This is a genomic window from Thalassobellus citreus (genome assembly GCF_044385915.1).
GTDB classification, from domain to species: domain Bacteria; phylum Bacteroidota; class Bacteroidia; order Flavobacteriales; family Flavobacteriaceae; genus Thalassobellus; species Thalassobellus citreus.
On sequence record NZ_JBISCC010000124.1, the window covers coordinates 115,344 to 230,686 of the forward strand.

Below are 115,343 nucleotides of genomic sequence, written 5' to 3' on the forward strand. Positions count from 1 at the left end.
TGTTAGAAATAATGACGCTTTTTGGGCCAGATGGTATGATGGTCTTTTAGATTTTCAAGATGTAATTACTAGGGGGGCTGAATTAGAAGCCTGGGATCATGTTGGAGCAAGTAAAGTTATTTCTGCATTGGCTTTAGGTTCTTTAACTAGTTGGTATGGAGATATACCTTGGTCTGAAGCTCTTAAGGGCTCAGAAATACCTTTGCCTAAATATGATACTCAAGAGGAAATATACCAAGCTATTTTTACTTTGTTGGATGGAGCAATAGGAGATTTTAATAAAACATCACTTGTTACTATGGGATCTGAAGATATTGCTTACAATGGCGATATTGATAAGTGGAAAGCTTTAGCATATGCACTTAAGGCAAGGTACGAAAATCATTTTAGTGTTAAAGATCCTTCTGGTTCAGCCACTAGAGCTTTAGCTGCTGTTCAACAAGCAAAAACCTTAGGATTTACAAGCTTCGAGTATGATTTGAAATTTACTTATGATAATACAGGTGAATACCAAAACGGATGGTATGATATGTATGAGAACAATCAAATGATTGCTTCAGAATCATTTATGAATTTATTACTAAACACAAATGATCCAAGACGTTTAGCTTATTGGAATGATATAGAAGTATCTGGCTCTGTTGTTGGCTTTAATGGTAAGCAAAGTGGTTTTGGAACTTCAAATATTAGTTATTCTCCAATAGGACCTAAAGGGTTTTACGGTAGTGCAACATCGCCTCAGTTAATTATGACTCATTTTGAATTGTTGTTTATTGAAGCAGAAGCAGAATTTAGATTAAACGGTGCTACAACTGTAGCTGCCACAGCTCTTAATAATGCTATCAAAGCTCAATTAGATTTAGTAGAACCAAATGACTCAGATTATTTAGAAGAGTATTTGGTATTAAAGCCTGACTATATAGCAAATTTTGCAAGTGAAACTAGTGCAACTGTAACTTTAGAAAAAATTATGACTGAAAAGTATAAAGCTATGGTTACAATGAATGGTGAAGCATGGGTAGATGCAAGAAGACATGATTATCAATACCCAAGTTATTTAGATATTCCTGTAACACAACAAGAGAATCCTGTTGCTAATCAATTTATACAACGAGTGCTTTATCCGCAAGAAGAAATTAGTACGAATTCAAATACACCTACTACGGTAACTATATTTGATAAACTTTGGATTTTTAAACCATAAAAATAATAACATGAAAAATATTAAAACATATATATTCTTAATAATTACAATAATGCTTTATGCATGTGTTGTTGAAAACGGTGAAAACCCTTACTATACACCTGGTGAATTTGGTATTTATCCAGATTATGTAGCAGGATCGAACTCGGTATATAATTTATTAGATCCATCAAACTCTAAAGTAGATTTTAAAATTAATGCTTCAGAATCTGGAGGAGATGTTGCAGTTAGTGGAGAATTACATGCTGCAATAAATAGTGAGGAGTTTACTAAAATTTCAGATATTAGTAGTTTTCCAGTAAATATTAATCTTTCTTTAAATGAAGTTGTTACGGTACTATCTAAGAATATTTCTAGTTTAACAGGGGGTGACATTGTGAGGTTTAAAACTTTTTTTACTAATTCATTGGGAGATACTATAACATCTAGTAGTGTTTTTAATGCGGCAATTGTTTGTCCTCCAGTATCTGGTACTTATACTATAAACATGCAAGATGCTTATGGTGATGGTTGGCAAGGTGGAGGAATAAATTTTATTCTAGACGGAGATACAACTTTTATAACTTTGGATGATCCAAATGCCTCTAGTGGAACCGCTACGTTTGAGGTCACTTCAGGGTCTACTGCTTTAGTGTTAGAATATGTTGATGATAGTTATAATGAAGAAGTGTCGTTTCAAATATACGACCCTAATAATCAGTTAATCAATAGCTCATCAAATCCAAGTGCAGGTGTGTTATCTGTACCTTCTACATGTCCTTAATTTAGTGTGATATAAATTAAATAAAAAAGACTGTCAAAAGGCAGTCTTTTTTTATGTGATATATTTTTATTAAAGCTAAGTTTTCTTCTTCCTAAAACTAGCGACTACCAAAATTATCATACCAGTTGTTACCGATAAATCAGCCATATTAAAAATGCCAGTTCTTAAAAGATCTGTTATTCTTATATAAAAGAAATCTGTAACCGATCCAAAAACAACTCTATCAAAAACATTCGCAATACCACCGCCAATAATACTAGCAAAAGCAAATACCGACCATTTATCTAAGGTTTTATCTTTTAAAATATATCGTAAAATATAACCTAAAACTACAATAGGTAGAATAAGTAAAAGTATAATTCTTAAAGTAGGATTTAAATCGCTTCCCATACCAAGAAATGCACCTTCATTTTCTACATTATGAAGAGAAAAGTAGTTCCCAATAAGATGTATAACATCTTTTGAATCAATATAAGTTCTAACTAATATTTTAGAAAATTGATCTACAACAATTGTTAAAACAATAACAGTGATGATGTAGATAGTACGCTTCGTTAATTTCATATTACTTTTCAAAAGTTGCAGAAGCTGTTTCAGAGGCTCTGTTAATTTTCTTTACTAAACCTTGCAATACTTTACCAGGTCCAACTTCAGTAAATAGTGTGGCACCATCTTCAATCATTTGCTGTACAGATTGTGTCCAACGTACAGGCGCTGTTAGTTGAGAAATTAAATTTGCTTTAATAGCTGTTTCATCAGTTACAGCATTTGCTGTTACATTCTGATAAATAGGGCAGTTTGGTTTGCTAAACGTAGTGTTTTCAATAGCAGCTGCTAACTCTTCGCGAGCAGGTTCCATTAAAGGCGAATGAAAAGCACCACCAACAGGTAAAACTAAAGCACGACGTGCACCAGCTTCTTTCATACTTTCACAAGCTCTATTAATAGCATCAATTTCACCAGAAATTACTAATTGACCAGGACAGTTATAATTGGCAGCAACTACAATACCTTCGGTTTCTTTACAAATATTTTCAACAACAGCATCTTCTAAAGCTAAAACAGCAGCCATAGTACTTGGTTGTAATTCACAAGCTTTTTGCATAGCTAAAGCACGTTGCGAGACTAATTTTAAGCCGTCTTCAAAAGTTAAAGCGCCATTGGCAACTAAAGCCGAAAATTCGCCTAAAGAATGTCCTGCCACCATATCTGGCTTAAAGCTATCTCCTAAAGTTTTAGCTAGAATAACAGAATGTAAAAATATAGCAGGTTGCGTAACTTTCGTTTCTTTTAAAGCTTCTGCAGTACCTTCAAACATAATGTCTGTAATATGGAAACCAAGAATTTCATTGGCTTTTTCAAATAATTCTTGTGCTAAAGGAGCGTTTTCATAAAGGTCTAAACCCATTCCTGAGAATTGTGCACCTTGACCTGGAAATATATATGCGTTCATAGTTGGTTTATTTTTAGAGCTGCAAAAATAAGAATAAATCTTTTATTAGCACTATGTATTTGGGCGTTACCCATGGGTCGGGCTTTCCACTATATCTTTCTGCGAAGCAGTCCCGAACTTGTTTCGGGATCTCATTAACAAAGGTCTTAGTCTATCAAAGGATGTTTCAGATATAAATTTTCGCAAAAAGGATGCCGTTTCAATCCCTAACGCAAAACTAAGGTAGTAATCATCTTTTTTCCAAAAAGGCAACTTTCCAAATTAAAACATGTCGAAATTACAAACCAATAATCGCCGCTTCGGCACATCGCTCTCCGTCCATAGCTGCCGATACAATACCACCAGCATAACCACCACCTTCGCCACAGGGGAATAAGCCTTCTATTTGTGGGTGTGCTAATTGTTCGTTTCTAGGAATACAAACGGGCGATGAGGTTCTCGATTCTACACCAATAATATTAGCATCTTCGGTATAATAACCCTTCATTTTTTGTCCAAATGCTGCAAACCCTTTTCGTAATCTACTACCTATTAGTTTTGGTAAAAGCGAATGTAATGGCGCCGAATTTAAACCAGGCTGATAAGAGGTCGGGTTTAAATCTACCGATAATCTACCTTCAACAAAATCAGTCAATCGTTGTGCTGGTGCAACCTGACTTCGTCCACCTGCAGTAAATGCCATACGCTCTAAATTTTTCTGATATTCTAAACCTTTTAAAGGTCCAAATTGTTCGTATTTAGGCAAATCTCTATTCACATCTATTTCTACTACAATCCCCGAATTTGCAAATAAATTATTTCGTTTAGAAGGCGACATACCATTTACAACCACTTCGCCATTGGCAGTAGCTGCAGGTACAATAAATCCACCAGGGCACATACAAAAGGAGTACACACCACGTTCGTTTACTTGTTGAACCAAACTGTACGAAGCAGCAGGTAATAATTCATGACGATCGCCACTGCAATGGTATTGAATAGAATCAATAATATGTTGAGGATGCTCTACACGAACACCCATAGCAAACGATTTTGCTTCTAGAGCAATTTCCTTTTTATGAAGTAAATAAAAGATGTCTCTCGCAGAATGTCCGGTTGCTAAAATAACACGGTTGGCAACCATTTCTTCACCGTTCAAAAATTGAATGGCTTGTATTTTACCATTTTTTACGGTGAAGTCTGTAACGCGTGTTTCAAAATGAACCTCGCCACCATATTTTAAAATAGTTTCGCGAATATTTGTAACTACTTTTGGGAGTTTGTTTGTTCCAATATGGGGATGCGCATCCACCAAAATCTGGTCGGTAGCACCATGGTAAACTAAGTTTTCAAATATGCGTCTAACATCACCACGTTTTAAACTTCGGGTGTATAATTTACCATCGCTATAAGTTCCTGCTCCACCTTCGCCAAAGCAATAATTAGAATCTTCGTTTACAAAATGATCTTGATTTATAGCTTTTAAATCGCGACGACGGTCCTGAACATTTTTACCACGTTCTAAAACAATAGGTTTAAAACCAAGTTCTATACAACGCAAAGCGGCATACATTCCTGCAGGCCCAAAACCAATAATATGAATGGGTTTTGCTTTTGATACATCTTTATAATCAAATTTATATTCTGAAGTTTTTGGTAATACTTCTCTAATATAAACGGCGACTTTATAATTAAGAATGATTTTTGGTTTTCGAGCATCAATAGATTTTCGAAGTACTTTTACGCCTGTAATATCTTCTTTATCAATATCTAAAGCACGTGCCGATTTTATTATTAAAATATCACTGCGTTCTTCTTCTTTAAGTGTAATACGAAGTTGAAGTTCTTTTACCATAATGCGAAATTAAACAAATAGTCGCATTTAGATATTTATTTTCTTCAGATTTAGCTTTACAGTTAGATTTTTACTTGTTATTAATTCATTGTAAATAAGTGTTTTATGCTTTTCGCTGAATAAATAAAGTCTTTAATTTATTGATATTTAGTTAGTTAAAATATTATTTTTAATTAGTCTAAATAAGTATTGTGTATGAATATTTAGTTTTTTAGATTTGCCAAATAATTTATAATCAATCTAAATAGTAATGAAAAATACGCTTCGAATTTTATTAATAATCTTGTTTTTTGGAAATCAAATACATGCTCAAGAAACTAAAACTATTAACGGAAAAGTTTTATCTACATCAAAGCAACCTATTGAAGGTGCTACGCTTGTTATTGAACATTTAAATAAATACGCTGTTACTAATGCAAATGGAGAATTTAATTTTTCTGGATTAACAACGGGAACTTATAATTTAGTTGTTTCGCATGTTGCTTTTAATAGTAAAACAATAAGTCTAAACGTAAATGCTTCTTTTAATGAAAATCTGCCAGTAGTATATTTAAAAAGTGCCGATAATAAATTGAGTGAGGTTGTTATATCTGGTAGTATTTTAAACAAAACACCAAATGCAGGTAAAGCAGGAATTAAGGCTTTAGATTTACCTCAAAGTGTTGCTGTTATTTCATCTCAAACCTTAGAAAATCAACAAATTCAATCGTTAACAGATATTTTAAAGAATGCTAATGGTATATATATAAAAGGAACTACAGGTGGCTATCAAGAAGAGGTCGCTTCTAGAGGTTATGCCATGGGAAGTAGTAATACTTTTAAAAATGGTGTACGTTATTTTAATGGGATGATGACGGAAATAAGTGGAATTGAAAGTGTTGAAATATTAAAGGGTAGTGCAGCTATTTTATTCGGAAACGTTGAAGCTGGTGGTGTGTTAAATTTAATAACTAAAAAACCACGTTTCGACTTTGGTGGGAAAGTAGGTGTAACTTTTGGGAGTTTTAATTTAGTAAAACCAACGTTTGATGTTTATGGTGCTTTAAATGAATCAAAAACAGCAGCGTTTAGATTAAACGGATCGTATGCTTCAGCTGATAGTTTTAGAAAATTTGTGTCTTCAGAAACGTATTATTTCAATCCGTCGTTCCTTTTTAAATTAGGTAATAAAACAACCTTGTTGGTTGAAGCCGATTATACAAATGATTCTAGAACGCCAGATTTTGGTGCAGGAATTATTAATTATCAGTTGGTAGATTTGCCTAGAGATCAGTTTGTAGGTGTAAAATGGGGCTATTTTGATGGAGAGCAATTATCGGCAACCTTAACTTTAAATCACCAACTTTCAGATAACTGGGGCTTAACTTATATTAACTCATTTCGTCATTATAATACCGATATGTTTACTAATACAAGACCTAATACATCAGGTGGAACTGTTGGAGCAGATGGACTTTGGAAACGAAACATACAACAACGCGATTATGTAAATAACTATAATTTAAATCAAATAGATTTAAAAGGATTGTTTAATACAGGAAAAATAAAACATCAATTTTTATTTGGTGCCGATGTAGAAAACTATAAAACTAAAGATACAAGGTTTAATAGGTTGACTGCAGCTAATAATAACGGACAAGCTTATTACGATGAAATAAATATTTTTAATCCAGATTACAATAGTTTTAGCGATTTTAAGCCAACACTTACCAAAAATAGATTTACAACGACACCTGTTTCAAGGTTTGGAATATACGTTCAAGATTTAATAGAAATTAATAAATACCTTAAGGTTTTAGCTGGTGTACGTTATACATACCAAGATACAGAAAGTGATGTGTATACATTTTCAAATGATACGAATGCTGTTACTAATTTGTATGATGATGCTTTTACACCAAGATTCGGACTTATAATTCAGCCTACAAAACATCAATCTATTTTTGCTAGTTATTCTAATTCTTTTGATACTAATACGGGGTTAGATGTTGATGGTAATGCCTTAGATCCTTCTTTAATAGATCAGTTTGAATTAGGTGTGAAAAACGAATTATTCAATAATAAGCTCTTTTTAAATGTAACAGGATACATTATTAAAAATAGTAATTTGGCACAAACATCGTTTGCAAACGGAAATACCGATAACAATATTAAAGAATTAGCAGGATCTACAGAAAGTAAAGGTGTTGAAATAGATTTTACCGCATATCCTGCAAAAGGATTACGAATATTGGCAGGTTATAGTTTTAATGAAATGAAATATACAAAGTCTAATATTTATGTTGAAGGTAGTTTGTTAAGATATAACCCAAAGCATACAGCTAATTTAAGTGCAAATTATAATTTTGAAACAGGTGCTTTATCAGGTTTAAATATTGGATTAATAAACACGTATTTTGGAAAACGTTTTGCTGGTCGTTCGTTTAGATTAACCGTTCCAGGTGATAATAGATTACTAATTCCTTTATCAGATTACTTCCAGTTTGATGCTACATTATCTTATACTATTAAAAGCTTCGATATTCGTGCTAAGTTAGCAAACATTGGAAATGCTTTAAATTATAATGTGCATGATGATAATAGTATAAATCCAATTGCTCCAAGAAATTATTCGGTTTCTGTAAGTTATAAATTTTAAAAAACTGAAACATTCATATAGTCATAGAAATATGGTTGTATGAATGTTTTTTATTTAAAAACATATGAAGACAAAACAGCTAAGAGCTATTCATAGAGATTTAGGCTATTTTTATGTCGGACTCATAATTTCATTTGCTTTTTCTGGCATTTTAATGAATCACCGTAGCACATGGCATCCTGATAAATATACAACGGAGATTAAGGAGATTCAAGTGCAATTACCTGAAAATAAAAGTGATATTTCTGATGGATTCGTTAAAAATTTAGCAAAAGATTTACAGATAGAGGATAAACTAAAAAGACACATGCTAAGAAGAGGAACGTTACGTGTCATGTTTAATAATACCGATGTAGAAATTGATGTAAAAACAGGAAAAGGTGAAATAATTTCGTTTATAAAAACACCATTTATTAGTCAAACCATGACGCTGCATAAAACCAATTCTAATTGGTGGATTTATTATTCAGATATTTTTGGAATTTCCTTAATTATTATAGCTGTTACAGGTATATTACTTATAAATAAAGGAAAGTTTTCTTTTAAGAATCGAGGTTGGAAATTGGCTCTAGCAGGTCTTGTGTTTCCAATTGTGTTTTTGCTGTGCTTTTTGTGAAAAAAAATGAATCACTTATTTAATTTTTAAGGAAGGAGGATTTAGATATTCTTTAAAAAAACTATAAAGCGTATTTAAATCTTTTGATGTTTGAGGTACTGAATGTCCTGTTCCGTAATTAATAAGTGTTGAGGTGGGTACTTTTAGCGAATCTAATTTTGCTTTTAAATGTATAAATTGATCTTGATAATAAGGCGCATCATCTTTATTGTGAAAAAAAAGAGTAGGAGCTGTAGCAGATGATTCAACTAAATAAGAAGCTCCCATAGTGTTCCATAGTTCAAAATTATCTTCTAGATTACCCCAAGCCCATTCGCATCGAGTTTCTAAGTTAGAATCGCCATCATCTGAAGCATTGTAAATTTTGGTATAATCAAAAACACCAGGGCCTAAAGCAGCTGCTTGTATGGCATCAGAAATACCTATATTAAAACCTGTATTTTCAAATTCAGAAACAGATTTGTCACCAATAGCTAAAGATCCAGCAGTAGAGCCTCTAGAAAATCCGTAAACACCAATGTTTCCAGATACCCCTAATTCATCACTCATTTTACGTAAAGTACGAATGGCAGACTTTACTTTTTGAGCGGCATCAGGATTTGTTTGATATGATTTATAGGTGTCGTTTTTACCATTTACAGGTTTGCCACTTCCCCAAGGACAATATTTTGGATGATCGGCAATAGCCCAAGCCATTCCATGTGCAGGTAAACCTTCTAAAAAAGAATCGTTAAAACCAGCAAAAGTATAAGGTAAAAACAGTCTTAAATCTTTATGAGCATCAGTAAGTTTTTCTTTGTCACTATCATAGGTGGCGTAACTGTTGCTGTATGAAAAAGATAAAATAGTAGGGGGTTTTACTTTCGGGTTTGCAGGATAGATAATATCCATACGTAATTCATCGCCTTCTACATATTCTTTAGGTGTGTTATAAACTTTAGGATTGTCTATAAAATAAGGTACATCTCGAGAAATTCTATAGCCTTCAAATAATATATAAGATTTGTTAAGCGAACAGTTAGTGAAGTTGCAGAATAATTTATTTGAAATGGCCTTGTTAATTGCAATAATGTCTTTGTTTATGTTTGTTGCTGAAGCTTTTTTATCGTGATTATAATCTAGTTCTATAACCCGATATCCTTGAGATAATAACCAAGCGACATCTTCTCTATTTGTATTCTGACCTATTTTCTCAAATCCTAAATTTTTAAGATATACAATGGTTATATTATTGCCTGTAAAATCTTTTTTTGGTGATTTAGATTCTGTTGCAGTATAATTAATATTATTTTCAGTTGTTATACTCAACCATTTACCTGTACTAGCACATGAATTAAGTGATAAAAATAGAAGTATATAGCCAAGGCAAACTATTTGAAATCTTGAAGTTGTCATTTATAAAATTTAGTAAAAAGATAAAGAAACTATTTTCTTTCGTAAGTTAAAAACGAAAACTCATAGTCATGTTTTTCATCTTTTTTATGAAATTTGTTGGCTGTTTCTTTCCAAATAGTAGTATCTATTTTTGGAAAAAATGTATCAGCTTCAAAGTTTTCATGTACTCTTGTTAATTCTATTTTAGTAGCAATATGCATAGCTTGTTTGTAAATTTCTCCACCACCTATAATAAAAGGTTGCAATTCGTTTTTTGTTACATCAATTGCGGCTTCTAAACTGTTAACAACAATAACGCCTTCTGGCACTTTGTAGTCTGTTTGTCTAGTAATAACTACGTGAGTTCTATTTGGTAGTGGTTTAGGAAAACTTTCAAAAGTTTTACGCCCCATAATAATATGATGACCGTTTGTTAAGGCTTTAAAACGTTTTAAATCATCACTTAAATGCCAAATTAGTTTATTTCCTTTTCCAATGGCATCATTTTCTGCAGCAGCTACAATAATAGTAAGTTCAGAAGTGTTTTTTGGATTAAGCGATTCGTTATAAATTTCACTTTGTGCAATATGTGGTACTTCTTTTTTTAGTTCTGTTTTAAGCTTTTCTATTTTAACTTGTTGTTGCGCAACTAATTTATCTAGTTGTTTTTGTTCCCAGGCTTTTCCCATGAATTTATGAGTAATAAAAACATTAAAAACATGATAGATAAATAAGAATAACCAAATAAGAATAGCATATAAAAACCACTCTTTACCAAGAATTTTAAAATCCTCACCAATACCTAAGACGGTATTAGCTAATATTAAAAAAACTGCACCAATTAAGAATATTACAAAGTGAATGTATAAATTCTTTTTTTGTTTGATGCGTTTTTGAGCATTTTGAATAAGCTCTAATTGCTCTTTATCTATTTGTGGTGTGTCTTTCTTTTTTCCGAACATAATACTAAAATAATGAATGTAAAGTTAAAGCTTTTTAACGACATGATTATGATAAAAATATTGCTTCAAATATATTGAAATAGCGAAAACGTTTTCGTTTAAAAAGCCTTGAAAATCAGTGAAAAAGAAGGTTTTAATGCTAAGAATAATACAAAATACTTCTTGATTTTTTTAAATACATCAAATTAACACAAGACAATATTAATAAATTGATAATTCTTTATGCTTAAGACTTTAAAATGAACTTCCTCGGGAATTGTTTTATAAATTTGTAATATAAACAACACACAAAATATTTGAATTATGGCTATTAAAAAACAATACTTAAAAAGCAAACCAGTTTGTAAAGTTACTTTTTCTATTCTTGCTGAAGATGCAAAAAAAGTTTCTGTAGTTGGAAATTTTAATGAATGGAATGCTAAGTCTGCTCCATTAAAAAAATTAAAAAACGGAACTTTTAAAGGAACAATAGATTTAGAAACAGAGAAATCTTATGAGTTTAAATATTTAATAGATGAAACTGTTTATGCTAATGATGAAGCTGCAGATGCTTACGCGTGGAGTGATTTTGCTTCAGCAGATAATAGTGTAGTAAATGTTTAGTTAAATCCTAATAAATTAAACAAAAAAGGGCTTTCTTATTGAGAGTCCTTTTTAATTCTACTTCTTCTTCTTCTTTCTTTTTAATTTTTTTGAGCTATTATCAACCATAAAATTAATTGGTATAGAGTAAGGTACTGTTACAGGTTTGCCTCTTTGTATTCCAGGTCTTTCCATGTCTGGAATTAATTTTATAACACGAATAGCTTCTTTTTCAAGTTCATAATGTGGTGCACTTGACCTAATTCCTGTAACTTTTCCATATTTGTCAATTTTAAAAATCACATTAATTTTTACTAATCCATCAGGTAAACCAATCTTATTTGCTATTTTGATATTGAAGTTTTTTGAGATAAGGTTTGAAATTTTATAACTCATGCATTTTTTTAATTCTGCATTAGAAAGCGTTTTGTCACAACCTTTATAAACAGGAACATTTTCAATTACCTCATAAACAGTCTCTGGGTTTTCTTTTGTTTCATTTTCTTGTGCTATAATAGAAGTGCTAATGAAAATTAATAGTAATGTGTATATGTTTTTCATTTTATTTTTATACTGCAACAGCACCTTTAATGTGTGGATGCGGATTATAATCTTCTAGTGTAAAATCGTCGAAAGTAAAATCAAAAATATCTTTTACTTCAGGATTTATTTTCATTTTTGGTAAGGGGCGTATATCTCTAGATAATTGTAATTCCAATTGTTCAAAATGATTGCTATATATATGAGCATCGCCAAAGGTGTGGATAAATTCTCCAGCTTCATAACCACAAACTTGAGCCATCATCATGGTGAATAAGGCATATGATGCAATATTAAAAGGTACACCTAAAAAGATGTCGGCACTTCGTTGATAAAGTTGACATGATAATTTCCCGTTGGCAACATAAAATTGAAAAAAGGCATGACAAGGAGGAAGCGCAGCTTTTCCATTCGCTACATTTTCATCAAATGATTTTGAAGTGTCGGGAAGCACTGAAGGATTCCATGCAGATACTAACATTCTACGACTATTCGGGTTGTTTTTTAAAGTATCAATAACCTCTTTTATTTGGTCTACTTCATCACTATTCCAATTACGCCATTGGTGACCGTAAACAGGACCAAGGTCTCCCTTTTTATCGGCCCAATCATTCCAGATGCGTACACCATTTTCAGTAAGGTATTTAATATTAGTATCGCCTTTTAAAAACCAAAGCAGTTCGTAAATAATAGATTTTAAGTGTAATTTTTTTGTAGTTACCATAGGGAAACCTTCACTTAAATCAAATCGCATTTGATAACCAAAAACGCTTTTAGTTCCCGTTCCTGTTCTATCTCCTTTTTCGTTTCCGTTCTCTATAACGTGTTTTACTAAGTCGTGATATTGCTGCATACTATTTCCTGCGGAGGCAGGAATCTTATTAAATTAAACTGAAATTTTATTGAAGTTAAAAATAAAAAAAAAGCATCAAGTTTTCGAGTTTGATATTTCAATATATAATAAAGTTATTAACTATATTATTTATTGAAAATATAATTTTTTCATATAAGCAGATTAGATGTTATCCAATAATCATTCCTGCTATTGTTGCAGAAATAAGTGAAGCAATAGTACCTCCAATTAAAGCTTTCATGCCAAATTTAGATAAGGTTTTTCGTTGCCCAGGAGCTAAGGAACCAATACCTCCAATTTGAATACCAATAGAAGCAAAATTCGCAAAGCCACATAGCATATAAGTTGCCATGATTATTGATTTTTCATAGGTTAAATGGATTGAGTTTCCTGCGTTTTTTAAATCGGCTAATTGAATATACCCAATAAACTCACTGGCTGCTAATTTAATCCCTAAAAGTTGTCCCATAAGCGCCATGTCTTCACTTGCAACTCCAATAAGCCACATTAGAGGCGCAAAGGCATATCCTAAAATAAGTTCTAGAGATAGGCTTTCATAAGATGTATTGCTTGCAACCCAATCATTAATAGAAGTAATATCTCCAACCCAACCTAGAATGCCATTAAACATGGCAATAAAAGCTACAAACACTAAAAGCATAGCGCCAACATTTACAGCAAGTTTAAGTCCTTCGGTAGTACCATTGGCAATAGCATCTAAAAAGTTAGAACCAATTTTATCTTGAGATACAGAAACATCTGTGTTTACATCTTCGGTTTGTGGGAACAATATTTTTGAAATAACAATGGCTCCAGGAGCTGCCATAACAGAAGCTGCTAAAAGGTGTTTTGCATAAAACAATCTAAGTACTGGGTCATCACCTCCTAAAAAACCAATATATGCTGCTAGTACTGCACCAGCAACGGTTGCCATACCACCAATCATGACTAAAAGCATTTCAGACTTATTCATTTTTTCTAAATAAGCCTTAATTAAAAGAGGTGCTTCAGTTTGTCCTAAAAAAATATTTCCAGCAACACTTAAACTTTCTGCTCCTGATATTTTTAAAGCTTTAGAAAGTAACCAAGCCATTGCTTTTACAACCTTTTGAATAATACCTAAGTAGAATAATACAGAGGTTAAGGCTGAAAAGAATATAATAGTTGGTAATACTTGAAAGGCAAAAATGAATCCGAAAGTATCCATATCTACTACTAAGCCTTCAAATAAAAATTTACTTCCAGCTCTAGTAAATTCTAATACTTGTACAAATAATCCTCCTATAAATTCAAAGATGGTTTTTACAAATTCAACTTTTAAAACACCTATGGCAATTAATAATTGAAAAGCCAGACCAATACCAACAATTTTCCAATTAATAGCTTTTCTATTACTAGAAAAAAGAAAGGCTACAAAAATAAGAGATAGCATGCCTAAAATACCACGCCATAAACTGTTAATGCTAAAGCCTTGGCTAGGAATTATAGAAGCGGTATTTGTTTTTATATCAACTGATTCATTGGTGTTTTGAATAGTTAATTCTGTGTTATTATGAATTGAATCTGTTACTGCAGTTTGAATTGTTGAAACATTTTCTACAGAATCTATCTGGACTGTTTTATCTAAATCTTGCGCTATGATTGTTGAAGTTGAAACTAAAAATATAACAGCAAAAAATAAAAACAGTTTTTTCATAATTTAAATAAGGTTATCCTCGTTTGGAGATTTCATCACGAATATTTGCTGCCTTTTCATAATCTTCATTAGCAACGGCTTCGTTTAATAGGTTGTGGAGTTCTTCTAAGGTTTTTCCTTTGAAGTTTTCGCTTGGTTCATTTGGTTCTAATTCGTTTGCAACCAACTCATCCATTAAAATACTATCTTGATTTTCGGTATCTTCATCTTCCTTTTCAGGATTCACTTTTAAGTAAATACCAGCTTTATCAAGTATGTTTTTATAAGTAAAAATAGGTGCTTGAAAGCGAAGTGCTAAAGCAATAGCATCACTGGTTCTTGCATCAATTATTTCTTCAATTTTATCGCGTTCGCAAATTAAACTAGAATAAAAAACACCATCAACCAATTTGTGAATAATAACTTGTTTTACAACAATATCAAATCGATCTGCAAAATTTTTAAATAAGTCGTGAGTTAAAGGTCTTGGTGGACTAATTTCTTTTTCTAAAGCTATAGCTATAGATTGTGCCTCAAAAGCACCAATAACTATTGGTAGTTTACGATCACCATCTTCTTCATTTAAAATCAAGGCGTATGCGCCATTTTGAGTTTGGCTATACGATATGCCTTTTATGTTTAATTTTACTAAGCTCATAATTTATGAAAACGCAAAGAACTGTTTAAATTAGGACTTTACCAAACTGCCTTAGGCAGATTTATGAATAAAAATGCTAATTTAAGCAGTTCAATACTAAACCAACTAATTTATGAAAAATAATTTATTGTTGAGCTTTAAATACTTTTAATTTTTCGATGAGTTGCGGTACAACTTTAAAAGCATCACCAACAACACCGTAGTCTGCAGCTTTAAAGAAAGGCGCTTCGGCATCTGTATTTATAACCACTTTTACTTTTGATGCGTTTATACCAGCTAAATGCTGAATGGCTCCAGAAATTCCAATGGCAATGTATAAATTAGAGGCTACAGGTTTTCCTGTTTGCCCTACGTGTTCGCTATGCGGTCTCCAACCTAAATCTGATACGGGTTTAGAGCATGCTGTTGCAGCACCTAAAGTATCGGCTAATTCTTCAATCATACCCCAGTTTTCAGGACCTTTTAATCCGCGACCTCCAGAAACTACAATATCAGCATCTGCAATAGTTACTTTGTCGGTTGCTCTGTCTACAGATTCAACACTAACTCCTAAATTTGAAATAGAAGGCGAAAAGTCTTCCGCGGAAGCGCTACCAGTATTTTCAACTAACCCGAATGAATTATTTGAAACACCTACTATTTTAACATCGGTATTTATTTGTAAAGTTTCAAAAGCTTTATTAGTGAAAGCTGTACGTTTAACTGTAAAAGGAGAAACGCTTGTTGGTGCTTCAATAACATTTGAGGCATAACCCGCATTTAATCCAACCGCTAAAAGAGGTGCTAAGTATTTGCTGTTTGCACTAGAACTTACAACGACCACTTTTGTGTCTTCTTTTTCGGCAGCTTGTTTAATAGCTTCGGCGTAACCGCTAGCATTAAATGTTTCTAATGCTGTGTTTTTTATGTTTAAAATTTTATCAACTCCGTAGTTTCCTAATGCTGAAGCGTCATCAACATTAATAGCAACTGCCGTAACTGTTGTTCCTAATTGATTAGCAACTGCTTTAGCATAAGATGCTACTTCTAAAGCTGTTTTTTTTAATGCTCCTTGTTCTGATTCTGTATATACTAAAACTGACATGCTTTATTTTTGTTTTTCATCCTGAACTTGCATTCAGGATCTAATTTATCTTTCTGTTAATTTTAAAAAGATTCCGAAACGAGTTCGGAATGATTTAGCAACTTAAATTACTTTAGCTTCATTGTGAAGTAAGTTAATTAACTCGTCTAAATTATCTGGTGATACTAATTTTACAGCGCCTTTTGGTGCTGGTTTTTCAAAAGAAACAGAGTTTGTCTCTGTATTAGTTTCTATAGGTTCTGCAACGGTTAATGGTTTTTTTCGAGCCATCATAATACCTCGCATATTAGGTATGCGTAAATCACTTTCTTCTACAAGTCCTTTTTGACCACCTATTACTAATGGTAAACTTGTAGATACGGTTTCTTTACCGCCATCAATTTCTCTAATAGCTTTTGCCTCTGTACCATCTACTTCAAGGTTAATGCAGTTATTTACAAAATTAGCTTGTAATAATCCAGCTATCATTCCAGGAACCATGCCGCCATTATAATCTATAGATTCACGACCAGCAATAATTAAATCGTAACCACCTTCTTTAGCAACATTGGCTAATTGTTTTGCAACAGAAAAAGCATCGCTTGCTGGTGTGTTTACACGTATAGCAGCATCTGCTCCAATAGCTAAAGCTTTTCTTAGCGTAGGTTCGGTTTCTGCACCTCCAACATTTATAACGGTAACATTTGCACCTTGTTTTTCTTTAAACCACATGGCACGTGTTAAGCCAAATTCATCATTTGGATTAATAACAAACTGCACACCATTGGTGTCAAACTTAGTGTCTCCATCGGTAAAATTAATCTTTGATGTGGTGTCTGGAACGTGACTAATACACACTAATATTTTCATAATATTTATATCTTAAATGACTTAGTTTTTACTAATATGCGAAGTTAATTATTTTATTCTGATTATTTACTATGCATGCATAGTAAATTTGTAAAATTTTGTATTAATGAGATTAAATATTTCTAATTCTTTAGAAATTTGAAGACTTTTTGTTGCTTGTTAGTGTTTGAAAGTTTAATAAGATAAACACCTTTTTGAAAATTAGAAATATCGATACTGTTATTTTTAAAGATTTTATTGCTGATAATTTTTTGACCTGTAATACTATATATATCAATGTGTATATTTTGATTACCAATATTTGATATTTGTAAATAAGGATTTTCTTTAGTTTGAAATGGTTTTATTTGTTTAAATAATTCATCAGTAATTGATAATTTTTCTTCTGAAAGCTCGATATGATGAGAGCCAGCGATAGGGTCGTCTGTTAAATATAGATCTATGTGGTTAGTTTCTGAGTTAATAGATGTCTTAAAATTACCAGAGCTATATCCATTATTATAAATTCCTAATATTGAATATAAAGTATATTCAATATTGTTACAAGGTTGTGAATTATCTGAAATTGTAGTTGAAATAGAATTAGACTCCCAAAGTTGTAATCTATTTGTTCCGTTATCAGGGTTGCCTCCTTTTAAGGTTATATAAAATTCGTTGCCACATGGAGACACTCCATTACTTTTCATATATAAAACATCTTTTTCTATGTTGTAATTAAAAGTTACACTAAGTTTAAAATCGTCAGGAACTTCATGAACTATAGGGCAATCGCCACATAGTTCATCATAATTGCTCATGTATTTCATAACATCAAAATTTAAACCATCAAGCGCGGTTATAATGTCTTGGCTAATAGCAGAAGTTTTGAAAGACCCTAAATTATAAAATACTTCATCGGGTACATTTTGAGCTAATTCATTTATTAGGTCTTTAGAGTTAAAATTAATGGTAAACCTCTTTTGAGAAGAATCAGGATTTGTTAGATGAAAATCATAAATTTCATATTTAGCAAAAATGTCCGTTATATATTGTTCTTGATGAGTTAAAGTTATAGTACCATCATTGTTTTTATTAACGGTAGGAACGTTTATGTTATTTTCTATTGAGAAATAGTAATCAATTCCCGACCTTAAAAGGGGCTTCTGACTAAACCCCAAAGAAGATATAAAAAGAATTATGACTAACTTAAAGTAGGATATCTTCATTATTTGTGTCTCATTTCTGTAAAAATAATAAAAACTTTTCAGTAGGGAATTTTACTGTTTAATTTTATGGTATAATATTATCAATAATTCCTATTTTTGCAATTCGAATTAAAAACAATCTTAATGAAGACAATTCAATTTAGAGAGGCTATTTGTGAAGCCATGAGTGAAGAAATGCGCAGAGATGAAAGCGTTTATTTAATGGGTGAAGAAGTAGCTGAATATAATGGAGCTTATAAAGCATCAAAAGGAATGTTAGATGAGTTTGGAGCAAAGCGTGTAATCGATACACCAATTGCCGAACTTGGTTTTGCAGGAATCGCTGTTGGTTCTACAATGACAGGTAATAGACCTATTGTAGAATACATGACCTTTAACTTCTCTTTGGTTGGAATTGATCAAATTATAAATAATGCAGCAAAAATTAGACAAATGTCTGGTGGACAATTTAAATGTCCAATTGTATTTCGTGGGCCAACAGGTTCTGCAGGTCAATTAGGAGCTACACACTCACAAGCTTTTGAAAGTTGGTTTGCTAACACACCAGGTTTAAAAGTTATTGTGCCATCAAACCCTTATGATGCAAAAGGTTTATTAAAAGCAGCTATTCGCGATGACGATCCGGTTATTTTTATGGAGAGTGAGCAAATGTATGGCGATAAAGGTGAAGTGCCAGAAGGTGAATACATTGTGCCAATAGGAGTTGCTGAAATTAAAAGAGAAGGAACAGATGTAACTATTGTTTCTTTTGGTAAAATTATAAAAGAAGCTTATAAAGCTGCTGACGAATTAGAAAAGGAAGGCATTTCTTGTGAAATTATAGATTTACGTACTGTAAAGCCTATGGATAGAAAAGCTATTTTAGATTCAGTTAAGAAAACAAACCGATTAGTTATTTTAGAAGAAGCTTGGCCTTTTGGAAATGTTGCTACTGAAATTACTTATTTAGTACAAAGTGAAGCATTTGATTATTTAGATGCTCCAATTATAAAAATTAATACAGCAGATACTCCTGCGCCTTATTCACCAGTTCTTTTAGAAGAATGGTTGCCTAACAAGGACGAAGTTATTAAGGCTGTTAAAAAAGTATTGAACAAATAAAGTAGTATATTCTACGTTATATAAACTTCATTAGCATAATTGTTGATGAAGTTTTTTTGTGTTATAAAGATATTTTTTTCAATCTTTATGCAACCAAAGACAGATATATTTGTCTTTTAAATATAAAATCTTTAGATGAAGATAAAATTAGTTTTTACATTTTTTCTATTCAGTACATTGTTTGCAATCGCTCAAACAAAAGTTAGTGGCTATGTGTTTGATGAATATAATGAACCTGTTTCTTTTGCTAATGTAATATTTAAGGGGTCTACGCAAGGAACTATAACCGATGAAAACGGAAAGTTTTATCTAGAATCTGATGAAACTTGGAATACTTTAAGCGTATCATTTTTAGGCTATGAAACTTTGAATATTCCATTAACTAAAAAAGTAAATTACGATTTAAAATTCACACTTAAAGAAGAAGCGGGAGAATTAGATGCTGTTGTAATTGTTTCTGGTAAGCAGTCTAAAAAGAATAATCCAGCTATAGATTTACTTCGAAAAATATGGGAGCATAAACGTAGAAACGGCTTAAATTTATACAAACAATACGAATATGATAAGTATGAAAAAGTAGAGTTTGATATTAATACCATTGATAGTGCATTAATAAAAGGTAAGCTATTTAAAGGTATGGAGTTTGTTTTTGATCAGGTTGATACCTCCAGCGTTACTGGTAAAACATACTTACCCATGTTTATTAATGAAGCAGTATCAAAAGTATATGGCGATAATTTAATTAATAAAGAAAAGGAAGTTTTAAAAGGAAATAAAAACTCAGGATTTAGTGATAATCAAATTATTATCGATTTTGTAGACGATTTGTATTCAGATTATAATGTGTATGATAATTACTTAAAATTCTTCGATAAAAGTTTTGTGAGTCCGTTATCTAAAACAGGAATAAGCACTTATAATTATGTGTTAAGTGATAGTGCATTTATTGATAATAAATGGTGTTATAATATCATCTATTATCCAAGACGTAAAAACGAATTGACTTTTAAAGGTGATTTTTGGGTAGCAGATTCAACCTATGCTATTAAAGAAATTAATCTTCAAGCATCAAAAAGCGCTAACATAAACTGGGTAAAAGATATTTATATAGAGCAAGAGTTTGAAGTTTTAAATGATTCACTTTTTCTCGTAAAGCGCGATTATATGATGTCCGATTTTGCGTTTAGCAAAAAAGAAAAGGCTCGTGGTATATATGGTAAACGAACCACACTATACAATAATTATAAATTTGATATAGAAAAAGATAAGAAATTCTATGACGAGGAAGTTTATAATTATGATAAGGATGTTTATGATAGAGATGATGCTTTTTGGTCAGATAATAGATTAGAAGTTTTAAATAAAGATGAGCAAGGTGTCTATAAAATGTTAGATACTTTAAAAACCGTTAAAAAGTTTAAACGTCTTTATAACTTAGGAAGTATTTTGTCTTCAGGCTACATAGAATTTAATTCGTTGCCATTAGATTATGGTCCTATTTTTTCAACTTTTGGGTTTAACGAAGTTGAAGGATTGCGTTTGCGTGTAGGTGGGCGTACTTATTTTGGTAGAAATGACCTTTGGAGATTACAAGGGTTTTTAGCTTACGGATTTGATGATGATAAGTTTAAATATGGTATTTCTGGAAAATGGTTATTAGATAAAAAGAGCCGATTGATAATTTCTGGAGGAAATAGGCGCGATGTAGAACAAATAGGAGCTAGTTTAACAACAAGTACCGATGTTTTAGGGCGAAGTTTAGCTTCCTCATCGGTTGTTGGAACTAGTACAAATGATAAGTTGACTTCTATTAATTTAACCAGTTTAGCAGTAGAGTTAGAGCCTTTACGTAATCTTGTTTTTAGATTAAGTGGAAATTATAGAACTTTAGAGTCGGCATCACCAACTTTTAGTTTAGATTATAATACACCTACAGGTGTGGAGTCTGAAATAAAACAATTTGAAACCGCTTTGTCATTATCGTATTTTCCAAAACGAAAAATGACTGGTTTTGGCGTTGAGCGTCGCACAGCTAATGATGATTTTGCTCGTATTTTTGCCCAAGTAAGTCGTGGTGATAAAAGTATGTTTAATAGCGATTTCGATTATACAAAATTACAGTTCTCTTATACGCAGCCTATACAATTAGGTGGTTTTGGTAGGTTAACATCAACTGTTGAAGCAGGAAAAACTATTGGAGAAGTACCTTTAGGCTTGTTAAGTGTTATTCCTGGGAATCAATCTTATTTTTCAATTTATAATACATTTTCTCAGTTAGATTTTTATGAGTTTGTGTCTGATACTTATACATCTGTACATTTAGAACATAATTTTAACGGACGCTTATTTTCTAGAGTCCCCTTTTTAAGAAAACTTAATTTACGTGAAATTATTAGTGTTCGTGGTGTTTGGGGAGAAATATCAGATGAAAATATTGCTCTAAATACCACTGGAAATATCAATGCCACTCCTTTAATAGCACCAAGCGATAAAATGTATTATGAATACAGTTTAGGAATTGGAAACATTTTTAAGGTATTTAGAGTAGACTTTAATTTTAGAGGAAACTATTTAGATGAAATTAAAAATCCCGATGCTCGTAAATTTGGAGTGACAGGTACTTTTGGGTTTTATTTTTAAGAGGTTTTGTAGCTGTAAGTTGTATGAATAGGATAAGATTACGTGACTCTGAATCGAATTAATTAGCTGCTTGTTTAATCGTTACATAGTCAAAATAATCTCCTGCTTCAAAAGTGATATTCATAACTCTTTCTTTTCCAGTATTATTTTCATTTAATTTTATAAAAAGAGTGTTTTTATCTCTTCTTTTAATCAAAAATTCTTCTTCAATTATAGAATATGAATCTGATTCAAGGTTAATATCCTCATTATCATAATAACTATAAATACTATTTTCAAAAGATACAGCATCAATCCACCACCAATCACCTTTAGTAGTAATAGTAACCGAATTCATCTTATGTGTTAGCTCTACATTTTTTGTTGATAGTTTAATAATATCATCCCATTTTCCATCAATTTCTTTTTTGTCTAAACAAGATGAAAGAGTCAAAAGACCAAAGAATAAAATCATTATTTTTTTCATAGTCATCATATGAAATTTATATATTAATCAGCTTTAAAAACTCAAAAGATCTAATTCCCTCTCTTTTTTTCTTTAAAGCTATCAAACTCAGATTTGGTTTCTACTTTAGGAAAGCTATTATTTTTCATATCGGTATCGGCAAATTCAAAATTAGGGTCTAAATTCACTTTAGCAACTTCTTTAGCTTTAATAAAGGTTTTTTTAATTTCATATTCATTTCTGCGCCATATTTCAGCAGGTAGTCTGTCGGTTTCTGTAGAGCCATCAGTAAATACCCATTCTATGGTAACAGGCATCACGAGTCCGCCAATATTTTTTATAGTAATTTCATAAATATTTTTTCCTGAAACTTGTTTTCTAATTTCGGTTTCATCTAATCTAGATAAAAACTGTCCGTATTGAGCGTCTGGTGTAGCGGCCATATTAATAACTTCAGGGCCGTTAGAAAAATCTTTTGCTTCTGCTTCGGTACCTGTTTCGTATGACGCTATTTTTACTTTAGAGTTAGTTTTTTTGTCTTCAATATTGGTGTTTTCTTCGTAAACTTTAAACCATTTTACGTTGCTTAATTCCATGTCTACATTATCGGTAGTAAAAAACCAACCTTTAAAAAACCAGTCTAAATCGGTTGCTGTAGCATCTTCTAAAGTTCTAAATAAATCTGCTGGATTTGGATGTTTGTATTTCCATCTATTGGCATATTCTTTAAAAGCTTCATCAAATAATTCTTTACCAATAATAGAGTTTCGTAGCATTTGTAAACCTACTGTAGGTTTCATATAAAAGTTAGCACCAAATTGTGTGAATAATTCATTGTCAGATGTTGTCATTATGGGTCTTAAAATACTTTTATCACCACTCATAAAAGGCACAATGCTTTTTGGTGTAGTACTACTAAAACCAGGATAGCGTTCAGCCACTGTTCTTTGATGTAAAAACGTGTTTAAACCTTCGTCCATCCACATCCATTTACGTTCATCTGAGCTAACAATCATTGGGAACCAATTGTGTCCTACTTCGTGTACAATGGTGCCAATCATACTTTGTTTTGCACGATCACTTATTTTACCATTTATAGGACGTCCTCCATTAAAACTTATCATAGGGAATTCCATACCAATGTTAGAGGTGTTTACTGAAATTGCTACAGGATACGGATAATCAAATGTAGCTTCAGAATAAACTTCTAAAGCATTTTTAATGGCTTTTGTAGATGATTCTTGCCATACAGGTAAGCCTTCTTTTGGGTAAAAAGACATAGCCATAACCGTGTTTGTTGGTAATTTTACAGCTTGCGCATCCCACAGAAACTTTCGTGAGGAAGCAAAAGCAAAGTCACGAACGTTTTTAGCATGATACTTCCAAGTTTTTAGTTTGGTAGCTTTTGTTTTTTTGTTGGTGTTTGCCTCTTCTTCTGTAATAATCATTACAGGTGTATCGAAAGATTTTTTGGCTTTGTCTAGCCTTTTACTTTGCGTTTTTGTTAAAACAGCATCACTGTTTTGTAACAACCCTGTTGCAGCAATAATATGATCTTCAGGTACCGTAATTTCAACTTCATAATTTCCAAATTCTAATGCAAACTCACCTAATTTTTGAAATTGCTGATTTTGCCATCCTTCGGTGTCATTATAAACAGCCATTCTAGGAAACCAATGTGCTATTAGGTATATGGTATTATCATCTTCAGGAAAATATTCATAGCCTTCTCTTGAAAGTAAATACATACTACGGTCTGTTATAGGGTAAGACCATGCTATATTGATACTTGTAGATTCTCCAGATTTTAGAGGTGTGTTTAATTTAACTTTCATCATGGTGTTGTTAACCATGGTTTTTAAATTACTTCCATTAGCATTTTTAACATATTTAATAGAGTATCCTGCTGGAAAATCAATAGCTCTAGTAAGAAACTGCATTTGGCGAGTACTCATGCCATCTTCCATTTTGTTGAATATTGAACCAAAATCTTCATTCCCTTTTTTGTTGACGTTTTGTTCAAGCTGAATCCATAAATAACTTAAATCGTCAGGCGAATTATTAAAATAAGTAATGGTTTCTTCCCCAGTAAGGGTATTGTTTTTTTCGTCTAACTGAGCCTTTATCTTGTAATCGGCTTGTTGTTGCCAGTAAGCTTTTCCGGGTGCTCCGCTTGCGGTTCTGTATGTACTGGGAGGTGCAATTAGGTTGTCAATGGGTTCAAATTTACCTTGCCAGGGTTGGTTTTGAGAATGTACATTAAAAAATAGGCAAAGACATAAGATGCTCGTGATGAGATATTTCATAATTTTTTGAGTTAGTCAGGTTCAAATAATTACCGTGCAATGTAGTTAATATTTTACTTTATACGCATTATATAGGATAGAATTAATTAATAGATTTTAAGCTTTTGTTAATATATGAAAATCTACCTTACTATTGTTGTTTTAAGTTTTTTGGTTCAGTACATTTGCAACCCTAAATAGTAAAAGAAAATGAGTAAAGAAGAAGAATTAACTTTTGATGTATTAATTGAAATACCAAAAGGAAGTAGAAATAAATACGAATACGATTTTACATTACATAAAATTCGTTTCGATCGTATGTTGTTTTCATCAATGATGTATCCTGGTGATTACGGGTTTATACCAGAGACTTTAGCTTTAGATCAAGATCCCTTAGATGTATTGGTAATGGGACATCAACCAACGTATCCTATGGTGGTTATGGAAGTAAGACCTATTGGTGTGTTCCATATGACAGATGAAAAAGGACCAGATGAGAAAATTATTTGCGTTCCTGTATCGGATCCTATTTGGAGTAATAATAAAGATATTAGCGATTTAAATCCTCATAGATTAAAAGAAATTGAACACTTTTTTCAAGTATATAAAGATTTAGAAAAAAAGAAAGTAGATACAGGCGGATGGGGAAATGCTGAAGAAGCTAGAAGAATTTACCATGAGTGTGTACAAAGATATGATGAAAGTGAGCACAAGAAAAAGCGCACTTTTACTATCTAGTAACTTGTTCAAAAAACATTAAAAAGCCATCTTAATATATTAAGATGGCTTTTTTTATGGTTAAATATTGATGAATTATAATATTAGAGTTTAGTATTTGTAATGTGTGTTAAAATAATTCATATTAAGCGAGTAAAATTTGTGTCTTAATAAAGTGTTCATAGTGAAATTTATTTATAAAACGCATCAAAATCCTGATAAATGTCATAGTATTTAAAATATTTTAAATTAATGAGGTTTTTAGTGCATTATCTTTAATTATTATAGGTTTTTTTTATCACATATATTTTCCTATTTTTAGCGTCAAATAATATATATAACTAACTAAAATTAATTTATGGATTTAATTGTAAAATTTTTACCGCTTTTTGGTGTTTTGGCACTAATTTTTGTAATTATAAAAAGTGGCTGGGTTTCAAAACAAGATGTAGGAGATGCTAAAATGGCTAGAATTGCAAAAAATATTGCAGAAGGCGCTATGGCCTTTTTAAAAGCTGAATACAAAGTTTTATCAATATTTGTAGTAGCAGTTGCAATTCTCTTATACTTTAAAGGTAATTCAGAAGAAGGCTCTAATGGCATGGTAGCTGTTTCATTTATTGTTGGTGCTATTTGTTCTGCATTAGCTGGTTTTATTGGTATGAAAGTAGCAACTAAAGCCAATGTTAGAACAACACAAGCTGCTCGTCAATCTTTAGGACGCGCATTAGAAGTCGCATTTGCAGGAGGAGCAGTTATGGGCTTAGGTGTTGTAGGTCTAGGAGTTTTAGGACTTAGTGGCTTATTCATGATATATAGTGGTCAAGGTTGGGAAATAGGAGAAATTCTTAACGTGCTTTCTGGTTTTTCATTAGGAGCATCATCTATTGCTTTATTTGCTCGTGTTGGTGGTGGTATTTATACTAAAGCTGCCGATGTAGGAGCCGATTTAGTTGGGAAAGTAGAAGCAGGTATCCCTGAAGATCATCCATTAAATCCTGCAACAATTGCAGATAATGTAGGTGATAATGTTGGAGATGTTGCTGGTATGGGAGCCGATTTATTTGAATCTTATGTAGGTTCTATTATAGGAACCATGGTTTTAGGTGCTATATATGCTACTTTACCAGAATTCCAAGGTGCTTTTGATGGTTTAGGAGCTGTGTATTTACCACTAGTTCTTGCAGCAGTAGGAATTGTTATGTCAATTTTAGGAACCTTTTTTGTTCGTGTAAAAGATGGAGGAAATCCGCAAACAGCTTTAAATATTGGAGAGTTTGGTTCTGCAGGTTTAATGTTGGTAGCGTCTTATTTTATAATTAATCAAATGTTGCCAGAATCTTGGGTCGATGCTGGAACAACATATACATCTATGGGTGTTTTTTGGGCTACTATTGCTGGTTTAGTTGCAGGATTAGCCGTAGGTAAAATAACGGAGTATTATACTGCTACGGGTAAAAAACCAGTAATGTCTATTGTAAAACAATCTGAAACTGGAGCAGCAACAAATATTATTGCAGGTTTAGGAGTTGGTATGATGTCTACTGCAATTCCTATTTTATTAATTGCTGCGGCTATTATGGTTTCTCATCATTTTGCAGGTTTATATGGTATCGCCATTGCTGCAGTAGGTATGTTAGCTAATACGGGTATTCAATTAGCTGTTGATGCATACGGGCCAATTTGTGATAATGCAGGTGGTATTGCTGAAATGGCAGAATTACCAAGCGAAGTTAGAGATCGTACCGATAAATTAGATGCTGTTGGAAATACAACAGCTGCTATTGGTAAAGGATTTGCAATTGCTTCTGCGGCTTTAACAGCTTTAGCATTATTTGCAGCATTCATGAAAACTGCTCATGTAACGTCTATTGATGTTTCTAGACCAGATATTATGGCAGGATTATTAATAGGAGGTATGTTACCATTTGTGTTTTCTGCATTATCAATGAATGCAGTAGGTCGTGCTGCTATGGCAATGATTGAAGAGGTTCGTCGTCAGTTTAGAGATATTCCTCAATTAAAAGCAGCGTTAGAAGTAATGAGAGCTGTTGATTCAGATATGACTAAGGCAACAAAAGAACAAAGAGCTATTTTTGATGCAGCTGATGGTGTTGCCGATTATGGAAAATGTATTGATATTTCAACAAAAGCGTCTATTAGAGAAATGGTATTACCAGGCTTATTAGCTATAGTTGTACCTGTACTTGTTGGTTTTGGCGGACAATGGTTTGGAGTTGGAGGCGCAGAGATGTTAGGAGGCTTGTTAGCTGGTGTAACTACTTGTGGTGTGCTAATGGCTATTTTTCAGTCTAATGCTGGAGGTGCTTGGGATAATGCAAAGAAAACTATTGAAGAAGACGGTAGAAAAGGAACAGATGTACACAAAGCAGCCGTTGTAGGTGATACTGTTGGAGATCCGTTTAAAGATACATCAGGACCATCATTAAATATTTTATTAAAATTAATGTCGGTTGTAGCATTGGTTATTGCTCCTAGTATTGCTATGGATTCTGAGGTTGTTACTGCTTATGTTTCTGAAGGAAATGATACAGAACTAGTAACTATTTCAAAAGAAGTTAAAGTAGATATGACTAATAATGAAGATGGTACTGTAAAAGCTGTAGTAACGACAGTAACTACTGAAAATGGAGTAAAATCTACTAGTTATGAAACTTTTGAAGGTGCCGAAGCTGATGTAAAAATGAGTATTGATGCTTTAAATGAAAGTAATAAAGTAGTTCGTGTAGACGTGAAAAAAGATATTAATCAAGTTGTTGTTAACTAGATAAATTCTTTAAAAACTATATAAACAAAAAAACCACACTATTAGTGTGGTTTTTTTGTTTATATAGTTTTGCGTTAAGGATAGAATGGGCATTCTTTTTGTGAAAATTTATATATGTAACAAATATTCTTTATAAAATAGTTGTTTTAGTTAAAAGAACCCGCTAATAATTTACTTTATAAATATATCAAAGTCTTCTAGTTTATCTTCGAATTAAGTTGATTGCTATTTTGATGTTTTTTAGGTCACAAAATTGTGATGTGAGTAATTATTATGTTAAATTAAATAATTCTTCATTTTGTTATAGTAAAAGAATTTATATTTAGATATATTTTCATTACTATGAAAGGTTTTTGTTACTCATTATGTATATGTTTTTTTTATGTCAATTTAGTGTCTGCGCAATCTGAATTTTTTAAAAAAGAATATTTTGAAGTTTACGATTCAATTGATTTATATCAAAACAATAATGTTTTTAACGGTTTAGAGTATATAGATAATTATATTAGTTTATCTGTCGAAAATCATAAATTTTATGGGTCAAGTGATTTTCTTAAAGGGTATATTATTTATAATGATTTACCTCATTTTAATGTAAAAATGAAATATGACTTATTAAATGATTTGGTGATTCTTGAATTTGTGAATATAAAAGTTACAAACCTCAGTTTAAATTCAAGTTTGGTTAGTCAATTTGTTTTAAATAATGCTCAGTTTGTGAGGCTTCCTCAAATTGAAATATTAAGACCTTTTTATGTAAATGGTTTTTTTCAAGTAGCATATAATGGACCTAATTACACTTTATATGTGAAATATAAAAAGAGCAAAATAGAGAAACTTAGAAATAAGAAAGTGTATTATACATTTAAATCTAACGAAGTTTATGTTTTGTTTTATAAGAATAAATATCTCAAGATTAATTCAAAAAAGAATATTATCGAAGCCATTCCTGAAAGAGAAACGGAAATATCTAATTATTATAAATTTAATAAACGGTTGTACAAAAAAAGTAAGCATCAATTTTTTGTTAAACTATTTACAAGCTTAAAGTAAGTCTCCGTATATGAAAAAATTAATGGTTTTGTCTTTTGTGCTCTTGATTAGTAATTTAGGAAATTCTCAAGAATATAAAAAAATATCAATCAATTTTGATAATATGAATCGTATTGATGCTTTGTTAGAATTGGAAGATTTAATCGGATATAAATTTTATTTTGAAGAAGACTGGTTTGACGATACATTATTTTCAAAATCTTTTAAGAATTTGGAAATAGATGTTATTCTTGAAGAAATATTAAAAGAGACTTCCGTTAATTATTTGATTTTTGATGGTAAAGTTATTTTGACCAAAAATACAGCAATAGTTGATAGACTACCTGATATCCATTTTAAAAAGGTAGATACCACTATATCTAAAACTACTATATCCGAACAAAATAAAAAGATCAAAGCTCCTATTTTACAAAAACAATTTATTAGTAATCGACTAAAGAGTGATGGTAAGATTTATTCTATAGGTAAAGAGAATATAAATAATAATCAAAGTAAGTATTTAATATCTGGATATATAAAAGATTCAAAAACAAATAAACCTATTGATAATTTAGTTGTATTTATAACAAATAAAGATATTAATACAACAACAAATGAATTTGGGTTTTATTCATTGGAAGTTCCTAAAGGGTTTAATGAATTAGAAACATCATCATTGTCATACGGAAAAAGCAAACGAAGAATTATTGTTTATAGTAATGGTGATTTAAGTTTTTTTTTAGATGAGTCTGCAGAATTACTTAATGAAATTGTTATAAAGTCGGATAAAGATGACAACATTAAGAAGGTTGAAGTCGGAGTTACTAGAATTGATGTAGAAGGTATAAAAAATATTCCTTTAGTTTTAGGTGAACGTGATGTTTTAAAAGTTGCTACTACTATGCCAGGAATAAAAACCGCAGGAGAAGGAGCTTTAGGTTATAATGTAAGAGGAGGTAAAGTAGATCAAAATTTAATTTTGTTTGATGATGCAGTAATGTATAATCCATCACATTTTTTTGGAGTATTTTCTGCAATAAATCCTTTTGCAACTGGAAGTGTTGATATCTATAAAGGAAGTATCCCTTCTGAATTTGGAGGACGTCTTTCTTCTGTTATTGATATTGCTACAAAGGAGGCAAATATGGAAAAGTTTTCAGGAGAAGGTAATGTTGGCCCAATTACTGGGAATTTAATGATTGAAACTCCAATTATTAAAGATAAGATGTCCGTTTTAGTTGGAGGAAGAGCAACATATTCCGACTGGGTGCTTAAAGCAATTTCTGAAGAATCAATAAAAAATAGTAAAGCTAATTTTTATGATGCTCTTGTGAAATTTAATTATAAAATTAATAATAAAAATAATTTACAAGCTACGCTTTATTATAGTAATGATGAGTTTAGTATAACTTCAGATTCTGTTTATGGTTATAGCAATAGATTGGCTTCGATAAAATGGAACCATACGTTTAATGATAAAAATAGAGTTTCCTTACAAATGGCAACAAGTGAGTATAAGTTTAGTATTATTTATGATGGTATTTTTAATAGAAACTTTGATTTTGGTTATAGTATAAATGAAACACAATTTAAATTAAAAGCTAAATACTTACATAGTAAAAAACATAAATTCAATTACGGATTAAGCAGTAAACTGTATGCTATAAAACCTGGAGATATTGTGCCTTTAGGAAATGAATCTGTTGTTGAAAGCAAAAGTATTGATAGAGAAAGAGGGTTAGAATCGGCATTCTTTATGTCGGACTTATTTGAGTTAAATAAAAAGTTTGTGTTAGATATTGGTATTAGATATTCATTATATGCTTCTTTAGGGGCAGGGACCCAGAATGTTTATGACCTTTTTCAACCTAAAAGTTCAGAGTCTATTGTCGAAACAAAAAATTTTAAGAATAATGAAGTCATAAAAACCTATGGAGGTCCAGAATTACGGTTTTCTGCAAGATATTTTTTAGCACCAAGTGTTTCTGTAAAAGCAGGATATAATAAAACCATTCAGTATTCTCATTTACTTTCATCTAATACTACGGCATCTCCTGTTGATTCTTGGAAATTATCAAACTTAAATGTTGAGCCACAACGGGCAGAACAATTTTCTCTTGGGTTTTATAAGAATTTTAATAATGACTTATATGAATTGAGTCTTGAAAGCTATTATAAAAAAATGAATAACCTTTTGGATTTTAAAGTTGGTGCAGAGTTACTTTTAAATGAGGATATTGAAACCGAACTTTTACAAGGAAAAGGTAAGGCCTACGGGGTAGAATTTTTACTTAAAAAGAAGAAAGGACGATTAAATGGATGGCTTGGTTATTCTTATTCTAGAACTTTAGTGCAATTGGATAGTGAATTTTTAACCAATAGAGTAAACAACGGTAATTATTTTTCAGCAAATCAAGATAGGCCACATGATGTTAGTTTAATTTCAAATTATAGACTTACAAAGCGGTATAGTGTTTCTTTTAATTTTAATTATCAATCAGGTAGACCTATTACTTATCCTGTTGGGAAATACGTTTATAATGGAAAAGAACAAGTACTGTATAGCGATAGGAATAAAATTAGAATACCTGATTATTATCGTTTTGATATTGGTGTTAATATTGAAGGGAATCATAAGAATGTAAAGTTAGCACACAGTTTTTGGAATATTTCGGTATATAATGTACTTGGGAGAAATAACCCTTATTCTGTTTATTTTATAAGTGAAGATAGACAAATAAAAGGTTATAAATCATCTATATTTTCAATTCCAGTGCCAACAATAACATATAATTTTAAATTTTAAATTAAAGTTGACCAAATTATATAAAAATATATCGTTTATTATTTTATTAACTACATATAGATGTGCAGTACCATTTTCTTTTGTAATAGGCTTTTTTGAAGAAGTTTTGGTTATTGAAGAAACTATAGCCGATGAGTTAAAGTCTATCATATACGATTGTAAAGTAAGAGTGTGGGGATTGTACAATATTCATCTAATATAAAATTAACGTTTTGGGAAGATTAGTTATTACAAATTTTATTGTTTTTAGCCTGCTTGGTTTTTGTGTACTAGGATGTACGGAATCTTTTCCTTTGGTAACAGAATCATTTGAGGATGTTTTAGTGGTGGAAGCTACTATAACAGATGAATTTAAATATCAAGAGATTAAAATTTCACGAACTTATTTGTTGGAAAGCGATTCTCAAGTTATAGAGAGTAATGCAAATGTTAGAATAGAAGATAGTAATAATAATATATATAATTTTAGAGAAGCAGAAGGAGGTGTTTATATTTCTAATATACCATTTAAACCTGTAGAAGGTGTTTCTTATAAATTATTAATAACATTAGTTGATGGTAAAGAATATGTTTCAAGTAATGAGTTTTTAGCTCCAAAAGCTGAAATAGAAAATTTATATGCAGAGTTGGTTAATTTAAATGGGCAAACTGGGGTTCAGGTTTTAGTTGATAGCAATGATGATTTAGGAGAGGCGAATTTTTTTAGGTATAAATATGAAGAAACATATAAAATTGTAGCTCCATTTTATTCTCCGTTTGATGCCATTGTTACTGGTGGTATTACTGAAGGAACAATTGATTTAGTAGCTAAAACTAAAGAAGAAAAAATATGCTATTCAAGTAATATTTCTACAGAAATATTATTAACAAGTGTAAACAGTTTAATTGAGAATAAAGTGTCAAAATTCCCTATTCGTTTTATTAAAGCAGATAACAGTATTCTAAGGGAGCGTTATAGTATTTTAGTAAAGCAATATGTACAATCTGTAGAAGCAAATAATTTTTATAAAATTTTAAAAGAATTGAGTTCAGAAGAAAGTGTATTTGTAGATAATCAGCCAGGGTTTATTCAAGGTAATATTTTTTCTCAACAAAGTTCTACTGAAAAAGTTATAGGATTTTTTGATGTTTCATCGGTTACATCAAAAAGAATATATTTTAATTATTCAGATTTTAATATCGATTATCCAGCTTATTTCTTCGATTGTGATTTGAGGACTTATGATTATACTATTACTGGGCCTCCAGAACCAAATCAAAGAGTTTTTCTGCTGCAATTATTATTCTTTTATCCTCAATATAAATTTGTTTCTGGCTATTATCCCGAGTATACTATAGTAAACCCAGAGTGTGGGGATTGTACAACATTTTCATCTAATATAAAACCAACGTTTTGGGAAGATTAACTATAAAAATTGTTATTGCTTTATGTATGTTATGCAATAATGTTTTATGTCAAATAAGCAAAGAGACTTTTAATACTCTTAAAACTTCAATTCCTCAAGAAAAGGTTGAGCTTCATACCAATGCAAATATTTTATTAGCAGGAGAAACATTGTTTTATAAATTATATTGCTTAAATAGTCTAGAAAGACCAAGTACAGTTAGTAAAATCGCTTATGTTGAATTAATAGGAGTTGAAAAAAATCAACTGTTTAAGCACAAACTAAAATTAGTTGGTGGATTAGCAAATGGAGATTTTTTTATACCATCAAATATTGAGACGGGTAATTATAAGATTGTGGCTTACACAAAGTGGATGAATAATAATGAAAGTAATCCCTTTTATCAAACCGATGTTTATATAATCAATCCATTTATACCGAAAGAGTTTTTTCTTGAAAACAAGAAAATATTTGATGAGAATCAAATAGATATAGAGATTAAGAAAGGGGATTTAATTATAGGTAAGAAAAGCAATGGTGATATTAAGCTTGAAACTAATAATAAGTCATATAAAACAAGAGAAAAGGTTGAATTGACTTTTAATAATGTTTTAGAAGAAAAGGGTTATGGAAATTATAGTCTGTCTATTCGCAAGTTAGATTCATTAGAGGTAACTAAAAAAAAGTCTAATAGAATTATAAATAAAGTTCACAGAGAAAATTATTTACCAGAAATACTTGGAGAAATTATTTCTGGACAAGTTATTGCCAAAGATGATAACATTAACGTAGCAGATAAAATAGTTTCATTGTCAATTCCTGGTACTAATTACGTTTATAAAAATGTAAAAACAGATAAAGCAGGGAAATTTCATTTTAACATTTCTGAAAATTATAATAATAGTGACGCTATTTTACAAGTACTTGATAAAAATAATGAGCGTTATGATATTCTTTTAGACGATTTATCTTTTAATTTTTTTAATCAATTAAAATATAGTAGAGTTATATTGAATGAAAATATTAAAGATTGGATGTTAACTAAAAGTATTCATAATCAAATAGAAAGTGCTTCTCATAATTTAAAAAGAGATAGTGTTATTTATAAAAAACCTGCTAAACTATTTTACGGTAAACCTTCTGTTAAATATGTGCTAGATGATTATAAAAGATTTCCAACCGTAAAAGAGACTTTTGTTGAAGTTGTTGAAGAAGCTGCTGTAAGAAAGTATAATGATACGTTTAATTTTAAAGTGTTTAATTATGAAGAACTGCGAAATAATGTGTTTAGAGATTATGAACCATTGGTTTTATTTGATGGTAATTTAATTCAAAATAATTCAGATGTTTTAGATTATAATTCTAATAAAATTGAAAGTATTAGTGTGGTTCGTGGTATATATTTTTATGGGCCAAGTATATTTAATGGGATAATTGATATAAAAACAAAAAAGGGAGATTTTAATTTACCAAAGAATAGGAATGATTTGAATTTTATAAGTTTAGATGCTGTAAAAGAAAATAAAATTTACTTTAATCCAAATTATAAGACTCAATTTGAAGATTTGAAAAGAATTCCTGATTATAGAAATCAGTTATTATGGATTCCTGATTTAACTTTAGATTTTAATTTAAAAACTTTAAAATTTTACACATCGGATGCTACAGGTATTTTTGAAATTCTTTTACAAGGATATAGTTTAGATGGAAAATATTTAAAATCTAAAGAGTATATAGAAATAAAAAAGGACTAAAGGTTGGGTTTAAAACAACCCATTAATCTCAGCATCAATAGTGTTTATAACACTTCCTAAGTCTTCTGGATTGTCTACAAAATCTAAATCATCAACATCTATTATTAGTAGTTTTCCTTTGGTGTAGCCGTGTATCCAAGCTTCGTAGCGTTCGTTTAATCGGCTTAAGTAATCAATACTTATTGAGTTTTCGTAATCGCGCCCACGCTTATGTATTTGCTTTACTAAATTAGGGATAGTGCTACGTAAATAAATTAAAACATCGGGACCTTGTACTAAAGATTCCATTAATTCAAAAAGCGATTTGTAGTTTTCATAATCACGATTCGTCATTAAACCCATCGCATGTAAATTGGGTGCAAAAATATGTGCATCTTCATAGATAGTTCTATCTTGAATGATGTCTTTTCCACTTTTTCGAATTTCTAATACTTGACGAAATCTGCTATTTAAAAAGTACACCTGTAAGTTGAAACTCCAACGTTCCATTTGATTGTAAAAATCGTCTAAATACGGGTTGTCTACAACATCTTCAAGTTGGGCTTCCCATTTATAATGTTTTGCTAGTAATTTAGTGAGGGTTGTTTTTCCAGCGCCAATATTTCCGGCAATAGCAATATGCATAATCTTAATCGATTTTTATTTGGTATTTGTAAATGCTTTCGTTGTTGTAAATATACAAGGTTTCGTTGGTTACAAAAAACTGTTTAATTAATAAATTTGGAGTTGCTATTGGAATAGGCTTTTTAGTATTTCTTTTTAAATAGAATAAAGTGTTGTCTTTTTTTAAAATAATATTGTTATTACTTTCTGTTAAAGCTGTAAAGCCATCATTTTTAGTTTTCTGTAATAAGCTGCCAAAATAATTATATACATACAAATATTTTTTAGTTAGTAGCCAGCAGGTATTGTAGTTACTTTTTAAATCTAAAATTTCGGTTTGTACAGGTAAGGTTTGGGCTCTTGTTATATTTTGTTTATAATCGTAAAGTTCTAATTGCTGCGTGTCTTGATTAAATATCCAAATGGTATTATCGTGTCCAGTGGCAATGTGTGAAACATTTTTGTAGTCTGATATGGTGTTAAAATCTATTTTAAATATTTCGGCTAATCTGTTATCTAGAATAATAACGGTATTAAAATCTTTATAAAAAAGGTTGATTTTTAATGGGTTGAAAGCATTAGCGCTTTTTAAATCACCTAATTGTAGGTTGTTATAAGTTATAGTTTTACTTGCGTTCTTTTTACTAAAAACATTGTTGTTAATAAAGTATTGCGTATTGAAATTGTCAATAGAAACAAGTGCTTCCGCATTAAATTTGTAGCTTTTTATTAATGTTGTTTCAATACGTTCTTGAGAGAATGTAGAGGTAGTTAGTAGTAAAAAAAGATATATTATATGTTTCATGGCGACTTGAAAAATACAAAAATCAAACCACTTTTTAGCAAATTAGTTTATATCCAAAGCCTCTAACATTTAATATTTGAATGGATTCATCTAGTTTTAGTTTTTTTCTGAGTTTTGTAATAAATACATCCATGCTTCTAGCATTAAAAAAATCATCATTTCCCCAAAGTTTTTTCAAGATTATTGTTCTATCTAAAACAGTGTTTTTATTTTTTATTAAATGAAATAATAAATGTGCTTCTCTATGTGTAAGTTGAACTAAATCTTGATTTTTAAATTGTAACGTTTGTTTTGGAAAGTTAAATGTATAATGACCTATTGATAGTGTATCAGACGCTTTTTGAAGTTGCGTTCGTTTTAATAAACTATTGATTCTTACTATTAATTCTTCAATACTAAATGGTTTTTTTAAGTAATCATTACCGCCTATTGAAAAACCTTCAACAACATCTTGAGTTTGAGATTTAGCTGTTAAAAACATAATGGGAATCGTTTCATCAATAACTCGAATTTCTTTTGCTAAGGTAAATCCGTCTTTTTTTGGCATCATAACATCAAGAACTAACAATTCAGGTGTGTGGGTTTTATAAACTTCAAAAGCTTGTTCTCCATTGTTGCACAACAACACATTAAAGTTTCTAGTTTCTAAACTTTCTTTTATTATTTGGCCTAATGCTGGTTCGTCTTCAGCCAATAGTATGGTTGCTTGTTTACTCATTTGGTATAGATATATTAAAGATAGTTGAACTTTCTTTTAAATTTAATTGAATGTCACCACCATGTTTTTCTGCTATTTTTTTTGCATAATATAAGCCTATTCCAAAGCCTTTAACATCATGTGTGTTCCCTTTCGGAATTCGGTAAAACTTCTCGAATATTTTGTCTTTATGTAATTTGTTTAAGGTATTACCATTATCAGAAATAGAAATGGTAAAAGCTAACGGTATTTTAAATATTTCAACTGTTATACTGTTTCCTCCATATTTTATAGCATTATCTAGAATGTTATTAATAGCATTTTCAAAATGAAATACATCAACTTTAGCCAATATTTCTTCAGAAGGTGCTATAAATTGAATGTTTTTATGGTGTGTTTGCATTTTATGTTTTTCAACAATAGCAGTTAAAATATCAGCTATATTATAGGTTTCTTTGTTTAGTTTTAAATTGTCACTATTTAATGTAGCTGTTTCTAAAAGTTTTTCAACCATCACATTTAATTTAGATAATTGATTACTCGAAATATCTAAATAGTTTTTTGTTTTTTCTTTATTATCAATAACATTAAAGTCTTTAATACTTTCAATGGCGACACCAATAGTGGTAATGGGAGTTTTAAATTCATGAGTAATATTACTGATTAAATCGTTTTTGACTTCCGCTAATTGTTTCTGTTTTTTAATAATATTTAAGAGATAAAACAGGCAGCTTATAACGGCTAAAATTAAAAAAAGGGATATTAAAATACTTGAAAGTATACGCTTTAAAATAATTTTAGTTTCGTTTGTGAAATAAATTTTTAATTCACTGTTTTCTCGTAAAAATGTTGATTTAGAACTAATAGATAAAAAATTAGCTTCAATATTATTTCGTGTTTTTTGTATGCTATTAGAGTCGTTTTTAAAAGATAAGGTATAAATAATATCCAATTGTTTTCGTTGTAACTCTTTATGCATTAAACTATCAATAGTATCAAGATTTAATGAGTCTTCACTAATAGAAATTAAAATTTTTGAGGTTAACGTTTTAATACTATCGAAATGTAATGAATCATTAAAATATTTTTTTATAATAATCTTATTTGTATGCCATTCGTTATTAGATTCAGCTTGATAAAACTGTTCAAATACAGTGTCTTTTTTAATATTAGAATTTATTTGATGATTGTAAGAATAAGATTTTTTGTTAGCGATTTTGTTTTTATTAATAAAAATGGAATCGTTGTCTTTATAATTAAAATCAAAAGACACGGTGTTTTTTTTGGCAAGATTAGCAAAATAAGATTCAATAGAAGTATCTAAACTTAGTTGTACATCATTTATTAATTGTTGCTTGCTATAAAGGTAGTTTTTGTAATTCCAATAGAACTGAACACAAATAGTGCTAATTATAACAAAGGTTATAAAGTATAGTATCCATTTTAATTTAGAATCGTTCATAAATCAAAAGTAAATGTTAAAACCGTATAAAACCAATCGGTTAACACACGTTAACACTCGTTAACTATAAAATGTTGTTTTAGATATCATATTTGCAGCATCAATAATTAAAAACGAACAGATATGAATACGATTATTAAAACCATTGTTATTTCGGTTATAGTATTATTTTCAATGCTTATCAATGCACAAGATTTTCAGGGAAAAGCCACTTATAAAACGAAGCGGAAAATAGACATTAAACTAGATAGTACACAGATAAATTCTGAAATGCATCAGCGAATGATAGAAATGATGAAGAAACAGTTTGAAAAAACATTCATTTTGAGTTTTAACAAAGAAGAATCACTTTATAAAGAAGATGAGAAATTAGAAGCTCCTCAAGCAGGTAATATGCGAATGGTTTTTGTAAGCACAGATGAAGCTGACATATTGTATAAAAATATGAAAGAGAAAAGATATACATCAAAAAATGAAGTGTTTGGTAAAATATTTTTGGTTAAAGATGAATTACCAAAATTAGATTGGGAACTTGAAAGCGAGACTAAAAACATTGGAGACTATACTTGTTATAAAGCAACAATGAAACGAATGGTTCCAGTAATGGAAAGTGGTATTAGTGTGAATGGTGACAAAGACTTAGATACAGATTTAAATGACGAACCAAAAATGGAAGAAATAACGATTACTGCTTGGTATACATCGCAGATACCAATAAATAATGGACCAGCTAAGTATCATGGGCTGCCTGGTTTAATTTTAGAAGTTAATGATGGAACAGAAACTATTGTTTGTAGTAAAATTGTATTAAATTCTAAGAATATATTTAGTGTTGTAGAACCCAAAAAAGGAAAAGTAGTAAATCAATCAGATTTTGAATCTATTGTAGAAAAAAGAATGCAAGAGGAGGATGAAAGGAGAGAAAATAGTCGTAATGATGATGACGGACAAAGAATAGAAATAAGAATTGGTGGCTAGTTTTTAAGAATACTTTAACACTTTTCAATTAAACTAAATAATGTAGTTTAGGTCTAAGTTTAATTAATGCCTAACAAAACATTATTATCTATGAATTTCAATTCTTTTAAAACTGTAATAACACCTTTATTGCTATTGGTTTCCTTTGTTTCTTTTGCTCAAAAAGACTTTCAAGGAAAAGCGTACTACGAGTCAAAAACTACTATGGATATGAGCAGCTTTGGTGGCGGCCAATTAAGTGAAGAGCGTAAAAAACAAATTGCAGACCGCATGAAAAGTGCTTTAGAAAAAACATTTATCCTAACTTTTAATCAATCTGAATCTTTGTATAAAGAAGAAGAAAAACTAGAAGCACCTGGACAAGGTGGTGGTATGCGTTTTAGAATGATGATGGGGACAGGTGGTACACAATATAAAAATGTGAAAGATCAAAAAGTTTTAAAGGCACAAGAGTTTTTTGGAAAACAATTTTTAATAAATGATAGCTTACAAAAGTTAGAATGGGAATTAGGTGCCGAAACTAAAACCATTGGGAAATATACATGTTTTAAAGCAACAGCAATTAAAAAAGTAGAAGGTTTTGATATGACTAGTTTTAGACGAAAAAATAACAACGAAAAACCTAAAGATTCTACAAGTACTAAAAAAGAAGAAACTAAAGAAGTTGATGCTCCTAGAGAAATAATGGTTACAGCTTGGTATACACCACAAATACCAATTAATCAAGGTCCAGATGTGTATTGGGGGCTACCAGGATTAATTTTAGAAATTAATGCAGATAGAACAACCATTTTATGTTCAAAAATAATATTAAACCCTTCAGAAAAGGAAATTATTAAAGTGCCATCAAAAGGAAAAGAAGTTACCCAAAACGAATATGACGCCATTGTAAAGAAAAAAACAGAAGAAATGCGTGAGATGTATAGAGGTCGTGGAGGACGTGCGCATAGATAATCTTTAATTCAATCAATCAGAAATAATGAAAAAAATAATTTTATTAATGCTGCTTTTAGTGGCTGAAGTAACTTTTGCCCAAATAAAAGTGGAGGGAGTTGTTAAAGATAGTATAGGTGCCCCGCTTGAGTTGGCAAATGTAATTGCTATAAACCAAGAAACTCAAAAACTAGATTCTTATGGTATTACAAATTCTGATGGGCGTTATAAGTTATCCTTAGAAAAAAACACCTCATACAAATTACAGGTAAGTTATATTGGTATGAAAACAGGGCAAGAAGATATAAAAACTTTGGATGCCGATATGATTCAGAATTTTACGCTACAAAACGATAATACGTTAGATGCCGTAGAATTGGTTTATGAAATGCCCGTTACCATTAAAGGGGATACTATTGTTTATAATGCCGATTCTTTTAATAAAGGAACAGAAAGGAAATTAGGAGATGTTCTTAAAAATTTACCAGGAGTTGAAGTTAATGATGACGGACAAATAGAAGTTGAAGGAAAAACAGTTGGAAAAGTAATGGTTGATGGAAAAGATTTTTTTGATGGCGATTCAAAATTAGCTGTCGAAAATATTCCTGCAAATGCTGTTGATAAAGTACAGGTGCTTAAAAATTTCGCTGAGGTAGGACAATTAAGTGGTGTTACTAATAATCAAGACAATATTGCCATTAATATTAAATTAAAAGAAGGCAAAAAGAACTTTTGGTTTGGTAATGTAACAGCAGGTGGAGGTTCGTCAGATAAAAATGAATTGTATTTATTACAGCCTAAATTGTTTTATTACAGTCCAGAATATAGTATTAATGTTATTACAGATTTAAATAATTTAGGTGAAGTCGCGTTTTCGCGTCGTGATTATTTCAATTTCACTGGTGGATTTAGAAACCCTAGTAGAAGTAGCGGCACCAATATTAATTTAGGAAGTAATAATCTAGGCTTTTTAACAGCGCAAAATAATAGAGCAAAAGATATTAATACCAAGTTTGGAGCGGCCAATTTTAGCTGGTCGCCTAATAAAGCTTTAGATTTAAGTGGGTTTGCTATTTTTTCTAACAGTAAAACCGAATTGCAGGAAAATAGAGATGTTCAATATACTGATGAGGGTTTAAGTATTCCAGACGAAAGTACCGAAAGTAATACGATACAACGTAGTGATTTAGGTATGGTAAAATTGTCGGCTAAATATAAACCAAATGCTAATAATCAATTAGATTATGATGTTTTAGGGCGTGTATCAAAAGAATCACAAGATCAAGGTTTTTTCTCTACAGTTAATGGTAGTATTGCTCAGTTAGAAAATTCAAGTCCATATAGTATCAATCAAAATTTAAACTATTATTATACGCTTAATGATAAAAATATTTTCGCCTTAGAAGTTCAACATTTATTACAAGATGAAGACCCGTTTTATAATGCTGTTTTAGAAGATAAAGATAACTATGAAGAAACCGCAAATGATTTAGGGTTAGATGGTGCTCAAATAGGTTATAACATTGCTCAAGAGAAGCGAGTGAAATCTAATCAAGTGGATGCTAAATTAGATTATTGGAATATATTAAATAATAAAAGTGATATTAATTTCACTGTTGGAACTATACTAAGTAGCCAACAATTTGATTCTGATATTTTTCAATTTTTAGATAATGATTCTAGATTTAATCCAACACCTACAATTAATGAAGGATTAGATACTAACGATATTAAGTACAATTTTAGTGATATTTATTTAGCAGCTCATTATAGGTTGAAATCGGGAATTTTTACTTTTACACCGGGTGTTTCAGCACATGCTTATAGCACTAATAACTCACAACAAAGTACTAAGACTACCGATAATTTTTTTAGGCTATTACCCGATTTTAATATGCGTATGCAGTTAAAAAAGAGTGAGCAAGTTACTTTAAATTATCGTATGCAAACGCAATTTACCGATGTGTCTAAGTTTGCAAGCGGGTTGGTTTTAAATAGCTACAGTGCTTTGTTTTCAGGGAGTCCAGAGTTAGAAAATGCTTTGTCGCATAATATTAACTTGTCTTATTATAGTTTTAATATGTTTAATTATACGAATGTTTTTGCAAGATTGAGTTATAATAAAAGCATCGATAACATTAGAAATACATCTGTTTTCGAACCTGGAAGTGTTGTGCGGGTTAGTTCTCCTTTTAATTCTGCTTTTGCAGATGAAAGCGCGAGTGCTAATGCCAGATTTCAGCGTACATTTGGTGAATTAAGAGCTTCTGTAAGAGGGAATTTAAATTATTCAAAGTTTAATCAATTTGTACAAAATGTTCAATCTGTAAGTGAGAGCTTTTCTCAAACCTATAGAACAGAGTTAAGAACCAATTTTAAAACAGCTCCTAATATTGAATTAGGATACCGCTATTCTATTCAAGATAATAATCAAGGAAATAGTAATACTAAGTTTTATACAAAGTCACCATCTGTAGAATTTGATGCACTTATTTTTAAATCATTTACATTAAAATCTGATTACTCATATAATAATTTTAGTGATGAAGATAAAACGATTAATAGTTATGAATTTTTAAATGCATCTTTAGCATACAAAAAAGATAAGGATGCTAAGTTAGAATACGAAATTAAAGCGACTAACTTGTTCAATACCAAGGCGCAAAATAACACAAACACAAGTGCGATATCTGTTAGTGCTACCGAGTATTTTATTCAACCTTTATTTGTTTCGTTTAGATTACGATACGAATTGTAAAAATTGCATGATTTTATTTTGCATACTTAATAAACTATAATATATTTGCGCACGGTTTTGGGGAGATACTCAAGCGGCCAACGAGGGCAGACTGTAAATCTGCTGACTACGTCTTCGCAGGTTCGAATCCTGCTCTCCCCACTTTAACTTAAAAAGTCTGCATTTTTGCAGACTTTTTTGTTTTGTGATTTTAAAAGGTTCGTTTAACGGTCTCGGCTATGAGTAGTTGCGTGGGTTTGCACTTAACTTTGCAAGTACGTACCAAGTTGAAAATCCGCGAGGATTTTCAGAAGTAGACGAGAACAAGCATTTACTTATAGCCATTGTTGTACAACGTTTTTACTTAATATTCATTTCAGAAATCAGTTGTTTTTTTACTTTTGGATTAGCAATTATTGATTTCTGAAAATCTTCAAAATTTCCATAATTATTAGGTGAATCCTTTATTTGTTCATAGAAGAATGATTCGTCTTTTTGAGGGTAAATTATAATAGTTTCTCCAAATCTTAAATCAAAAAGTTTCATATTTAGAAGCAATGTAGAAAATCCATCTGGACTTGCGGAAAAAACCCAATCAAATTCATTATTTATTACTTTAAATATTCCTTGTGCTGTTAAATACGGATAATTTCGAGAATCAACCAATGTGGTTTCTTCTGCATCCTTGTCATTTGTCAAAACCAATAAGGTTAGCTTATCTATTATTTTTTCGCTTTCAGGATTTTCATATTCTCCGATGCGAACACCTTTAAAAACAATCTCCTCAATTTCTATTGTAAATGGAATGCTAGATACGGCATAATCATATTCTGCAACAGGAAAAGGCGATTTGTTCAATGGATAATTTTTAAATATTTCAGAATACTTATCATAAGTTGTAATATCTTGTTTAAATAATTTTGAGTCCCATTTGGTGCTGTCAAGATTTTGAACAGCTCTGTTGTTTAATCTTTTAATATCCCATTTCTTTTCTTTAGCTGTCTTAACAATTGAATTAGATTTTTCACTCTCTTTACAAGAATGAGAGAGAATTACCAAAATGATTATCATTAACTTTTTTGTCATTATCAAATGTTGTATAATGTTGCGTGTATACAAAGTAAATAATTGATGACTTGACTCCTATTAAATCGCTATTTTTATATACGTTATTACTTAATGCTGTTTATTCTATATGTAAAAGAGATTATTAGTCTTTAATAAACTTTTTAATCGCTAAGCCCTTTTTTGTATGAACCTGAAGAAAGTAAAGGCCATTTGATAAATTTGAGACATAAATAGTGTTGTTAGGATTTAGACTTGATTTGATAACCTTACCAAAAACATCTATTAATTCTATAGATTCAATAATTTTATCAGAGATTATACTTATTTCTGATGTAGCTGGATTAGGATAAATAGAAATGCTTTTAGCTAATTCAAAATCATTTATGTTTAAAATGTAATTACAATCTAAACTATAACTTGCTGTAGCATCAATAAGATAGTTTAAACTAGAATTTGCAGCAGAAGTATCATCAACTTCAATACAAGTTAAATTAGGATTTAAAGAAGCATCTAAATTTACCAAAGTGGATGTGTATATGGTTTTTAAAATAGATAAATCATTGTTACTACATCTTAAGATCTCCAATGAGGTGTTTTGAGTTATGTCTAAATCACTTATGTTATTATTACGGAAATTTAAATTAATTAAACTCGTATTTTGAGAAACATCTAATGAGCTAAGGCTGTTATTATAACATTGTAAATGAGTTAAAATAGTGTTTTGACTAACATCTACTGTACCACTTATTGAGTTATAACCAAAATCTAACTCTGTTAAATTAGTATTTTGAGTTACGTCAATACTAGATAATTGATTATGAGTGCCATAAAATATAGACAAAAGAGTATTGTTACTTATATCTATTGTTGTTAAGTTATTATATGCCACAGATAACTCTACAAGCGAAATATTTTGGCTTAAATCAATAGAAGCTAAATTGTTACTATTGCAATATAGTGTAGTTAGATTAATGTTTTGACTGGTGTTTAAAGTAGTTAAGCTGTTATCCAAACAGTATAACTCTGTTAAATTAGTAAAAGCTTCAATTCCTGTTAAATCAGAAATTGAAAGAGAACCACAATTAATTGTACCATTGAAAGCAGCAGCTTCACTCACCTGAATTTCAGAGTCTGAATTTGTGTTTATAGAAGTATTTCCGACCAAATAAGCTTTAAAATTAGCGTCCGGAATATTGACGTTTTGAGCCTGTGCGATTGTGCTTGCAATTAATAATCCAACTGAAATAAGTAGTGTTTTTTTCATAAATTAAATTTTTAAAGATTTAGATATCAAAAATATATAAAGAGTGAATTATTAACTAAAATTGAAGGGGGACAAAATGGGGTACAGTATTTAAAAATACTGATTTACAGAGTTTTAATCAGTTTCTTTTAAGTGCTGATATTTTTGATGTAGGTGTTTAATTGTTCTTTATCTTCTAAATTTAACTTTTTTCTAACCCTACTTCTTGCTTTCTTTACACTATCTGGAGCAATATTTAAAATGGTGGCTATCTCTTTTTGCGAATATCCAATTCTAATGAGGGTTAATAATCGTATTTCAGATTTGGTTAAGTTGGGATACTTTGTTGATAACGTACTAATAAAATTTGGATTTAACAATTTAAATCTTTCTTTAAAGTTATCCCAATCAGCTTCGTTGGAGAATGAATTTTCAACGACCTTTAAAACATTTACAAGGTCATTGTTTCTAGCTATCAATAGTTTTTCTTTTTCTAAGATATTTTTATGGTTTTGAGAAAGTTCATAAGCTAGTTTTTCTGTTTTTAAAAGCCTCTTTTTTATCAATAAAGAAATAAAATATGTAAACCCAATAAATTCTAATATTGTACCAATTTTAAAATAGGAAAACGGGTCTCCAGGCAAAATGGTGGTATGGCTGTCTAAAAGACCAAATGTAACAAAAAGGAGAAACGCAGAATAAGATATTAAATAATAAATAGAGTGTGTTTTCCTTTTTTTAAACGCAATACTAACAGTTGTAAGTGATAATAAAATCCAAACAAAACCTATTATGTTTTCAAATTGGTGTAAAGTGCTAATTGAAAAATCGTAAAATAAGAGTTGGTAAATGGTGGTGCCTCCAAGCGTTATTAAAAGCATTAGGATAATGAACTTATAATAACTAGGATTGGTTTTTTTAGTTTCTAAAAAGTTTAGAGTAAATAAAACACTTGAAATAATCCATACTCTTATAGAAATGAACATAAGGTGGTCAATAATGAAATTACTAAGTCCTAAACCATAGAGCCTACCTTCAACAAATAAGTACATTAAGCACCCTGATATGATATACGCAGCATAGAATAAATAAATGTTGCTTGTTACCAATCGAAAATATAGAAGGTTGATGATTAAGAGCAGAATAACAAAGCAATAGAAAACAATGTCAAAAATTAGAACCTGTTGTTTTATTGATACAAACTCATCTATGCTAACCAGTTTTGGGGTTGCTTGAAGGATTCTCCCATCACTAGTAGTTGAAATAAGAAAAGTACCTTTTTCATAAGGTTCTAAATCAATTTTAAAATTTGGTTTTGCAAATAGGTATGACCGATGATCGTATTTTTCAATATCCAATTCTTTTTGAGGTATAAAAGATTGGTTTTTTTTATTTAATTTATAAAACCGGTAATTATGATTGATTAAATCATTGCATAGTACAATTATTGATTCAAGATTTCTTCCATTTTCAATTTCTAGCTTAATCCATATCTGTCCTGTATAAAATCCTAAATCTAGATTGTTATCAGAAGTAAAATCTACTTTATTAAAATCGTGTATACTATGTTTAACATCTTTAGCTACTTTAAAAGAATAATCTACGTTTATTAGTTTTTCATGTGAGCAAGAAGAAAAAATAATACTTACTAAAAGAATGAGAAGAATATTTAGGTTTCTTTTATTTTTCAATTGAATTCTTAGCGTATTTTTAATGTTGTACAACTACGTTGATATGAAATCGTTTTAATGTTTTATATCATACGCTAAACGAAGTTAGCTATTTTCTCTAACAAAGTCAAGTTAAAAAAAACAAAAAGGCAGCCGCAATCTAGCTGTCTTTTTATGAGATATTAAAGTTTTTTAGAGAGACCTGTTTCTGTACGTTCCACTTTTTTAATGCTGCCATCTTCATTAAAATATAAATATTCAGCACAAATTTTACGTTGCTTTTTATTGCAGTCAAAATCTGTATCTACCCATCGGTGGTAAAATAAAATCCATTGTCCGTTGAATTCAACAATAGAATGATGATTATTACTAGCATTTTCTTCGTTCATAATTTCTCCTTGATATTTCCATGGACCAATAGGTGAACTTGAAGTATAATAGGTTAGAATTCTGTTGTCTTCTGGCATCGTATAATAATAAATATCATTTCTTTTAAAAACCCATGGACCTTCTCTTTTAGGTTTGTAACCACCCATATCCATTTTATAAAGGTCTCCTTTTACACTAAGTAAATCATCTGCCATTTCAGCAACTAAATAATCACCACCACCATTAAAATAGATATAACCTTTTCCGTTATCATCTAAAAAAAGACAAGGGTCGTTAGCATAAGGTTCTGTCCAAAGCGGTTTTCCAATAGCATCTTTAAATGGGCCAGTAGGCGAGTCGCTTACTGCCATGCCTATACCCATCCATTTTGTACTGTTTTTAGGGTTCTTACGGTCTTTAAAACCTGTGCCTACAGGAAAACAGAAATAATATTTTCCGTTTTTATAAGCGGCATCTGGAGCCCAAGCATAATTATCGGCCCAAGATAAATCGTTAACAGTTAAACAAGCACCATGATCTATCCAGTTTATTAAATCGCTTGATGAAAATACGTGCCAATCTTTCATCCAAAAGTCTTCTTGACAAGGCTCATCGTGAGATGCGTATATATACATTTTGCCATCTTTCCATACATGTGCTGATGGATCTGCAGTTAAAATATCACTGCCAAAATTTAATGGGTTTTGTGAGAAACATGTTGTGGTTAGTAACAGGTAAATCAATATTGTTTTCATATTAAATAGTTTCATTTTAAATGATTTTAGTTGGGTTGGTTTTTAGAGTAAATGAAATTTATTTTTTAGCATCTCTTATTTCTTTTTGTAAATGATCTAAATAGAGAATGCCATTTAGGTGATCTATTTCATGCTGAAAAATAACCGAGGTAAAATCTTCAATCATTTCTGTTTTATGCTCACCTTGCATGGTATCATACTCAATTAAAATGGCATAAGCTCTATTTTTTAAAGTGTCAGATCTATTAGGTATAGATAAACAACCTTCTTTACAGGTTTGTTTCTTTTTAGAGTATTGTACAATCTCAGGGTTTAAATAGACTTCAAACGGAAAGTTTTCTTTGTCAAATCGTTGTACCCAAATAATATTTTTTAATACACCTACTTGCGGAGCTGCAATACCAACACCCATAGACATACTATCTCTAACGGTAACATACAAACGTTTTACGAATGTTTGTAATACTATATCATTTGGATTAGCTTTAATATAAGCGCTTTTTGTTCTAAGTAATAACGAGTCTTTTGCGTTATTAATCTTGTAAATGCGCATAGGTGTTAAACTATCAGCATTCATAATCATTATAATTTCTTCACTAGAAAAAGAGTGTTCAGTTATCTTTTTAGTACTAGAACATCCAAAAGTTAAAAGAACTGAGGATAATAAAAAGATTAGTTTTTTCATTAAGTGAAATAATTAAATGTTTATTAGCTGCTTACCATTCATTAATTCTATTAGAGTCTAATTTAATGAAAATAAATATTAAAATAGTAAAAGCCCAGAGCCCAGAGCCGCCATAACTAAAAAGTGGTAGTGGAATACCAATGGTTGGTATTAAGCCCATAACCATACCTATGTTTATAAGAAAGTGTATAAATATAATAGATGCTACGCCATAGCCGTAAACGCGACTAAATTGAGATTTTTGTAATTCGGCTAAATGGAGAATACGCAATAAAAGCAGAACAAAAATAATGACGACAAATGAGCTTCCTAGAAAGCCCCATTCTTCGCCAACAGTACTAAAAATATAATCAGTATGTTGTTCAGGTACAAACTTACCTGTAGTACGTGTTCCTTCCATAAAACCTTTTCCAGCGAACCCACCAGAGCTTATTGCTTTTTCAGATTCATTTAAATTATAGGCAAATGTTTTTTTCATTTGTCGCAGTTTAGCAGGGTCTTTTTCCAAGCGTAACCATAGACTTATTCTATCTTTTTGATGAGGTTGTAGTAAGTTTTGATAAAAGAGTTTTACACCAAATGAAATGGCAATTGAAATTATTAAAATAAAAATTGATTGTAAAAATGGTGGTTTTTTCTTTTGAAGAAAATGAAATCCTAAAATAAGAATAGTGGCAACTATTGAAGTTATTAATGCTCCAAATTTTAAAGATAACAGAGCTAAAAATATAACACAAACGCCAATAATTAAGTAAAGTTTTGATAATCCTTCTCTGAATAAAACAAAAAAGAAAGCACCATAGACAATAGTGCTACCAGTATCATTTTGTAATAAGACTAGTAGAGCAGGAGTTATGATGATGATAAAGACTTGAATTTGATCTTTTAGAGATTTAATATTGGTGTTTAAATCGCTAACATATTTTGCGACAGCAAGGGCTGTAGCTGTTTTTGCAAATTCGCTAGGTTGAATGGTCATACCGCCTATGCCATACCATGAGGTCGCACCATTTACATTTTTACCAAATATAAAGAGTCCTACTAACGAGAGCATCGATATAACGTATATAATACTGGAAAAACGTTCGTAAAATTTAGCGTCAATAGCTAAAAGGAGTATGATTAATCCAAAGGTTAAACAAATAAATATAAGTTGTTTACCATAAGATTGAGAAAAATCCAGATAATCTACAGTATCTCCTGTATGAGAAGCCGATAAAATATTTAACCAACCAAAGCCTACTAAAAGGAAAAAAAGTAGAATGGTTATCCAGTCAAATTTAAAATACCTGTTAGTTTCTCTTAACATTAGTAATTAATTTTAAAAGGTTTTCCTGAAAATGGCTTAATATATTCTTCTTCGAGACTTTTCTCAAGAACCAGTTTTTCCATTTGTTTTAGAGTAATGTCTCCTTTAATATATTTCTCAATCATTAAACTTGTAATGCGCCCAGCCCAACGTGCTCCATAATATCCGTTTTCAACTAATACTGCAATAGCAATTTTAGGATTATCTTTTGGTGCAAAAGCTATAAAAATGGAGTGATCTGTTAATTGAGTTCTCTTTCCATTTACTTTTGTGAAATTTTCAGCAGTTCCTGTTTTACCGCAAATTTCAATACCAGGTACTTGTAAAAACCATGCTGTGCCATTATTGTTGTAAACGTCTAATAAGCCTTGGATAACAGGTTCGAAGTATTGTTTATTTATTGTTGTAACGTGTTTTTCTGTAAATTTATTATTGAGTTCCTGTCCTTCAATATTTTTAATAATATGTGGGGTGTAATAAAATCCTCTATTTGCTATAGCAGCTGTCATATTAGCTAAATGAATAGGAGTTACTTGAATTTCTCCTTGTCCAATAGAATTAGAAATAATAGTTGTCGCTCCCCATTTAAAATCTGGATACCATTTGTCGTAATATGCTCCATTTGGTATAAGACCAGATTTACCTATAGGTAAATCTGTTCCTAAGTATTTTCCTAATCCAAAACTTTTTATATGGTTACTCCAAATATCCATAGATTTACTAGCATTGGGATACATATCGATGTTTTTTCGAAATGCTGTTGCGAAATACGAATTACAAGATTTTGCAATACCTTTAACTAAATCTCGAGAGCCACCACCACAGTGACATCCCATAGTTCCGCGTCTTCCATAGTGGTATATACCAGAGCATCTTACAGTTGTTTGTGGAGTTATAGCTCCTTCTTGTAGAGCAGCTAAAGCTACTAAAGCTTTAAAAGGAGATCCTGGTTCATGGACTCTTAAAAGACTCTTGTCAATTAAAGGAAGGTGTATGCTATCTTTGTTTAGTATAGAGTAATTCTTTGAACGTTTTCTTCCCACTAAAAGGTTAGGATTGTACGAAGGAGCAGAAACAAGAGCCAAAATTTCTCCTGTTGCTGGTTCAATAGCAACAATACCTCCACGCTTATTTTGCATGAGTAATTCACCGTATGCTTGAAGTTGTGCGTCAATAGTTATGGTGATATCTTTTCCTTGTACAGGTATGGTGTCATATTTGCCATTTTTATAGGAGCCTATATTTCTGTTAAATCGATCTCTTTGAAAACGTTTAACTCCTTTTATACCTCTTAATTGTTTTTCATAGGATAACTCAACACCTTGTTTGCCTATCAAGTCACCCATTTGATAATAAGGCTTTTTTTCAATAATACTTTGGTTTACTTCAGCAATAAAACCTAAAACATTAGCGCCAATTGTAGTTTCATAATGTCTTAAAGAACGTTTTTGAATGTAAAACCCCGTATACTTTCGCATTTTTTCTTGTAATACGGCATAATCTTCTTTAGAAAGTTGTGGAACAAAAACTGAAGGTAACCTTGGGGAATATCGTCTTGCTTTGCTGTAGTATTTTATAAACTGTTCTTTATCTATTTTTAATAAGTTGCAAAATTCAATCGTGTCTAAAGGTTCTACCTCTCTAGGAATTACCATGACGTCGTACGAAGGTTCGTTGGCAACTAGAAGGTTACCGTTTCTATCGTAAACAAAACCTCTCTTAGGGTAGTCGTAAACTTTTCTAATGGCATTATCATCAAACAAACTATGCTCGTCAAACGAGTAAATTTGCAAATAGAAGAGCCTTGAAATAAATAAAACCCCAACAAAAATTATAGAAGCGAAAAGTAAAAGTTGTCTCATTTAGTTTTTCTACTAAAAATAATAGTTATTAACGTGCACAATAAAATAGTAAATATACTTGAGAATAACGTTTTTTGAAAGACTAAAAGTATTTTTGAGGCGCTAAATATTTCTAAAGAAAATAAAACAATATGATGTAATAATGTTAATAGGGTTATGTATGTTAGTTTTGAGCCAAATTCTACATTATCAAACTTAATAGCATAGTTTTCATATTGTACACCGAATGAGAATCTTAGTAGTGTAGGTCTAGCATAAGCTATTAAAACTGATGCTGCTGCATGAATACCACCAGAATCTGAGAACAAATCAATAGATAAGCCTATTAAAAAACTTAGAAAAATAAATAAAACTCTATTGTTTTTAGTTGGATATAAAACAATAAATAAAATATAAATATATGGATTTATATTGCCCAAAAAATTAACATGGTTACAAATTAAAACTTGTATAAGTAACAATACAAAAAAACGGATGCTATTTATTGAAACGACACTGTTCATTTAGTTTGTATTTAACAAATTAGTAATTTCTTTAGCGTCTAAATTTTCTATGATATAGACATGCTCAATATTGGTCATGTCGTTAAATAGCTTTATGTTAATTTCATAATAATTTTCTGCTGCATCTAATTTAAAATCTTTAATAGTTCCAATAGGAATTCCTTTAGGAAAAATTGAAGAACGTCCTGAGGTAATTATGGTGTCTCCTTTAACAACAGGAGCTACTTTTTCAACATCAATTAATTGAATGAAGTTAGGTGATTTCCCGTTCCAAACTAAAGACCCAAAATGGTTTGTTTTTTTTAATTGTACACTTATTTTACTAGTGCTATTTAAAATAGATATTACTGTAGCATATTTTGAGCTTGTTTCATCAATTATGCCTAATATACCTTTACTTGTAATAACTCCAAAATCTTGTTTAATACTATCTTTTAATCCTTTGTTTATTAGTAGCACATTATTATTAGCAGAATAACTGTTTTTTAATATGTTTGCAGCTGTAAATTTGTATTTATTTTTAAAAGAAATACTGTCAATATAAGTAGAATCGTTTTTGTTGTCTGAATTATATAAAAGTGATTTTAATCGTTTGTTTTCTTCTGCTAGTAATTGATTTTGAGACTTCAAATTAAAATAATCTGAAACGTTATTTATAGAATTATAAATACCACCAGTTAAAAAATTTGCCGAATTTATAAACTTACTTTTATGGTAAGAATGTGATTGAATAGTAAATAAAATAGAAATAAAAAACAGCAACAAGAACAACAAAAAGTTTTTGTTTCTTATTATAAAATTTATAATCTGTTGCATGCTTAATCTTGTATTGCTATTTAATCAATACGCTTTTATATTTAGGTAGGTTTTTAAGAGTAATACCGGTGCCTCTAACAACCGCTCTTAATGGATCTTCTGCAATATAAACAGGTAAATCTGTTTTTTGCGATAAACGCTTGTCTAAACCACGAAGCATCGAGCCTCCACCTGCTAAATAAATACCTGTATTATAAATGTCGGCAGCCAATTCTGGTGGTGTTTGCGATAAGGTTTCCATAACTGCATCTTCTATTCTTAAAATAGACTTATCTAATGCTTTAGCGATTTCTCTATATGAAATAGAAACTTGTTTTGGTTTCCCTGTTAATAAATCACGCCCTTGAACACTCATATCCTCTGGCGGTAATTCTAAATCTTCAGTAGCTGCTCCGATTTGAATTTTTATTTTTTCTGCTGTACGCTCACCAACATATAAGTTGTGTTGTGTACGCATGTAGTAAACAATATCGTTTGTAAATACATCTCCTGCAATTTTAACCGATTTGTCGCATACAATACCTCCAAGAGCGATTACAGCAATTTCTGTAGTACCACCACCTATATCTACAACCATATTTCCTTTAGGTTGCATAATATCTACACCTATACCAATAGCTGCTGCCATAGGTTCGTGAATTAAATAAACTTCTTTACCATTTACACGCTCACACGATTCTTTTACAGCACGCATTTCAACTTCAGTAATTCCAGAAGGAATACAAACAACCATTCTTAAAGCAGGCGTAAAAAATTTCTTTTTTAAAGCAGGGATGTTTTTAATAAACATGCTTATCATTTGCTCTGAAGCATCAAAATCGGCAATAACACCATCTTTTAATGGGCGAATGGTTTTAATATTTTCATGAGTCTTCCCTTGCATTAAACTAGCTTCATGACCAACCGCTATAATTTTACCAGAAACACGGTCTCTAGCAACTATAGAAGGAGAATCAACAACAACTTTGTCATTATGTATTATAAGTGTATTTGCAGTACCTAAATCTATTGCAATATCTTCACTTAGGAAGTCAAAAAAGCCCATGTATTAACGGTGGTTTATGAGGTTAAAATTCAATTGCAGTAAAAGTAATAAAACTAAATAAAAAAATGGAGGTTTGCTATTGATAGTTGAAAAATAATTTTTAAAGTCATAATTACTTGTAAATATACATTTGTAATTGATTCGTTTAATTTAAAAATATAACTGTATTTTTATATTTAAAATGCGTTTTGTCGAATTATTTTGCTTTTAATCTGTATTTTTTGTAAGATTGTATGTTCAAATACGTAAAAGGTATTTAGTATTGAACCCAAATTTATTAACCTAAAAAGTAAAAAAAAATGAACACACCAAATTTATGTACTACAGCTCCTCCTGGAGAACCTATTTCTGCTAGTGATATTATTGTCAAAAAAAAACTAGAAGCTCAAATTAGTTTTGGTTTTGTAACTAACTCATCAAGTGAGAAGCCTTTTTCGCCGCTAGTACAAGTTAGTTATGGTGACTCAGGTAATCTACAAGTGAGTGCAGTGGTTTTTGTAGCGGCTTCTGAAAAACCTAATTTTTCAGGAATTAATAAACAATTCGTTATTTCAAGTTCTGGAGAAAAGGAATTAGATTTCTTTATAATTTATGATGAGCCAGAAGAAAGACATAAAGTTTTTGATGCCTACCGAATTGATTTTATTGTTGAAAATCCACCTGAAGATTTAGTCCAAATTCAAACTTTTCTTTGGGATGAAGATCCTATTGCTTCTAGAGGCACAACAACAGATGTTAAAAAGATTTAGAACGGCTTTTTATATAATTATAAATCCATAAACTTTTTATATTTATGGATTTTTTTTTGGATATATTTGTAATTATGAATTTCTGTTTGAAAGCAATAATTAAAGATCTTTTAGTCCTACTATTTATGTTGTCAGGATGTTTTCTTTTTTCTCAAGTAGAAGAGGAAATAGAATCATTTAATATAGAAATTAAAAAAAAAGCTAATGAGTATAGCTCATACACTCATTTTTATAATGCTTCATTATTTTTTATAGAAAAAGAATGGGATTCTACATTGGTGTGCTCTATGAAACATATCGATTTAGCCATTAATAATAAGGAGCTTACTGATTATTCTCATTATTTTAGAGGTTATAGTTTTTCCAAAAAAGAACTATTTAAACAAGCTCAAAAAGAATTCAAGTTAATATCACGGGAATTTGAATTTCATTATTTAGTTAAAATGAAATTAGCTGAAATAGCATTAGAAGCCTATCAATTTAAGGAAGTAATTTCTTATTATAGAGAATTAATAGATTTACCAGAGCAACATTATACTTATTTTAAAAAAAGCACTGTTCTTCATAATTTAGGGATATCCTATCTTCATTTAAATAAATTTAAGCAAGCAGAACCATATTTAGTTGAAGCTTTAAGGTATGAAGAACAGCAAAAAGATACTCTAGGAATTATTAGTGCATATGGAAATTTAGCCACTTTGTATTACGAGCAATACAAAGATGATTTAGCTATTTTATATTTTGAAAGAGCATATCAACTTTCTATAAAGATTAAAGACTTTCATTCGAAACAACTTACTGCTAAAAATATGGCCGTAGTAGAAGAAAATCGTAAAAATTTTAAAGCAGCTTTAGTTTACAGAAAAGAATACGAGCAATGGAAAGATTCCTTAAATAATCAAAATAAAATTTATGAAGTAGCAAAACTTGAAAAAGAGTTTGCTGTTAAGCAAAAACAAAAAGAGGTTAGTTTATTACAGGCCGAAAATAAAGCTAAAATTGTTGAGAGAGATGGCTTGTTATATTCTGTAATAACCTTATTAATTTTGTTAGCAGTTACATTTTATTTTTATAAAGAAAAGCAGCAAGCTAATAAAATTATTGTAGCTCAAAAAGAAGGCTTAGATGAATTGAACGCTACTAAAGATAAGTTGTTTTCTATTGTTAGTCACGATTTACGATCGTCTGTAAATGCTTTAAAAACAAGTAATACAAAGTTATTAGATAATTTAGAAGAAAAGAATTTAGAAGCGCTTGATGTGTTGTTGCATAATAATAGTGCTATTGTTAATGGCGCTTATAATTTGTTAGATAATTTGTTGAATTGGGCATTGCTACAAACCAAGCAATCTTATTTTGAAATTACATCGATACGTTTGTTTTTTATTGTAGAGCAAATGGCGTATAATTATAAGCCGCTTATGCTAGATAAATCGATAGATTTTGAAAGTACGGTTTTGAAAAAAGATGTGGTGTTTGCCGATCAAGAATCGTTAAAAATTATATTACGAAACTTGTTAGATAATGCAATTAAGTTTTCAAACCCACACGGAACTATTAAGATTTATACGCAAAATGAAAACGAAACATATTGCGATTTAGTTATTGAAGATTCTGGTTTAGGAATGAGTGAAGCCATACGCAAAAATCTTCTTGAAGAATCATCGTTATTGTCTAAAAAAGAAAATGAAAATATTGAAGGTACAGGATTAGGACTGCAATTGTGTAAATCGTTAATTAAAAAGAACAATGGTAAGTTTTCAATAGAAAGCGAATTAGGAAAAGGTACGAAAATGATTGTATCTTTGCCTAAAACAACATTAAATGGATAAGGTTAATGTTCTTATTATTGAAGATACTCCTGCCGAAAGTAATAGATTAATAAAAGTACTTGAGGCTAATAATTATAATATTGTTGGAGTTGCTTCATCGTTTAAAGACGGGTTAGAGCTTTTTTATAACCGCGCCATAGACATTCTTGTTATCGATATTTTCTTAAATGGTAACCCAGACGGAATTTCCTTTGCCGAAACCATTAGTGTAAGTCCAAATGCTTCTAAGCCATTTGTGTTTTTAACCAGTTCTACAGACCGAAAAATATTTGAACGCGCTAAATTAACTCAGCCTTTTAGCTACTTAATGAAACCTTTTAATGAGTTAGAAATTTTATATGCTTTAGAAATGGCTGTAGAAAAATTCTATGCGCAACCCGATGTTTTTTTAGGTGATGAAGAAGATACTATTATAAGTGACGACTATCTATTTATAAAGAAAGGAAAGGCTCTAAAAAAAGTACTTATTACAGATATTATTTATATTGAAGTAGAAGAGAAATATTGTAATATTATTACCGAAAACGAGAAATTTGTTATTTTAATATCGCTAACAAAAATCTTGAAATTGTTAGACTCGGCTGTTTTTTCTAGAACCCATAGAAATTATATAGTAAACACTGAAAAAATTATTGAAATTATTCCTGCAGATAACCTTATTATTCTTTCAGGAAATCATAAAGCAGTACTTAGTGATACTTATAAAGATATCTTGAAAAAGATTCGAACTTTAAAGTAATTAAATGTAGAGATTGTATTTCTTTATTTAGCAAATAGCCTTTCTTAAGCAGGCATTTTTTTAAACACAAATTAGGTTTATTTTTCATTTTTCCGCTCTCATGGGTAAAAATCCCTGTTTTATGCCTATATATTAAAATGGTTAGCTCTTTAACTATAATTTTATAGAAGAATAAAGAACTATTTATAATTAATGTATGTATTCTATGGAAAATGATACTGATAAAAATAGGCCAAAAATGAATTTAAATAGAACTAAAAAAAAGTTTTCAGATTATTTTATTTACTTCATTGCAATAGCAATAATAGCGCAATTATTTCTTTTAGTTTATAGGTTAATACAATTGTAATTGCTAGAATAAATTAGACTATCTAGTTTAGGGATATTGTAGTTTAATAACTTCTTAGAGTGAGAAGTTGAGGGAGAGGCGTATTAATTAATAGTTAATACCAAAAAAAGAGCACTATGGGTAGTGCTCTTTTCTTATTTATAATTATGTGTGTTATTATGGTTAGTGTTTAAAATGACGTGTTCCAGTCATAACCATAGATACATTATTTTCATTACAATAATCAATACTTAATTGATCTTTAATAGAGCCACCTGGTTGAATTACTGCACTAATGCCAGCATTTTTAGCTATCTCAACACAATCAGGAAATGGGAAAAATGCATCACTAGCCATAGCAGCACCATTTAAATCAAACTTAAAAGTTTGTGCTTTATGTATAGCTTGCTCTAAGGCATCAACGCGACTTGTTTGTCCTGTTCCAGCCGCAAGTAATTGATTGTTTTTAGTTAATACAATCGTATTAGATTTTGTGTGCTTACAAATTTTTGAAGCAAAAATTAAATCGCTTAATTCGCTTTCAGAAGGGTTTGTATTGGTTACATTTTTTAACCCCTCAATAGTATCTGTAACATTGTTTCTGTCTTGTAATAAAACACCATTTAAACAACTTCTAACATTCATTTTTGGCATTTCAATATCATGAAGCGCTAAAAGGATTCTGTTTTTTTTACCTTTTAAAATTTCTAATGCATCATCAGCAAAAGAAGGGGCGATAACTACTTCACAAAATAAACCGTGAATTTCTTCAGCAGTAGCTAAATCAATTTCTTTATTACTTATTAAAACACCACCAAATGCAGAAACAGGGTCTCCGGCAAGGGCATCTACATAAGCTTGGTGTAAAGTTTCTCTTTGTGCTAAACCACAAGCGTTGTTATGTTTTAAAATAGCAAATGTTGGTGCGTCGTTTTTAAATTCTAAAATTAAGTTAACCGCTGCATCAACATCTAATAGGTTATTATAACTTAATTCTTTACCATGAAGTTTAGTAAATATTTCATCAAAATTTCCGAAGAAGAAACCTCTTTGGTGCGGGTTTTCTCCATAACGTAATACCTTTCCTTTTGTTTCACTTATTTTTAAAGCAGCTTCATCATGGTTTTGATTGAAGTAGTTAAAAATAGCTGTATCATAATGTGATGATACGTTAAATGCTTTTCCAGCAAAACGCTTTCTGTTTTCTTCAGAAATACTTCCGTTGTTTTCAGAAATAAGTTCTAAAAACTCCGCATAATCATCAACAGAAGACACACAAATAACGTCAGCATAATTTTTTGCAGCAGCACGAATTAACGAAATACCACCTATATCTATTTTTTCAATAATATCTTGTTCACTAGCGCCAGAAGCTACTGTTTTTTCAAACGGGTATAAATCAACTATAACCACGTCAATTTGCGGAATCTCATATTCTGCTAATTCTGCAACATCACCATCATGATTTTGTCTGTTTAAAATACCTCCAAAAACTTTTGGGTGTAATGTTTTTACACGACCACCAAGTATAGACGGGTATGAAGTCACATCTTCAACAGGAACAACTTTAATGCCTAAATCGTTAATAAATTTCTCAGTTCCACCAGTAGAATAAATGGTTACACCTTGTTTGTCTAGTTCTTTTACAATAGGCTCTAAACCCTCTTTGCTAAATACAGATATTAATGCCGATTTAATGGTTTTTTCGTTGCTCATTTTGTTGTGTTATGTTTTTAAGGATGTGAAATTTGCAATTATTTGCAAAAGTACTTATTTACTTTAAAAAAGGAGCTTAGATTTGTTAAAAAAGAGGCTGTTTTTTTAACTATAAGAAAGAGTTGTTAACAACTATAATATTTTGGCTACTTCATTACATACAAATTCTAAAAAGCGTTCGTCTGCTTCAGAAAAAGGATCTGGCGTATTAGAATCTATGTCTATTTGCCCAATGTTTTCTCCATTTACAAAAATAGGTACTACAATTTCAGCTTTAACGGTAATGCTACAGGCAATATAATTATCTTGAGCTGCTACATCTGGTACAACAAAGTTTTTATTGCTAACGGCTACTTGTCCGCAAATACCTTTTCCAAAAGGAATAACAGTATGGTCTGTTGGTGCACCAACATAAGGCCCTAAAAGTAGTTCTTCTTTAGCGCCATTTCTAAAATAGAATCCTACCCAGTTGTAATACTCTATGGTTTTTTCTAGCAATTCACAAATACTTAATAGGCGTTCGTTGGTTGTTTTTTCTGTTTGTTTAACAATCGTTGTAATTTGTGGTTTTAAAGTATCAAAAATCATAAAGCTAAAAGTTTTGGTAAAAGTATTTAAAAAGCTGTAATTTCGATATTCGGTTTTAATAAATTTAACACCCAGAAATATTTTAATTTTTTTGAAGGAACTTTTCATAAAATATAAGTCGGTTATAAAATTTATACTTACGTTTTTAGTAGTATATATCGGTTTTTCAGTGTTGTATAAGTTTTATTTACAATATTCAGATGGTTCAAAATTTTACCCAGATTATATGACGTATTTAGTTTCTAAGCAAAGTGAAGCGTTGCTTAATGTTTTTGGATATAATACATATGTTTTACCACACCCAGACGAACCGTCAATGAAACTTATTGTTAATGGGCAATATTTGGGTAGAGTTATAGAAGGTTGTAATGCTATTAGTGTTATTATTTTGTTTCTTTCGTTTATAATAGCGTTTTCTGGTAAGTTGAAAACTACTTTTTTTTATATCCTTTCAGGAAGTGTTTTAATTTACGTTGTTAACTTATTGCGTATTGCTGTTTTGAGTATGGGTATATATCATTATCCAGATCATTCAGAATTTTTACATACAGTTATTTTTCCTGCTATTATATACGGGATGGTTTTTTTACTATGGATTTTTTGGGTGAATCGTTTTTCTAAATTGAATAACAAAAATGGATAAATCTGTAAAATATATCGTGCTATTTATTCTTTTTGGACTATTGGTTTTAATTCGTTTTTATGAAAATGAATTGTTTTACGATCCTTATCTTACATTTTTTCAAAATGACTATTTATATATTGATAGTCCGAGGCGAGAAGTGCTAAAAGTTACGGCTTTTACAGCGTTGCGATATGTTTTAAACACCCTTATTTCATTAAGTATCCTCTATGTTTTTTTTAAAGATAAAAGCATCATTAAGTTCTCTGTTATTATTTATTTATTAGCTTTTTTTGTTTTAATATTAATCTATTTATATTTTGTGGTAAACCCAAAGCAAGAGGATTATTATTTGTTTTTTAATGTGCGCCGTTTTTTAATTCAGCCTATTATTTTAATTCTATTATTACCTGCTTTCTACTACCATAAGCTTAAGTCTTAAATGTTAATCATTTTACAAAAAAGAAGTTGAGGTTTATCTTTTTTGTACCTTTGTGATGTGATAAAGCAATTTTTACATAAAAGTTTTTCTATACTATTAGCATTACTTGTATTGTTTTCAACGGTATCTTTTACTGTTGAAAAACATTTTTGTGGTGATGTTTTAATAGATGTTTCTGTTTTTTCTGAAGCCCAAAAATGTGATATGGGTTCTAATGAAATGGAGCAGCAAACTGTTAAGAAAATGTCATGTTGTAAAGATGAAATTGAAGTTGTTAAAGGTCAAGATGAATTAAAATTTTCTTCTTTTGAAGATTTACATTTTGAACAACAACAGTTTATTGCATGTGCATTCTATGCTTATATTAATTTATTTGAAAGTATAGAAAAACAATGTATTCCTCATAAAGATTATTCTCCTCCCAATTTGGTTGCCGATATTCAGGTGTTAGACCAAGTTTTTATTATTTGAGATATAGATTTTTTTATTCCCTTGAATAAGGGGATTTCTTAAGGTTTTCCGTTTTCACGGAAATCAAAAAAGAATCTTAAACATTCAAATAATATTTCAAAATGAAACATACATATACAGTTACAGGTATGACCTGTAATGGTTGCAGAACATCTGTTGAAGATAAACTCAACGCGTTAGAAGATGTTGTCCATGCAACCGTAAATTTAGAAAAGGCAGAAGCCATCATTGAAATGACTAAGCATATTTCAATTGATGTATTGCAAAAAGCGATTTCTGATAAATACACTATTTCAGAAAAAAACATATTTAAAAATCAGCTTCCTATTAAGGAAGAGCAAAAAAGTGATTTACAACAGTTGTTTCCCGTGTTCTTAATTTTTGCTTACATTATTATAGCATCCGTTTTATTAAATAGTAAGCCGTGGGATGCTAGCAGTTTTATGCTCGATTTTATGGGCTTGTTTTATATTGTTTTTAGCTTTTTTAAGCTTTTAGATTTAAAAGGATTTCCAAAATCTTTTAAAATGTACGATCCGTTGGCTAAAGTAGTGCCAGTGTATGGTTGGGTGTATCCTTTTATTGAAGTTACTCTTGGTATTATGTTTTTAATGCGTATTGAAATTTCAATAGCCCTAATAATTACTTTAACTGTTTTAGGAATTACAACCATTGGAGTAACAAAAGCATTGCTTGATAAAAAAAACATTCAATGTGCTTGTTTAGGAACCGCTTTAAAACTTCCCATGACTAAAGCAACGTTTATTGAGAACAGTATAATGCTTGTTATGGCAATTATCATGCTGCTTAAAACCTACAATTAAAATGAAACATATAGTATATATATTATTAATGCTTCCTACTGTTTTTTATTCGCAAGATAAAATTAGCGGAATGATTATGGAAGCAAACGATAAAAACGAGCATATAGGATTAGCAGGTGCTAATGTGTATTGGCTTAATACATCTATTGGAGTTGTTACCGATATAGATGGCAAATTTTCAATTTCTTATTCAAAAGAAAACACAAAACTGGTTATAAGTTATGTGGGGTTTAAAACCGATACTTTAACTATTCGAGAACCAAAAATGGTGCATCATTGGTTGCAACCAACCGATAATTTAGATGAGGTAACAGTAACTTCTAGAAAACAAGCAACTTCAAAATCGTATATGCAAGCTACCAATGTTTTTACTGTTAGTAGTGATGAGCTGTTAAAAGCAGCATGTTGTAACTTGTCTGAAAGTTTTGAAACCAATCCTTCTATCGATGTTAATTTTGCCGACGCTATTACAGGAACGCGACAAATTAAAATGTTGGGATTAACAAGTCCGTATATTTTAATTGCAACAGAAAATATTCCATCCATTCGCGGTGCTTCTCAAGCTTTTGGGTTGAGTTTTATTCCTGGTACTTGGGTTAGTAGCATACAAATAACAAAAGGAGCGGGGAGTGTTGTTAATGGTTACGAAAGTATTGCGGGACAAATAAATGCTGAATTAGTGAAACCAACAACCGATAATAAGTTGTTTGTTAATTTGTTTGGAGCATCTAGTGAGCGTTTAGAATTAAATACCCATATTAATACGAAGGTGAGTGATAAATGGCATACAGGTTTATATTTACACGGAAACACCCATCATGGAAAACATGATGTTAATAATGATGGGTTTTTAGATATGCCTCAATACGATCAAATTAATGTTATGAACCGTTGGCAATATACCAATGCTGAAAAAGGCTTTGTGAGTTTTATAAATTTTAAATTTTTAAATGATGAAAAGCAAACAGGGCAACTTGATTTTAATCCAGAAACCGATAAATTAACAACCAATCATTGGGGAAGCGAAATAGATACGAGGCGTTATGAAGTTTCGGCTAAGTTAGGCTATGTAAATCCTGAAATTCCATATCAAAGTTTGGGTGTTCAAACAGCATTTAGTAATCATAAACAAGATTCTTATTTTGGTTTAAATCAATACGATATTACACAAAATAGTTTGTACACAAATGCTATTTATAATTCTATTATTAGCGATTCTAGGCATAAAATAAAAACAGGTGTTAGTTATACTTATGATCATTATGATGAGTTTGTAAATACTGTTTCCTATGAAAGAACCGAACATTCTATAGGTGCTTTTTTCGAATATAATTATGATAATTTAGATAAATTGAATCTAACCGCGGGTGTTCGTATAGATAATCACAATTTATTAGGCACATTTGTAACACCTAGATTGCATGTGCGTTATACACCATGGGAGAAATCGGCTTTACGAGCATCGGTTGGACGTGGAAAACGAAGTGCTAATATTTTTGCAGAAAATCAAAATATGTTTTCAACGTCAAGAGTTATTAATATTGTAAATAGTGGTGGCAGCGTTTATGGTTTAGATCCTGAGATAGCATGGAATTACGGCATGTCTTATTTGCAAGGGTTTAATTTATTTGGAAGAAAAGCAGATATTACTTTAGATTATTATATAACCGATTTTAAAAATCAAGTGGTAGTAGATTATGAAAACCCACAAGAAGTTAGTTTCTATAATCTCGACGGAAAAAGTTATGCGAACAGTTTTCAATTAGAATTGAATTATAATGTTTTTAAGAATTTCGATTTAAGAATGGCATATAAATATTATGATGTGCAAACACAGTATAATTCAGGTAAGCTAGAAAAGCCGTTAATACCAAAACATCGATTGTTTGCTAATGCATCCTATGAGACACAAGTTAAAGAAGGTGGTAAACAATGGAAGTTTGATGCTACTTACAATTGGTTAGGAAAACAACGTTTTTCATCAACAGTATCAAATCCTTTGCAGTATCAGTTGGCTGCAAATACACCATCTTTAGCGACTTTAAATGCGCAAGTAACTAAAGTGTTTTCTTCTAAGTTTGAAGTGTATTTAGGAGGTGAAAACATGACCAATGTGAGGCAAAAAAATCCTATTTTAGGAGCCGATAATCCTTTTGGTGCGAATTTTGATTCTACATTTGTGTACGGACCTATTTATGGAAGTAATTATTATGCAGGATTAAGATTTAAGATAAAATAAAAATTTAAAAACAATAAATTATAAACAGATGAAAAAAATATTATTACTAGCAGTTATGCTAATAGGAACAACAATATTTGCGCAAAATAAAAATGCAAAGGCTTCTATGGAAGTAGATGGTGTTTGTATGATGTGTAAAACTAGAATTGAAAAAGCGTGTTTAAACACCAAAGGTGTTAAGTCTGCTGTGTGGAATGTGAAGACACACGAGTTAAAATTAATTTTTGACGAACGCAAAACAGATGTTAAAACTATTAAAAAGAGTGTGGTTGCTGTTGGTCATGATACAAAAGAATTAAAAGCTACCGATGAAGCTTATGCAACAGTACATCCGTGTTGTAGGTATCGCGATGTTGCTGTTCAGAAAGATCACAAGGTTGAGGAAGCAGATGAGCATAAAGATTAAAACAAAAAGCCCAAACTATTTTAGTTTGGGCGTTTTGTTTTTTTTAAATAGTTTTATAATTAAAAGACAACTTTGAAATTATTATTTTCATTGCTTTTTTCTAGTTTAATTATATATAATCCACTTAAATTTAAAGGGATAAGGTTTAATTCCTTATTTAATACGGATTGATAAACTGTTCTTCCGTTTAAGTCAAAAATAGTTGCAGTAGTTTGCGGTTTTGTTTTAATAAATAATACATGTTCTTTAACCCATACTTTATGGTTTAGCATAGAATCAGTATTAATGCTAAGAGGGTCGGCGGAAATTTTCCCTATACCACTATAGGTTGGTACTATGCTAGGTATGTCTGTAGTTGCATGTAGTACATTAGAATACGTATATAAGTTTGATGGTGTAAAATTACAGTCTCTAACAAAATCTTCGCTAGAACTTAAAGGGCTTGATTTGCCTCCATTAACATTTGAAATGCCACTAGGAAGTCTGCTGCAATTTTCAAATATATTATCAATTAATTTTCCTTGACCATTTTCTGAAAGTTTACCAAATACCGGTTTTTTTGAATTCTTAAAATAATTTTGCTCTATGTAGGCGTTCGAATTTATTCGAACATTAACTCCATCTCCAGGACAGTCTGCCATATAGTTGTTAAAATAATGATGTTGACCATATCTTAAAAGAGGTAAGCGCGAACCATCAATTCTCGTAAAATAGTTATGGTGAAATGTTATCGTTCTATTGTAATCATCACTATTACCACTACCAGAAAGTAAAGCTTTAGAGTGGTCATGAAAATAGTTCCATGAAATAGTAAGGTTTTGAACATTGTTTTTATTGTCTATAAGACCATCATAACGGTCTTTACTTGAAATATTTTCATTATAAAACTCACAATGGTCAATCCAAATATGTTCACTAATACGTTGAGGTTCTGGAATACTATCCTTATCGGCTTGTATGCCTATACAATCAGGATCTCCAATGGTGGTTACCCCATCAGTATCTAAAATTTTATATTCTCCGTCTCTAGTGGCAGGAACATTTTTCATGGTGAATTTAATATTTCTAATAATAATATTAGACTGACATTGTATTACAAGCCCAATACGATTAAAGAATGCTTTATCGTCTATTCCTATTAAGGTTTTATTTGAGCCGACTTTTAAAATGGCACCAAATGTTGTTTCAATTGCTCCAGCATCACTACTATTTACAATGCCACCATCAGCATCAACCCATGTTTGAACTCCTGTATTGAACTCTTTGTCAATTCTTATTATATAAGGTGTTGAAGGATTTTCAATATACTGTTTTAATTCAGCTAAATTTGTAGGGGTTACAATGTCTCCGCCTTCGCCTCCTGTGGTGCTTCCGTTTAGGGTAGCAAAACCAACCATACTAAAATCGGGAGTTTGAGCTGAAATTACAGTAGTTAAATAAAAGGCTAATACAAAAAAGTAAGGTTTGATTTGGAAGAATTTCATAAGATTAAAAATTTAAAAAAATGATTTTTTAAAGGTAATCTATTTATTTAATAAATTATCTGTAATCGATTACATTTTTAATTGAGTTAAAACAAAAAACGCTTCAAAATTAATTTTGAAGCGTTTTTAATAATTTATGTATCGAGATTCTCTATTTACATCATTCCTGGCATACCGCCACCTCCCATTGGAGGCATTGCAGGAACATCTTCTTTAATGTCTACTAAAGCACATTCAGTAGTAAGAATCATTCCAGAAACAGAAGCAGCATTTTCTAAAGCTACACGTGTTACTTTCTTAGGATCGATAATACCAGCTTTAAGCATATCTACATAAGTATCAGATTTCGCATCAAAACCAAAATCTTTTTTACCTTCAAGAATTTTGTTTATAACTACAGAACCTTCACCACCAGCATTTTCAACAATAGTACGTAAAGGCGCTTCGATAGCACGTGCTACGATTTGAACACCTGTTGTTTCATCTAAATTATCAGTAGTAAGTTTTTCTAAAACCGATTTAGCTCTCACTAAAGCAACACCACCACCAGCAACAATACCTTCTTCTACGGCAGCTCTTGTAGCGTGTAAAGCATCATCAACACGGTCTTTTTTCTCTTTCATTTCAACTTCACTAGCAGCACCAACATAAAGTACGGCAACACCTCCAGCTAATTTAGCTAAACGCTCTTGTAGTTTTTCTTTATCGTAATCGCTCGTTGTTGTTTCAATTTGAGCTTTAATTTGGTTTACTCTAGCTTTAATATCTTTAGCAACACCAGCACCATTAACAATCGTTGTATTGTCTTTATCAACAGTAACTGTTTCTGCAGTACCTAACATGCTTAAGTCAGCGTTTTCTAAAGTAAATCCGCGTTCTTCAGAAATAACAGTACCACCAGTTAAGATAGCAATATCTTCTAACATAGCTTTACGTCTGTCTCCAAAACCTGGTGCTTTTACAGCAGCAATTTTAAGACCTCCACGTAATTTATTAACAACTAAAGTCGCTAATGCTTGTCCGTCTACATCTTCAGCAATAATTAATAAAGGACGACCAGACTGAGCAACTGGCTCTAGTATTGGAAGAATTTCTTGTAAGTTAGAAATCTTTTTGTCAAATAATAAAATGTATGGATTCTCTAAATCGGCAATCATTTTATCAGCATCTGTTACAAAGTAAGGCGATAAATAACCTCTATCGAATTGCATACCTTCAACTACGTCTACATAAGTGTCCATACCCTTAGCTTCTTCAACAGTAATAACACCTTCTTTACCAACTTTACCAAAAGCAGTAGCAATTAGTTCGCCAATTGTATCATCATTGTTCGCAGAAATAGCAGCAACTTGTTTTATCATTTCTGATGAGTTACCTACTTTTTTAGCTTGTTTTTCTAGGTCTAGAGTAATAGCGTCTACAGCTTTATCAATACCACGTTTTAAATCCATTGGATTTGCTCCAGCGGCAACGTTTTTTAAACCTTCTTTTACAATGGCTTGAGCTAAAACGGTTGCAGTTGTTGTTCCATCACCAGCTAAGTCGTTGGTTTTAGAAGCTACTTCTTTTACCATTTGTGCGCCCATGTTCTCTAGAGCGTCATCAAGTTCAATTTCTTTAGCTACAGAAACCCCATCTTTTGTTACTTGAGGTGCTCCAAAACTTTTTCCAATAATTACATTACGCCCTTTTGGACCTAACGTTACTTTAACTGCATTTGCTAATGCATCAACACCACGTTTTAAACCGTCGCGAGCTTCAATATCAAATTTTATATCTTTTGCCATAATATCTTTTGTTTTATTTTTTCCGCGAAAGCGGGAAACTTGTTTTAATTAAAATCTAGTTTGTTTCGTAAGATTTCCGCTTAGGCGGAAATGAAAAAGAACTGTTTAAATAATTGCAAGAATATCACTCTCGCGCATAATTAAATAATCTGTTCCTTCTAGTTTAAGCTCTGTTCCTGCATATTTACCATACAAAACAGTATCGCCAACTTTTACAGTAATAGGTTCGTCTTTTGTGCCTTTTCCAGCAGCTACAACAGTTCCTTTTTGTGGTTTTTCTTTAGCGTTATCTGGAATAATAATTCCTGAAGCAGTTTTAGTTTCAGCAGCAGCAGGCTCAATAAGAACACGGTCTGCTAATGGTTTAATGTTTAAGCTCATTGTATATTACTTTTTATAATTAAATTATTATTTATGTTTAAGCAAGAAGCTAAAAATGTGCCAATACTTGATAACTGACAAACTTGCAGAAACAAAAAATGCCAACTAAATTTAGTTGGCATTTTTTATATTTTAAAGAACACTTGCTTATTCTGCAGGAGTTGTATCTGTAGTGCTTTCTGCTGGTTGAGCAGGAACAGGTAAAGGTACTTCTGTTGTAGTATTGTCTGTGTCTAAAGCTTTAGAATCGATGCTATCACCACCTTTGTTTATTGCAACGTTAGATAGTAAAATTAATACTAATAATAATGTTGCTAAAGCCCATGTGCTTTTGTCTAAAAAATCGGTTGTCTTTTTTACACCACCTAATTGTTGGGTTCCACCACCTCCGAAAGAAGAAGATAATCCGCCTCCTTTAGGGTTTTGAACCATAATTACCACTATTAGTAAAAATGCTACTACAACTATTAATGCTAGAAATATTGTAAACGTACTCATTATTCTTTGTTATTATGTTCTTGTAATTGTTCTACTGCCTTAATTTGGTTTGCAAAGAAACTACTTTTTTCTGGATATTTCAAACTTAAAATTCTATAAGATTGAATTGCCTTTTTATAGTTTTTTTGTTCTACATAAATACGTGCTAAAGTCTCTGTCATTAAAGATTCTGGCTGTATCATTTGAGCTTTTGCAAGATTGCCTTTAGATGAGATAGACTTTTTTGGATTTATTTTAGGGTTTTGAGTGATGAATTTATCTATCAATTCAAATTTTTTGGCTTTGGTTTTAGAAATTGAAGGGGTTACTGCAATTTCTTTTGTTTCTGAAATTTTTGTAACCTCTTCAGCTTTTTCTCTTACTATGGGTTTAAAGCTTGCTATTTTTAGCCATTCATTAAAAGAATGGGTTTCTCTTTTTTCAAATTGAAGCGGTTTCCCTAAATTTAATACATCCGAAGCAGATGCTTCTTGAGTTTTTGTTTTTTCGTTAGCAGTTTCTGTAGATTCAGATTCATCTGTTGTGCGTTTTTCTTTTGCTTCAAATAATGTAGGGTCTAAAACGCCGTCTGTGTCTTTTATTTGTTGTCTTAATTCATCATCAATAGTGATGCTTTTGTTTATTGAAATGTCTTCAATATCAACATCAATATCCTTTAAATGTGCTGTGTTTTGTTTTATGAATTGAGAAATTTCATTTTGAATAAATTCATCAGAGGTAATAAAATCAAATAGAATACTTCTATCGGTTGTATAAGCAGCTGTAGTTTTGAGTTCTTGATTGTATTTAAAACTACTCTGATTTTTTAGTCCTTTAAGATAAATAGCTCGTGCCGATTGAAAATAAGGAAAAGCATCAATAATAGATTTAACACCGTCAGTTTGCTGATGTGTTATAACTTGTGGATGCTGAAGTATATATGTAAAATCTGTTTGATTCATTGGCTAAGCCAAATTTAATGCATTTTATTTTTAGTTACCACTTTGCTAATGTAGCGTTAAAGATATCTTGTGTTAAGCGTTCAAATATTTCTTCGTGCGCTATTGTTTTTTGGCTACCAATTAATTGTGCGCTTCCATTATAATCATAAAAAAATGAAAATGTTTGCTCTAAATCGTCCTCTTCTTTTTTTCTATTATAAAACCTGACTTTTACACTAATTGTTAGTCTGTTTTGAGCTGCTGTGTTTTGCGAGGTTGAAGTAGTTGGAGAAATTCTGTAATCGGTTATTTCACCTTCATAAACTAAATCGCTATTAGATTTTTCAAGGCTTAAGTTGGTTTGATTTTGAATTAAATCTTCCAAAGCAAGTTTGAAATCTCGTTCTAATCCAGGTTCAACTAAAAGAGCATTGTTTTCAAACCGATTTACTTGAAATGTTTTAACATCAGGAGAAATTGATGCTCCTGTAAAAGAGTAGAAGCCACAGCTTGAAAGTGAAACACTAAAAGCTAAAAATAAAAAGTAAAAAAAATATTTTTTCATATAAAAAGACACTTCGACTGCGCTAAGTGTGACATTTAATTAATAATATAACAACGAATGGTTATTAGTTTTGTTGCGTTTTTAATGCTTACTTTTAAAGGTCGTATTGTTTTATCTTTCTGTACAATGTACGTTCGCTAATACCTAGTTCGGCAGCTGCTAATTTACGCTTTCCGCTGTGACGTTCAAGTGATTTTTTTATTAATTCTAATTCTTTATCGTGTAACGATAGCGTTTCTTCTTCTTCAATCTCTTCGGCAAAATGATATTTATCTTGAATATCTATAACGTCATCAAGGTTTGATGAATGTTCAGGAATTGATAAAACTTCAGTGCTTTCTTGAGGTTCTTCAAAAGTAGTTGCGGTTTCTTCGTCATTGCCATAAATTTTCTGAATAAGGCCTTCATGATCTTTTTCAACATCTTTTATATTGCCTGTTTTCATGAGTTCCATTGTAAGCTTCTTTAAATCGCTAAGATCGCTTTTCATGTCAAACAAGACTTTATATAAAATTTCGCGTTCGCTACTAAAATCGCTTTCAGATTTAGAAGTTTTAATAACTGCAGGTAAATTAGTGCCTGATGTTGGTAAATAACCGCTTAACGTATCGGCGCTAATAGTTCTGTTTTGTTCTAAAACAGAGACTTGTTCGGCAATATTACGTAACTGACGAATATTTCCGCCCCAGCGATGTTTTAAAAGCACTTGAATAGCATTATCGGTAAGTTTAACCGTTGGCATTTTGTATTTTAAGGCGAAATCGCTAGCAAACTTTCTGAATAGTAAATGAATGTCTTCTTTTCGTTCGCGCAAAGGTGGTAAATGGATGTCTACGGTGCTTAATCTATAATATAAATCTTCGCGAAATTTTTCTTTTTCAATAGCTTCAAACATATTTACGTTTGTTGCTGCAACAATACGTACATCTGTTTTTTGAACCTTACTTGATCCTACTTTTATGAATTCACCATTTTCTAAAACACGCAGTAAACGGACTTGAGTTGTTAGAGGTAATTCGCCAACTTCATCTAAAAAAATAGTACCACCATCGGCGACTTCAAAATAACCACTTCTGGTTTGAGAAGCACCTGTAAAAGCACCTTTCTCATGCCCGAAAAGCTCACTGTCAATCGTACCTTCTGGTATGGCTCCACAGTTTACAGCAATGTATTTATTGTGCTTTCTGTGTGATAATTGATGTATTATTTTAGGAATACTTTCTTTTCCAACACCGCTTTCTCCAGTAACCAGTACCGAAATATCGGTAGGAGATACTTGAATCGCTTTTTCAATAGCACGATTTAGTGATGGTGTGTTTCCAATAATACCAAAACGTTGTTTTATAGCTTGAATTGATTCCATAAGCCCCTTAATCCCCAAAGGGGAAATTTAAAACGTTAAATATTGTATGTTGTTTCATCTTAAAATTTAATTGTTTTCACTCAAGCCAATGGCTTCGCCAATGAGTGTAGCACTTGTGCAATCTGTAACTTTTACATTTACAAAGTCTCCAATTTTATAGTTTTCTTTAGGGAAAACAGCAACCACATTTTGCGATGTTCTTCCAGACCATTGTGCATCAGATTTTTTAGATTCTTTTTCAACTAAAACCTCTACAGTAGTGTTTAAAAAGGCTTTGGTTCTAATTTCGCTATGTACCCTTTGTAGATCGACAATATCTTGAAGTCTTCTTTTTTTAGTTTCTTCAGGAACATCGTCTTCCATATTTCGTCCTGCCATGGTTCCTGGGCGTTCTGAATAAGTAAACATGTATCCGAAATGATATTTCACATATTCCATTAATGAAACAGTGTCTTGAAAATCGGCTTCGGTTTCTGTAGGGAATCCAACAATCATATCTTGACTGATGGTACAATTTGGAAGAATACGATGTATGTTATCAATGAGTTCCATGTATTCTTCACGTGTATGTAAACGGTTCATTGCTTTTAAAATACGATTACTTCCGCTTTGTACTGGTAAATGAATGTGATTACAAATATTTTGATATTTTGCCATGGTTTCAACCACATCCAGAGTTAAATCTTGAGGGTTTGATGTTGAAAAGCGAATACGCATTTTAGGTTGTGCTTGGGCACAAATTTCTAATAAATTAGCAAAGTTTACTGCCGTAGCTTTTTGTAAATCACTGGCTTTATCAAAATCCTTTTTTAATCCGCCACCATACCAAAGGTAGCTATCTACATTTTGTCCAAGAAGCGTAATTTCTTTATAGCCTCTGTTCCATAAATCGTTAACTTCTTCAATAATACTTTGCGGGTTTCTACTACGTTCTCTACCACGAGTAAAAGGAACCACGCAAAACGTACACATATTATCACAACCACGGGTAATAGATACAAATGCTGTAACACCATTGGTGTTTAAACGTACAGGAGAAATATCGCCATAAGTTTCTTCTTTAGAAAGAATAACGTTTATAGCGTCTCTGCCTTCATCAACTTCGGCTAATAAATTAGGTAAATCTTTATAAGCATCAGGCCCAACAACTAAATCAACAATTTTTTCTTCTTCAAGAAATTTTGTTTTCAAGCGTTCTGCCATACAACCCAAAACCCCCACTTTCATTTTAGGGTTATGGTCGCGTTTTATAGCATTATATTTTTCTAAACGTTTGCGTACAGTTTGTTCTGCTTTATCTCTAATAGAGCAGGTGTTTACTAAAACTAAATCGGCATCTTCAAGGTTTTGAGTTGTATTGAATCCTTGATCTTTCATTATAGAAGCAACAATTTCGCTATCGCTAAAATTCATAGCGCAGCCATAACTTTCAATAAAAAGTTTACGGGTGTTTCCTTCTTTTTGTTCAAGAATTAATGAGTCTCCTTGTTTGCTTTCGTCTATTGTTTTTTCCATAGTTTATTTCAAACACATATCGTTCAATAAGTATGCAAAGATATAATTTATTTATGTTTTATGACAAAGTGGCAGTTTTAAAATTTTATTTATTTATTGAAAATTTAGTAGGAATAATTGCGCAACCTTTTTCTTGTTTGTGCATCTTCAATAAAAAACATAATACTATGAAATTTAAATATCTTTTATTGTCTTTAGTTCTTGTCTTAGTTTCTTCTTGTGATAATGATGATTATGAACTTGTGCAGGTTGCAACACCACAATTAATGAGTAAATCGGATTTTAGAAAATCGGTAGAGATTACACCAGCAAAAAGCATTAAGGAAGCTGGTAAAATTTATGCTTATAAAAATTACATTTTTGTAAATGATTTAAATAAAGGAATTCATGTAATTGATAATTCTAATCCTGAAAATCCAATAGCTATTAAGTATATCAATATTCCTGGAAATGAAGATATATCTGTAAAAGATGATTATTTATATGCCGATAGTGCTATAGATTTGTTGGTTTTTGATCTTTCAGATATTAATAATATATCTTTAGTTGAGCGATTAGAAGATGTATTTGATGTTTATAATTATAATATTCCCATTGAAGCACAAGAAACAGATTTTAATAATGTGAATTTTGAAACCGATATTATTGTGGGTTGGACGTTAACAACAGAAAAAAGAGAGAAAAATGATGATATGGTTGTTGATAGTGTAGTTCTTGATTTTGCCGAATCTGCTACGGGAACAGGTGGCTCTTTAGCGCGTTTTCAAATAGTTGATAAATATTTGTATACAGTAGGTAGTTCTTATATGACTATTTTTAATATTCAGAATTTGTCAGAACCCGTACTTGCTAATACTCAATATTCAGGTTGGAATATAGAAACCATGTTTCAAGCAGATGGTTATTTGTATTTAGGAAGTACTAATGGTATGTATATTTATAGTTTAACAAATCCGTCATTACCTGAATTGATTTCAGAATTCACTCATTGGGAAGGTTGTGATCCTGTAGTTGTTGATGGGGATTTTGCTTATTTAACATTAAGAGGAGGTAACCTTTGCGGGCAACAAGAAAGTGTTTTAGAAGTTATTGATATTAGTGATAAAACCAATCCGACTTTACAAAAACAATATACTTTAGATAATCCTTATGGTTTAGGAATTAAGGGCAATACTTTGTTCGTTTGTGATGGTACATCAGGATTAAAATTGTTTGATAAAGAAGACCCGTTAAATATAGCGATGATAAAACAATTTAAAAATATACAGTCTAAAGATGTTATTCCGTTAGAGGATACATTACTTATGATAGGTAATAATACATTGTACCAGTTTGTTTATGTAGAAAATGGTGTAAAACAAATAAGTGCTTATTCTTTAAACTAAAAAACCGACGATATTATTTTTGAAAAAACTGCTTTTAAGCAGTTTTTTTGTTTGTGCGATATCTGTATATTTGAAATTCTAATATTACCAATCAAATTTTTAAATATATATGGATACACTTGATAGTTTACAAAGAAAAATAGATAATGCTCCAGCTTTAGATTTCGGAACAATTATTAGTGATTGTATTGACTTATATAAAAAAGTTTGGCTTAAAGGTTTTATAGTAGTGTTGTTTATTATTATAGCAGCTATGCTTGTTGGCTTTTTTTTTGCAACAATAGGTCTTGGGGTTAAAACAGATTTGTTTGTTGAGGGATTTAATTTTGAGTCTTTTTCAGAGTTTTATTCTATGAATGCAATTTACAGTCTGCCGCAAACTATTTTAACAAGTACAATAACGCTCCTTTTTATTGGTGCTTTTTATAGAATTTGTAAACAAGTAGATTCAGGTGTGAGTGAGAATGACGATTATTTTTATTTTTTTAAAAAGGAATATTTTAGTAAAATTTTTATGCTGGGTATTATTTATGCAGCTATAGTAACAGTTGCACAATTATTATTTGTCATACCTTATATTTACGTTTTCGTGCCTTTGTCTTATTTTGCAATAATTTTAGCCAATAACCCTGATTTAAGTGAAGTTGAAATTGTTAAAGCAAGTTTTGCAATAGGAAATAAAAAATGGCTAATAACTTTTGGAACTATGTTTGTTGCTGGAATAATTTCAATGTTAGGTATTTTAGGTTGTGGTATAGGACTATTGTTTACAATGGGTATTGTTTATTTGCCTGTATTTTTTATATATAAGGACGTAGTAGGGTTTCATGAAACGAGTGAAATAGATCGCATAGGTGAACGTGATGATTCCGATTTTTAACAATTAAAAAAATATAATATGAATACCATTAACAGTTTATTGCAAAAAATTGCAACTGCTAAGCATTTAGATTTTGGAACTATCTTTAGTGGGTCTATAGAATTGTTTAAAAAGACATGGGTGCAGGGGCTTTTACTTCAGGTGTTTACATTAATTGTAATGATTCCGTTAATTGTAGTTTTGTATATTCCTTTGATAGGAATGATAATTGCGCAACAAGAAAATGGATATGCTGATTCAGAAGCATTTAATAGCTTTTTTACAGGTATGTCTGTGTTGTATGTTCTATTTGTGGTTGTAGGTGTATTTGTTTTAGGAGCCATATCTATAGCGTTACAGGCTTCTTTTTTTAGAATAATGAAAAGTTTAGATTATAATGAGCAAGTTGCTACTTCAGACTTCTTTTACTTTGTTAAAGGAAAATATTTGAGCAAAGTTTTTGTATTGATGCTTATTTCTATATTAATTGCTATACCATCAGCATTATTATGTTACATTCCTTTAATTTATATGATGGTTCCATTATCTTTCTTTGTGGTGATTTTTGCTTTTAACCCAGGACTTAGTATTGGAGACATAGTAAAAGTTAGTTTTAGTCTAGGGAATAAAAAATGGGGAATAACTATAGGCTTGTTAATTGTAAGTTATGTATGTATGATGGTTTTGACTATGCTAACATGTGGATTAGGAGGTTTGGTTTTGCAACCGTTTTTATTTCATCCATTATATTTAATATATAAAAATGTAATTGGCTTTGATGAAAAGGATGCTATTGACGAAATAGGACAAATTTCAGAATAGAATATAACATTTGAATAAAAAAACTGTGTTTTAAGTGTTAAATGCAGTTTTTTTTGTTTAAATATTTAACAGATAATCTCTAAAATTAGGCAGATAAACTTTTTTTCACATACATTTGTAGCTTCAAAAAATGAAGTATGGCGAAGAATTTAGTGATTGTTGAGTCACCTGCTAAGGCAAAAACTATTGAAAAGTTTTTAGGAAAAGATTTTAAAGTAGAATCTAGTTTTGGACATATATCCGATCTTCCTTCTAAGGAATTAGGTGTAAATGTAGAAGGTGATTTTAAACCAACATATGAAGTTTCAAAAGATAAAAAGGCAGTTGTAAAAAAACTGAAAGATTTAGCTAAGAAAGCAGAATGGGTATGGCTAGCAAGTGATGAGGATCGCGAGGGTGAGGCTATAGCGTGGCACTTAGCAGAAACTTTAAAGTTAGATAAAGACAAGACAAAACGTATTGTTTTTCATGAAATTACCAAAGCTGCGATTCAAAAGGCTGTTGAAAATCCAAGAGGTATAGATTACGATTTAGTTGATGCGCAACAAGCACGTCGTGTATTAGATAGAATTGTAGGGTATGAATTGTCTCCAGTACTTTGGCGTAAAGTAAAAGGAGGCTTGTCGGCAGGTCGTGTGCAATCTGTTTCAGTGCGTTTAATTGTTGAAAGAGAACGAAGTATTCAAGATTTTTCTCCAGTAGCTTCTTATAGAATTGATGCTGAGTTTTCAAATGAAGATGGTCAGTCTTTTAAAGCGAAACTTCCAAAAACATTTTCTTCAAAAGAAGAAGCTTATAAATTTTTAGAATCAAATAAGGCAGCCGATTTTAAAGTCGCAGATTTACAAAAAAAACCTGCTAAAAAATCGCCAGCAGCACCATTTACCACCTCTACTTTACAGCAAGAGGCGTCACGTAAATTGTATTTTTCAGTAAGTAAAACCATGACTATGGCACAGCGTTTATATGAGGCTGGACTTATTACTTATATGAGAACAGATAGTGTAAATTTATCTGATGAAGCAAGAAGCGGAGCGCAAGCAGAGATAGAAAGTGCATATGGTTCTAAGTATAGTAAACCAAGAAATTATAAAGGTAAAGCAAAAGGAGCACAAGAGGCTCACGAGGCTATTAGACCTACAAATTTTGCAGTACATTCTGTAGATATAGATTACGATCAAGCGCGTTTGTACGATTTAATTTGGAAACGTGCCATTGCTTCTCAAATGAGTGAAGCAGAATTAGAGCGTACCAATGTGAAAATAAGTGCTTCAACACACAAAGATACCTTTACGGCAAACGGAGAGGTTATTACTTTTGAAGGCTTTTTAAAAGTGTATTTAGAAGGAACTGATGATGAGCATGCAGAGCAAGAAGGAATGTTGCCTGCAATGAAAGTTAACGAGGCGCTTCTTAATAGTTATATTACAGCAACAGAGCGTTACACGCGTCCACCAGCAAGATTTACAGAAGCTTCATTGGTTAAGAAATTAGAAGAGTTAGGTATTGGTCGTCCGTCTACTTATGCGCCAACTATTTCAACTATTCAGAATAGAAATTATATTGAAAAAGGCACTGTAGAAGGGGTAGAGCGTAAATATTCTCAACTTAAATTACAAAACGATGATTTAATAGATACTATGTTGTCTGAAAAAGTAGGATCTGATAAAGGAAAGCTTGTGCCAACCGATATTGGAATGATAGTTACTGACTTTTTAGTTAATCATTTTGAAAACATTTTAGATTATAATTTTACAGCCAAAGTTGAAGCTGATTTTGATAATATAGCTGAAGGGAAAGAAGATTGGATTAAAATGATGAAGTCGTTTTATAAAGATTTTCACCCCGTAGTAGAAGATGTTAAAGAAAATGCAGCTAGAGAATCTGGAGAGCGTATTTTAGGAACCGATCCTAAATCTGGAAAGCAAGTAAGTGTGCGTTTAGGTAAATTTGGACCTATGGTGCAAATAGGAACGGTTGATGATGAAGATAAGCCGCAATTTGCTAGTTTAAGTCCAGATCAACAGTTAAACACAATTACTTATGAAGAAGCTATGGATTTATTCCAGCTTCCTAAAAACATAGGGACTTTTGAAGGTGAAGAAATTTTAGTTAATAATGGTCGTTTCGGACCTTATGTTAAGTTTGGAGATACCTTCGTGTCCTTACCTAAAGGTGTAGATCCTTTAAGCGTTGAGCTTGATGATGCTATTGTTTTAATTAAAGAAAAGCAAAAAGCAGATGCGCCAATATATATGTACAAAGATTTACCTGTTCAAAAAGGTAAAGGACGTTTTGGACCATATATTAAATGGAACAGCATGTTTATTAATGTGAATAAAAAATACGATTGGGATAATTTATCTGATGATGAAATAGTTGAATTAATTGAAACTAAAATTCAAAAAGAGATAGATAAAGTTATTCATAATTGGGAAGATGAAGGTATTCGTGTTGAAAAAGCACGTTGGGGTAGACATAATGTTTTAAAAGGAAAAGTAAAGGTTGAATTAGCTAAAACTGTCGATGTAACTGAAATGACTTTGGAAGAAGCTAAGGCAATTATTGAAGCAAATACGCCTAAAAAGAAAGTAGCTAAGAAAAAAACAGCAACTAAAAAAACAACAACAGCAAAGAAGAAAACAATTGCTAAGAAGAAATAGATTTTTATATAAATACCTATTATTAGGTATTTATATAGTCATTATTATTTTTTAGTTTTGTTGTAAAATCATTTTTTCTGTTGATATTTGTAAAAAAAGAATCAAAATAATTTTATCTATTTAATGAATTTTAGTTTTCTGTCTCCTGTTTCAGATTTAGTTTTAGCTCATAACGAGTTGCTTTCTTCACAGGCTTTAGGAAGAAAAATTAGGATTCACTCTACTCAAAATGGTATCCCCGATTTAGAGAATGTTGACATTGCTATATTAGGTGTTTTAGAAAATAGAAACGATGTTGACTATATAGGAGAGGAATTTCAGTTAAACGAAATTAGAAAATCTTTTTATGGTCTTTTTCCTGGAAGCTGGAATACTACTGTTGCAGATTTAGGAGATATTAACAAAGGCGAAAGTGTAGAGGATACTTATTTTGCTTTAAAGGAAGCAATTAGTGTTCTTGTAACAAAAAAAATTATTCCTGTTATCTTGGGAGGTACACAAGATCTTACTTATGCAAATTATCGTGCTTATGATAATTTAATTCCTATGGTAAATATTGTTAATGTTGACTGTAAATTTAATTTAGGAGATTCAGCAAAACCTATGAAGAATAATAGTTTTGTTGGCAAAATAATTTTAGATGAACCTTATAATCTGTTTAATTATGCCACTGTAGGCTATCAAACCTACTTTAATTCGCAAGAAGAAATAGATTTAATGGATAACTTGTATTTCGAATCTTATAGATTAGGGCAAGTGTCAAAAGATATAACCATTGTAGAACCTGTATTAAGAGATGCAAATATTGTTAGTATTGATTTAAGTTCTGTAAAGGGTGCAGAAGTTAGTTTAAATCAAAAGTATTCTCCTAATGGTTTAGATGGAAAGGAGATATGTGCTATTGCACGTTATGCAGGTATTAGTAATAAAGTATCATCTTTCGGAATATACGAATATAAGCCATCAAAAGATGATGAAATTACATCAATGCTTGTGTCTCAAATGCTCTGGTATTTTATTGAAGGCGTAAATTACAGAGTAAATGATGATGATTTTTCAGATGAAAGGTATTATCAAAAATTTATTGTTTTAGTAGAATCACAAGAATTAGTGTTTTACAAGAGCAATAAAACAGGCAGATGGTGGATTGAGATTCCTTTTTTAGCTGATGTTAATAATAAATTAAAAAGACATACGTTATTACCATGCATGCATCAAGATTATCTTGATGCGTGTAATAATAAAGTGCCAGAGCGTTGGTATAAGGCGTTTCAAAAAAATAGTGTTTAAAGAACGAATTAGGTTAAAGTGTTAATTTTATCGGTGAAAAGTGTTTTTTTTACGACGAAACGTACTTTTTTTCTATAAATAGTTGTTTTTTAAAAAATATATAAATATGTTTACGCTCTCGAAATAAAGCATAAAAAAATTAACCTCGAGTTTTCTATGGATATGAAGAAGTTTATATTATTAACCGCAGTATTAACAATACTAGCTAGTTGTGGCTCTAAAGATAGAGGCGAATTGGTTGGTGTACAAGGAAAAAAATGGCATCCAGAAAAACCTTATGGTATGGAGCTAATTCCTGGTGGTTCATTTATAATGGGTAAAGCCGATGATGACTTGGCTGGAATTCATGATGCACCTGCAAAGACAGCAACAGTTAGAGCATTTTATATGGATGCTACAGAAATTACAAATAGCGAGTATCGCCAGTTTGTTAATTGGGTTAGAGATTCTATAGTTAGAATGAAACTAGCAGTTTTAGCTGATGAAGTAGCTAAAGTACCAGAAGATGGTGGTATTGGAGAGTATGCTTTTAAAGATGCAGATACAGCAAATATGTCTGTATATGAAAAATATATGTTTGAAAACTATACCGGTTTAGGACCAACAGGTTATGAGGGTAGAAAGATAAATCATGATATTGATTTAGTTTACGATACATCAGAATATCCAGATGAATACTATGCTGAGGTTATGGACACTATGTATTTACCTTTAGAAGAATCTTATAACGGACAACGTACATGGGATGTTAAGAAATTTAAGTTTCAGTATAACTATATGGATATACAAGAAGCGGCAAAGACCAGAGGTATAAGTAGAAAAGATGCTATTAAGAAAGAAGAAATTGAAATTTATCCAGATACAACAGTATGGATAAGAGATTTTGCATATTCATACAACGAGCCTATGCACAACGATTATTTTTGGCATGACGCATATAGTGACTATCCAGTAGTTGGCGTAACTTGGAAACAAGCTAAAGCCTTTTGTGAATGGAGAACTATTAATAAAAACTCTTACCAAAAATCTAAAAAGGGAACTGCTATGGTAAACACATTTAGATTACCTAGTGAAGCTGAGTGGGAATATGCAGCTAGAGGAGGTCTTCAGGCAGCTACTTACCCATGGGGTGGTCCTTACACTAAAAGTGATAGAGGTTGTTTTATGGCAAACTTTAAACCAGTACGTGGAGATTATGCAGCAGATCAAGCTTTGTATACAGTAGAAGCAAAGTCTTATGAGCCAAATGATTATAATTTATATAATATGGCTGGTAATGTTTCTGAGTGGGTTGACGCCTCTTATGATCCTAATTCATATGAATACACATCTACAATTAATCCAAGTGTAAACGATAAAAATAATAAACGTAAAGTAGTAAGAGGTGGGTCTTGGAAAGATGTTGCTTATTTTTTACAAGTTAGTACAAGAGATTACGAATATGCAGATTCTGCAAGAAGTTTTATAGGGTTCAGAACCGTACAAGATTACATGGGGACAAAAGTAACTAAACAGTAACGAACACCTAAAGAGTATAATAAATTTAATCAAATCAATAAATAACCTATTTAATTAACCTACTTAAGTAGAAATACTTAAAATTAAAAAATCGAAAATTATGGCAAATTCAAAAGCAGGTAAGAAGTTCATGAACATGGCTTACGGATTAGGAGCGGCAATTGTAATTATTGGAGCACTTTTCAAAATCACTCATATGGAGTTTGGATTCATTACAGGTAACTTTATGTTAACCTTGGGTCTAGTAACTGAAGCAATTATTTTTGCGCTTTCAGCGTTTGAACCAGTAGACGACGAATTAGATTGGTCTTTAGTATATCCAGAATTAGCTGGAGGTCAGACTAGTAAAAAAGAAGGAAAAGAAGATGCACAAGGATTATTATCACAAAAATTAGATAACTTATTAAAAGAAGCTAAAATTGATGGTGAATTAATAGCTAGTTTAGGTGATAGTATCAAAAACTTTGAAGGTGCAGCAAAAAATATGTCTTCTACAGCTGATTCAATAGAAGCTACTAAAAAATATGGTGAAGAATTATCATTAGCAGCAGCTCAAATGGAATCATTAAATAGTTTATATAAAGTACAATTAGAAAGTGCTAACAAGCAAGCTTCAATTAACGAAGAGTCTGTTGAAAATGCAGCAAAGTTAAAAGAGCAAATGCAATCTTTAGCATCTAATTTATCTTCATTAAATGGTGTATATGGCGGTATGTTGTCTGCGATGAATAAGAACTAATTAGGGGTTAATCCCAAATTTAATATTAACCAAAAACCTAATTAGAAATGGCAGGAGGAAATTTATCACCCAGACAGAAAATGATTAATCTGATGTATTTAATATTTATAGCAATGCTAGCTTTAAATATGTCTAAAGAAGTGCTTTCAGCCTTCGGATTAATGAACGAAAAGCTTACTGAGTCTAATGAAGCAACAGAATCTAGGAATGCTAGTTTTGTAGCTAGTTTAGATGTAAAAGCTGCTGAAGAACCAGCAAAATATGGATTATTAAAATCTAAAGCAGATCAAATAGATGGATTAGCCCATAAATTTGATGGTTATTTAGAAGATTTAAAAGGAAAAATGACATCTAAACTTGATGATCCTACCGATTATGAAATTATGGATAAAGGTGATTACCTTGATGAACATTTTTTCAAAGGTGACAAGTTAAAAGATGAAGGCGAAAAGTTTTTAGCTGAAATAGCTTCGTACAGAGATGGAGTTGCATCTATATTAGAAGGAACACCAGGTATGGAAGATGTTATTAAAGATGTAAAAAAGAAATTTAATACGGATGATGTTCGTAATAGAGATAATATAAAACAAAGATGGTTAGATTATCACTATAAAGGGTTTCCTTTAGTAGCATCATTAACTAAAATGACACAATTACAAGCTGATATTAAAACAACAGAGTCTGAAGTGTTAGCTAAAATGTTACAAGGAACATTAAAAGGCGAAGTATCAATGAAGAACTATTCAACATTGATGGAAACATCTAAATCTGCTTATTTTAATGGTGAGCAGTTTGATGGAGAAATTGTATTGGGTCGTACAGATGCTTCTACTAAGCCTAATAGTGTAGAGTTAACTTTGGATGGAAGAAAATTAGTTCAGGATAAAGACTTTAGTATTGAAGGAGGAAAGGTGAAGTTGAAAGTTGGTACAGGAGGTGTTGGTGAGCATAAAATTGTTGGTAAATTAATTTTTATGCAAGATGGAGAACCAGTAGAAGTTCCTGTTAAGCAATCATTCGCTACAGTAGCTAAACCAAATGCTGCAACTATTTCTGCAGATAAAATGAATGTAGTGTATCGCGGTGTTAAAAACCCAATGACTATTTCTTTTGCTGGTATTCCAGATAATAAAGTAACAGCTAGTGCTCAAGGTTTATCTAGAGCTGGTGGTAGTAACTATGTAATGGATGCTACAAAAATTAAAGGAAGAGAAGTAACAATAAATGTTACAGGTACTTTGCCAGATGGTAAAAAAGTTGGAGATAATGCTAAATTTAGAATTAAAGATTTACCAAAACCAACTGGTACAGTAAGAGGTGAAGATGGTGCTATTAAAATGCAAAGAGGAAGTCTTAAAATCTCAACTGTTGGAGCGAAGTTTGATGATTTCGATTTTGAATTACCATTACGTGTAACAGGATTTAAATTTAAAGTTCCTGGACAGCCTACAGTAGATGTAGCAGGTAATAAATTAAATAGCAGAGCTCAAGCAATATTGACTAAAGCTAAGCGTGGATCTAGTATTACAATATTTGATATTCAAGCTAAGGCAAGTGGTGTAAGTGTAAGACTTAAAAAAGTATCACCAATTATTATTGAGCTTACAAATTAATTCATTAGGAAATGTGTCCTAATTAATAAAAGTAAATTGAGATGAAATTAAAAAGTTTTTTATTAACCGTTGTAACTGTTTGTTCAGTATCTGGTGTATTCGCACAAGCTAATATATTAAATGCTAAAAGTCCTGAGGAAATTGGGGTGAGAACAGAAGCACAAAAAGCAATCGATAACGATAAACCATTAGAATATGGTTATGTTGACGATAGAGATATTCTTTTTTCAAAAACGGTATGGGAAAAAGTCGTTTTAGATGAACGAGCAAACTTTCCGCTTTACTATCCAATAGATACGAATAATATTGGAAAAGATAGACGTTCATTGTACGATGTGCTTATGAAGAATATTAAAAGCGGTGAAATAAAAAATATCTATGATGACTCTTATTTTACTACAAAAAGAACTTTAAAGGATATTGAGTCTGCATTGACTAAAATAGATACTACCGAGCTTGGTATTGAGCAATTAAATGCTGGAGAGGAATTATCTCCAGAGTATATTGATAGAAGAGATATTACAGCTGCAGATATTACAGAGTATCATATTAGAGGGCTTTGGTATTTTGATAAGCGTCAAGCGGAAATGAAATACAGACTTATTGGTATTGCTCCTGTAGCACCAGATGTAAACTTTATTGAAGATGAAAACCCAGATTTAGTGCCTCTTTTTTGGGTGTTTTTTCCAGATGCTAGAGAAGTATTACATGAAGCTAAAGCTTTTAATAATGAAAATAGCTCAATTCCATTTTCTTTTGATCATATTTTAAATTCTAGACGTTTTCAAGGTTATATTTTTAAAGAAGAAAATGAGCAAGGAGACAGAAAGATTACTGAATATGTGTCACAAAATGCATTGATGCAATTGTTAGAATCTGAAAGAATTAAAGATAAAATTAGAGATTTTGAATTAGATATGTGGACATACTAATTCATACAAAATTTTAAAAAAGTAAAAAAGACTATCTGAAAATGATAGTCTTTTTTTTGTCATTATAATTACCTTTACGGGCATATGAATGTAGATTATATTATTGTTGGTATTGGGTTAGCTGGTATTAGTTTTTGCGAACAGTTAAAAGCTAATAACAAAAGTTTTATTGTGTTTGATGATAAATCACAACAATCATCAACTGTTGCAGGAGGCTTGTATAATCCTGTTGTTTTAAAACGTTTTACCTCTGTTTGGAAAAGTAAAGAACAGTTAGGTATTGCACTTCCCATGTATAAAAGATTGGAGGAAGTATTAAATGTTAAGTTAGATTATAAAACACCTGTATACCGAAAATTTGCATCATTAGAAGAGCAAAACGATTGGTTTGCTGCGTCCGATAAGCCTAAACTTACCGAATATCTTTCAACAGATATTATTAAAAATGAAAATGAGTCAATTACTGCGTCATTTGGTTTTGGTAAAGTTTTAAAAACAGGAAGAATAGATGTAAAAACTTTAATGAATGCTTATAAATTTGATTTATTAAAAAAGAATTTATTTTTTGAAGAATCATTTAATTATGATGATTTAAAAGTTGAAGAAGATACTATTCGATATAAAAATATAACATCGAAGTATATCGTTTTTGCAGAAGGCTTTGGCGTTGTAAAAAATCCATATTTTAATAAATTGCCTTTGGTGCCAACAAAAGGTGAGCTACTTGTAATTCATGCTCCTAAATTAAAGATTGATTATGTTTTAAAAGCTGGTGTGTTTTTAATTCCATTAGGAAACGATTTATATATTGTAGGAGCAACATACGAATGGGAAGACACCACAAATAAAACAACAGTAAAAGCAAAAGAAGAACTTTTAAGTAAATTAGATACACTTATTAGTTGCAATTACAAAGTAGTGAAACAGGTTGCTGGTATTCGTCCTACGGTTAAAGATAGGCGGCCTTTAGTAGGGCAACATCAAGATTATAAAAACATGTTTGTGTTAAATGGTTTGGGTACGCGAGGTGTTATGATTGGACCTTATGTTGCAAAGCAACTGTTTAACTATATTGAAAACGAAATTGCTTTAGAGAAAGAGATTGATATTAAACGTTTTTTGTAAAGTTTTTTATATCGTGTGTTTGCGTTAGGGATTGAAGCATTGTTGGAGCTCTCCCGATTTTTTCATCGGGAAGCGACTGCAGAAAGCCCGACCCGATAGGGGTAACGCCCAAATAAAAATTATTTTTTAGCTAAATCTTTGTTGTAATGAATAAAGAAGTTTATCCATATATTTCTTGAAAGCCTCAAAATTATTGGTAGAAAAACAATTAAAGTTAAAATAATAGACACAAAGACGATATTAATGCTAGCTTTAAAAAAATAAAATGAAATTATAAAGGCTGCTACAGCAAAGGCAATACCAACAGCGTAGCTAACATACATAGCGCCGTAAAAAAAAGAAGGTTCAATTCTGTATTTCGTTTGGCAATTACTACAGGTTTCATGCATGTCTAAAACTGAAGAAAATTTGTAAAGATTCTTGTTTTTGTACATAGATTCTTCGTGGCACTTAGGGCAAGAGCCTGTTAAAATACTATGTAATTTTGTTCCTTTTTTAAACATATTTTTAATGTATTTTTGCAATCTCAATTATAGAGCAAAAATAAGATTTTAATAATTAAAGCTCTGTAGCTTAAGTTACATTTCTATGATGAACATTCATAATTTATCGGTTTCATTCCAAGGGGAATACCTATTTGAAGATATTACATTTAAACTTGGTAATGGCGATAGAATAGGCCTTATTGGAAAAAATGGTGCTGGTAAATCTACCATGTTAAAGATTTTATCTAAAGAGATGGAGCCTGATACAGGTCAGATTGCAGCAGATAAAGAACTTAAAATTGGTTTTTTAAAGCAGGATATAGATTTTATTTTAGGAAGAACGGTCTTGGAAGAAGCCTACGAAGCTTTTATAGAGATTAAAGAATTAGAAGCTAAAATGGAAGCTGTTAATACGCAAATGGCAGAGCGTACAGATTATGAAAGTGACGGCTACCATCAATTAATGATAGATGTTAATGAGCTTCAACATCAATATGAAATTTTAGGAGGTTACAATTATCAAGGTAATACTGAAAAAATCCTTCAAGGCTTAGGTTTTAAAAGAGAAGATTTTAATAAACTTACCGATACGTTTTCTGGTGGTTGGCGTATGCGTATTGAATTGGCTAAATTATTACTTCAAGATAACGATATTTTACTTTTAGATGAGCCAACAAACCATTTAGATATCGAATCTATTATTTGGTTAGAAGGGTTTTTAAAAGGGTATACAGGAGCCGTAGCGATAGTATCGCACGATAAAATGTTTTTAGATAATGTAACCAATAGAACCATTGAGATTTCGTTAGGAAGGATTTATGATTACCCTAAACCATACTCAAAATACTTGGTGCTTAGAGAAGAATTGAGAACGCAGCAGTTGGCATCTCAAAAAAATCAGCAAAAGCAAATTGAACAAACAGAAAAGCTGATTGAGAAGTTTAGAGCTAAAGCTTCTAAAGCTACTATGGCGCAATCGCTTATTAAGAAATTAGATAAAATTGATAGAATTGAGGTTGATGAAGATGATAATAGTGTGATGACACTTAACTTCCCGGTGTCTATTACTCCAGGAAAGGTTGTTGTTGAAACCGAAAACGTGTCAAAAAATTATGGTGATAATCAGGTTTTAGAAAATATAGATTTACTTATTGAGCGAGATACCAAAACGGCATTTGTTGGACAAAACGGACAAGGAAAATCTACTTTAGCTAAGATTTTTGTTGGAGATATTAAGTATGATGGCCTTTTAAAGCTAGGACATAATGTACAGGTTGGATATTTTGCTCAAAATCAAGCAGAGTATTTAGATGGGAGTAAAACGGTATTAGACACCATGATTGATGCCGCTAATGAAACGAATAGAAGTAAAGTAAGAGATATATTAGGATCGTTTTTGTTTAGAGGAGAAGAAGCAGATAAATATGTGCGTGTGCTTTCTGGAGGTGAACGTAACCGTTTAGCATTAGCTAAATTAATGCTTCAACCATTTAATGTTTTAATAATGGATGAGCCAACAAATCACTTAGATATAAAATCTAAAAATGTTTTAAAAGAAGCATTAATACGATTTGAAGGTACTTTAATTTTAGTTTCTCACGATCGTGATTTTTTACAAGGATTAACTAGTAGTGTTTACGAATTTAAAGATCATAAAGTAAAAGAGTATTTAGGGGATATTGATTATTATTTAGAGCAACGTAAAGTTGAAAATTTACGTGAAGTTGAAAAAAGAACGGTTGTAAAGAAAGAAGCTCCTAAAGAAAAGAAACAACAATCTTACGAAGATCAAAAAAAGATCAAATCTTTAAATAATAAATTGAGTAATGTTGAGTCTAAAATAAATGACTTAGAGCGAGAATTAAAAGCTATAGATGTATCGCTTGAGATTAATTATGAAGAAGTTTCGTCTCAACCAAATTTCTTTGATAATTATCAAAAAAAGAAAGCAGATTTACAAGTTTTTATGCAAAAATGGGAAGACATTCAACTGGAAATTGAGCAGTTGGTCGATTAGTAATTGTTAAAATTTAATGCATTTCATCGAATAAAATGGTTTTTAGTCTGCATCTAGAGTATCTTCGCTTAAGAATTAATCCCAAATTTATTCAAAATGAAAAACTTAAAACTTATAGCTGTATTTTTCTTTGTTACAGTATACTCTTTTGCAAACGTATCTTCAAATGATAAAGATGCCTTAATTGCATTATATAATGCTACTAATGGTGCCGAGTGGAACTCTACTTGGGACTTAAATACTTCAATTGATACATGGTATGGTGTTAAAATTGAAAATAATAAGGTTGTTGAAATTAATTTGCAGTTCAATAACTTACAAGGAACTTTACCACAAGAAATAGGAAGCTTAGTTAGTTTAAGAAAGATTAATCTAGGTTTTAACAAATTAGAAGGAACTATTCCTTCGTCTATAAAGAATTTAAAAGAATTAACATCTTTAGAATTATTTATGAATAGACTTGAAGGCCATATTCCTTCAGAATTAGGTGAATTAAAAAAATTAGAAGCTTTAAAATTATATAGTAATAAGTTCGAAGGAAATATTCCTCAATCTTTAATGGGGCTAACCAATTTAAAAGAACTTTTATTAGGAAGTAATTTTTTAACAGGAACTATTCCAAATGATATTTATGTTTTATCTAAACTAGAAAAACTTAGTTTGATGGATAATAAATTAGAAGGAGAGATTCCAGTAGAAATTGCTCAATTAACTAATTTAGAAGAGTTAATTTTATCTACTAATAAGCTTACTGGTGATTTACCATTAGAGTTTATGAATTTATCTAATTTAAATACTATCATGGTTAGTGATAATAATTTAAATCAAGAGTACATAAGTGTTTCAGGTAAAAACCCTCCTACTTTAATGATGACTGAAATGCAGAATGCTACTGCAACAATGGATATTGAAAAAGAATAATTTAGTAAAGTTTTATAAATTTAGTTGAAGAAAGCAGATAGCATATAATGTCTATCTGCTTTTTTATTTTAAGCTATATTTTATATGTTCTTATTGTTGGGAAAGTATCTACGTGTTACTTGATAGTTCAATTTGTAACCCAATAAAAGCAAAAATTAAGTTTATTAATTTGGAATTAGTACATTTTCAGGTAGATAACATTTAACTATAATATTTTATAAATTTATGTTTGTAGAAACCTAAAAATGATTGTATATTTGCAGTCCGAAATAATTTGGTCGGTATTATGAGCCGAAAGTTAAAAGCTAAGTAAGTTGTTTTAGGAATTATATCGCGGGATAGAGCAGTAGGTAGCTCGTCGGGCTCATAACCCGAAGGTCACTGGTTCGAGTCCAGTTCCCGCTACTAGAAAAACCAAGCCTTTCAAGAAATTGAAAGGCTTTTTTTTATTTCTCTGTACAGCATGTGTACAACAAATTGAAGGATCAAGGGATCAAGTCCAAAACTTGAGGGATTTTAGATTAGGCAAAAATTGAAGTAAGTCTAAAGAGAAAATATACGTTCCTAACGCCTCTAAATTGTGCTCTAAAAGCCTTTATTTTGGCATTTAAGGATTCAGCAGAGGCATTAGTACTTCGGTTATCAAAATAGTAGAGTATATTCTTATAGTGTATTGACGAATCAAGACCAAAAGTTGTGTTTTAGCAAAAAGTCTAATTAATCTTAAAAGAAAGAGTTCTACATTTTTACACCTTTAAAGGCTTTTGTCTTTGCGTTGAATTTTATCCTAGCAATTACTTTAATTAAAAAGAAGTCGAAGACTAAATAATTTTGCTATTATTTTGGAAAGCAACTATAAAGTGGTTTATTGTATTTGCTAATCTATAGTAGCTTTTAAAATATTTAAGTTTTAAGACAATATGACTATAAACAGTAAACGTGAAATATCTTTTTCGATGTTTAACAATCAAATTTTGAAAATTTCGAAACCATTTTTTTATTTTTTCATACTATTTATTTTAAGTATAAATCTGTGCAATAGTCAATCACAATCTGTATTTAAAAAAATCAATCAATCTTCAGGGTTATCCAATGAAGGGATTATTTGTTTAGAAAAAGAAAAAGATGGATTTGTATGGATTGGAACTAGAAATGGATTAAATAGATATGATGGATTAGGAGTAAGAGTTTATAATAAAAAAAATAGTAATCTTAATTCTAATGATATTTCAGATTTATTAATTGATAAAAAGAATAGGCTTTGGATTACAACTCTTGGCGGTGGGCTAAATTATTATAATGCAGATAAAGATTCTTTTGAAGTTTTTAAATCAAATGTAAATGAACCAAATTCCCTGCTGTCAAATCATATAACAACGGCTATTGAAGATTCTAAAGGTCAAATTTGGTTAGGAACAGAAAAGGGGCTGTGTAAATTAGACCCGGAAACTAAAAAGTTTACGTCGTATACCCATCAGTTAAATGCAAATCAATCTAAAAGGAGCAATAGTATTACTAGTATTTATGAAGATAAAAATGGTGATTTATGGATTGGTACTTTTGGTAAAGGCTTGTTTGTTTTTGATATAATTGAAGAGAAGTTTCAACAAATAATTTCTGAACAAACTCAAATTTCAGATTTCATATATACCATTTCAGCTTTAAATTCAGATAAAATTTTAATAGGAACAAATGGAAGTGGGTTGTTATTAGTTGATATAGCAACATTGAAGTTATCAGATTTTTTCAAAGAAAACCTATCTCTAAAACAAGAAATAAATATTGTTCGTTCTATAAAAAAAGACAGTAAAGATAATTTATGGATTGGTACCGACGGTAATGGTGTTTTCGAGATTCAATACCCAAATGGAAAGCAACCAATAGTTCACAATTATTTGTATAATGCTCAATTAGAATCGTCACTTTCTGGAAATGCTATTTATGAGATTATGGAAGATGATGATGCTAATATTTGGTTTGGTACAGCGTGGAACGGAATAAGTATTCTAGATAAAAAGCATACAAATGAAACTTTATATAGTGATATAGTTGGACTAAATCCATCACCAGTATTATCCATTTACAAAAATAATACTAAGCTTTATCTTGGGCTTGATGGTGAAGGTTTAACGGTTTACAATACTGATTCGGAAAAGGTTAAATACTATAATAAAAAAAAGAATTATTCATCTATTAAAGCGAATTACATTCAGAAAATAATAGAAACCAAAAACGGAGATGTTTGGTTAGGCACTTTTTCAAATGGATTGATAAAGTTTAATGAACAAAGGAATGAAACCCTTCAGTATAAACATGAGTTTAACAATACCAACTCTATCAGTTTTGATGATGTAAGAGATATTATAGAAGACAAGAATAATAATTTATGGCTTGCTACTTGGGGAGGCGGTATAAATTATTTTAATCCTACTGATGAATCTTTTATAAATTATAGAGAAAATACGAAAGCTTTAAATAGTGATAATGTTATTGATTTAGAGCCTGATGGAGATAAATTATGGATCGCTACTTTTGGTGGTGGCTTAAATGTTTTTGATACAAAAACTAAAACGTCCAATTTTTATACACATAAAGAGCAAGATTCTACAACATTAAGTAGTAATAACATTTTTTCATTATTTAAAGATTCAAAAAACTATTTATGGATTGGCACTTTTGGTGAAGGCATCAATCGAATGAACCTGCAAACCAACCAAATTGAACGTTTTGAAAATATTGAAGAAATAAAATACTTTACAATTACTGGTATTATTGAAGATGATAATCAAACTATTTGGTTTAGTACAAAACAAGGTGTCATCAATTATAGTTATCAAACAAATAAATTTAATTCCTTTCCTAATCTAACTGGCGAATTTCATATTAATTCCATTTTTAAAGACGAACAAGGGTTGCTTTATTTTGGAGGAATGAATGATGTTTTAAAGATTAATCCTAAAACTGTAAAAATAAATAGAACACAACCAAAGGTTAAAATAACAAGTTTTAAATTATTCAATAAAGAGGTTAAAATAGAAGAACATGGTGTTTTAGAAAAGAATATAATCTTAGAAGATGAAATTACACTTAAACACAATCAAGATGTTTTAACCTTTGAATTTTCTGCATTACAATTTCCATTTTCAAATACTTGCGAATATGCAATTAAAATGGAAAATTTTGACGAAACGTGGCGGTATATTGGGAAGGATAGAACGGCAACCTATACTAATTTGTCTCCAGGAAATTACATATTTAAAGTAAAGAGTAAAGAAATAGGCAGTAATTGGGGAGACTCATATACTTCCGTCGATATACATATTTTAAACCCTTATTGGCTAAAATGGGGGGCATTTTTAATTTATGGTGCCATATTAATATTTTTATTTTATTTATTTAGAAAATATACTATTGGTTGGGAACGCATGAAATCTAATTTAGAATTCGAAAAACTGAACCATGAAAAAGATAATGAGCTTTATAATTTAAAACAGCAATTTTTTACTAATATTTCACATGAAATTAGAACGCCTGTAACGCTTATATTAAGTTCTATTAACCGATTATTTGATAAGGGTGGTGTATTAGAAAAAAAGCATGCAAATGCGGCTCATGTAATTAAAAAAAGTAGTGATAATTTATTGCAATTAGTAAATGAATTATTAGATATTAGAAAGTTAGAAACTAATGAAATGCAATTACGAGTTACTAAAGAAGAGTTTGTTTCGTATTGTAAAGAAATATTTTTATCGTTTTCAGAGATTGCTTTAGATAGAAATATTGAATATACTTTTGAAGCTGAAACTGATAAGATTGAATTGTGGTTTGACAAAAATCAGTTAGAAAAGGTTATCTATAATATATTAACCAACGCTTTTAAATTCACAAAAAATAAAGGAGAAGTTCAAGTTAAAATAGAGCATAATAAAAGCCATGTATATGTTTTTATTAAAGATTCAGGTATTGGTATGACAGATGTGTTTTTATCAAAAATATTTAATCGCTTTTATCAAGAAAAAGTTGCTGAAACAATAGAAAAACCAGGTTTTGGTCTTGGATTATCAATTTCTAAAGAAATTATAAACCTTCACAAAGGAGATATTAATGTTGAAAGTAAAAAAGGAGTAGGGAGTACATTTGAAGTTAAATTGCTTAAGGATAAAAAACACTTTTCTAATAATGTTATTATAATTGAAGATGATTTTGAATCTAGTTATAAAGAGGATAAAAAAACAAAAGCTCTAAAAACAGAAAAGTCTAATACAAAAAAAGCGAGCATATTAATTGTAGAAGATAACATAGAAATACAAAATTATTTAAAGGAAATATTGATTGATGATTATATCGTGTTACAAGCTTCGAATGGAGAAGAAGGTATGGCACGTGCAATAGATACGTTTCCAGATTTAATAATTAGTGATATTATGATGCCAATAATGGATGGTCTAGAATTCACTAAAAAGATGAAATTAAATTCTAATACAAGTCATATTCCTATCGTGCTTCTAACAGCAAGAACGACTCCAAAAAACAAAATGGAAGGATTTGAAACTGGAGCAGATGAATATATAACAAAACCTTTTGATGAAGATTTACTTAAAACGAGAATAAGTAATTTATTAAACAATAGAAAACGACTTAAAAATAAGTTTAAAAACGAAAGTATACTATCGCCTAACGAATTAGCTATTAATTCTGTAGATCAAGTATTTCTAGAAAAACTATATAAAGTTATAAATAGCAATTTAGAAACAAATAATTTAAAAGCAGAAATCATTTCAAAAGAGATTGGGATGAGCCATTCTGTTATGTATAAAAAAATTAAAGCACTAACAGGAATGTCTTATATTACTTTTGTTAGAGAATATAGATTATCCATTGCTAAACAATTAATAGAAGAGCTTGGTTATTCGGTATCCGAAGCTTGTTTTAAAGTCGGGTATTCCGATCGAAAATATTTTAGCAAACTTTTTAAACAAAAATTTAACGCCAATCCTTCAGAATTCATCAACAATAAAGACGCTTAATTGTAGATTTGATATTTTAGTCTCTAAAAACAGAAAAATAACGAGTTTCACACCTCTTCCTGATGAAACTGACCCACCTTCTTTTTTAGTTATATAAGTTACTTACACCTAGCTTAAGCCTTAAATAAGCTGCAACATAAACTTTACTAAACTAATTAAAGAATGAATAGAAAATTAATGAAAAGCTTAAGCTTTTCAATACAAAAACTATATTGTTTTGGGGCGTTTTTTTTGATACCAATGGTTTTTTTTGGACAAAACATAATTGTTAAAGGGACTATTACAGAAGCTTCAACAATATCTCCATTACCAGGAGTAAACATAATAGTTAAAGGTACCAATAATGGTGTTACAACAGATTTTGATGGTAATTATGAGATTGCAACCCAAAAAGGAGATGTTTTAGTTTACTCTTTTATTGGATATGTTACTATAGAAAAAACGGTAGCAAATAGCATTATTAATGTTTCAATGCAAGAAAATGCAGAGAGCTTAAACGAAATAGTGTTAATTGGATATGGATCGACAAGAAAAAAAGATTTAACAGGTTCTATTACACAAATTGATTCAAAAGAATTTCAAAAAGGGTTTGTTACTAATGCAGAACAGCTTATCGCAAATAAAGTTCCAGGTGTACAAATAACTCCTATTAGTGGTAAACCTGGTGCCGGAAGTTCTTTTTTACTAAGAGGAGGTGCTTCTTTAAGCGCTTCTAACACACCTTTGTTTGTTATTGATGGTGTTCCAATTGGTTTATCAGATGGACCAGGTGTATTAAGTGCCTTAAATCCAGATGATATTGCATCCTTTACGGTGTTAAAAGATGCATCAGCAGCTGCTATTTATGGTTCAAGAGGATCTAATGGTGTTATAATTATTACAACAAAAAAAGGTAAAACAGGAGATTTAAAGATTTCATTTACATCAAAATTATCTGTTTCAACAAATGTGTTTAATCAAGATGTAATAACAGGTGATCAATATAGAGCTATTGCCGAAAAAGCGTCTTTAGTTTCTGGTGTCCCAATAGCAGATTTTAATTTGGGCACAGCAAATACCAATTGGCAAGATGAAATTTTTAAAAACGCTTTAACTACCGATCATTCTATAAGTTTAAGTGGAGGAATTAAAAATCTTCCTTATAGGCTTTCATTAGGTCACTTAGATCAAGATGGAACATTAAAAACAGGAAACTTTAAAAGAAATACAGTTACAATAAACTTAAGTCCAACGTTTTTTGACAATCATCTTAAAATTAATTTGAATGTAAAAGGGATTAGTCAAGATGAAAGGAAAGCAGACGAATCTTCAATTTATACGGCAGTAAATTTTGACCCGACTCAATCTGTAAGAGATGAAAACTCTATTTATGGAGGTTATTGGCAGTATGAAGAATTTGCTTCAAATCCAGCTGTTTTACACGGTCATAACAATCCTGTTTCAAAATTAGACCAGGTTAATGACAAAGTAAAAAATATGCGAAGTATTGGGAATATTCAAATAGATTACAAACTACATTTTTTTCCAGATTTAAGCGTGAAAATAAATACAGGCTATGATATAGCGAAAAGCAAATGGAATTATTTTGTGCCAGCTAATCATTTCCCAGCAAATATATCTAATGGTGTTGTTTCTAAAGGAGATCCAGGATCTGAAACAAAAAATGTATTTTCTGAAATTACATTAAACTACTTAAAAGATATTGAATCTATTAAAAGTAGAATTAACATATTAGCAGGATATGGATATAATGATTTTAAAACAACCAATTATTTTTATCCAACCTATGATGTTGATGGGGCCATCCAAACAGGATCTTCACCAAATTTTGATTTTGATATTCCCCAAAACACATTGATATCATACTTTGGTAGGTTAATCTATACTTTAAATGATAAATATGTTCTTACCGGTACGATTAGAACAGATGGGTCTTCTAGATTTTCTAAAAACAACCGTTGGGGTGTATTTCCTTCTGCTTCTTTAGCATGGAAAATTAGTGATGAAAATTTCTTAAAAGAATCTAAGACTATTTCAGATTTAAAATTTAGAATAGGGTATGGAATAACAGGTCAACAAAATGGTATTGGAAACTATGGTTATATTCCTACATATAATTTAGGGTCTTCTAGTATTAGTTACCCTATTGGTAATGATTTTGTACAAGGAGTAAATCCTAGTGCTACAGATAGGAATAGAAAATGGGAGCAATCAATTACTTCTAATGCAGGTTTAGATTGGGGTTTATTCAATAACCGATTATCTGGTAGTTTTGATGTGTACTACAGAGAAACAGAAGATTTATTAAATCAAATAACTATTCCTTCAGGAACAGATTTTGCTAATAGTATTGTGAAAAATATAGGTAGCTTAGAAAATAAAGGCTTTGAAATAAAAGTGAATGCGACTCCAATTCAAAAAACTGATTTTAGTTGGAATTTAGGTTTTAACTATAGTTATAATGAAAATAAAATCACAAAATTATCTGAAGGTGATGATTCTGGTACAGGATTATTTAGTAGTAACATTTTGGTAAACACTGTTGGTTATACAAGAAACACATTCTTTTTATATCACCAAGTATACGATACAAATGGGAACCCCATAGAGGATCAAATGGTCGATATAAATAATGATGGAGCAATAAATGAAAAAGATAGATATAGAACAAAAAGCTCAACGCCTAAGCATATTATGGGTTTTAATACAACTTTTAATTATAAAAAGTTAGCCTTAAGCATGGCATTCCATTCTAATTTAGGCCAGTATGTGTTTTTTAAACCGTCAGACAATTTATCTTCTGTTTATAATGGCATATTCCGAAGTAATATACATCAGTCTTACTTTGATACTAATTTTACTCAAAGTGGAAATAACAATCAAAATTTTAGCGATTATTATTTACAGAATGCATCCTTTTTAAAAATGGATAACATAAACCTAAGTTATGATCTTGGAAATTTATTAAAAGGAAAAAAGAATCCAATAAATTTAATTGTGTCAGCATCAGTTCAAAATGTTTTCACCATAACAGGTTTTACAGGAGGAGATCCTGAAGCTGCATGGAATTATGGAAATAGCAGTGGTGGCAGTTATACAGCACCTAGAACATTCTCTACATCTTTAAAATTTAATTTTTAAAACATGCACAAAATGAAAACACAAATATTAAATATTAAATATTTGGGAATTATTATAATCTCTTTATTATTCGCTTCTTGTACAGATGATTTAGATAGATTTCCAACCAATGCATTAACAAACGATGATCAATTTAGCACCATTGAAGGTTATAAACAAGGACTTATTGGTACATATTTACAATTATCTGGATCAAATAATTTTTTCTATAGGGGCTATTGGGAATTACAGGAACTTACCACAGATGAAGCTGTAAATACATGGAATAGCCATAAAACTACTGAATTAAATTGGTCTTCAGACCACCCAGAATCATCAGATGCTTATACAAGTGGATTGTACTTAATTACTTTATGCAATAATTTTATTATTGAAGCATCACCAGATGTGTTAGATCAAAGAGGGTTCTCTGAAACAGATAAAACTGAGATTGCAACTTTTTTAGCAGAAGTCAGATATATACGTGCCTATGCATATTGGATGTTGTTAGATTTATACGGTAATCCTTCTTTTCCAACTGTAGAAACATTGCTAAATAGCGAAGTGCCAAATCAAATAAAACAAGCAGATTTATTTGATTTTATTGAATCAGAATTAAAAACTATCGACGGATTATTGGTAACACCAAGATCTAATGAATATGGACGTGCAGATAATGCTGCTGTTTGGTCTTTGTTAGCGCGCCTATATTTGAATGCTGAAGTATATAGAGGGGAAGATCGTTATAGTGATGCAATTACTTATAGTAAAAAAGTAATTGAGGCAGGCTATTCTTTAGAGTCTAACCATGAATGGTTAATGCTTGGAGATAATCATCAAAATACAAACGAGTTTATTTTTACATTCAATTTTGATAATGGAAATGTAGAATCTTGGGGAACTACAAATGTATATGCTCTTGGTGCATCTGGAGTACCTGCTGAAATTAATGGAATGAGTGCTAGTTGGAACCTTTATAGAGTAACACCTTCTATACCTGCTTTGTTCCCAAGTAACGACCCGAGTATAGATCATAGAGCTGTTTTTTGGACAGAAAATGATGAATCTAGTAGAACATTAGATATCGAATCTTTATCAAACTCAAAACAGGGGTATTCTATTTATAAATACAGAAATGTAGATAGATCTGGTAATAGCATAACTCAAAATAACACTTATAATAATTTAAGCGATATAGATTTTCCTGTGTTTAGATTAGCAGAAATGTATTTAATATATACGGAAGCAGTATTACGAGGTGGTGCAGGAGGAGACGTGTCTTCAGCTTTAGCATATGTAAACAAAATTAGAGGTAGAGCTTATGATAATGATCCTAATAGTTCACTCGGCAATATTAATCAATCAGAACTTACATTAGACTTCATACTAGATGAAAAAGCACGTGAATTTATGTGGGAAGGCTACAGAAGAACAGATCTAATAAGGTATAACAGATTTACTTCTGCAGATTATTTATGGGCTTGGAAAGGTGGAGTAAAACAAGGAGCTGCTGTAGATAGTAAATATAAACTATTTCCAATTCCAATTTCAGATATACTATCAAACCCAAACTTAACTCAAAACCCAGGTTACTAACTTTAAAACTAAATTAAAATGAAAAATATAATTTATTCAATATTATCTGTCAGTGTCATGATTTTGTTTACAAATTGTGATGAAGAAACCAGTGAAATATTTATTGCAGATTTAAGCTCAGAAGAGATTGCTTTTCAAAATTCTTTTGCTAGTGAATATATATTATCAGAAGAAACTAAAGACAATATTGCAGATCGTTTTATTTGGAATGCAACAACTCTAGGTGTTAATAATACTTATGAAGTTCAAGCGGCAATTGACGCACCATTTACAAGTCCAATATCAATAGGTACAACTAACGAAACTAATTATCCTGTGTTAATTAGTCAATTATTAGGTTTAGCGAATCAATTAGAATTAGATGATGATCCGGTTACTACAGATGTTGCTGGTAACCCGAATAATATAGGTGTTATCTATTTTAGAGTGAAATCTATTATTGGTAATGGAGGGGCTGGTACTGATGAAATTATATCAGATACTCAAAGTATTAGCATTAAATTAATTGAAAAGGTTGAAGCAACTACTGAGTGTGATCCACTTTGGTTAGTTGGAGATGCAATAGTTGATGCAGGATGGAATTTCAGTATTACTTCAACTTGTGATGCTAATGTTCAAAGAACTAAAGTGTCAATTACAAATGGGATATTTAGGTTTTTTCAAACAGATGGCGATTGGGGTTCAGATTTAGACTATGTGTATTATGAAACTGAAGGCTATACTATTGATTCAAATTTTGAAAATGGAGGAGGAAATGATGATAATTTTAAATTTATAGGTACTCCTGGAATCTATGAATTAGTAATAGATGATAATGAAAAAACAATTGTGTTAAATCCATCAGGATCGCTTTGGGCTGTTGGCGATGCCACTCCAGGCGGATGGGATTTTTCAGGAGGAGAAACAGAATTTGTAGAAATAAGTCCTGATGTTTGGCAAGCTAGTATAACATTGTCGAATGGAATATTCAGGTTTTTCCAAACACAAGGAGAATGGGATACTAATAATAATTACACTTATTATGAAACGGAAGGGTTTACTATTGATGCCAATTTTGAAAATGATGGAAGCGAAGATGCCAACTTTAAATTTACAGGAACTCCAGGTGCTTACACCTTAACTATTGATGCTGTCAATAAAACAATCGTTTTAAATTAATAATTCTATTTGTAAAGGAGGAGTAAACGGAACCTATTACTTCTTCTAATAACATATTAAATTCTTTACTAACTATTAAAACAATTATATTATGAAAACAAAATTACTTTTTTTACTTCTATGTGTTTCTGTTGCGTTTAACGGGGTGGCACAATCAATTAGTGTAACTTCAATTAATTCTAATCCTGCCGAAGTAGATGGAGATGTTACTCTTAATATCACGTATAGTACAGATAATGCAAATGATATTATTTATATTGGTATGGAGCTAAAAAACTCTGACGGTAGTTGGGCAGCTACAATAGCTGAAGGTTTTATTAACCCTGTAGGAGTTAGCGGAACAGATATTGCAACCTCATCAACTATAACAATACCAGCTACTACTACACCAAGTGCCGATTTAACAGATGGTCAATATTATGATATTAAAGTAGAACTTAATGCCGAAGCATGGGCAGGTTTGTTAGCTGGAGATTATCCAACAATAACATTAGCAGCTTCAGGAACATTAGCCGTTAAGTGGTTTAGTGATGAGACGTTTTCTATTTACCCAAATCCAGTTTCAGAAGAATTAAATATTAAAGCTAGTAATTCTGCTTCACAATATAAATCGTATGTAATAACTAATGTTTTAGGTAAGATTGTAGCTAAAAAAAGTAACTCTAAAAATATAGAATTAATAAACGTTTCAAGCTTATCTAAAGGATTGTATTTTTTACAACTTGATAGTTTAAAACCAATTAAATTTTTGAAACAATAATCTCTTTAAATAGGTTAAGAAAACAATATAACTTTATTCGATAAATAGTTATATTGTTCTTTGATTATACAAAGACTTTTAAATTATAATAATTATATAGAAAACCTTGTTTTATAGGTTTTAATAGAAAATATGAAAAAAAAATTGAAGGATTTTCGATTAATTTTATTGCTATTGTTTATATCTTATGTTAGTTATTCTCAAAATGCTACATTTTCAAAAGGCGGTGATGTAAGTTGGTTACCGCAAATGGAAGCTACCGGATATGAGTTTTATGATGTTGATGGTACATCTAAAGATTGCTTACAACTTCTTAAAGATAGAGGATTGAATACCATTCGCTTGCGAGTGTGGGTTGATCCTTCGGATGATAAAGCAAATGGACATTGTAGTCCAGTAGAAACGGTTGTAATGGCTGTTAGAGCACAGGAATTGGGAATGCGGGTTATGATTGATTTTCATTATAGCGATTCTTGGGCTGATCCTGGAAAACAAACAAAGCCAGCAGCTTGGGCTAACCATTCCTTTACAGAATTACTAGATGATGTTTATAATCACACTTTTGATGTGTTGAATGCGTTAAAAACGGCAGGAGTAACACCAGAATGGGTTCAGATAGGAAACGAAATTCCTAGTGGCATGTTATGGCCAGAAGGAAGAACCTCTAATTGGAGTCAACTTGCCCAATTATTAAATAAAGGTTACGATGCTACTAAAGCAATAGATTCATCAATAAAAGTCATTGTTCATATTGATCAAGGAAATGATAATGGACGGTTTAGATATTTCTTTGATAATGCCACATCAAATAACGTAAAATATGATGTTATTGGTCTTTCTTATTATCCGTATTGGTTAGGAACCGATTATACAGAAACAATTGCAGATTTACAATACAACCTAAACGACATGGTTTCTAGATATGGAAAAGAAGTGATGATTGTAGAAGTTGGTGGAGATTATACTTTGGTTCAAAACACTTATAATATGTTAACAGCTGTCATTGCAGCCGTAAAGAATGTACCAAATGAAAAAGGATTAGGTGTCATTTATTGGGAACCACAAGGTGCAAAAAGTTGGAGCGGTTATCAATTAAATGCATGGCAAGATAATGGAAGACCTTCCCTTGCATTAGATGCTTTTAAAGAAGAAGGAAGTATCGTTATAGAGCAAGTTGAAATTGATGGTTTTTCTGCTAATCCTGTTGAACAAGGTAGTAATGTAACAGCGAATTTAACTTATACAGCAAACGAAGCTACAGATTATTTTTATGTTGGACTATTTAAAAGAAACTCAAGTGGTGATTGGCTAGAGTCTATTGCAGAAAGTACAGGGAATCAATTTTTGATACCATCAACGGGTAGTGATATTACAACTTCTGTATCACTTGCAATACCTTTAAATACAATACCAAGTGCAGATTTAACGAATGGGGACTATTATGATCTTTCTGTTGAACTTTGGACAGAAAGTTGGGGTGCAAAATTAGGTTCAGATATTTCTTCTGTATTAACTATTGCAGCATCAGGAACATTAAGTATTGATAAAAAAAAAACACCAAAAAAAATAAAAATATACCCAAATCCAGTTGGTAATATTATAAATATTCAAAATTCGAATGATGAGATCATCAAATCATTGAAAATCACGGATATTTTAGGAAAAGCTGTTTTTGTTGATGTTAAAGCAGTGGGTAGAAATACTATTGATGTTTCTAATTTAAGTTCAGGCATATACATCTTATCAATAAAAACAGAAGATAGAATTCAGCAGGTAAAATTTATAAAAGAATAAATATAACTTTGCAATGAAGTTTTACTTCTAAAACTAACCATTCAAACAATTAATGCATGAATAAAATGAATCCTAGCTCGCTAATATGTTTTTTATGTACTGCTATATTTACTTCATTATTAAGTTGTTCACAAACAGAATCCTCTAAAGAAAATAGAACAGTAACTATTTTAGACTCCGATTGGAAATTTCAAAAAGGAGATTTAGAACATGCTTTTGAAATAAGCTTTGATGACACGACTTGGGAAACTGTTAATGTGCCTCATGATTGGGCTATTTATGGTCCGTTTGATAAAGAAATAGATAAGCAAAGTACTGCAATTATTCAAAATGGTGAAAAAGTTGCAACAGAAAAAACAGGACGAACAGGTGCATTACCCCATATAGGAACAGCTTGGTACAGAAAAACATTCACCATTTCTGAATTTAAAGAAGGTAAAAAAGCTATTATTCTTTTTGAAGGCGCTATGGCGGAACCACAAGTGTATTTAAATGGCAAGAAAATTGGAGAATGGGGGTATGGTTACAGTTATTTCTATTTTGATATTACTAAGGATTTATTGGTTGATAAAGAAAACATACTTGCTGTAAAATTATCAAATGAAGCATTTTCATCTCGTTGGTATCCGGGAGCTGGTTTATATCGTAATGTAAGTGTCATTGTTACCAATAATACTCGTTTTAACCAATGGGGAACATTTATTACAACACCTACAATTACCAAAGATGTAGCAACTGTAAATATTAAATCGAAAATAACCGGAGAAAATGTTTCTATTATAACTAAAATAGTAGATTCAGATAATAATGAAGTTACATCTTTAAAAACTAATACATCTTTTGAAAATCAATTTGATCAAAATATAGAAGTTAAAAATCCAAAACTTTGGAGTCCAGAAACCCCTTATTTATACACAGCAAAAATGCAATTGTATGAAGGGAATGTTTTAAAAGATGAAATAACGCAACGTTTCGGAATAAGAGAAATAAAATATGAAGCACACAAAGGCTTTAGTTTAAATGGAAAAGTTAGAAAATTTAAAGGAGTTTGTTTGCATCATGATTTAGGACCTTTAGGTACAGCAATTAATAAAGCCGCATTACGAAGGCAACTAACCATTTTGAAAGATATGGGGTGTGATGCTATTCGTAGTTCTCATAATATGCCTTCTTTTGAGCAATTAGAATTATGTGACGAAATGGGATTCATGTTTTTAGCAGAAAGCTTTGACGAATGGGCAAAACCTAAAGTAAAGAATGGATATAACAGATTTTTTGAAGACTATGCTGAAAAAGATGTCGTTAATTTAGTAAGAGCAACAAGAAACCACCCATCCATTGTTATGTGGAGTTCGGGTAACGAAGTTCCAGATCAGTGGGGGAAAGAAGGCGTGAAACGCGCACAGTGGCTGCAAGATATTTTTCATAGAGAAGATCCAACAAGACCAGTTACAGTAGGTATGGATCAAGTAAAAGCGACTATGGCATCTGGTTTTGGTTCACTATTAGATATACCAGGACTTAATTATCGCGTGCATTTATATGAGGAAGCTTATAATACTTTTCCACAGGGGGTTATTTTAGGATCAGAAACAGCCTCTACCGTTAGTTCTAGAGGGATTTATAAATTCCCCGTTGTTCAAGAAAAAAATAAGCAATATGATGATTTTCAGAGCTCTTCTTACGATTTAGAAGCCTGTAGTTGGTCTAATGTGCCTGATGAAGATTTTGTTTTACAAGACGATAAACCTTGGGTAATAGGCGAATTTGTATGGACAGGTTTTGATTATTTAGGAGAACCAACACCTTACGACGAAAGTTGGCCATCACGAAGTTCGTATTTTGGAATTTCAGATTTAGCAGGACTTCCAAAAGATCGTTTTTATTTGTATAGAAGCCGATGGAATACAAAAGAAGAAACCTTACATGTTTTACCTCATTGGAATTGGGAAGGTAGAGAAGGAGAAACAACACCTGTTTTTGTATATACAAATTATAATAGTGCAGAGCTTTTTATAAATGGAAAAAGTATGGGGGTTCAAAAAAAGAATACGTCCACACCACAAAATAGATATCGTTTAATGTGGATGGATGTTAAATATGAACCGGGAACATTAAAAGTGATCGCTTTCGATGATGAAGGAAAACCCGTAGCTGAAAAGGAAATACATACTGCAGGAAAACCTTATAAAATAGTGCTTAATCCAGATAGAAAAATAATAAAAGCAGATGGAAAAGACTTGTCTTTTGTTGAGGTTTCTCTTGTTGATAAGCATGGTATTCCCTGTCCAACAGCAACAAATAAATTAAAATTTGAAGTTAAAGGAGAAGGAACTTACAGAGCTGCTTGTAATGGTGATGCAACTTCCTTAGAAATGTTCCATTTACCAAGAATGAAACTGTTTAGCGGAAAATTAGTAGTGTTAGTTCAATCTTCAAATGAACCAGGAACTATTAAATTATCGGTTACAGGTAATGGGTTGAAAAAAGCAAGTTTGAAATTAAAATCATTAGATTAAGTTTTTTTACTCGATTTTGTTTTAGCGTAAACAATTGTCAGTCAGGTGATTATGTGTGTATTGTGGTTTTTTTTGTTTGAAATGTTTTAATTTTAAAAAAAAAACAAGGGTTCTTAAAATTTGCTTTGTTATATTTTTATATGTAATTTTTTAGAATTATTAAATGTAATCGATTACATATAGTGTTTGCCCCAAGTTTAGTATACCTACATAAATGATTAAATAATTTGTATTGTTCTATTTAGATATTATTCTATTTAACCAAAAGGAGAATATCTATTTAAAAGTAGAGCAATATAAAGATTATAACTAAATTAACTAAACAAATTGACACATGAAGAAACTATCAATTTTATTAATGATTACCTTGTCGTTATGCGCAGTTTTGATGCAAGGACAAACAACCACATCCTATAATTTAGCAGATGGATCTACTTTTACTAATACAGGAACCCAATGGGATCCAGTTACCACAACTACAAGTCCAGATGGTAAAGTAAGAACCCAAGCTGCTACAAGTCCATGGCATAGTTCTGGCTATGGCGTTGCTTTTAAAGATGGTAACTCGCTTGAAATTGATGTTATAGGTCATACTACTGTTCGTTTTTACGGATCCATATATAGTAATGGAGCGATGAGTGGAGGTACAACAGTTGGTGGCAATGATTTAGGTTCAGAAGATGTAAAAGTTTCTACTGATAAAACAGGTTTTTATGAGTTTACTCATATTGGAGGGCCTGCTACATTATATTTCACATTTAGTGGAGATAATGCCTATACTCCAGTTATTGATGTCATTTCACTTACATCCTCTTATAACTTAGCAGATGGATCTACTTTTACTAATACAGGAACCCAATGGGATCCCGTTACTTCAACAACAAGTCCTGATGGTAAATTAAGAACACAAGCAGCTACAAGTCCATGGCATAGTTCTGGTTATGGTGTCGCTTTTAAAGGTGGAAATTCTCTAGAAGTAGATGTTACTGGTACCAGTACTACTGTTCGTTTTTACGGATCTGTATATAGTAACGGAACAATGAGTGGAGGTACAACTGCTGGAGGTAGTGATTTAGGTACAGCTGATGTAAAAGTTTCTACTGATAAAACCGGGTTTTATGAATTTACTTATACTGGAGGTCCTACCACTTTGTATTTCACGTTTAGTGGCGATAATGCTTATACACCAGCTATAGAAGTAAGCAACCTTCCTGTTACTGTAATTAAAACTGATGTTTGGGATTTTGGAGCAGAAGAATTAGATCCAGTGTTATATAATAATATGCTTACAGAAGCTAAAATTAATGCTTGGTATGATGGAACTATAACCCCAGGCTCTTCTGGAAATGTGTTGGCTACAACATTTACAGAGGGAGTCTTAAGTTGGACAGGAGGAACTAATGATCGATTAAGAACTTCTAATACGAATCTTACACGTTATGACGAAAATCTAGGAGGAGCTTCTGGTTATTCAGGTAGAGTTTATGTAAATGCGGGTGGAGCAACTGATAGACAAATGACTTTAGCTTTAAACCAAGATGATGAAGTTACGGTAATGATGCTTACTCAATCAGGAACAGGAATGATTCATTTTGAATATGCGTCAGATCCTGCTGTTCAAGATGATATTGTAGCAGTAGGAGCTACAGTACAAGAAGTGAAATTTGTAGCCAAATCTGCAGGTGATTATCATATTTATGATGAAGCTGATAAACCAAGTTATTATAGAATACTAAGAAAAGATGCTAATTATGTAACGTTAACAGGTAATGTTGACGAAACTCTAGCTTCTGGTATCCCTGGAGGTTATTCTATAGATTTTACCAATGATGCAGGAAAAACATATTCAGCAGTTGTTTCTAGCGGTACTTATAGTATAGATTTACCAGCAGATAAAACCTATGCACTTGGTTTAGGTAATGCTAATGGTTATGTCATATCTAATGGTCTTACTTTAGATGTTACAGAAACTACAACAAGTTATGATGTTTCTGTGATTCAGGTAGATTTATTTACAGTAACAGGTAATATAACAGGGTTAACCGATTTAACTAACCTTTCATTAACTTATACGCCTGATCCTGCAGCAAACAAAATTTACGACCCAATTATTACTATAGATACAGGAGCGTTAACGTATAGTGTAGATCTTGAAGCAGGAGTTGAGTATACAATTTCAGCAGAAGGAGTTAATGATTTTGAAATTTTAGCCAATACAATTACTATTACAGGAGTTGAAACTTCAGATATTGCATTTACACAAAAACCATTACACAATATAACAATTGATGCACCTGCATTAGATGCAACGCAATTAGGTAAATTAAGTTTAACATTTACTAATTTAGACGAAACAGGTTATGAATACAGTTTTACAGATGTAACAGCAGTTGCTCTTAGAGATGGTGTTTATTCGATTGGGTATGATGGTTTAGATGAGTATGCCATTGAATTAGGTTTAACTTCTAATTTAACTGTTTCTGGATCGGCTACTTCTAAAACATTAACATTTACTCCAGTAACAAATTGGAGTTTTGATGATAAGGTTATTTTAAACACAGATTTGTTTTATAAAGGATTGGCTATCTCTGGTTTAAAAAATGAAATTGCAAAAGGACACCTTTCTGGAGGAGATGGTAGTACGATCATAGTTTCAATGAATCCTGGCGAAAAAATGATTGTATCATATTATTATACTGCAGATTTTAGTATTGATGGTGGAGATTTAGTTTATACTAATAGTAAAAGTACTGGGCAAATAGAAAGTGTTGAGTACGTTTATCAAGGTTCTACATCGGGAACAGTAACAATTACTTGTGGAGCTAGTCAAGGCACAACTTATTTTACAAATATAGAGATTAAGCAAGTTGTTTCTTTTGCAGCTATTATTACTGTTGGGACAGATAAAGATTATCAAACTATTAACGAAGCCTTAAATGCTATTGCTCAAATGGATCGTCCAAATGATGAACGTGTTACAGTAATTATAGATCCAGGTAATTATGAAGAAATGATTGTTATTAATAGTGCAAACGTAACTTTAAAAAATGCAGCAACGTCACCTAGTATTGCTATTTTAAATGCAGGTGTAGATATTGATGCCAATGCGGTAAGAATCACTTCTTATTATGGTCAAAAATATAATTTTTATAGTCAAGGTTCTGATAATAAATGGCATGCAGATGTATTAGCTGCTAATAAAGCTAATGGCTATATATCACATGTTAATGATGAAGGTTCGACTAACGGTTCTTATTGGAATGCAACTGTTGTAGTAATCGCTGATGGTTTTACAGCTGAAAATATTATTCTTGAAAATTCATTTAATCAATATATATCTCAAAAAGAATCAGAAGATATTGTAGAAAGAAAGGCTATTAGTGAGCCAGTAAGACCTACAGACTATGGTAATACATCTGTGCAAGATAGAAGCGCGGGTTATGTAACTCAAGCTGCAGCAATTGGAATTGCAAATGGTACAGATAAAGTTACTTTAAATAATTGTCGAGTTATTGGTCGTCAAGATTCTTTTTACGGAGGAAAAGACTCTAGAGTTGTAGTTTACAAAGGTGCTATGATGGGTGCCGTAGATTATATTTATGGAGGTATGAGTGCTGTGTTTTACCAAACAGATCTTATATTAAACACAAGTGATTCAGGAAGCGATGTTGCTTATATTACTGCAGCTCAACAAACAAGTGGAAGAGGGTATTTAATGTATGAATGTCATGTAAAATCACCTGTTCCAGGTGTTGAAACAGCATCAGTTAATGGTTCAAAACCTGGTTATTTTGGTCGTCCATGGAGTCCAAATACAAGTGAAGTTGTATTTTATAATACAACTATAGACGAGTCAAATAACCCAAGTTATATAGGGCAATCTTTAATTTTTCCTGATGGATGGAAAAGCTCTTTAGGAGGAGAATCTAGTAAGATGTATGAAAGAAGTACTAATGAAATTTCTGGTGAAGATAATTCTGGGAGTCGTGCTTCTTGGTCAACTATACTTTCAACAGATCAATTAACTGACGGAACAGATATTACTACTTTAAATTTTACAAAAGGTAATGATGGTTGGGATCCAATTGCTGCATTAATAAGTTTAGGTATTGATGATGTGTTTGCATCTGGTTCTTCTGTAAAAGTATCGGGTTATAATAATAGAATTTATGTTTCTAATGTTAAATCGAATACTAACATTAATATTTATAATCTTAATGGGGCATTGGTTAAATCATTAAAAACTGATACAGATACCGATTTTAATTTTAAAAATGGTCTGTGGATTGTTACAATTAAAGATGCTGATGGTCAAAAAGCTATAAAAGTATTAACACACTAAGTATTAATTTGTAGTCCTTTAAAAGACGAATAGCTTATAAGTTATTCGTCTTTTTTTTTGTATTTTTTACATTTATTTTTTAATCGCAAAAAAAGGTTCTTTTTTTTGTGATAATATTGTATGTCAGTGTGATAACAAGTTTTTTTAACATAAAAACGGTTGTTTTTTTTGTGTTATTATAAATAAATGCTTAATTTTATGCAATCGATTACAATAATGTAATTGAATTAAACTTTTTAACTATTTAAGACATGAAAAAAAATTTACTTTTATTAACATTATCAATGTTACTTTTTACCTCGCTATCACAAGCCCAACTAATTAAAGTTTGGGATTTTGGGGGAGTACAATTAGATGGTGCTACTTACGACAATCAATTGAATGTAACTTCAATAAATGCAGTTGTTAACTTAAATGCAGGTACAGTTACTCAAGGAGCTGCAGATACTAATAATCAGATTGCCGCACCTGGGTTAGATTTTGGTGCTATTAAGTATGTAACAGATGGTACTAATGATAGACTAAGAGTTGCCGATGGCACAATTACTAGTAGAGATAACAATGGCGGTCTTAATTTTGGAGATTTAGGTCTTGGTGGTAGAATTTATGTTAATTCTAGCGGTAAAAGAGGAAGATATTTATCAATAACTACTGCGACAGATAACCAAGAAGTAACTATTATCTTTAGAGGTGAAAATGTTGATGGAAGCGGTAATTTTGGTCATCACATTGATAGTGCAGATGGTACTACTTTTACTCAATTCTATCCATTAACCGATGATACGATTAAAGAACTTCATATTACACTTCCAACTGCTGGTGAGTATCAATATTATGATGATATTGGTAAGCCTAGTTGGTACAGAGTATATTTTGGTAATGTAACTATTGATGACATACCAGCATCAGATGTTATTGGTAATAGATTAAGTATCGACAATAAAAATATTGTTACAACCAATGTGAAAGCTGTTAAGAGTAGAGTTTATGTGTCTAATGTAAAATCTTCAACTGAAGTAAAAGTTTTTAGTATTACTGGTGCTTTAGTTAAGTCTTTTAAAATTAATAAAGATACAAGTTTCAGTCTTAAGCAAGGTCTTTATATCGCTACAGTTAAAACTTCAGAAGGTCAAAAATCTGTTAAGGTGTTAACTAGATAGTATATTTTTAAATATAAACTGTAAAAAAGGGGGATATGTATTTCATATCTCCCTTTTTTTATTATATGTTTTATCAGTGGATATATTATTATATATTTACAAAGTTTAAATAGAATTTAGTACTTCAATTTTTTTACAACGTTTATAAGCATTAAATTCTATAAAAAAGATGTTTTTTTTATAATTTTACATACCTTTGTGTAATCGATTACAATTTAAATTTTATGTCTTTTTTGGGACATAAAATAATTATATAATATTAAAGACTAAGCTTAAGATGAGCAAAAAATTTATTACCGACAATTTTCTTTTAGAAAATAAATACGCAGAAGAGTTATATCATAATTATTCTAAAAACCAACCAATTATAGATTATCATAATCATTTATCACCACAATTAATTGCAGAAGATAAAGTATTTGATAACGTTACCAATGTTTGGATAGACGGAGATCATTACAAATGGCGTGCTATGCGTACATTAGGTGTTAATGAGAAATTTATAACAGGTACTGGATCTGATAAAGACAAGTTTTTGAATTGGGGAAAAACAGTGCCTTATACAATGCGTAACCCTTTATACCATTGGACGCATTTAGAGTTAGCTCGTTATTTTGATGTATATGATTTGTTAAATGAGCAATCTGCTGATAAAATTTACGAAGAAGTATCAGCTAAGGTTAATACAAAAGAATATAGCACACAAAATTTACTGCGTAAGGTTAATGCAGAATATGTTTGTACTACTGAAGATCCAATTGATACTTTAGAGTATCATCAACAAATAAGAAAAAATAATTTAGATATTAAAGTTGGTACATCTTTTAGACCAGATAAAGCAATATTAATTTCTAATGATGGTTATAACGATTATGTAGACTCTTTAGCAGGCGTTGTAGGAACATCTATTAATACTTATGATGACTTATGTGATGCTTTAAAAAGTAGAATTGACTTTTTTGATAAAAATGGATGTTCTGTTTGCGATCATGGTTTAGATCAAATTTATTTTGAGGCCTTCACCGAAACTGAAGTGAAATCAATCTTCAAAAAGAAAAGAGAGAATCAAGATATTACACCTGAAGAAGCATTAAAATTCCAAAGTGCTATTTTATTATTTTTAGCTGAAACATATCATGAGTTTGGTTGGGTTCAACAATATCATTTAGGAGCTCTTAGAAATAATAACAAAAGAATGTTAGATGTTTTAGGTCCTGATACTGGATGGGATTCTATTGGCGATTATCCGCAAGCACAAAAATTATCTGCATTTTTAAATGCTTTAGATAGTAAAGATAAATTAACTAAAACTATTATTTATAACTTAAATCCTGCCGACAATGAAGTTATGGCTACCATGATTGGTAATTTTAATGATGGAAGTGTTAGAGGTAAAGTACAGTTTGGATCTGGATGGTGGTTCTTAGATCAAAAAGATGGTATGACCAAACAATTAAATGCGCTATCAAATATGGGCCTTATTAGTTGTTTTATTGGGATGCTAACAGATTCAAGAAGTTTCTTGTCTTTTCCAAGACATGAATATTTCAGACGTATTCTTTGTAATCTTTTAGGAGACGAAATTAAAAGAGGCGAATTACCAAACGATATGGAATGGATTGGTAAAATGGTTTCTGATATTAGTTATAATAACGCAAAAGATTATTTTAAAATTTAAACAAGAGTATTACCAACTTAAATTTTATATACACAAAGTATAAGTGTATATTTAACACGAATAAACTAGAAAATTATGAATGAAACTAAAAAGATAGGAAACTATCGGTACAGGATTTTAGCACTCTTAATGTTTGCTACAACCATTAACTACTTCGATAGAAGTATTATTGGAGTAATGGCGCCAACTTTAGAAAAAATGTTTGGTTGGACTAATAATGATTATGCAAATATCATGATATCATTTAAAGTAGCCTATGCATTAGGTATGCTTTCAATGGGTGGTTTAATTGACCGTTTAGGTACAAAAAAAGGATATACTTTATCAATTGCTATATGGAGTATTTTTGGAATGTTACATGCAGTAGTACGCCCAGGATTTAGTGTTATTGGTTTTGCTGCAGCCAGATTTGGTTTAGGTTTTGGTGAGTCTGGAAACTTTCCAGCAGCCATAAAAACTACAGCAGAGTGGTTTCCTAAAAAAGACAGAGCTTTTGCTACGGGGTTATTTAATGCCGCAACTAGTGTTGGTGCCATAGCAGCACCTTTTGTAATTGGTTGGATTGTGCATAAAGATGGAACAAACTGGCAAATACCATTTTTAATAACAGGTGCACTTAGTGCTATTTGGGTATTTCTATGGTTACGTACTTACAAAAAACCAGAAGTACACCCTAAATTATCAAAAGAAGAATTAGCATATATTCAAAGTGATTCTGAAGCTGAAAACGAAGAAAAATTACCATGGAAAAGTGTTCTTGACAAACGTCAAACTTGGGCTTTTGCTTTAGCTAAAGTTACAGATGCTGTTTGGTGGTTCTACCTTTTCTGGGGAGCAAAATTCTTAGCTGATACTTTTGGTGTTGATATTCATAATATTGCATTACCATTCTTTGTTATTTACATTTTAGCAGATGGTGGTAGTATTCTAGGAGGTTACCTTTCTGGTGCTTTCATTAAAAAAGGATGGGCTATAAATAAAGCTAGAAAAGTAACATTATTAATATGTGCTTTAATTATTTTACCAGTATGTTTTGTAGCTGTTACAGAAAGTAAATGGGTAGCCATTATACTTATAGGTGTTGCAGCAGCTGGTCATCAAGCTTGGTCTGCTAATATATTCACACTAGTATCTGATGTATTTCCTAAAAAAGCAACAGCTTCTGTTGTTGGTATTGGTGGAATGGTTGGTGCAGTTGCAGGTATTCTTGCAGATAAAGCATTAGGTTCTGTACTTGATACAGCTGGTAATTCAGGGTATTTCTGGGCATTCATGATTGCTGGTTCATGTTACCTTATTATACTTGGATTGGTACATTTATTAATGCCAAAAATGACACCTTTAGATGAAAATCTAAAACCTATTAAAGAGTAGTAATTAAGAGTCTTTAAAATAAAAATTAAAAAAAGAATTAAATTAATCTTAAATATTACAAGGTTAATTTAATTCTTTAACTATTACATAAAAATGAAAAAACTAAATAGAGTAAATGTTGGATTAGAAGAAAAGCTTCCAATCAAAATAGTGCAATTTGGGGAAGGTAATTTCTTAAGAGCCTTTATAGGTTA

The 115,343-nt window shown here is 30.9% G+C and carries 90 protein-coding genes and 2 tRNA genes (2 of these 92 cut by a window edge); 52 read left to right on the top strand and 40 right to left on the bottom strand.

Annotated elements, in window-relative coordinates; genetic code table 11:
* Window positions 1-1,204, top strand: the 3' portion of a protein-coding gene (locus tag ACH5TX_RS09430; protein WP_439339250.1) for a SusD/RagB family nutrient-binding outer membrane lipoprotein. 266 nt of this gene lie to the left of the window's left edge; only the last 1,204 of its 1,470 coding nucleotides appear in the window; its start codon lies beyond the left edge, outside the window; its stop codon occupies window positions 1,202-1,204.
* A 10-nt stretch (window positions 1,205-1,214) separates the two neighbouring features.
* The gene (locus tag ACH5TX_RS09435) at window positions 1,215-1,967 is read left to right on the top strand and encodes a hypothetical protein (protein ID WP_439339251.1); all 753 of its coding nucleotides are present in this window, start codon (window positions 1,215-1,217) and stop codon (window positions 1,965-1,967) included.
* Between the two features lie 75 nt (window positions 1,968-2,042).
* On the opposite strand, the gene lspA is transcribed toward ACH5TX_RS09435, so the two are convergent.
* The 3 genes from lspA to ACH5TX_RS09450 all read right to left on the bottom strand — a co-directional run bounded on the left by lspA (window position 2,043) and on the right by ACH5TX_RS09450 (window position 5,254).
* Window positions 2,043-2,531, bottom strand: coding sequence for a signal peptidase II (lspA, locus tag ACH5TX_RS09440; RefSeq protein WP_439339252.1), 489 nt, complete (start codon window positions 2,529-2,531; stop codon window positions 2,043-2,045).
* A gap of 1 nt (window position 2,532) precedes the next feature.
* Window positions 2,533-3,420 (bottom strand): ACP S-malonyltransferase, encoded by an 888-nt coding sequence (gene fabD, locus ACH5TX_RS09445; protein WP_439339253.1) that lies wholly within the window; start codon window positions 3,418-3,420, stop codon window positions 2,533-2,535.
* 277 nt (window positions 3,421-3,697) lie between these two features.
* Window positions 3,698-5,254, bottom strand: coding sequence for an NAD(P)/FAD-dependent oxidoreductase (locus tag ACH5TX_RS09450; protein WP_439339254.1), 1,557 nt, complete (start codon window positions 5,252-5,254; stop codon window positions 3,698-3,700).
* Window positions 5,255-5,504: 250 nt separating this feature from the next.
* Between ACH5TX_RS09450 and ACH5TX_RS09455 the strand changes: the two genes are divergently transcribed.
* Window positions 5,505-7,892 (top strand): TonB-dependent siderophore receptor, encoded by a 2,388-nt coding sequence (locus ACH5TX_RS09455; RefSeq protein WP_439339255.1) that lies wholly within the window; start codon window positions 5,505-5,507, stop codon window positions 7,890-7,892.
* A 64-nt stretch (window positions 7,893-7,956) separates the two neighbouring features.
* On the top strand, window positions 7,957-8,508 hold the full coding sequence (locus ACH5TX_RS09460) for a PepSY-associated TM helix domain-containing protein (RefSeq protein ID WP_439339256.1): 552 nt from the start codon (window positions 7,957-7,959) through the stop codon (window positions 8,506-8,508).
* A gap of 15 nt (window positions 8,509-8,523) precedes the next feature.
* Here the strand turns inward: ACH5TX_RS09460 and ACH5TX_RS09465 are convergent, their stop codons facing one another.
* Window positions 8,524-9,903: an alpha/beta hydrolase family protein gene (locus ACH5TX_RS09465; RefSeq protein ID WP_439339257.1), complete on the bottom strand. Its 1,380-nt coding sequence runs from the start codon at window positions 9,901-9,903 to the stop codon at window positions 8,524-8,526.
* A gap of 29 nt (window positions 9,904-9,932) precedes the next feature.
* Window positions 9,933-10,844: a dihydrofolate reductase gene (locus ACH5TX_RS09470; protein WP_439339258.1), complete on the bottom strand. Its 912-nt coding sequence runs from the start codon at window positions 10,842-10,844 to the stop codon at window positions 9,933-9,935.
* A gap of 303 nt (window positions 10,845-11,147) precedes the next feature.
* Here ACH5TX_RS09470 and ACH5TX_RS09475 point away from each other — a divergent pair, with 303 nt between their 5' ends.
* Window positions 11,148-11,447 carry an isoamylase early set domain-containing protein gene (locus ACH5TX_RS09475; protein WP_439339259.1) on the top strand — a complete coding sequence of 100 codons (300 nt, stop codon included), beginning with the start codon at window positions 11,148-11,150 and terminating at the stop codon, window positions 11,445-11,447.
* A 57-nt stretch (window positions 11,448-11,504) separates the two neighbouring features.
* Here ACH5TX_RS09475 and ACH5TX_RS09480 read toward each other — a convergent pair whose 3' ends face one another.
* The 7 genes from ACH5TX_RS09480 to ACH5TX_RS09510 all read right to left on the bottom strand — a co-directional run bounded on the left by ACH5TX_RS09480 (window position 11,505) and on the right by ACH5TX_RS09510 (window position 18,290).
* Complete coding sequence (locus ACH5TX_RS09480; protein ID WP_439339260.1) at window positions 11,505-11,987, bottom strand: energy transducer TonB; 483 nt, start codon at window positions 11,985-11,987, stop codon at window positions 11,505-11,507.
* A 7-nt stretch (window positions 11,988-11,994) separates the two neighbouring features.
* Window positions 11,995-12,819 (bottom strand): thymidylate synthase, encoded by an 825-nt coding sequence (locus tag ACH5TX_RS09485; protein WP_439339261.1) that lies wholly within the window; start codon window positions 12,817-12,819, stop codon window positions 11,995-11,997.
* Between the two features lie 169 nt (window positions 12,820-12,988).
* Window positions 12,989-14,515, bottom strand: coding sequence for a NupC/NupG family nucleoside CNT transporter (locus ACH5TX_RS09490; protein ID WP_439339262.1), 1,527 nt, complete (start codon window positions 14,513-14,515; stop codon window positions 12,989-12,991).
* A 13-nt stretch (window positions 14,516-14,528) separates the two neighbouring features.
* Window positions 14,529-15,152, bottom strand: a complete 624-nt coding sequence (locus ACH5TX_RS09495) for a bifunctional nuclease family protein (RefSeq protein ID WP_439339263.1) — start codon at window positions 15,150-15,152, stop codon at window positions 14,529-14,531.
* Between the two features lie 124 nt (window positions 15,153-15,276).
* Window positions 15,277-16,236 (bottom strand): electron transfer flavoprotein subunit alpha/FixB family protein, encoded by a 960-nt coding sequence (locus ACH5TX_RS09500; RefSeq protein WP_439339264.1) that lies wholly within the window; start codon window positions 16,234-16,236, stop codon window positions 15,277-15,279.
* Between the two features lie 102 nt (window positions 16,237-16,338).
* Complete coding sequence (locus ACH5TX_RS09505) at window positions 16,339-17,085, bottom strand: electron transfer flavoprotein subunit beta/FixA family protein (protein ID WP_439339265.1); 747 nt, start codon at window positions 17,083-17,085, stop codon at window positions 16,339-16,341.
* Between the two features lie 122 nt (window positions 17,086-17,207).
* Entirely contained in the window at window positions 17,208-18,290 is a 1,083-nt protein-coding gene (locus ACH5TX_RS09510) for a T9SS type A sorting domain-containing protein (protein ID WP_439339266.1), read from the bottom strand.
* A gap of 123 nt (window positions 18,291-18,413) precedes the next feature.
* Here ACH5TX_RS09510 and ACH5TX_RS09515 point away from each other — a divergent pair, with 123 nt between their 5' ends.
* Entirely contained in the window at window positions 18,414-19,391 is a 978-nt protein-coding gene (locus ACH5TX_RS09515; RefSeq protein ID WP_439339267.1) for a pyruvate dehydrogenase complex E1 component subunit beta, read from the top strand.
* A 135-nt stretch (window positions 19,392-19,526) separates the two neighbouring features.
* Window positions 19,527-22,031: a DUF5686 and carboxypeptidase-like regulatory domain-containing protein gene (locus tag ACH5TX_RS09520; protein WP_439339268.1), complete on the top strand. Its 2,505-nt coding sequence runs from the start codon at window positions 19,527-19,529 to the stop codon at window positions 22,029-22,031.
* Window positions 22,032-22,089: 58 nt separating this feature from the next.
* Here the strand turns inward: ACH5TX_RS09520 and ACH5TX_RS09525 are convergent, their stop codons facing one another.
* Entirely contained in the window at window positions 22,090-22,497 is a 408-nt protein-coding gene (locus ACH5TX_RS09525) for a hypothetical protein (protein WP_439339269.1), read from the bottom strand.
* Window positions 22,498-22,547: 50 nt separating this feature from the next.
* Window positions 22,548-24,782, bottom strand: a complete 2,235-nt coding sequence (locus ACH5TX_RS09530) for a M1 family metallopeptidase (RefSeq protein WP_439339270.1) — start codon at window positions 24,780-24,782, stop codon at window positions 22,548-22,550.
* Window positions 24,783-24,971: 189 nt separating this feature from the next.
* Between ACH5TX_RS09530 and ACH5TX_RS09535 the strand changes: the two genes are divergently transcribed.
* The 7 genes from ACH5TX_RS09535 (at window position 24,972) to ACH5TX_RS09565 (ending at window position 35,243) form a co-directional block, all read left to right on the top strand.
* On the top strand, window positions 24,972-25,499 hold the full coding sequence (locus ACH5TX_RS09535; protein WP_439339271.1) for an inorganic diphosphatase: 528 nt from the start codon (window positions 24,972-24,974) through the stop codon (window positions 25,497-25,499).
* Window positions 25,500-25,836: 337 nt separating this feature from the next.
* The gene (locus ACH5TX_RS09540; protein ID WP_439339272.1) at window positions 25,837-28,266 is read left to right on the top strand and encodes a sodium-translocating pyrophosphatase; all 2,430 of its coding nucleotides are present in this window, start codon (window positions 25,837-25,839) and stop codon (window positions 28,264-28,266) included.
* A gap of 393 nt (window positions 28,267-28,659) precedes the next feature.
* Window positions 28,660-29,319, top strand: a complete 660-nt coding sequence (locus tag ACH5TX_RS09545; RefSeq protein WP_439339273.1) for a hypothetical protein — start codon at window positions 28,660-28,662, stop codon at window positions 29,317-29,319.
* Between the two features lie 10 nt (window positions 29,320-29,329).
* Window positions 29,330-32,104 carry a TonB-dependent receptor gene (locus tag ACH5TX_RS09550; RefSeq protein WP_439339274.1) on the top strand — a complete coding sequence of 925 codons (2,775 nt, stop codon included), beginning with the start codon at window positions 29,330-29,332 and terminating at the stop codon, window positions 32,102-32,104.
* Window positions 32,105-32,111: 7 nt separating this feature from the next.
* Complete coding sequence (locus tag ACH5TX_RS09555) at window positions 32,112-32,306, top strand: hypothetical protein (RefSeq protein ID WP_439339275.1); 195 nt, start codon at window positions 32,112-32,114, stop codon at window positions 32,304-32,306.
* A gap of 10 nt (window positions 32,307-32,316) precedes the next feature.
* Window positions 32,317-33,510 (top strand): DUF4249 domain-containing protein, encoded by a 1,194-nt coding sequence (locus tag ACH5TX_RS09560; protein WP_439339276.1) that lies wholly within the window; start codon window positions 32,317-32,319, stop codon window positions 33,508-33,510.
* Entirely contained in the window at window positions 33,498-35,243 is a 1,746-nt protein-coding gene (locus ACH5TX_RS09565; RefSeq protein ID WP_439339277.1) for a hypothetical protein, read from the top strand. Before ACH5TX_RS09560 ends, ACH5TX_RS09565 begins: the two co-directional genes overlap by 13 nt.
* Window positions 35,244-35,252: 9 nt before the next feature.
* On the opposite strand, the gene ACH5TX_RS09570 is transcribed toward ACH5TX_RS09565, so the two are convergent.
* From ACH5TX_RS09570 to ACH5TX_RS09585, 4 genes are read right to left on the bottom strand one after another with little or no spacing between them, the layout of a single operon-like run.
* The gene (locus ACH5TX_RS09570; protein ID WP_439339278.1) at window positions 35,253-35,867 is read right to left on the bottom strand and encodes a deoxynucleoside kinase; all 615 of its coding nucleotides are present in this window, start codon (window positions 35,865-35,867) and stop codon (window positions 35,253-35,255) included.
* 4 nt (window positions 35,868-35,871) lie between these two features.
* Window positions 35,872-36,651 (bottom strand): hypothetical protein, encoded by a 780-nt coding sequence (locus ACH5TX_RS09575; RefSeq protein ID WP_439339279.1) that lies wholly within the window; start codon window positions 36,649-36,651, stop codon window positions 35,872-35,874.
* 34 nt (window positions 36,652-36,685) lie between these two features.
* Window positions 36,686-37,369: a response regulator transcription factor gene (locus ACH5TX_RS09580; protein WP_439339280.1), complete on the bottom strand. Its 684-nt coding sequence runs from the start codon at window positions 37,367-37,369 to the stop codon at window positions 36,686-36,688.
* Window positions 37,362-38,810, bottom strand: coding sequence for a sensor histidine kinase (locus ACH5TX_RS09585; RefSeq protein ID WP_439339281.1), 1,449 nt, complete (start codon window positions 38,808-38,810; stop codon window positions 37,362-37,364). The genes ACH5TX_RS09580 and ACH5TX_RS09585 overlap by 8 nt, the downstream gene beginning before the upstream one ends.
* A 123-nt stretch (window positions 38,811-38,933) precedes the next feature.
* Here ACH5TX_RS09585 and ACH5TX_RS09590 point away from each other — a divergent pair, with 123 nt between their 5' ends.
* The 4 genes from ACH5TX_RS09590 to ACH5TX_RS09605 all read left to right on the top strand — a co-directional run bounded on the left by ACH5TX_RS09590 (window position 38,934) and on the right by ACH5TX_RS09605 (window position 43,620).
* Window positions 38,934-39,788: a GLPGLI family protein gene (locus ACH5TX_RS09590; protein ID WP_439339282.1), complete on the top strand. Its 855-nt coding sequence runs from the start codon at window positions 38,934-38,936 to the stop codon at window positions 39,786-39,788.
* A gap of 90 nt (window positions 39,789-39,878) precedes the next feature.
* Complete coding sequence (locus ACH5TX_RS09595) at window positions 39,879-40,742, top strand: GLPGLI family protein (protein ID WP_439339283.1); 864 nt, start codon at window positions 39,879-39,881, stop codon at window positions 40,740-40,742.
* Between the two features lie 25 nt (window positions 40,743-40,767).
* Window positions 40,768-43,479 carry a carboxypeptidase regulatory-like domain-containing protein gene (locus tag ACH5TX_RS09600; RefSeq protein ID WP_439339284.1) on the top strand — a complete coding sequence of 904 codons (2,712 nt, stop codon included), beginning with the start codon at window positions 40,768-40,770 and terminating at the stop codon, window positions 43,477-43,479.
* Between the two features lie 59 nt (window positions 43,480-43,538).
* Window positions 43,539-43,620 (top strand) — tRNA-Tyr (locus ACH5TX_RS09605).
* Between the two features lie 198 nt (window positions 43,621-43,818).
* Here ACH5TX_RS09605 and ACH5TX_RS09610 read toward each other — a convergent pair.
* From ACH5TX_RS09610 to ACH5TX_RS09655, 10 genes are all read right to left on the bottom strand, one after another.
* Window positions 43,819-44,544 (bottom strand): hypothetical protein, encoded by a 726-nt coding sequence (locus ACH5TX_RS09610; RefSeq protein ID WP_439339285.1) that lies wholly within the window; start codon window positions 44,542-44,544, stop codon window positions 43,819-43,821.
* 124 nt (window positions 44,545-44,668) lie between these two features.
* Window positions 44,669-45,790 carry a leucine-rich repeat domain-containing protein gene (locus ACH5TX_RS09615; protein ID WP_439339286.1) on the bottom strand — a complete coding sequence of 374 codons (1,122 nt, stop codon included), beginning with the start codon at window positions 45,788-45,790 and terminating at the stop codon, window positions 44,669-44,671.
* A 128-nt stretch (window positions 45,791-45,918) separates the two neighbouring features.
* Entirely contained in the window at window positions 45,919-47,460 is a 1,542-nt protein-coding gene (locus ACH5TX_RS09620) for a 7TM diverse intracellular signaling domain-containing protein (RefSeq protein ID WP_439339287.1), read from the bottom strand.
* 161 nt (window positions 47,461-47,621) lie between these two features.
* On the bottom strand, window positions 47,622-48,563 hold the full coding sequence (locus ACH5TX_RS09625; RefSeq protein ID WP_439339288.1) for a family 43 glycosylhydrolase: 942 nt from the start codon (window positions 48,561-48,563) through the stop codon (window positions 47,622-47,624).
* A 58-nt stretch (window positions 48,564-48,621) separates the two neighbouring features.
* A complete protein-coding gene (gene def / locus ACH5TX_RS09630) occupies window positions 48,622-49,248 on the bottom strand; it encodes a peptide deformylase (protein ID WP_439339289.1) in 627 nt (208 codons plus the stop codon).
* A 31-nt stretch (window positions 49,249-49,279) separates the two neighbouring features.
* Window positions 49,280-50,557, bottom strand: a complete 1,278-nt coding sequence (gene rodA / locus ACH5TX_RS09635; protein ID WP_439339290.1) for a rod shape-determining protein RodA — start codon at window positions 50,555-50,557, stop codon at window positions 49,280-49,282.
* Complete coding sequence (gene mrdA, locus ACH5TX_RS09640) at window positions 50,557-52,419, bottom strand: penicillin-binding protein 2 (protein WP_439339291.1); 1,863 nt, start codon at window positions 52,417-52,419, stop codon at window positions 50,557-50,559. The genes rodA and mrdA overlap by 1 nt, the downstream gene beginning before the upstream one ends.
* The gene (locus ACH5TX_RS09645; RefSeq protein WP_439339292.1) at window positions 52,416-52,838 is read right to left on the bottom strand and encodes a rod shape-determining protein MreD; all 423 of its coding nucleotides are present in this window, start codon (window positions 52,836-52,838) and stop codon (window positions 52,416-52,418) included. The genes mrdA and ACH5TX_RS09645 overlap by 4 nt, the downstream gene beginning before the upstream one ends.
* Before the next feature lie 84 nt (window positions 52,839-52,922).
* Window positions 52,923-53,738 (bottom strand): rod shape-determining protein MreC, encoded by an 816-nt coding sequence (gene mreC, locus ACH5TX_RS09650; RefSeq protein WP_439339293.1) that lies wholly within the window; start codon window positions 53,736-53,738, stop codon window positions 52,923-52,925.
* 16 nt (window positions 53,739-53,754) lie between these two features.
* Window positions 53,755-54,783, bottom strand: coding sequence for a rod shape-determining protein (locus ACH5TX_RS09655; protein WP_439339294.1), 1,029 nt, complete (start codon window positions 54,781-54,783; stop codon window positions 53,755-53,757).
* A 299-nt stretch (window positions 54,784-55,082) separates the two neighbouring features.
* Here ACH5TX_RS09655 and ACH5TX_RS09660 point away from each other — a divergent pair, with 299 nt between their 5' ends.
* From ACH5TX_RS09660 to ACH5TX_RS09670, 3 genes are read left to right on the top strand one after another with little or no spacing between them, the layout of a single operon-like run.
* Window positions 55,083-55,532, top strand: a complete 450-nt coding sequence (locus tag ACH5TX_RS09660; protein WP_439339295.1) for a hypothetical protein — start codon at window positions 55,083-55,085, stop codon at window positions 55,530-55,532.
* Between the two features lie 44 nt (window positions 55,533-55,576).
* Window positions 55,577-57,364 (top strand): tetratricopeptide repeat-containing sensor histidine kinase, encoded by a 1,788-nt coding sequence (locus ACH5TX_RS09665; protein WP_439339296.1) that lies wholly within the window; start codon window positions 55,577-55,579, stop codon window positions 57,362-57,364.
* The gene (locus ACH5TX_RS09670; RefSeq protein ID WP_439339297.1) at window positions 57,357-58,103 is read left to right on the top strand and encodes a LytR/AlgR family response regulator transcription factor; all 747 of its coding nucleotides are present in this window, start codon (window positions 57,357-57,359) and stop codon (window positions 58,101-58,103) included. The genes ACH5TX_RS09665 and ACH5TX_RS09670 overlap by 8 nt, the downstream gene beginning before the upstream one ends.
* 511 nt (window positions 58,104-58,614) lie before the next feature.
* Here the strand turns inward: ACH5TX_RS09670 and purH are convergent.
* The gene (purH, locus tag ACH5TX_RS09675) at window positions 58,615-60,147 is read right to left on the bottom strand and encodes a bifunctional phosphoribosylaminoimidazolecarboxamide formyltransferase/IMP cyclohydrolase (protein ID WP_439339298.1); all 1,533 of its coding nucleotides are present in this window, start codon (window positions 60,145-60,147) and stop codon (window positions 58,615-58,617) included.
* Window positions 60,148-60,279: 132 nt separating this feature from the next.
* On the bottom strand, window positions 60,280-60,735 hold the full coding sequence (locus tag ACH5TX_RS09680) for an XrtF-associated fRMsr-like GAF protein (protein WP_439339299.1): 456 nt from the start codon (window positions 60,733-60,735) through the stop codon (window positions 60,280-60,282).
* A gap of 91 nt (window positions 60,736-60,826) precedes the next feature.
* Here ACH5TX_RS09680 and xrtF point away from each other — a divergent pair, with 91 nt between their 5' ends.
* The 6 genes from xrtF (at window position 60,827) to ACH5TX_RS09710 (ending at window position 65,739) form a co-directional block, all read left to right on the top strand.
* Window positions 60,827-61,378: an exosortase family protein XrtF gene (gene xrtF, locus ACH5TX_RS09685; protein WP_439339300.1), complete on the top strand. Its 552-nt coding sequence runs from the start codon at window positions 60,827-60,829 to the stop codon at window positions 61,376-61,378.
* Window positions 61,371-61,799, top strand: a complete 429-nt coding sequence (locus ACH5TX_RS09690) for an exosortase F system-associated membrane protein (RefSeq protein ID WP_439339301.1) — start codon at window positions 61,371-61,373, stop codon at window positions 61,797-61,799. Before xrtF ends, ACH5TX_RS09690 begins: the two co-directional genes overlap by 8 nt.
* Before the next feature lie 57 nt (window positions 61,800-61,856).
* Window positions 61,857-62,270 carry an HYC_CC_PP family protein gene (locus tag ACH5TX_RS09695; protein WP_439339302.1) on the top strand — a complete coding sequence of 138 codons (414 nt, stop codon included), beginning with the start codon at window positions 61,857-61,859 and terminating at the stop codon, window positions 62,268-62,270.
* Between the two features lie 101 nt (window positions 62,271-62,371).
* A complete protein-coding gene (locus tag ACH5TX_RS09700; RefSeq protein ID WP_439339303.1) occupies window positions 62,372-63,094 on the top strand; it encodes a heavy-metal-associated domain-containing protein in 723 nt (240 codons plus the stop codon).
* A 1-nt stretch (window position 63,095) separates the two neighbouring features.
* The gene (locus ACH5TX_RS09705; protein WP_439339304.1) at window positions 63,096-65,333 is read left to right on the top strand and encodes a TonB-dependent receptor; all 2,238 of its coding nucleotides are present in this window, start codon (window positions 63,096-63,098) and stop codon (window positions 65,331-65,333) included.
* Between the two features lie 28 nt (window positions 65,334-65,361).
* Window positions 65,362-65,739, top strand: a complete 378-nt coding sequence (locus tag ACH5TX_RS09710; RefSeq protein WP_439339305.1) for a heavy-metal-associated domain-containing protein — start codon at window positions 65,362-65,364, stop codon at window positions 65,737-65,739.
* Between the two features lie 59 nt (window positions 65,740-65,798).
* Here the strand turns inward: ACH5TX_RS09710 and ACH5TX_RS09715 are convergent, their stop codons facing one another.
* The 8 genes from ACH5TX_RS09715 to miaB form a co-directional block, all read right to left on the bottom strand.
* Complete coding sequence (locus ACH5TX_RS09715; protein ID WP_439339306.1) at window positions 65,799-67,223, bottom strand: pectate lyase family protein; 1,425 nt, start codon at window positions 67,221-67,223, stop codon at window positions 65,799-65,801.
* Between the two features lie 155 nt (window positions 67,224-67,378).
* On the bottom strand, window positions 67,379-69,010 hold the full coding sequence (groL, locus tag ACH5TX_RS09720; RefSeq protein WP_439339307.1) for a chaperonin GroEL: 1,632 nt from the start codon (window positions 69,008-69,010) through the stop codon (window positions 67,379-67,381).
* A 105-nt stretch (window positions 69,011-69,115) separates the two neighbouring features.
* The gene (locus tag ACH5TX_RS09725) at window positions 69,116-69,391 is read right to left on the bottom strand and encodes a co-chaperone GroES (protein WP_042498021.1); all 276 of its coding nucleotides are present in this window, start codon (window positions 69,389-69,391) and stop codon (window positions 69,116-69,118) included.
* A gap of 147 nt (window positions 69,392-69,538) precedes the next feature.
* Window positions 69,539-69,889, bottom strand: a complete 351-nt coding sequence (secG, locus tag ACH5TX_RS09730) for a preprotein translocase subunit SecG (protein WP_439339308.1) — start codon at window positions 69,887-69,889, stop codon at window positions 69,539-69,541.
* Window positions 69,889-70,830, bottom strand: a complete 942-nt coding sequence (locus tag ACH5TX_RS09735; protein ID WP_439339309.1) for a DUF8458 domain-containing protein — start codon at window positions 70,828-70,830, stop codon at window positions 69,889-69,891. Before ACH5TX_RS09735 ends, secG begins: the two co-directional genes overlap by 1 nt.
* Window positions 70,831-70,864: 34 nt before the next feature.
* Complete coding sequence (locus ACH5TX_RS09740; RefSeq protein WP_439339310.1) at window positions 70,865-71,374, bottom strand: LptE family protein; 510 nt, start codon at window positions 71,372-71,374, stop codon at window positions 70,865-70,867.
* A 94-nt stretch (window positions 71,375-71,468) separates the two neighbouring features.
* Window positions 71,469-72,737, bottom strand: coding sequence for a sigma-54 interaction domain-containing protein (locus ACH5TX_RS09745; protein WP_439339311.1), 1,269 nt, complete (start codon window positions 72,735-72,737; stop codon window positions 71,469-71,471).
* 66 nt (window positions 72,738-72,803) lie between these two features.
* On the bottom strand, window positions 72,804-74,252 hold the full coding sequence (gene miaB / locus ACH5TX_RS09750; protein ID WP_439339312.1) for a tRNA (N6-isopentenyl adenosine(37)-C2)-methylthiotransferase MiaB: 1,449 nt from the start codon (window positions 74,250-74,252) through the stop codon (window positions 72,804-72,806).
* 167 nt (window positions 74,253-74,419) lie between these two features.
* Here miaB and ACH5TX_RS09755 point away from each other — a divergent pair, with 167 nt between their 5' ends.
* The 10 genes from ACH5TX_RS09755 to ACH5TX_RS09800 all read left to right on the top strand — a co-directional run bounded on the left by ACH5TX_RS09755 (window position 74,420) and on the right by ACH5TX_RS09800 (window position 87,198).
* Complete coding sequence (locus ACH5TX_RS09755) at window positions 74,420-75,637, top strand: LVIVD repeat-containing protein (protein ID WP_439339313.1); 1,218 nt, start codon at window positions 74,420-74,422, stop codon at window positions 75,635-75,637.
* Between the two features lie 109 nt (window positions 75,638-75,746).
* A complete protein-coding gene (locus ACH5TX_RS09760) occupies window positions 75,747-76,517 on the top strand; it encodes a hypothetical protein (RefSeq protein WP_439339314.1) in 771 nt (256 codons plus the stop codon).
* Window positions 76,518-76,535: 18 nt separating this feature from the next.
* Window positions 76,536-77,318 (top strand): hypothetical protein, encoded by a 783-nt coding sequence (locus tag ACH5TX_RS09765; RefSeq protein WP_439339315.1) that lies wholly within the window; start codon window positions 76,536-76,538, stop codon window positions 77,316-77,318.
* A gap of 137 nt (window positions 77,319-77,455) precedes the next feature.
* Window positions 77,456-79,981 (top strand): type I DNA topoisomerase, encoded by a 2,526-nt coding sequence (gene topA / locus ACH5TX_RS09770; RefSeq protein ID WP_439339316.1) that lies wholly within the window; start codon window positions 77,456-77,458, stop codon window positions 79,979-79,981.
* A gap of 123 nt (window positions 79,982-80,104) precedes the next feature.
* Window positions 80,105-81,271 carry a formimidoylglutamase gene (locus ACH5TX_RS09775; protein WP_439339317.1) on the top strand — a complete coding sequence of 389 codons (1,167 nt, stop codon included), beginning with the start codon at window positions 80,105-80,107 and terminating at the stop codon, window positions 81,269-81,271.
* A gap of 162 nt (window positions 81,272-81,433) precedes the next feature.
* On the top strand, window positions 81,434-82,789 hold the full coding sequence (porK, locus tag ACH5TX_RS09780; RefSeq protein ID WP_439339318.1) for a T9SS ring complex lipoprotein PorK/GldK: 1,356 nt from the start codon (window positions 81,434-81,436) through the stop codon (window positions 82,787-82,789).
* A gap of 100 nt (window positions 82,790-82,889) precedes the next feature.
* Window positions 82,890-83,528 (top strand): type IX secretion system motor protein PorL/GldL, encoded by a 639-nt coding sequence (gene porL, locus ACH5TX_RS09785; RefSeq protein WP_439339319.1) that lies wholly within the window; start codon window positions 82,890-82,892, stop codon window positions 83,526-83,528.
* A gap of 47 nt (window positions 83,529-83,575) precedes the next feature.
* On the top strand, window positions 83,576-85,141 hold the full coding sequence (gene porM / locus ACH5TX_RS09790) for a type IX secretion system motor protein PorM/GldM (protein WP_439339320.1): 1,566 nt from the start codon (window positions 83,576-83,578) through the stop codon (window positions 85,139-85,141).
* Window positions 85,142-85,182: 41 nt separating this feature from the next.
* Window positions 85,183-86,073, top strand: coding sequence for a type IX secretion system ring subunit PorN/GldN (gene porN, locus ACH5TX_RS09795; RefSeq protein WP_439339321.1), 891 nt, complete (start codon window positions 85,183-85,185; stop codon window positions 86,071-86,073).
* An 84-nt stretch (window positions 86,074-86,157) separates the two neighbouring features.
* Complete coding sequence (locus ACH5TX_RS09800) at window positions 86,158-87,198, top strand: NAD(P)/FAD-dependent oxidoreductase (protein ID WP_439339322.1); 1,041 nt, start codon at window positions 86,158-86,160, stop codon at window positions 87,196-87,198.
* Window positions 87,199-87,317: 119 nt separating this feature from the next.
* Here ACH5TX_RS09800 and ACH5TX_RS09805 read toward each other — a convergent pair whose 3' ends face one another.
* A complete protein-coding gene (locus tag ACH5TX_RS09805) occupies window positions 87,318-87,701 on the bottom strand; it encodes a DUF983 domain-containing protein (RefSeq protein WP_439339323.1) in 384 nt (127 codons plus the stop codon).
* 85 nt (window positions 87,702-87,786) lie between these two features.
* Here ACH5TX_RS09805 and ACH5TX_RS09810 point away from each other — a divergent pair, with 85 nt between their 5' ends.
* From ACH5TX_RS09810 to ACH5TX_RS09820, 3 genes are all read left to right on the top strand, one after another.
* The gene (locus ACH5TX_RS09810) at window positions 87,787-89,700 is read left to right on the top strand and encodes an ABC-F family ATP-binding cassette domain-containing protein (RefSeq protein WP_439339324.1); all 1,914 of its coding nucleotides are present in this window, start codon (window positions 87,787-87,789) and stop codon (window positions 89,698-89,700) included.
* A 96-nt stretch (window positions 89,701-89,796) separates the two neighbouring features.
* Entirely contained in the window at window positions 89,797-90,621 is an 825-nt protein-coding gene (locus ACH5TX_RS09815) for a Two component regulator three Y domain protein (RefSeq protein ID WP_439339325.1), read from the top strand.
* A gap of 332 nt (window positions 90,622-90,953) precedes the next feature.
* Window positions 90,954-91,026: transfer RNA gene (locus ACH5TX_RS09820), tRNA-Met, on the top strand.
* A 116-nt stretch (window positions 91,027-91,142) separates the two neighbouring features.
* Here ACH5TX_RS09820 and ACH5TX_RS09825 read toward each other — a convergent pair.
* Complete coding sequence (locus ACH5TX_RS09825; RefSeq protein ID WP_439339431.1) at window positions 91,143-91,295, bottom strand: transposase; 153 nt, start codon at window positions 91,293-91,295, stop codon at window positions 91,143-91,145.
* A 300-nt stretch (window positions 91,296-91,595) separates the two neighbouring features.
* On the opposite strand from ACH5TX_RS09825, the gene ACH5TX_RS09830 reads away from it, so the two are divergent.
* From ACH5TX_RS09830 to ACH5TX_RS09885, 12 genes are all read left to right on the top strand, one after another.
* The gene (locus tag ACH5TX_RS09830) at window positions 91,596-95,648 is read left to right on the top strand and encodes a hybrid sensor histidine kinase/response regulator transcription factor (protein ID WP_439339326.1); all 4,053 of its coding nucleotides are present in this window, start codon (window positions 91,596-91,598) and stop codon (window positions 95,646-95,648) included.
* 162 nt (window positions 95,649-95,810) lie between these two features.
* Window positions 95,811-98,789: a SusC/RagA family TonB-linked outer membrane protein gene (locus ACH5TX_RS09835; protein WP_439339327.1), complete on the top strand. Its 2,979-nt coding sequence runs from the start codon at window positions 95,811-95,813 to the stop codon at window positions 98,787-98,789.
* Window positions 98,790-98,801: 12 nt separating this feature from the next.
* Complete coding sequence (locus tag ACH5TX_RS09840; RefSeq protein WP_439339328.1) at window positions 98,802-100,364, top strand: RagB/SusD family nutrient uptake outer membrane protein; 1,563 nt, start codon at window positions 98,802-98,804, stop codon at window positions 100,362-100,364.
* A gap of 18 nt (window positions 100,365-100,382) precedes the next feature.
* Window positions 100,383-101,522, top strand: a complete 1,140-nt coding sequence (locus tag ACH5TX_RS09845) for a SusE domain-containing protein (RefSeq protein WP_439339329.1) — start codon at window positions 100,383-100,385, stop codon at window positions 101,520-101,522.
* Window positions 101,523-101,613: 91 nt separating this feature from the next.
* On the top strand, window positions 101,614-102,282 hold the full coding sequence (locus ACH5TX_RS09850; RefSeq protein WP_439339330.1) for a T9SS type A sorting domain-containing protein: 669 nt from the start codon (window positions 101,614-101,616) through the stop codon (window positions 102,280-102,282).
* 132 nt (window positions 102,283-102,414) lie between these two features.
* Complete coding sequence (locus ACH5TX_RS09855) at window positions 102,415-104,076, top strand: glycosyl hydrolase 53 family protein (RefSeq protein WP_439339331.1); 1,662 nt, start codon at window positions 102,415-102,417, stop codon at window positions 104,074-104,076.
* 56 nt (window positions 104,077-104,132) lie between these two features.
* Entirely contained in the window at window positions 104,133-106,595 is a 2,463-nt protein-coding gene (locus tag ACH5TX_RS09860) for a DUF4982 domain-containing protein (RefSeq protein ID WP_439339332.1), read from the top strand.
* Between the two features lie 334 nt (window positions 106,596-106,929).
* The gene (locus ACH5TX_RS09865; protein ID WP_439339333.1) at window positions 106,930-110,937 is read left to right on the top strand and encodes a pectinesterase family protein; all 4,008 of its coding nucleotides are present in this window, start codon (window positions 106,930-106,932) and stop codon (window positions 110,935-110,937) included.
* 251 nt (window positions 110,938-111,188) lie between these two features.
* Entirely contained in the window at window positions 111,189-112,097 is a 909-nt protein-coding gene (locus ACH5TX_RS09870; RefSeq protein WP_439339334.1) for a T9SS type A sorting domain-containing protein, read from the top strand.
* A gap of 277 nt (window positions 112,098-112,374) precedes the next feature.
* On the top strand, window positions 112,375-113,775 hold the full coding sequence (gene uxaC / locus ACH5TX_RS09875; protein WP_439339335.1) for a glucuronate isomerase: 1,401 nt from the start codon (window positions 112,375-112,377) through the stop codon (window positions 113,773-113,775).
* A 75-nt stretch (window positions 113,776-113,850) separates the two neighbouring features.
* Complete coding sequence (locus tag ACH5TX_RS09880; RefSeq protein WP_439339336.1) at window positions 113,851-115,149, top strand: MFS transporter; 1,299 nt, start codon at window positions 113,851-113,853, stop codon at window positions 115,147-115,149.
* 93 nt (window positions 115,150-115,242) lie between these two features.
* Window positions 115,243-115,343: the 5' end (the start) of a tagaturonate reductase gene (locus tag ACH5TX_RS09885; protein WP_439339337.1), read on the top strand. Its footprint extends 1,345 nt past the window's final position; the window shows 101 of its 1,446 coding nt (coding positions 1-101); it begins with the start codon at window positions 115,243-115,245; the stop codon falls past the right edge of the window.

Bases quoted from the DNA above. Each gene is read 5' to 3' on its own strand.
- ACH5TX_RS09435 (WP_439339251.1), top strand. From the start codon at position 1,215: ATGAAAAATATTAAAACATATATATTCTTAATAATTACAATAATGCTT.
- lspA (WP_439339252.1), bottom strand. From the start codon at position 2,531: ATGAAATTAACGAAGCGTACTATCTACATCATCACTGTTATTGTTTTA.
- fabD (WP_439339253.1), bottom strand. From the start codon at position 3,420: ATGAACGCATATATATTTCCAGGTCAAGGTGCACAATTCTCAGGAATG.
- ACH5TX_RS09450 (WP_439339254.1), bottom strand. From the start codon at position 5,254: ATGGTAAAAGAACTTCAACTTCGTATTACACTTAAAGAAGAAGAACGC.
- ACH5TX_RS09455 (WP_439339255.1), top strand. From the start codon at position 5,505: ATGAAAAATACGCTTCGAATTTTATTAATAATCTTGTTTTTTGGAAAT.
- ACH5TX_RS09460 (WP_439339256.1), top strand. From the start codon at position 7,957: ATGAAGACAAAACAGCTAAGAGCTATTCATAGAGATTTAGGCTATTTT.
- ACH5TX_RS09465 (WP_439339257.1), bottom strand. From the start codon at position 9,903: ATGACAACTTCAAGATTTCAAATAGTTTGCCTTGGCTATATACTTCTA.
- ACH5TX_RS09470 (WP_439339258.1), bottom strand. From the start codon at position 10,844: ATGTTCGGAAAAAAGAAAGACACACCACAAATAGATAAAGAGCAATTA.
- ACH5TX_RS09475 (WP_439339259.1), top strand. From the start codon at position 11,148: ATGGCTATTAAAAAACAATACTTAAAAAGCAAACCAGTTTGTAAAGTT.
- ACH5TX_RS09480 (WP_439339260.1), bottom strand. From the start codon at position 11,987: ATGAAAAACATATACACATTACTATTAATTTTCATTAGCACTTCTATT.
- ACH5TX_RS09485 (WP_439339261.1), bottom strand. From the start codon at position 12,819: ATGCAGCAATATCACGACTTAGTAAAACACGTTATAGAGAACGGAAAC.
- ACH5TX_RS09490 (WP_439339262.1), bottom strand. From the start codon at position 14,515: ATGAAAAAACTGTTTTTATTTTTTGCTGTTATATTTTTAGTTTCAACT.
- ACH5TX_RS09495 (WP_439339263.1), bottom strand. From the start codon at position 15,152: ATGAGCTTAGTAAAATTAAACATAAAAGGCATATCGTATAGCCAAACT.
- ACH5TX_RS09500 (WP_439339264.1), bottom strand. From the start codon at position 16,236: ATGTCAGTTTTAGTATATACAGAATCAGAACAAGGAGCATTAAAAAAA.
- ACH5TX_RS09505 (WP_439339265.1), bottom strand. From the start codon at position 17,085: ATGAAAATATTAGTGTGTATTAGTCACGTTCCAGACACCACATCAAAG.
- ACH5TX_RS09510 (WP_439339266.1), bottom strand. From the start codon at position 18,290: ATGAAGATATCCTACTTTAAGTTAGTCATAATTCTTTTTATATCTTCT.
- ACH5TX_RS09515 (WP_439339267.1), top strand. From the start codon at position 18,414: ATGAAGACAATTCAATTTAGAGAGGCTATTTGTGAAGCCATGAGTGAA.
- ACH5TX_RS09520 (WP_439339268.1), top strand. From the start codon at position 19,527: ATGAAGATAAAATTAGTTTTTACATTTTTTCTATTCAGTACATTGTTT.
- ACH5TX_RS09525 (WP_439339269.1), bottom strand. From the start codon at position 22,497: ATGAAAAAAATAATGATTTTATTCTTTGGTCTTTTGACTCTTTCATCT.
- ACH5TX_RS09530 (WP_439339270.1), bottom strand. From the start codon at position 24,782: ATGAAATATCTCATCACGAGCATCTTATGTCTTTGCCTATTTTTTAAT.
- ACH5TX_RS09535 (WP_439339271.1), top strand. From the start codon at position 24,972: ATGAGTAAAGAAGAAGAATTAACTTTTGATGTATTAATTGAAATACCA.
- ACH5TX_RS09540 (WP_439339272.1), top strand. From the start codon at position 25,837: ATGGATTTAATTGTAAAATTTTTACCGCTTTTTGGTGTTTTGGCACTA.
- ACH5TX_RS09550 (WP_439339274.1), top strand. From the start codon at position 29,330: ATGAAAAAATTAATGGTTTTGTCTTTTGTGCTCTTGATTAGTAATTTA.
- ACH5TX_RS09570 (WP_439339278.1), bottom strand. From the start codon at position 35,867: ATGCATATTGCTATTGCCGGAAATATTGGCGCTGGAAAAACAACCCTC.
- ACH5TX_RS09575 (WP_439339279.1), bottom strand. From the start codon at position 36,651: ATGAAACATATAATATATCTTTTTTTACTACTAACTACCTCTACATTC.
- ACH5TX_RS09580 (WP_439339280.1), bottom strand. From the start codon at position 37,369: ATGAGTAAACAAGCAACCATACTATTGGCTGAAGACGAACCAGCATTA.
- ACH5TX_RS09585 (WP_439339281.1), bottom strand. From the start codon at position 38,810: ATGAACGATTCTAAATTAAAATGGATACTATACTTTATAACCTTTGTT.
- ACH5TX_RS09590 (WP_439339282.1), top strand. From the start codon at position 38,934: ATGAATACGATTATTAAAACCATTGTTATTTCGGTTATAGTATTATTT.
- ACH5TX_RS09595 (WP_439339283.1), top strand. From the start codon at position 39,879: ATGAATTTCAATTCTTTTAAAACTGTAATAACACCTTTATTGCTATTG.
- ACH5TX_RS09600 (WP_439339284.1), top strand. From the start codon at position 40,768: ATGAAAAAAATAATTTTATTAATGCTGCTTTTAGTGGCTGAAGTAACT.
- ACH5TX_RS09610 (WP_439339285.1), bottom strand. From the start codon at position 44,544: ATGACAAAAAAGTTAATGATAATCATTTTGGTAATTCTCTCTCATTCT.
- ACH5TX_RS09615 (WP_439339286.1), bottom strand. From the start codon at position 45,790: ATGAAAAAAACACTACTTATTTCAGTTGGATTATTAATTGCAAGCACA.
- ACH5TX_RS09625 (WP_439339288.1), bottom strand. From the start codon at position 48,563: ATGAAAACAATATTGATTTACCTGTTACTAACCACAACATGTTTCTCA.
- def (WP_439339289.1), bottom strand. From the start codon at position 49,248: ATGAAAAAACTAATCTTTTTATTATCCTCAGTTCTTTTAACTTTTGGA.
- rodA (WP_439339290.1), bottom strand. From the start codon at position 50,557: ATGTTAAGAGAAACTAACAGGTATTTTAAATTTGACTGGATAACCATT.
- mrdA (WP_439339291.1), bottom strand. From the start codon at position 52,419: ATGAGACAACTTTTACTTTTCGCTTCTATAATTTTTGTTGGGGTTTTA.
- mreC (WP_439339293.1), bottom strand. From the start codon at position 53,738: ATGCAACAGATTATAAATTTTATAATAAGAAACAAAAACTTTTTGTTG.
- ACH5TX_RS09655 (WP_439339294.1), bottom strand. From the start codon at position 54,783: ATGGGCTTTTTTGACTTCCTAAGTGAAGATATTGCAATAGATTTAGGT.
- ACH5TX_RS09660 (WP_439339295.1), top strand. From the start codon at position 55,083: ATGAACACACCAAATTTATGTACTACAGCTCCTCCTGGAGAACCTATT.
- ACH5TX_RS09665 (WP_439339296.1), top strand. From the start codon at position 55,577: ATGGATTTTTTTTTGGATATATTTGTAATTATGAATTTCTGTTTGAAA.
- ACH5TX_RS09670 (WP_439339297.1), top strand. From the start codon at position 57,357: ATGGATAAGGTTAATGTTCTTATTATTGAAGATACTCCTGCCGAAAGT.
- purH (WP_439339298.1), bottom strand. From the start codon at position 60,147: ATGAGCAACGAAAAAACCATTAAATCGGCATTAATATCTGTATTTAGC.
- ACH5TX_RS09680 (WP_439339299.1), bottom strand. From the start codon at position 60,735: ATGATTTTTGATACTTTAAAACCACAAATTACAACGATTGTTAAACAA.
- ACH5TX_RS09690 (WP_439339301.1), top strand. From the start codon at position 61,371: ATGGATAAATCTGTAAAATATATCGTGCTATTTATTCTTTTTGGACTA.
- ACH5TX_RS09700 (WP_439339303.1), top strand. From the start codon at position 62,372: ATGAAACATACATATACAGTTACAGGTATGACCTGTAATGGTTGCAGA.
- ACH5TX_RS09705 (WP_439339304.1), top strand. From the start codon at position 63,096: ATGAAACATATAGTATATATATTATTAATGCTTCCTACTGTTTTTTAT.
- ACH5TX_RS09710 (WP_439339305.1), top strand. From the start codon at position 65,362: ATGAAAAAAATATTATTACTAGCAGTTATGCTAATAGGAACAACAATA.
- ACH5TX_RS09715 (WP_439339306.1), bottom strand. From the start codon at position 67,223: ATGAAATTCTTCCAAATCAAACCTTACTTTTTTGTATTAGCCTTTTAT.
- groL (WP_439339307.1), bottom strand. From the start codon at position 69,010: ATGGCAAAAGATATAAAATTTGATATTGAAGCTCGCGACGGTTTAAAA.
- ACH5TX_RS09725 (WP_042498021.1), bottom strand. From the start codon at position 69,391: ATGAGCTTAAACATTAAACCATTAGCAGACCGTGTTCTTATTGAGCCT.
- secG (WP_439339308.1), bottom strand. From the start codon at position 69,889: ATGAGTACGTTTACAATATTTCTAGCATTAATAGTTGTAGTAGCATTT.
- ACH5TX_RS09735 (WP_439339309.1), bottom strand. From the start codon at position 70,830: ATGAATCAAACAGATTTTACATATATACTTCAGCATCCACAAGTTATA.
- ACH5TX_RS09740 (WP_439339310.1), bottom strand. From the start codon at position 71,374: ATGAAAAAATATTTTTTTTACTTTTTATTTTTAGCTTTTAGTGTTTCA.
- ACH5TX_RS09745 (WP_439339311.1), bottom strand. From the start codon at position 72,737: ATGGAATCAATTCAAGCTATAAAACAACGTTTTGGTATTATTGGAAAC.
- miaB (WP_439339312.1), bottom strand. From the start codon at position 74,252: ATGGAAAAAACAATAGACGAAAGCAAACAAGGAGACTCATTAATTCTT.
- ACH5TX_RS09755 (WP_439339313.1), top strand. From the start codon at position 74,420: ATGAAATTTAAATATCTTTTATTGTCTTTAGTTCTTGTCTTAGTTTCT.
- ACH5TX_RS09760 (WP_439339314.1), top strand. From the start codon at position 75,747: ATGGATACACTTGATAGTTTACAAAGAAAAATAGATAATGCTCCAGCT.
- ACH5TX_RS09765 (WP_439339315.1), top strand. From the start codon at position 76,536: ATGAATACCATTAACAGTTTATTGCAAAAAATTGCAACTGCTAAGCAT.
- topA (WP_439339316.1), top strand. From the start codon at position 77,456: ATGGCGAAGAATTTAGTGATTGTTGAGTCACCTGCTAAGGCAAAAACT.
- ACH5TX_RS09775 (WP_439339317.1), top strand. From the start codon at position 80,105: ATGAATTTTAGTTTTCTGTCTCCTGTTTCAGATTTAGTTTTAGCTCAT.
- porK (WP_439339318.1), top strand. From the start codon at position 81,434: ATGAAGAAGTTTATATTATTAACCGCAGTATTAACAATACTAGCTAGT.
- porL (WP_439339319.1), top strand. From the start codon at position 82,890: ATGGCAAATTCAAAAGCAGGTAAGAAGTTCATGAACATGGCTTACGGA.
- porM (WP_439339320.1), top strand. From the start codon at position 83,576: ATGGCAGGAGGAAATTTATCACCCAGACAGAAAATGATTAATCTGATG.
- porN (WP_439339321.1), top strand. From the start codon at position 85,183: ATGAAATTAAAAAGTTTTTTATTAACCGTTGTAACTGTTTGTTCAGTA.
- ACH5TX_RS09800 (WP_439339322.1), top strand. From the start codon at position 86,158: ATGAATGTAGATTATATTATTGTTGGTATTGGGTTAGCTGGTATTAGT.
- ACH5TX_RS09805 (WP_439339323.1), bottom strand. From the start codon at position 87,701: ATGTTTAAAAAAGGAACAAAATTACATAGTATTTTAACAGGCTCTTGC.
- ACH5TX_RS09810 (WP_439339324.1), top strand. From the start codon at position 87,787: ATGATGAACATTCATAATTTATCGGTTTCATTCCAAGGGGAATACCTA.
- ACH5TX_RS09815 (WP_439339325.1), top strand. From the start codon at position 89,797: ATGAAAAACTTAAAACTTATAGCTGTATTTTTCTTTGTTACAGTATAC.
- ACH5TX_RS09835 (WP_439339327.1), top strand. From the start codon at position 95,811: ATGAATAGAAAATTAATGAAAAGCTTAAGCTTTTCAATACAAAAACTA.
- ACH5TX_RS09840 (WP_439339328.1), top strand. From the start codon at position 98,802: ATGAAAACACAAATATTAAATATTAAATATTTGGGAATTATTATAATC.
- ACH5TX_RS09845 (WP_439339329.1), top strand. From the start codon at position 100,383: ATGAAAAATATAATTTATTCAATATTATCTGTCAGTGTCATGATTTTG.
- ACH5TX_RS09850 (WP_439339330.1), top strand. From the start codon at position 101,614: ATGAAAACAAAATTACTTTTTTTACTTCTATGTGTTTCTGTTGCGTTT.
- ACH5TX_RS09855 (WP_439339331.1), top strand. From the start codon at position 102,415: ATGAAAAAAAAATTGAAGGATTTTCGATTAATTTTATTGCTATTGTTT.
- ACH5TX_RS09860 (WP_439339332.1), top strand. From the start codon at position 104,133: ATGAATAAAATGAATCCTAGCTCGCTAATATGTTTTTTATGTACTGCT.
- ACH5TX_RS09865 (WP_439339333.1), top strand. From the start codon at position 106,930: ATGAAGAAACTATCAATTTTATTAATGATTACCTTGTCGTTATGCGCA.
- ACH5TX_RS09870 (WP_439339334.1), top strand. From the start codon at position 111,189: ATGAAAAAAAATTTACTTTTATTAACATTATCAATGTTACTTTTTACC.
- uxaC (WP_439339335.1), top strand. From the start codon at position 112,375: ATGAGCAAAAAATTTATTACCGACAATTTTCTTTTAGAAAATAAATAC.
- ACH5TX_RS09880 (WP_439339336.1), top strand. From the start codon at position 113,851: ATGAATGAAACTAAAAAGATAGGAAACTATCGGTACAGGATTTTAGCA.